General features: G+C 66.0%; 112 protein-coding genes, 2 tRNA genes and 1 other RNA gene. 65 read left to right on the forward strand and 50 right to left on the reverse strand.

Annotation, left to right across the window (positions count from 1 at the left end):
• Nucleotides 1–67: 67 nt before the first annotated feature.
• Both KUH32_RS00530 and KUH32_RS00535 read right to left on the reverse strand, forming a co-directional pair.
• Nucleotides 68–628 (reverse strand): XRE family transcriptional regulator, encoded by a 561-nt coding sequence (locus KUH32_RS00530; protein ID WP_217776125.1) that lies wholly within the window; start codon nt 626–628, stop codon nt 68–70.
• Nucleotides 629–774: 146 nt separating this feature from the next.
• Nucleotides 775–861, reverse strand: a tRNA-Leu gene (locus KUH32_RS00535).
• A gap of 120 nt (nt 862–981) precedes the next feature.
• On the opposite strand from KUH32_RS00535, the gene lipB reads away from it, so the two are divergent.
• Together lipB and KUH32_RS00545 are read left to right on the forward strand one after the other, a co-directional pair.
• Nucleotides 982–1656: a lipoyl(octanoyl) transferase LipB gene (gene lipB / locus KUH32_RS00540; protein WP_217776126.1), complete on the forward strand. Its 675-nt coding sequence runs from the start codon at nt 982–984 to the stop codon at nt 1654–1656.
• A 119-nt stretch (nt 1657–1775) separates the two neighbouring features.
• Nucleotides 1776–3674: a PhoX family protein gene (locus KUH32_RS00545; protein WP_217776127.1), complete on the forward strand. Its 1899-nt coding sequence runs from the start codon at nt 1776–1778 to the stop codon at nt 3672–3674.
• 84 nt (nt 3675–3758) lie between these two features.
• On the opposite strand, the gene KUH32_RS00550 is transcribed toward KUH32_RS00545, so the two are convergent.
• Nucleotides 3759–3971: a hypothetical protein gene (locus tag KUH32_RS00550; RefSeq protein ID WP_217776128.1), complete on the reverse strand. Its 213-nt coding sequence runs from the start codon at nt 3969–3971 to the stop codon at nt 3759–3761.
• 239 nt (nt 3972–4210) lie between these two features.
• Between KUH32_RS00550 and ctaD the strand changes: the two genes are divergently transcribed.
• The 3 genes from ctaD (at nt 4211) to KUH32_RS00565 (ending at nt 7419) form a co-directional block, all read left to right on the forward strand.
• A complete protein-coding gene (gene ctaD / locus KUH32_RS00555) occupies nt 4211–5884 on the forward strand; it encodes a cytochrome c oxidase subunit I (protein ID WP_217776129.1) in 1674 nt (557 codons plus the stop codon).
• Nucleotides 5885–6001: 117 nt separating this feature from the next.
• Entirely contained in the window at nt 6002–6496 is a 495-nt protein-coding gene (locus tag KUH32_RS00560; protein WP_217776130.1) for a DUF2244 domain-containing protein, read from the forward strand.
• 14 nt (nt 6497–6510) lie between these two features.
• Nucleotides 6511–7419 (forward strand): hypothetical protein, encoded by a 909-nt coding sequence (locus KUH32_RS00565; RefSeq protein WP_217776131.1) that lies wholly within the window; start codon nt 6511–6513, stop codon nt 7417–7419.
• Nucleotides 7420–7432: 13 nt separating this feature from the next.
• Here the strand turns inward: KUH32_RS00565 and KUH32_RS00570 are convergent, their stop codons facing one another.
• The gene (locus KUH32_RS00570) at nt 7433–7900 is read right to left on the reverse strand and encodes a GatB/YqeY domain-containing protein (protein ID WP_217776132.1); all 468 of its coding nucleotides are present in this window, start codon (nt 7898–7900) and stop codon (nt 7433–7435) included.
• 180 nt (nt 7901–8080) lie between these two features.
• On the opposite strand from KUH32_RS00570, the gene carA reads away from it, so the two are divergent.
• Together carA and KUH32_RS00580 are read left to right on the forward strand one after the other, a co-directional pair.
• Nucleotides 8081–9235: a glutamine-hydrolyzing carbamoyl-phosphate synthase small subunit gene (gene carA / locus KUH32_RS00575; RefSeq protein ID WP_217776133.1), complete on the forward strand. Its 1155-nt coding sequence runs from the start codon at nt 8081–8083 to the stop codon at nt 9233–9235.
• Nucleotides 9236–9314: 79 nt separating this feature from the next.
• Nucleotides 9315–11219, forward strand: a complete 1905-nt coding sequence (locus KUH32_RS00580; protein WP_254898950.1) for a glycosyltransferase family 2 protein — start codon at nt 9315–9317, stop codon at nt 11217–11219.
• On the opposite strand, the gene KUH32_RS00585 is transcribed toward KUH32_RS00580, so the two are convergent.
• On the reverse strand, nt 11216–11875 hold the full coding sequence (locus tag KUH32_RS00585) for a GntR family transcriptional regulator (protein ID WP_217778203.1): 660 nt from the start codon (nt 11873–11875) through the stop codon (nt 11216–11218). The genes KUH32_RS00580 and KUH32_RS00585 overlap by 4 nt on opposite strands.
• A 101-nt stretch (nt 11876–11976) precedes the next feature.
• Here KUH32_RS00585 and KUH32_RS00590 point away from each other — a divergent pair, with 101 nt between their 5' ends.
• From KUH32_RS00590 to KUH32_RS00600, 3 genes are all read left to right on the forward strand, one after another.
• Nucleotides 11977–12621, forward strand: coding sequence for a pyrimidine 5'-nucleotidase (locus KUH32_RS00590; RefSeq protein ID WP_217776134.1), 645 nt, complete (start codon nt 11977–11979; stop codon nt 12619–12621).
• A gap of 97 nt (nt 12622–12718) precedes the next feature.
• Nucleotides 12719–12916, forward strand: coding sequence for a hypothetical protein (locus KUH32_RS00595; protein ID WP_217776135.1), 198 nt, complete (start codon nt 12719–12721; stop codon nt 12914–12916).
• A 60-nt stretch (nt 12917–12976) separates the two neighbouring features.
• Entirely contained in the window at nt 12977–14170 is a 1194-nt protein-coding gene (locus tag KUH32_RS00600; RefSeq protein WP_217776136.1) for a UbiH/UbiF family hydroxylase, read from the forward strand.
• 4 nt (nt 14171–14174) lie between these two features.
• On the opposite strand, the gene KUH32_RS00605 is transcribed toward KUH32_RS00600, so the two are convergent.
• The gene (locus KUH32_RS00605) at nt 14175–15299 is read right to left on the reverse strand and encodes an aminotransferase class V-fold PLP-dependent enzyme (RefSeq protein WP_217776137.1); all 1125 of its coding nucleotides are present in this window, start codon (nt 15297–15299) and stop codon (nt 14175–14177) included.
• A 209-nt stretch (nt 15300–15508) separates the two neighbouring features.
• Between KUH32_RS00605 and KUH32_RS00610 the strand changes: the two genes are divergently transcribed.
• A complete protein-coding gene (locus tag KUH32_RS00610; protein WP_217776138.1) occupies nt 15509–16621 on the forward strand; it encodes a Hint domain-containing protein in 1113 nt (370 codons plus the stop codon).
• Here KUH32_RS00610 and KUH32_RS00615 read toward each other — a convergent pair.
• Nucleotides 16618–17076, reverse strand: a complete 459-nt coding sequence (locus tag KUH32_RS00615; RefSeq protein ID WP_217776139.1) for an Lrp/AsnC family transcriptional regulator — start codon at nt 17074–17076, stop codon at nt 16618–16620. The genes KUH32_RS00610 and KUH32_RS00615 overlap by 4 nt on opposite strands.
• The gene (locus tag KUH32_RS00620) at nt 17073–17528 is read right to left on the reverse strand and encodes an Lrp/AsnC family transcriptional regulator (protein WP_217776140.1); all 456 of its coding nucleotides are present in this window, start codon (nt 17526–17528) and stop codon (nt 17073–17075) included. Before KUH32_RS00620 ends, KUH32_RS00615 begins: the two co-directional genes overlap by 4 nt.
• Nucleotides 17529–17661: 133 nt before the next feature.
• Between KUH32_RS00620 and ilvC the strand changes: the two genes are divergently transcribed.
• Nucleotides 17662–18684, forward strand: a complete 1023-nt coding sequence (ilvC, locus tag KUH32_RS00625; protein ID WP_217776141.1) for a ketol-acid reductoisomerase — start codon at nt 17662–17664, stop codon at nt 18682–18684.
• Between the two features lie 292 nt (nt 18685–18976).
• On the forward strand, nt 18977–19891 hold the full coding sequence (locus tag KUH32_RS00630; protein WP_217776142.1) for a DMT family transporter: 915 nt from the start codon (nt 18977–18979) through the stop codon (nt 19889–19891).
• Between the two features lie 166 nt (nt 19892–20057).
• Here the strand turns inward: KUH32_RS00630 and KUH32_RS00635 are convergent, their stop codons facing one another.
• The gene (locus tag KUH32_RS00635; RefSeq protein ID WP_254898951.1) at nt 20058–21815 is read right to left on the reverse strand and encodes a trypsin-like peptidase domain-containing protein; all 1758 of its coding nucleotides are present in this window, start codon (nt 21813–21815) and stop codon (nt 20058–20060) included.
• A 156-nt stretch (nt 21816–21971) separates the two neighbouring features.
• Between KUH32_RS00635 and KUH32_RS00640 the strand changes: the two genes are divergently transcribed.
• The 12 genes from KUH32_RS00640 to KUH32_RS00695 all read left to right on the forward strand — a co-directional run bounded on the left by KUH32_RS00640 (nt 21972) and on the right by KUH32_RS00695 (nt 36244).
• Nucleotides 21972–22901 carry a glycine--tRNA ligase subunit alpha gene (locus KUH32_RS00640; RefSeq protein WP_217776143.1) on the forward strand — a complete coding sequence of 310 codons (930 nt, stop codon included), beginning with the start codon at nt 21972–21974 and terminating at the stop codon, nt 22899–22901.
• Entirely contained in the window at nt 22898–23425 is a 528-nt protein-coding gene (locus KUH32_RS00645; protein WP_217776144.1) for a DUF6446 family protein, read from the forward strand. Before KUH32_RS00640 ends, KUH32_RS00645 begins: the two co-directional genes overlap by 4 nt.
• Nucleotides 23425–25650 (forward strand): glycine--tRNA ligase subunit beta, encoded by a 2226-nt coding sequence (glyS, locus tag KUH32_RS00650; protein ID WP_217776145.1) that lies wholly within the window; start codon nt 23425–23427, stop codon nt 25648–25650. The genes KUH32_RS00645 and glyS overlap by 1 nt, the downstream gene beginning before the upstream one ends.
• An 89-nt stretch (nt 25651–25739) precedes the next feature.
• Nucleotides 25740–28298 carry a putative PEP-binding protein gene (locus tag KUH32_RS00655; protein WP_217776146.1) on the forward strand — a complete coding sequence of 853 codons (2559 nt, stop codon included), beginning with the start codon at nt 25740–25742 and terminating at the stop codon, nt 28296–28298.
• 146 nt (nt 28299–28444) lie between these two features.
• Entirely contained in the window at nt 28445–29116 is a 672-nt protein-coding gene (locus tag KUH32_RS00660) for a cell wall hydrolase (RefSeq protein WP_254898952.1), read from the forward strand.
• 105 nt (nt 29117–29221) lie between these two features.
• On the forward strand, nt 29222–30136 hold the full coding sequence (locus KUH32_RS00665; protein ID WP_217776147.1) for a dihydroneopterin aldolase: 915 nt from the start codon (nt 29222–29224) through the stop codon (nt 30134–30136).
• A 40-nt stretch (nt 30137–30176) separates the two neighbouring features.
• Nucleotides 30177–31196 carry a dihydropteroate synthase gene (gene folP / locus KUH32_RS00670; protein WP_217776148.1) on the forward strand — a complete coding sequence of 340 codons (1020 nt, stop codon included), beginning with the start codon at nt 30177–30179 and terminating at the stop codon, nt 31194–31196.
• Complete coding sequence (gene glmM, locus KUH32_RS00675; RefSeq protein WP_217776149.1) at nt 31186–32529, forward strand: phosphoglucosamine mutase; 1344 nt, start codon at nt 31186–31188, stop codon at nt 32527–32529. The genes folP and glmM overlap by 11 nt, the downstream gene beginning before the upstream one ends.
• Nucleotides 32530–32635: 106 nt before the next feature.
• Entirely contained in the window at nt 32636–33439 is an 804-nt protein-coding gene (locus KUH32_RS00680; RefSeq protein WP_217776150.1) for a TatD family hydrolase, read from the forward strand.
• Nucleotides 33436–34233 carry an MBL fold metallo-hydrolase gene (locus KUH32_RS00685; RefSeq protein ID WP_217776151.1) on the forward strand — a complete coding sequence of 266 codons (798 nt, stop codon included), beginning with the start codon at nt 33436–33438 and terminating at the stop codon, nt 34231–34233. Before KUH32_RS00680 ends, KUH32_RS00685 begins: the two co-directional genes overlap by 4 nt.
• Before the next feature lie 167 nt (nt 34234–34400).
• Entirely contained in the window at nt 34401–35330 is a 930-nt protein-coding gene (locus KUH32_RS00690; protein WP_217776152.1) for an AEC family transporter, read from the forward strand.
• On the forward strand, nt 35327–36244 hold the full coding sequence (locus KUH32_RS00695) for a DMT family transporter (RefSeq protein ID WP_217776153.1): 918 nt from the start codon (nt 35327–35329) through the stop codon (nt 36242–36244). The genes KUH32_RS00690 and KUH32_RS00695 overlap by 4 nt, the downstream gene beginning before the upstream one ends.
• Here KUH32_RS00695 and KUH32_RS00700 read toward each other — a convergent pair.
• Nucleotides 36195–36881: a thiamine diphosphokinase gene (locus KUH32_RS00700; protein ID WP_217776154.1), complete on the reverse strand. Its 687-nt coding sequence runs from the start codon at nt 36879–36881 to the stop codon at nt 36195–36197. The genes KUH32_RS00695 and KUH32_RS00700 overlap by 50 nt on opposite strands.
• 138 nt (nt 36882–37019) lie before the next feature.
• Here KUH32_RS00700 and KUH32_RS00705 point away from each other — a divergent pair, with 138 nt between their 5' ends.
• Nucleotides 37020–39320, forward strand: a complete 2301-nt coding sequence (locus KUH32_RS00705) for a hypothetical protein (protein WP_217776155.1) — start codon at nt 37020–37022, stop codon at nt 39318–39320.
• A gap of 59 nt (nt 39321–39379) precedes the next feature.
• Here KUH32_RS00705 and KUH32_RS00710 read toward each other — a convergent pair whose 3' ends face one another.
• Together KUH32_RS00710 and KUH32_RS00715 are read right to left on the reverse strand one after the other, a co-directional pair.
• Complete coding sequence (locus KUH32_RS00710; RefSeq protein ID WP_217776156.1) at nt 39380–39604, reverse strand: DUF2842 domain-containing protein; 225 nt, start codon at nt 39602–39604, stop codon at nt 39380–39382.
• A gap of 9 nt (nt 39605–39613) precedes the next feature.
• A complete protein-coding gene (locus KUH32_RS00715) occupies nt 39614–40909 on the reverse strand; it encodes an adenylosuccinate synthase (RefSeq protein ID WP_217776157.1) in 1296 nt (431 codons plus the stop codon).
• 139 nt (nt 40910–41048) lie between these two features.
• On the opposite strand from KUH32_RS00715, the gene KUH32_RS00720 reads away from it, so the two are divergent.
• The 4 genes from KUH32_RS00720 to KUH32_RS00735 all read left to right on the forward strand — a co-directional run bounded on the left by KUH32_RS00720 (nt 41049) and on the right by KUH32_RS00735 (nt 44123).
• On the forward strand, nt 41049–41444 hold the full coding sequence (locus KUH32_RS00720) for a DUF6524 family protein (RefSeq protein ID WP_217776158.1): 396 nt from the start codon (nt 41049–41051) through the stop codon (nt 41442–41444).
• A 65-nt stretch (nt 41445–41509) separates the two neighbouring features.
• Nucleotides 41510–41881 (forward strand): preprotein translocase subunit SecG, encoded by a 372-nt coding sequence (gene secG / locus KUH32_RS00725; protein ID WP_217776159.1) that lies wholly within the window; start codon nt 41510–41512, stop codon nt 41879–41881.
• A gap of 160 nt (nt 41882–42041) precedes the next feature.
• Nucleotides 42042–43685, forward strand: a complete 1644-nt coding sequence (gene pyrG / locus KUH32_RS00730; protein WP_217776160.1) for a CTP synthase — start codon at nt 42042–42044, stop codon at nt 43683–43685.
• 99 nt (nt 43686–43784) lie between these two features.
• Entirely contained in the window at nt 43785–44123 is a 339-nt protein-coding gene (locus KUH32_RS00735) for a hypothetical protein (RefSeq protein ID WP_217776161.1), read from the forward strand.
• A gap of 239 nt (nt 44124–44362) precedes the next feature.
• Here the strand turns inward: KUH32_RS00735 and KUH32_RS00740 are convergent, their stop codons facing one another.
• The 5 genes from KUH32_RS00740 to ftsY form a co-directional block, all read right to left on the reverse strand.
• The gene (locus KUH32_RS00740) at nt 44363–45421 is read right to left on the reverse strand and encodes a T6SS phospholipase effector Tle1-like catalytic domain-containing protein (protein ID WP_217776162.1); all 1059 of its coding nucleotides are present in this window, start codon (nt 45419–45421) and stop codon (nt 44363–44365) included.
• Nucleotides 45399–47696, reverse strand: a complete 2298-nt coding sequence (locus KUH32_RS00745; protein ID WP_217776163.1) for a xanthine dehydrogenase family protein molybdopterin-binding subunit — start codon at nt 47694–47696, stop codon at nt 45399–45401. The genes KUH32_RS00740 and KUH32_RS00745 overlap by 23 nt, the downstream gene beginning before the upstream one ends.
• An 80-nt stretch (nt 47697–47776) precedes the next feature.
• Nucleotides 47777–48379, reverse strand: coding sequence for an inner membrane-spanning protein YciB (locus KUH32_RS00750; protein WP_217776164.1), 603 nt, complete (start codon nt 48377–48379; stop codon nt 47777–47779).
• A 31-nt stretch (nt 48380–48410) separates the two neighbouring features.
• Nucleotides 48411–49313 carry an EamA family transporter gene (locus KUH32_RS00755; protein WP_217776165.1) on the reverse strand — a complete coding sequence of 301 codons (903 nt, stop codon included), beginning with the start codon at nt 49311–49313 and terminating at the stop codon, nt 48411–48413.
• 70 nt (nt 49314–49383) lie between these two features.
• The gene (gene ftsY, locus KUH32_RS00760) at nt 49384–50682 is read right to left on the reverse strand and encodes a signal recognition particle-docking protein FtsY (RefSeq protein ID WP_217776166.1); all 1299 of its coding nucleotides are present in this window, start codon (nt 50680–50682) and stop codon (nt 49384–49386) included.
• Between the two features lie 104 nt (nt 50683–50786).
• Here ftsY and KUH32_RS00765 point away from each other — a divergent pair, with 104 nt between their 5' ends.
• Complete coding sequence (locus tag KUH32_RS00765; RefSeq protein WP_217776167.1) at nt 50787–51671, forward strand: lytic transglycosylase domain-containing protein; 885 nt, start codon at nt 50787–50789, stop codon at nt 51669–51671.
• A 14-nt stretch (nt 51672–51685) separates the two neighbouring features.
• On the opposite strand, the gene KUH32_RS00770 is transcribed toward KUH32_RS00765, so the two are convergent.
• Both KUH32_RS00770 and KUH32_RS00775 read right to left on the reverse strand, forming a co-directional pair.
• Nucleotides 51686–52312 (reverse strand): lysoplasmalogenase family protein, encoded by a 627-nt coding sequence (locus KUH32_RS00770; protein WP_217776168.1) that lies wholly within the window; start codon nt 52310–52312, stop codon nt 51686–51688.
• On the reverse strand, nt 52313–53998 hold the full coding sequence (locus KUH32_RS00775; RefSeq protein ID WP_217776169.1) for an NAD(P)H-dependent oxidoreductase subunit E: 1686 nt from the start codon (nt 53996–53998) through the stop codon (nt 52313–52315).
• A 163-nt stretch (nt 53999–54161) separates the two neighbouring features.
• On the opposite strand from KUH32_RS00775, the gene KUH32_RS00780 reads away from it, so the two are divergent.
• Together KUH32_RS00780 and KUH32_RS00785 are read left to right on the forward strand one after the other, a co-directional pair.
• Nucleotides 54162–55181: an alkane 1-monooxygenase gene (locus KUH32_RS00780; RefSeq protein WP_217776170.1), complete on the forward strand. Its 1020-nt coding sequence runs from the start codon at nt 54162–54164 to the stop codon at nt 55179–55181.
• Nucleotides 55182–55237: 56 nt separating this feature from the next.
• A complete protein-coding gene (locus KUH32_RS00785) occupies nt 55238–55630 on the forward strand; it encodes a hypothetical protein (RefSeq protein ID WP_217776171.1) in 393 nt (130 codons plus the stop codon).
• Nucleotides 55631–55634: 4 nt separating this feature from the next.
• Here KUH32_RS00785 and xseA read toward each other — a convergent pair whose 3' ends face one another.
• Nucleotides 55635–57182 carry an exodeoxyribonuclease VII large subunit gene (gene xseA / locus KUH32_RS00790; protein ID WP_217776172.1) on the reverse strand — a complete coding sequence of 516 codons (1548 nt, stop codon included), beginning with the start codon at nt 57180–57182 and terminating at the stop codon, nt 55635–55637.
• A gap of 146 nt (nt 57183–57328) precedes the next feature.
• On the opposite strand from xseA, the gene purD reads away from it, so the two are divergent.
• Nucleotides 57329–58591, forward strand: coding sequence for a phosphoribosylamine--glycine ligase (gene purD, locus KUH32_RS00795; protein ID WP_217776173.1), 1263 nt, complete (start codon nt 57329–57331; stop codon nt 58589–58591).
• A 50-nt stretch (nt 58592–58641) separates the two neighbouring features.
• On the opposite strand, the gene KUH32_RS00800 is transcribed toward purD, so the two are convergent.
• Both KUH32_RS00800 and mgtE read right to left on the reverse strand, forming a co-directional pair.
• Nucleotides 58642–59211: a 5-formyltetrahydrofolate cyclo-ligase gene (locus tag KUH32_RS00800; protein WP_217776174.1), complete on the reverse strand. Its 570-nt coding sequence runs from the start codon at nt 59209–59211 to the stop codon at nt 58642–58644.
• Nucleotides 59208–60599: a magnesium transporter gene (gene mgtE / locus KUH32_RS00805; protein ID WP_217776175.1), complete on the reverse strand. Its 1392-nt coding sequence runs from the start codon at nt 60597–60599 to the stop codon at nt 59208–59210. The genes KUH32_RS00800 and mgtE overlap by 4 nt, the downstream gene beginning before the upstream one ends.
• A 131-nt stretch (nt 60600–60730) precedes the next feature.
• On the opposite strand from mgtE, the gene guaD reads away from it, so the two are divergent.
• The gene (gene guaD / locus KUH32_RS00810) at nt 60731–62017 is read left to right on the forward strand and encodes a guanine deaminase (RefSeq protein WP_217776176.1); all 1287 of its coding nucleotides are present in this window, start codon (nt 60731–60733) and stop codon (nt 62015–62017) included.
• A gap of 5 nt (nt 62018–62022) precedes the next feature.
• Here guaD and KUH32_RS00815 read toward each other — a convergent pair whose 3' ends face one another.
• From KUH32_RS00815 to KUH32_RS00825, 3 genes are read right to left on the reverse strand one after another with little or no spacing between them, the layout of a single operon-like run.
• The gene (locus KUH32_RS00815) at nt 62023–62451 is read right to left on the reverse strand and encodes a CAP domain-containing protein (protein WP_254898953.1); all 429 of its coding nucleotides are present in this window, start codon (nt 62449–62451) and stop codon (nt 62023–62025) included.
• A gap of 12 nt (nt 62452–62463) precedes the next feature.
• Nucleotides 62464–63276, reverse strand: coding sequence for a histidinol-phosphatase (hisN, locus tag KUH32_RS00820; protein ID WP_217776177.1), 813 nt, complete (start codon nt 63274–63276; stop codon nt 62464–62466).
• Between the two features lie 45 nt (nt 63277–63321).
• A complete protein-coding gene (locus tag KUH32_RS00825; protein WP_217776178.1) occupies nt 63322–63693 on the reverse strand; it encodes a helix-turn-helix domain-containing protein in 372 nt (123 codons plus the stop codon).
• Nucleotides 63694–63979: 286 nt separating this feature from the next.
• Between KUH32_RS00825 and KUH32_RS00830 the strand changes: the two genes are divergently transcribed.
• Nucleotides 63980–64945 carry an NADPH:quinone oxidoreductase family protein gene (locus KUH32_RS00830; RefSeq protein WP_217776179.1) on the forward strand — a complete coding sequence of 322 codons (966 nt, stop codon included), beginning with the start codon at nt 63980–63982 and terminating at the stop codon, nt 64943–64945.
• Between the two features lies 1 nt (nt 64946).
• Here KUH32_RS00830 and KUH32_RS00835 read toward each other — a convergent pair whose 3' ends face one another.
• On the reverse strand, nt 64947–65822 hold the full coding sequence (locus tag KUH32_RS00835) for a LysR family transcriptional regulator (protein WP_217776180.1): 876 nt from the start codon (nt 65820–65822) through the stop codon (nt 64947–64949).
• Nucleotides 65823–65947: 125 nt separating this feature from the next.
• On the opposite strand from KUH32_RS00835, the gene KUH32_RS00840 reads away from it, so the two are divergent.
• The 4 genes from KUH32_RS00840 (at nt 65948) to KUH32_RS00855 (ending at nt 68170) form a co-directional block, all read left to right on the forward strand.
• Complete coding sequence (locus tag KUH32_RS00840) at nt 65948–66154, forward strand: DUF1127 domain-containing protein (protein WP_217776181.1); 207 nt, start codon at nt 65948–65950, stop codon at nt 66152–66154.
• Nucleotides 66155–66267: 113 nt separating this feature from the next.
• A complete protein-coding gene (locus tag KUH32_RS00845; protein WP_217776182.1) occupies nt 66268–67053 on the forward strand; it encodes a Bax inhibitor-1/YccA family protein in 786 nt (261 codons plus the stop codon).
• Nucleotides 67054–67124: 71 nt separating this feature from the next.
• Nucleotides 67125–67586, forward strand: a complete 462-nt coding sequence (locus KUH32_RS00850) for a cupin domain-containing protein (protein WP_217776183.1) — start codon at nt 67125–67127, stop codon at nt 67584–67586.
• A gap of 143 nt (nt 67587–67729) precedes the next feature.
• Entirely contained in the window at nt 67730–68170 is a 441-nt protein-coding gene (locus tag KUH32_RS00855; RefSeq protein ID WP_217776184.1) for a hypothetical protein, read from the forward strand.
• A 73-nt stretch (nt 68171–68243) separates the two neighbouring features.
• Here the strand turns inward: KUH32_RS00855 and KUH32_RS00860 are convergent, their stop codons facing one another.
• The 3 genes from KUH32_RS00860 to rpmG form a co-directional block, all read right to left on the reverse strand.
• Entirely contained in the window at nt 68244–68549 is a 306-nt protein-coding gene (locus KUH32_RS00860; RefSeq protein WP_217776185.1) for a DUF4342 domain-containing protein, read from the reverse strand.
• 98 nt (nt 68550–68647) lie between these two features.
• Entirely contained in the window at nt 68648–69151 is a 504-nt protein-coding gene (locus KUH32_RS00865) for a GNAT family N-acetyltransferase (protein WP_217776186.1), read from the reverse strand.
• A gap of 92 nt (nt 69152–69243) precedes the next feature.
• The gene (gene rpmG / locus KUH32_RS00870) at nt 69244–69411 is read right to left on the reverse strand and encodes a 50S ribosomal protein L33 (RefSeq protein ID WP_005630270.1); all 168 of its coding nucleotides are present in this window, start codon (nt 69409–69411) and stop codon (nt 69244–69246) included.
• Nucleotides 69412–69576: 165 nt separating this feature from the next.
• Here rpmG and KUH32_RS00875 point away from each other — a divergent pair, with 165 nt between their 5' ends.
• Nucleotides 69577–69933, forward strand: coding sequence for a hypothetical protein (locus KUH32_RS00875; RefSeq protein ID WP_217776187.1), 357 nt, complete (start codon nt 69577–69579; stop codon nt 69931–69933).
• Between the two features lies 1 nt (nt 69934).
• On the opposite strand, the gene rnpB is transcribed toward KUH32_RS00875, so the two are convergent.
• From rnpB to KUH32_RS00940, 13 genes are all read right to left on the reverse strand, one after another.
• Nucleotides 69935–70315: RNase P RNA component class A (gene rnpB, locus KUH32_RS00880), an RNA gene on the reverse strand.
• Nucleotides 70316–70413: 98 nt separating this feature from the next.
• Complete coding sequence (locus KUH32_RS00885; RefSeq protein ID WP_254899034.1) at nt 70414–71091, reverse strand: alpha/beta fold hydrolase; 678 nt, start codon at nt 71089–71091, stop codon at nt 70414–70416.
• A gap of 33 nt (nt 71092–71124) precedes the next feature.
• Nucleotides 71125–72258: a cobalamin-independent methionine synthase II family protein gene (locus tag KUH32_RS00890; protein WP_217776189.1), complete on the reverse strand. Its 1134-nt coding sequence runs from the start codon at nt 72256–72258 to the stop codon at nt 71125–71127.
• Nucleotides 72259–72366: 108 nt separating this feature from the next.
• Nucleotides 72367–72972, reverse strand: a complete 606-nt coding sequence (locus tag KUH32_RS00895) for a class I SAM-dependent methyltransferase (RefSeq protein WP_217776190.1) — start codon at nt 72970–72972, stop codon at nt 72367–72369.
• A complete protein-coding gene (locus KUH32_RS00900) occupies nt 72960–73925 on the reverse strand; it encodes a cupin domain-containing protein (protein ID WP_217776191.1) in 966 nt (321 codons plus the stop codon). Before KUH32_RS00900 ends, KUH32_RS00895 begins: the two co-directional genes overlap by 13 nt.
• Nucleotides 73922–74455 (reverse strand): DUF6653 family protein, encoded by a 534-nt coding sequence (locus tag KUH32_RS00905; protein ID WP_217776192.1) that lies wholly within the window; start codon nt 74453–74455, stop codon nt 73922–73924. The genes KUH32_RS00900 and KUH32_RS00905 overlap by 4 nt, the downstream gene beginning before the upstream one ends.
• 4 nt (nt 74456–74459) lie before the next feature.
• Nucleotides 74460–75422, reverse strand: coding sequence for a nuclear transport factor 2 family protein (locus tag KUH32_RS00910; RefSeq protein WP_217776193.1), 963 nt, complete (start codon nt 75420–75422; stop codon nt 74460–74462).
• Complete coding sequence (locus KUH32_RS00915; RefSeq protein ID WP_217776194.1) at nt 75419–76183, reverse strand: SDR family NAD(P)-dependent oxidoreductase; 765 nt, start codon at nt 76181–76183, stop codon at nt 75419–75421. Before KUH32_RS00915 ends, KUH32_RS00910 begins: the two co-directional genes overlap by 4 nt.
• A gap of 70 nt (nt 76184–76253) precedes the next feature.
• A complete protein-coding gene (locus tag KUH32_RS00920; protein WP_217778209.1) occupies nt 76254–76865 on the reverse strand; it encodes a hypothetical protein in 612 nt (203 codons plus the stop codon).
• A gap of 14 nt (nt 76866–76879) precedes the next feature.
• Nucleotides 76880–77875, reverse strand: a complete 996-nt coding sequence (locus KUH32_RS00925) for an ester cyclase (protein WP_217776195.1) — start codon at nt 77873–77875, stop codon at nt 76880–76882.
• Nucleotides 77876–77952: 77 nt separating this feature from the next.
• Nucleotides 77953–79278 carry a histidinol dehydrogenase gene (gene hisD, locus KUH32_RS00930; protein WP_217776196.1) on the reverse strand — a complete coding sequence of 442 codons (1326 nt, stop codon included), beginning with the start codon at nt 79276–79278 and terminating at the stop codon, nt 77953–77955.
• A 75-nt stretch (nt 79279–79353) separates the two neighbouring features.
• Nucleotides 79354–80328 (reverse strand): alpha/beta hydrolase, encoded by a 975-nt coding sequence (locus KUH32_RS00935; protein WP_217776197.1) that lies wholly within the window; start codon nt 80326–80328, stop codon nt 79354–79356.
• 67 nt (nt 80329–80395) lie between these two features.
• The gene (locus KUH32_RS00940) at nt 80396–81136 is read right to left on the reverse strand and encodes an alpha/beta hydrolase (protein WP_217776198.1); all 741 of its coding nucleotides are present in this window, start codon (nt 81134–81136) and stop codon (nt 80396–80398) included.
• A 175-nt stretch (nt 81137–81311) separates the two neighbouring features.
• On the opposite strand from KUH32_RS00940, the gene KUH32_RS00945 reads away from it, so the two are divergent.
• A complete protein-coding gene (locus KUH32_RS00945) occupies nt 81312–82061 on the forward strand; it encodes an ArsR/SmtB family transcription factor (RefSeq protein WP_217776199.1) in 750 nt (249 codons plus the stop codon).
• Nucleotides 82058–82456: an MAPEG family protein gene (locus KUH32_RS00950; protein ID WP_217776200.1), complete on the forward strand. Its 399-nt coding sequence runs from the start codon at nt 82058–82060 to the stop codon at nt 82454–82456. The genes KUH32_RS00945 and KUH32_RS00950 overlap by 4 nt, the downstream gene beginning before the upstream one ends.
• On the opposite strand, the gene KUH32_RS00955 is transcribed toward KUH32_RS00950, so the two are convergent.
• Nucleotides 82453–83121 (reverse strand): DNA-3-methyladenine glycosylase I, encoded by a 669-nt coding sequence (locus tag KUH32_RS00955; RefSeq protein ID WP_217776201.1) that lies wholly within the window; start codon nt 83119–83121, stop codon nt 82453–82455. The two genes, KUH32_RS00950 and KUH32_RS00955, sit on opposite strands and share 4 nt — an antisense overlap.
• A gap of 54 nt (nt 83122–83175) precedes the next feature.
• Nucleotides 83176–84426 carry an MFS transporter gene (locus KUH32_RS00960; RefSeq protein ID WP_217776202.1) on the reverse strand — a complete coding sequence of 417 codons (1251 nt, stop codon included), beginning with the start codon at nt 84424–84426 and terminating at the stop codon, nt 83176–83178.
• A 169-nt stretch (nt 84427–84595) separates the two neighbouring features.
• Here KUH32_RS00960 and thrS point away from each other — a divergent pair, with 169 nt between their 5' ends.
• The 5 genes from thrS (at nt 84596) to KUH32_RS00985 (ending at nt 89397) form a co-directional block, all read left to right on the forward strand.
• The gene (thrS, locus tag KUH32_RS00965; RefSeq protein ID WP_217776203.1) at nt 84596–86575 is read left to right on the forward strand and encodes a threonine--tRNA ligase; all 1980 of its coding nucleotides are present in this window, start codon (nt 84596–84598) and stop codon (nt 86573–86575) included.
• Nucleotides 86576–86810: 235 nt separating this feature from the next.
• Nucleotides 86811–87116, forward strand: a complete 306-nt coding sequence (locus KUH32_RS00970) for a BufA1 family periplasmic bufferin-type metallophore (RefSeq protein ID WP_217776204.1) — start codon at nt 86811–86813, stop codon at nt 87114–87116.
• A 107-nt stretch (nt 87117–87223) separates the two neighbouring features.
• On the forward strand, nt 87224–88072 hold the full coding sequence (bufB, locus tag KUH32_RS00975) for an MNIO family bufferin maturase (RefSeq protein WP_217776205.1): 849 nt from the start codon (nt 87224–87226) through the stop codon (nt 88070–88072).
• On the forward strand, nt 88069–88824 hold the full coding sequence (locus KUH32_RS00980) for an HvfC/BufC family peptide modification chaperone (protein ID WP_348541065.1): 756 nt from the start codon (nt 88069–88071) through the stop codon (nt 88822–88824). Before bufB ends, KUH32_RS00980 begins: the two co-directional genes overlap by 4 nt.
• Nucleotides 88825–88827: 3 nt before the next feature.
• Nucleotides 88828–89397: a DoxX family protein gene (locus tag KUH32_RS00985; protein WP_217776207.1), complete on the forward strand. Its 570-nt coding sequence runs from the start codon at nt 88828–88830 to the stop codon at nt 89395–89397.
• Here KUH32_RS00985 and KUH32_RS00990 read toward each other — a convergent pair whose 3' ends face one another.
• A complete protein-coding gene (locus KUH32_RS00990; protein WP_217776208.1) occupies nt 89398–89766 on the reverse strand; it encodes a hypothetical protein in 369 nt (122 codons plus the stop codon).
• A 1-nt stretch (nt 89767) separates the two neighbouring features.
• Nucleotides 89768–90082 carry an arsenate reductase family protein gene (locus KUH32_RS00995; RefSeq protein WP_217776209.1) on the reverse strand — a complete coding sequence of 105 codons (315 nt, stop codon included), beginning with the start codon at nt 90080–90082 and terminating at the stop codon, nt 89768–89770.
• Nucleotides 90083–90280: 198 nt separating this feature from the next.
• Here KUH32_RS00995 and KUH32_RS01000 point away from each other — a divergent pair, with 198 nt between their 5' ends.
• Complete coding sequence (locus KUH32_RS01000; protein ID WP_217776210.1) at nt 90281–90487, forward strand: cold-shock protein; 207 nt, start codon at nt 90281–90283, stop codon at nt 90485–90487.
• Nucleotides 90488–90500: 13 nt separating this feature from the next.
• Here KUH32_RS01000 and KUH32_RS01005 read toward each other — a convergent pair whose 3' ends face one another.
• Complete coding sequence (locus KUH32_RS01005) at nt 90501–91406, reverse strand: LysR family transcriptional regulator (RefSeq protein ID WP_217776211.1); 906 nt, start codon at nt 91404–91406, stop codon at nt 90501–90503.
• Between the two features lie 87 nt (nt 91407–91493).
• Here KUH32_RS01005 and metF point away from each other — a divergent pair, with 87 nt between their 5' ends.
• Entirely contained in the window at nt 91494–92360 is an 867-nt protein-coding gene (metF, locus tag KUH32_RS01010; protein ID WP_217776212.1) for a methylenetetrahydrofolate reductase [NAD(P)H], read from the forward strand.
• A 140-nt stretch (nt 92361–92500) separates the two neighbouring features.
• On the opposite strand, the gene bhcR is transcribed toward metF, so the two are convergent.
• Nucleotides 92501–93322, reverse strand: coding sequence for an HTH-type transcriptional regulator BhcR (gene bhcR / locus KUH32_RS01015; protein ID WP_217776213.1), 822 nt, complete (start codon nt 93320–93322; stop codon nt 92501–92503).
• A 161-nt stretch (nt 93323–93483) separates the two neighbouring features.
• On the opposite strand from bhcR, the gene bhcA reads away from it, so the two are divergent.
• From bhcA to KUH32_RS01040, 5 genes are all read left to right on the forward strand, one after another.
• Nucleotides 93484–94674, forward strand: coding sequence for an L-aspartate--glyoxylate aminotransferase BhcA (bhcA, locus tag KUH32_RS01020; RefSeq protein ID WP_217776214.1), 1191 nt, complete (start codon nt 93484–93486; stop codon nt 94672–94674).
• Nucleotides 94671–95642 carry a beta-hydroxyaspartate dehydratase BhcB gene (gene bhcB / locus KUH32_RS01025; protein ID WP_217776215.1) on the forward strand — a complete coding sequence of 324 codons (972 nt, stop codon included), beginning with the start codon at nt 94671–94673 and terminating at the stop codon, nt 95640–95642. Before bhcA ends, bhcB begins: the two co-directional genes overlap by 4 nt.
• Before the next feature lie 105 nt (nt 95643–95747).
• Nucleotides 95748–96911: a 3-hydroxy-D-aspartate aldolase BhcC gene (gene bhcC, locus KUH32_RS01030; protein WP_217776216.1), complete on the forward strand. Its 1164-nt coding sequence runs from the start codon at nt 95748–95750 to the stop codon at nt 96909–96911.
• A gap of 169 nt (nt 96912–97080) precedes the next feature.
• Nucleotides 97081–98046, forward strand: coding sequence for an iminosuccinate reductase BhcD (gene bhcD, locus KUH32_RS01035; RefSeq protein ID WP_217778211.1), 966 nt, complete (start codon nt 97081–97083; stop codon nt 98044–98046).
• A gap of 15 nt (nt 98047–98061) precedes the next feature.
• The gene (locus KUH32_RS01040; RefSeq protein WP_217776217.1) at nt 98062–99036 is read left to right on the forward strand and encodes a type I glyceraldehyde-3-phosphate dehydrogenase; all 975 of its coding nucleotides are present in this window, start codon (nt 98062–98064) and stop codon (nt 99034–99036) included.
• Nucleotides 99037–99109: 73 nt separating this feature from the next.
• Here KUH32_RS01040 and KUH32_RS01045 read toward each other — a convergent pair whose 3' ends face one another.
• Entirely contained in the window at nt 99110–100168 is a 1059-nt protein-coding gene (locus tag KUH32_RS01045) for an ABC transporter ATP-binding protein (protein ID WP_217776218.1), read from the reverse strand.
• A gap of 16 nt (nt 100169–100184) precedes the next feature.
• Nucleotides 100185–100976 (reverse strand): IclR family transcriptional regulator, encoded by a 792-nt coding sequence (locus KUH32_RS01050; protein ID WP_217776219.1) that lies wholly within the window; start codon nt 100974–100976, stop codon nt 100185–100187.
• Nucleotides 100977–101124: 148 nt separating this feature from the next.
• On the opposite strand from KUH32_RS01050, the gene KUH32_RS01055 reads away from it, so the two are divergent.
• From KUH32_RS01055 to KUH32_RS01100, 10 genes are all read left to right on the forward strand, one after another.
• Complete coding sequence (locus KUH32_RS01055) at nt 101125–102387, forward strand: ABC transporter substrate-binding protein (RefSeq protein ID WP_217776220.1); 1263 nt, start codon at nt 101125–101127, stop codon at nt 102385–102387.
• 145 nt (nt 102388–102532) lie between these two features.
• Nucleotides 102533–103465, forward strand: coding sequence for a carbohydrate ABC transporter permease (locus tag KUH32_RS01060; RefSeq protein WP_217776221.1), 933 nt, complete (start codon nt 102533–102535; stop codon nt 103463–103465).
• 12 nt (nt 103466–103477) lie between these two features.
• On the forward strand, nt 103478–104326 hold the full coding sequence (locus KUH32_RS01065) for a carbohydrate ABC transporter permease (RefSeq protein ID WP_217776222.1): 849 nt from the start codon (nt 103478–103480) through the stop codon (nt 104324–104326).
• Nucleotides 104323–106410, forward strand: coding sequence for an alpha-galactosidase (locus KUH32_RS01070; protein ID WP_217776223.1), 2088 nt, complete (start codon nt 104323–104325; stop codon nt 106408–106410). Before KUH32_RS01065 ends, KUH32_RS01070 begins: the two co-directional genes overlap by 4 nt.
• Before the next feature lie 9 nt (nt 106411–106419).
• The gene (locus tag KUH32_RS01075; protein WP_217776224.1) at nt 106420–107190 is read left to right on the forward strand and encodes an SDR family NAD(P)-dependent oxidoreductase; all 771 of its coding nucleotides are present in this window, start codon (nt 106420–106422) and stop codon (nt 107188–107190) included.
• Nucleotides 107187–108098, forward strand: a complete 912-nt coding sequence (locus tag KUH32_RS01080) for a 2-dehydro-3-deoxygalactonokinase (protein WP_217776225.1) — start codon at nt 107187–107189, stop codon at nt 108096–108098. Before KUH32_RS01075 ends, KUH32_RS01080 begins: the two co-directional genes overlap by 4 nt.
• Nucleotides 108095–108700 carry a 2-dehydro-3-deoxy-6-phosphogalactonate aldolase gene (locus KUH32_RS01085; RefSeq protein WP_217776226.1) on the forward strand — a complete coding sequence of 202 codons (606 nt, stop codon included), beginning with the start codon at nt 108095–108097 and terminating at the stop codon, nt 108698–108700. Before KUH32_RS01080 ends, KUH32_RS01085 begins: the two co-directional genes overlap by 4 nt.
• Nucleotides 108701–108707: 7 nt before the next feature.
• The gene (locus KUH32_RS01090; protein ID WP_217776227.1) at nt 108708–110612 is read left to right on the forward strand and encodes a beta-galactosidase; all 1905 of its coding nucleotides are present in this window, start codon (nt 108708–108710) and stop codon (nt 110610–110612) included.
• 65 nt (nt 110613–110677) lie between these two features.
• A tRNA-Ser gene (locus tag KUH32_RS01095) sits at nt 110678–110767 on the forward strand.
• 142 nt (nt 110768–110909) lie between these two features.
• Nucleotides 110910–112178, forward strand: coding sequence for a DUF6538 domain-containing protein (locus KUH32_RS01100; protein ID WP_217776228.1), 1269 nt, complete (start codon nt 110910–110912; stop codon nt 112176–112178).
• The last annotated feature ends 580 nt before the right edge of the window (nt 112179–112758 follow it).

A 112758-nucleotide genomic window follows, 5' to 3' on the forward strand; every position in this document is an offset into this window, starting at 1 on the left:
TTATCCACGGGAAAGGCAAGGGCCGTCGCCGGGGCGGGTTGGCACCGACACGCCGAATCGCCGACGCTCAGCCGGTCACCGAGAACAGGAAGAACCGAACGCCGGTTTCGCCCTGCGCCTGCAGCGCCACCGGCCCGTTTTCGTGAAAGCGCAACACGTCGCCGCGGGCGATCTCGTGGGTTTCGTCACCCTGCGAGACGGTCAACTGTCCCTGCATCATGAGGATGTGGCGTTCGGCACCGGGCTGGGCGGATACCGGCAGGGTTGTCGCCGTGCCCGGACCCAGCCGGCATTCCTGAACGCAGCCCGACAAGCCCGGCCCGGCGGGCGACATGTCGCGCAGGGTGACCGGGTGATCGGAGTCGCGCCACTGGTTCTGCTCGTCGGCCCCGACCAGCGCCGGATAGCATTCCTCGACCCGGGCGAGCAGTTGTGACAGCCGCACGCCATGCGCCGCGCAGAGCCGCGCCAGCGCATCGGCGGTCGGACTGACCTCGGCGTGTTCCAGGCGGGACAGGGCGGCGCGGCTGACGCCGCTGCGTTCGGCCAGCTGGTCCAGCGTCCAGCCCTTTTCGGACCGCATCGCAGCCAACGCTTCGGCCAGGCGATGGGTGACGGTCCGCGGCATGGTCTTCTCGTGTTCGAAAGCTCGTGGCGGCCAGATTATCCGCGCAGCGCTCGGGGTCAATGACTGACGCTGTTTGGCGACAAACCGACGCGGACATTCGCCCGCGATGGGCGACCCGGCCTGCCGAAAAGACGTTGGGAAGGGAATGGTGCGGTCGAGAAGACTCGAACTTCCACGGGAGTTACCCCACAGCGACCTCAACGCTGCGCGTCTACCAATTCCGCCACGACCGCACTGTCTGTGACTTGGTGGGCGGTTCCTAGCGAAGCGCGCCCGCCTTGTGAAGAGGAAAAGCGCGGCGCGGCGCAATTGCGCGGCTTCCGTCGGCGGCGCGGGACGGCTATCTGTGGCGCATGGTGGAATGGATCGCGACCGACGGGCTTACCGACTACGAACAGGCGCTGGCCTTCATGGAGGCGCGCGCCGCGGCGATCGCCGACGGCACCGCGCAGGAATGCATCTGGCTGCTGGAGCATCCGCCGCTTTATACCGCCGGCACCTCGGCAAAGCCGGAGGACCTGCGCGATCCCGACCGGTTCCCGGTCTACGCCACGCGGCGCGGCGGGCAATACACCTATCACGGGCCGGGACAGCGGGTGGCCTATGTCATGCTGGATGTAAGCCGGCGCGGGCGCGACGTGCGCTGTTTCGTGCGTGACCTGGAATCCTGGGTGATCGCCGCGCTGGCCGAGTTCGGAATCACCGGCCATGTCCGGGACGGCCGGGTCGGCGTTTGGGTCGAACGGCCCGACAAGCCGCGCCTGGCGGACGGGCGGATGGCCGAGGACAAGATCGCCGCGATCGGCATCCGGCTGCGCAAATGGGTCAGTTTCCACGGCATTTCGATCAACGTGGAACCGGCGCTAGAACATTTCTCGGGCATCGTTCCCTGCGGCATCACCGATTACGGCGTGACATCGCTGGTCGATCTGGGCCTGCCGGTGACGATGGACGATGTCGACGTGGCCCTGAAACGGAATTTCGGCCGGGTTTTCGAGACGAAACAGGCGGTTGCAAGAAACAGCTAAGGGTTGCACGCAAGCCGTCACAAAAGCTTAATAATTGTGTTACAATCCCGCAACGGACCCGACCTAGACGGTCCTCGATCGCGTTATTCCGCGCGACCAATTACCCAGGGAGTCAAACAATGAAAGACGTCGACACTACCAAGCTGTCCGCCGACGAGTGGGACGAGTTGAACTTTCCGCGCCCCGAGGCAAACGATTTCGACGCGGTGGTCGAGCGGGCCATCTCGCGCCGCGGGTTCATGGGCGGCATTCTGGCCTTCGGTTCCGGCGCTGCCGTCATGGGCACCGGCCTGCTGAGCGGCAGCTCGGCCCAGGCGATGAACGCCGCCAACCGCTTTCCCTTTACCCCGATCGACATCGCGACGGATTTCGACGTGCATGTCCCCGAGGGCTATCGCTGGCAGGTGCTGGCCCGCTGGGGCGATCCGCTGTTCTCGGACGCCGATGGCTATGACGTGGCCGAGGGCGGCCCGGTGGCCGGGTCGGACCGGGTGTTCGGCGAGAACACCGACGGGATGGAAGTGTTTTCGTTCCGCGGCCACCAGCTGATCGCCGTCAACCATGAATACGCCAACCGCGACGTCAACCTGCCCGCCGCGCAGGACGGCACGCCGGCCAATGCCGACGACGTGCGCAAGCTGCAGAACCTGCAGGGCGTCACCGTCATGGAGGTGCGCGAGGGCGACGCCGGCTGGGAGGTGGTCAAGGACAGCCCGTTCAACCGCCGCATCCACCACAACACGCCGATGACGATCGTCGGGCCAGCCGCCGGCCACGACCTGCTCAAGACCGAAGCCGACCCGACCGGTACGGCGTCGCTGGGCACGATGAACAATTGCGGTTCGGGCATGACGCCCTGGGGCACCTACCTGACCTGCGAAGAAAACTTCAACGGCTATTTCGGCGCCACGGCCGAGCCCGAAGTCACCGCGCAGGTCAGCGACGGCTTCAGCCGCTATGGCATTGGTGCCGATGGCTGGGGCTATGATTACCACAAGTGGGACGCACGGTTCGACACGGCCAAGAACCCCAACGAGCCGCACCGCGCGGGCTGGGTGGTCGAGATCGACCCGACGAAGCCCGACAGCACGCCGGTCAAGCACACCGGCCTGGGCCGCTTCAAGCACGAGAATGCCGAGGTGGTCCTGGCCCCCGATGGCCGCGTGGTGGTTTACATGGGCGACGACGAGCGCGGCGAGTTCGTCTACAAGTTCGTCTCGAACGGCACCTACACGCCGGGCGGGTCGACCGAGGGCCTGCTGGACGACGGCACGCTGTTCGCGGCGAAGTTCAACGATGACGGCACCGGCGAATGGCTGGCGCTGACGCCCGAGACGACCGGCATGGCGAACCTGGCCGAAGTGCTGATCTTCGCGCGGAAAGCCGGCTCTGCCGTCGGCGCGACGACGATGGACCGCCCGGAATGGATCAGAGCGAATCCCCGGGCGGTCGAGGCCTATTGTTGCCTGACCAACAACCGCAACCGTGGCGTCAAACCCAATGCCGGCGGCGACGAGACGCCGGTCAACGGCCCCAACCCGCGCGAGACCAACAATTACGGCCAGATCGTGCGCTGGCGGCCGCATGACGACGACCACGCGGCCGATACCTTCGACTGGGATCTCTACGTGATGGCAGGCAACCCGAACGTCTATGACAACGTCTATGGCGGTTCGGAGAACATCACCCAGGGCAACCTGTTCAACTCGCCCGACGGCATGGGCTTCGATTCGACCGGCCTGGTCTGGATCCAGACCGACGGCGACGACAGCAACGAGGGCGAGTTCGAAGGGATGGGCAACAACCAGATGCTGGTCGGCGATCCGGTGACCGGCGAAATCGCACGGTTCATGACCGGCCCGAACGGATCGGAAGTGACCGGCCTGGCCTGGTCGAGCGACCGCCGCACGATGTTCGTGGGCATCCAGCATCCCGGCGGCAGCTGGCCGGACGGCACCGGCCTGCCGCGGTCGGCGATCATCACCGTGACCCGCGAGGACGGCGGCCTGGTCGGCTGAACCCGGCGCGAGACGAAAAAAAGGGGTGCGCCGCGGCGCACCCCTTTGTGTTTCGGAAGCCTTCCCCCGGATGCTTCCGTCGCCTCAGATTCGACGGTCCGTCGCGAAGACATGCGCGACGATCGTGTCGCGGGTCAGCCCGTACGCGGCCAATTCCGCGTCGTCCATGGCCCGCAAGGCCTCGATCCGCTGCGCGAGACGGCGCTGACGGATGTCGAAAGGCGTTTCGAGAAAACGCGCAAAAACGCTGCGCAAACCTTTGTCGTCACTTGAAAATTCATGATCGAAATAACTCATGGAAAAATCCCCCGGCAGAATGCCAATCAACAGGGAACATGATGCCCTGCCGCAGCGGAAACCGACAGTGGGGAATCCCTGACCCTGCGTCACCGCAAAAGATAGGTGCGACAAAAAGCTTTGATCTGGATCAAAGGGATCGGTTGCCCCCCCCGGCCTCACATTCTAGAACGTGCAGGAGAATTTGGCGGCGGGGGATTCCCGCACGCCCGGACAGTGTTACCAACAGGAGGCAGACGATGGCAGACGCCGCCATTCACGGCCACGAGCACGAAGACACCCGCGGCTTTTTCACCCGCTGGTTCATGTCCACGAACCACAAGGATATCGGGATCCTCTACCTGGTGACCTCGGCGCTCGTGGGTTTCATTTCGGTGGCCTTCACCGTCTACATGCGCATGGAGCTCATGGAGCCCGGCGTGCAGTACATGTGCATGGAAGGCGCGCGCCTGACCGCCGCCGCCGTGGCCGATTGTACGCCCAACGGGCATCTGTGGAACGTGCTGATCACCGGCCACGGCATCCTGATGATGTTCTTCGTCGTGATCCCGGCGCTGTTCGGTGGATTCGGCAACTATTTCATGCCGTTGCAGATCGGCGCGCCGGACATGGCGTTCCCGCGGATGAACAACCTGTCGTTCTGGCTGTACGTCACCGGCACGACCCTGGCGGTGTGCTCGGTCCTGTCGCCGGGCGGCAACGGGCAGTTGGGTTCGGGCGTGGGCTGGGTGCTCTACCCGCCGCTGTCGGTCAACGAAGGCGGCATGTCGATGGACCTGGCGATCTTCGCCGTGCACGTCTCGGGCGCTTCGTCGATCCTGGGCGCGATCAACATGATCACCACCTTCCTGAACATGCGCGCCCCCGGCATGACGCTGTTCAAGGTGCCGCTGTTCTCGTGGTCGATCTTTGTCACCGCGTGGCTGATCCTGCTGTCGCTGCCGGTTCTGGCAGGCGCCATCACCATGCTGCTGACCGACCGCAATTTCGGCACGACCTTCTTTGATCCGGCCGGCGGCGGAGACCCGGTGCTGTACCAGCACATCCTGTGGTTCTTCGGCCATCCGGAAGTCTACATCGTGATCCTGCCGGGCTTCGGCATCATCAGCCACGTCATCGCGACGTTCTCGCGCAAGCCCGTCTTCGGCTATCTGCCGATGGTCTGGGCGCTGATCGCGATCGGTGCCCTGGGCTTTGTCGTCTGGGCGCACCACATGTACACGGTGGGCATGTCGCTGACCCAGCAGAGCTACTTCATGCTGGCAACGATGGTCATCGCGGTGCCGACGGGGGTCAAGATCTTCAGCTGGATCGCCACGATGTGGGGCGGCTCGGTCGAGTTCAAGACGCCGATGCTCTGGGCCTTCGGGTTCCTGTTCCTGTTCACCGTGGGCGGTGTGACCGGCATCGTGCTGAGCCAGGCCGGCATCGACCGCGCCTATCACGACACCTATTACGTTGTGGCGCATTTCCACTACGTGATGAGCCTGGGCGCGGTGTTCGCGATCTTCGCGGGGATCTACTTCTACCTGCCGAAGATGTCGGGCCGGATGTACCCGGAATGGGCGGGCAAGCTGCACTTCTGGACGTTCTTCATCGGTGCCAACCTGACGTTCTTCCCGCAGCACTTCCTGGGCAACCAGGGCATGCCGCGCCGCTATATCGACTATCCCGAGGCTTTTGCCTACTGGAACGCCTGGTCGAGCTACGGCGCCTTCCTGTCCTTTGCGTCCTTCCTGTTCTTCTTCGGGGTGATGTTCTACACGCTGCGCTCGGGCGCCAGGGTGACCCAGAACAACCCGTGGAACGAATACGCGGACACGCTGGAATGGACCCTGCCCAGCCCGCCGCCGGAGCACACGTTCGAGATCCTGCCCAAGCAGGAAGACTGGGACAAGGGCCACGCGCATTGATGCGCGGCGGGGTGAACCCCGCCCTACACACAAACCCAAGGGCCCCGGCATCGTCCGGGGCCTTTTTCTTCGCCACGCCCCCTGTCCGGCTATTGCCGCGCCCTAGCTGAGCCGATCATGCCCTACCGCTGGACCGAAACCTCCGCTTCGCCGGACCTGACCCTGACGCTGTGGCCGCACAACGCGCTGCCGGCGCGGGGTTTCGCGGCGACCGTGCTGGGCTTTTTCTGCCTTGCGTCGATTCCGCTTTACGGGCTGCTGGGCACGGTGCTGCTGTGGGGGGTGCTGCCCTTCATGCTGATGGCGACGGCGGGGCTGTATTACGCATTGCGGCGCAACGAACACGACCGGCAGATCGTCGAAGTGCTGACGCTGTCGCCGGACCGGACGCATCTGGTGCGCACCAATCCCGGGGGCAACGTGCAGGACTGGGACAGCAACACCTACTGGGTCAGGGTCGCGATGCACGAGGCCGGCGGGCCCGTGCCGTTCTACGTCACGCTCAAGGGCAACGGGCGCGAGGTTGAGATCGGCGCGTTTCTGAGCGAAGACGAACGCAAGGCGCTGTTCGACGACCTGAGCGACCGGCTGGCACGCCTGACCCGCAACTGAGCCCGGAGGCCAGAATGGCCCAAGCCCCCGCCACACCCAAGCTGCGCCGCCTGCTGTTGCGGATGGTCGCGGCCGTGGCGGGGCCCGGGCGCGCCCGATCGCTGGCCCGGGCCCCGTCCGAGCAGGCGGCGCTGACCCTGCGGCAGGCCGCGGCCGGGCGTACCGTGCCGCGGGCCGAACGGGTGGTCTTTCTGATCCCGCTGGTCGGCCCGCAGCATGTCGGCGACTGGCAGGCCGTGGCGGCGCGACTGGACGCAACGCTGGCCAGCCTGTTGCAGCAGGACGATCCGAACTGGCGGGCGGTGATCTGTTGCCAGCAGCGCCCGCCCCTGCCCGACGATCCGCGCATCGCCCACCTGCCCTTCGACGATCCGACGCCGGGCAACGACAAGTGGCGCAAGCTGGCCGCGCTGTGCGACGACCTGTCCGCGCGGGGCGGCACGCCCGCCTATGTCATGAGCTTCGACGCCGACGACCTGCTGCGCCAGGGTGCCGTGGCCGAGATGCTGCACCGCCAGGCGCCGGGCGGTTACCTGGTGCGGGCGGGCTATGTCATGGATCACGCCAGCGGCGCCGTCGCCCTGGCCGATGCACCCGACCTGTCGCATCCTCTGCGCAAGCCGTTCTGGAAGCTGTGCGGATCCTGCGCGGCGGTGCTGCACGACCCCGCCCTGCCGCAAAGCGCGGATTTCCTGCGCGCGATGACCGCGCATGAGCACCGGATGTTTCCGTATCTGGCCGCGCTGGCCGGAAAACGGCTGGCACCGCTGTCGCGGCCTTCGGTCCTGTATGTGCTGAACCACGGCGAAAACTTTGGCGCGCGGCGCGGCCGGGTGGGGTTCAAGACGCGTTTCGTGCAGCGCTTCCGGATCACCGATCCGGCCGAACTGCAGGCCGTGGCGCGGGATTTTCCCGCGCCCTGACCGGCTTCAGGCTTCAGGCGCCGCTGGCCAGGCGGTCCTTGACCAGCTTGCCGACAGCGCCGAAATCCATCTGACCAGCGTATTTGGTCTTGAGCGCGCCCATGACGCGGCCCATGTCGCGGATCGAATCCGCGCCGACCTCGGTCACGGCGGCATCCACCGCCTTTTGCACCTCGTCGTCGCTCAGCGCCTTGGGCAGGAATTCCTCGATCACCTCGATTTCCGCCAATTCGCGCTCGGCCAGATCGAGCCGCCCGCCTTCCTCGTAGGTCCTTGCGCTTTCGCGACGCTGCTTGACCATTTTGCCAAGGATCGAAAGCACTTCGGCCTCGTCGACGCCGGTCTCGTTGCCGTCCGCGCGCACCGCGATGTCGCGATCCTTGATCGCGGCGTTGATCAGCCGCAGCGTCGACAGGCGTTCGGGCGCCTTGTCCTTCATGGCCTGCTTGACCGCCTCGTTGACACGAGTCCTGAGATCCATCGAATTCATCCCCTTGCTTTCGCAAGGCCGGAACTTAGCGAAAGCCGCGGCGGGGCGCAACCGTTGAGAAACATATCAAGCTATTGTTTTTATTGTGTTTTTGTTTTTTGACTGACCCTTGACCCAGGGCTCTGCGCGACATAGGGTCCGGCCAATTTGCCGCCAGCCGGAGTCGCCGCCATGCCCCTTTCATCCGCTGCCCGCCCCACCGCCTGCCTCGCGCTTGCCGATGGAACGGTGTTCTACGGGCAAGGCTTTGGCGCCACTGGCCAGACCGTGGCCGAGCTGTGTTTCAACACCGCGATGTCGGGCTACCAGGAAATCATGACCGACCCGTCCTATGCAGGGCAGATCGTGACCTTCACCTTTCCCCATATCGGCAATGTCGGGGTGAACCCCGAAGACGACGAAACCGGCGATCCGGTAGCGGCCGGCATGGTGGTCAAGTGGATGCCCACGCAGGCATCGAACTGGCGCGCCGCGCAGGAGCTGTCGGACTGGCTGGCCGCGCGCGGGCGCATCGCCATCGGCGGAATCGACACGCGGCGCCTGACCCGGGCGATCCGTCAGCAGGGTGCGCCGCATGTCGCGCTGGCGCACGATCCCGAAGGCCGGTTCGACCTGGCCGCACTGGTCAAGGCGGCGCAGGGCTTTCCGGGTCTCGAAGGGCTGGACCTGGCCCGCGACGTCACCTGCGCGCAAAGCTACCGCTGGGACGAGATGCGGTGGGCCTGGCCCGAGGGCTACGCACGCCAGACCGCCCCGAAGCACAAGGTCGTGGCCGTCGATTACGGCGCCAAGCGCAACATCCTGCGTTGCCTTGCCTCGGCCGGTTGCGACGTCACCGTTCTGCCCGCCACGGCAACCTATGACGACATCATGGCGCACGACCCAGACGGCGTGTTCCTGTCGAACGGCCCCGGCGATCCGGCGGCGACCGGGCGCTACGCGGTGCCGATGATCCGCGACCTGCTGGACAAGACCGCGCTGCCGGTCTTCGGCATCTGCCTGGGCCACCAGATGCTGGCGCTGGCGCTTGGCGGCAAGACGATCAAGATGAACCACGGCCATCACGGCGCCAACCATCCGGTCAAGGAAATCGAGACCGGCAAGGTCGAGATCACCTCGATGAACCATGGTTTCGCCGTCGACAGCCAGTCCCTGCCGGCCGATGTTCTGGAAACCCATGTCAGCCTTTTCGACGGGTCCAATTGCGGCATCCGGATGAAGGATCGCCCGGTCTTTTCGGTGCAGCACCACCCCGAGGCCAGCCCCGGACCGCAGGACAGTTTCTATCTGTTCGAACGATTCGCCGCGTCGATGGCCGCCGTCTGAACCGGCAGCCCGTTCCGAGTTAACCGGACCTTAACCAACCGCGCGCCACTCTCCGTCGGCAACAGGAGGGGACGGAGCCATGCAACCGCTTGGGCTTCAACGCGACGCGTCGGTCTTGGCGCAATCCGGTGCTGCTCGCGGCCAGCCGCTGGGCCGCTTGCTGATCGACGCCGGCATCGTGGCGCCGGATGCCATGGTACGCGCCATGGCCGAAGCCACGGCCCTGTGCACCGACCTGCCGCATGTCCTGGAATCCGAGGCGCTGGCCGCGCCGGACGAGATCCTGCGGGCGCAGGCGGCCCGCTGGGGCGCGCTGGCTCTGCGCCGCGCCGATGCGCCGCCCGATCCGGACCTCGCGGACCTGCTGGCGCCCGATTTCTGCCTGGCCCGCGGCGTATTGCCGTGGATGCGCATCGGCCCGACGCTCGTGCTCGCCACGTCGCGACCAGAACGCTATGCCGCCCTGCTGCAGGAAATCCCCGGCGATCTGGGCCCGGTGATGATGGCGATCACCACCGAACAGGACATTCACGACGCGGTGGCCGACCGCCACGGCGCGCTGCTGGCGGCTCGGGCGGAAAGCTGGGTTCCCGCATCCGAAAGCTGCCGCGACATCGGGCAAAGCAGCCTGCGCGGCCGGGTGATCGGCCTGGGTTTCACATCGCTGGCGATCGGCTGCCTGGCGGTCTGGCCCGCCGTGTTCTTCGGCCTTGCGATCGGCCTGGCCTGCCTGTCGCTGTTGGCGGCACAGGTCTTCAAACTGTCCGCCCTGCTGGCCAGTTTCCGGCGCGCGGCGCCACAGCCCGACCCCGTGCTTCCCGCGCCGCCACAGATGGTGTCGCTGCTGGTGCCGTTGTTCAGAGAACCCGAAATCGTCGGGAGCCTGGTCGACCGGCTGGAACGGCTGGTCTACCCGCGCGCCAGGCTGGAGGCCCTGCTGATCCTCGAGGCCGGCGATGACGCCACGCGCGCGGCGCTGAACGGCCGAGATTTGCCGGGCTGGATGCGGGTGGTCGAGGTCCCGCCGGGATCGGTGACGACCAAGCCCCGCGCGATGAATTACGCGCTGCGCTTCGCCCGTGGAGACATCGTCGGCATTTACGACGCCGAGGACGCCCCGGCGCCCGACCAGCTGTTGCGCGTTGCCGACCGGTTCGCCCGCGAGGGGCCCGAGGTCGCCTGCCTGCAGGGCATCCTGGATTTCTACAATCCGCGCGCCAACTGGCTGTCGCGCTGTTTCGCCATCGAATATGCCAGCTGGTTCCGCGTCCTGCTGCCCGGCATGGCCCGGCTTGGCTTCGCGATCCCGCTGGGCGGCACCACGGTGTTCTTTCGACGCGCGGCGCTGGAAGCCGTGCATGGCTGGGACGCGCACAATGTCACCGAAGACGCCGATCTGGGCATCCGCCTGGCCCGGCACGGATACCGGACCGAGCTGCTGGGCACCGTCACGCGGGAAGAGGCGAACAACAGGCTTTGGCCCTGGATCCGCCAGCGGTCGCGCTGGCTGAAAGGCTACGCGCTGACCTGGTGGGTGCACAGCCGCAGGCCCGCCGCGCTGTGGCGCGACGTCGGCGCGTGGAAGTTCCTCGGCGTGCAGTTTCTGTTCCTGACCACGCTGCTGCAATTCGCGCTGGCGCCGCTGCTGTGGTCGTTCTGGCTGATCCTGGCCGGCATTCCGCATCCGCTGCAATCGCATGACCCCGGCGGGCTGTTCGCCGCGCTGGTGGTGCTGTTCCTGTCGGCCGAGGCGGTGACCCTGGCGGTCGGGCTGGCCGCGGTCACCCGCAGCCCGCACCAGCGGCTGTTGCCCTGGGTGCCGACGCTGGTGGCCTATGCGCCGCTGGGCACCGCGGCGGTCTACAAGGCGCTGTGGGAAATCATGGCGCGGCCGTTCTACTGGGACAAGACACGGCACGGCATCTCGGCGCCCGACGCGCCGCATGCCGATCTGCCGGAGACGGCGGCGCCGGGCCGGGGCTAGCCCGCCGCGCCGCTGCGTTGCGCCCGGCTGTCGAGCTTGAGCCGGGTGACGAAGGCCACAGAGATATGGTCTCGCAGCGCCTGGTAGGCGGCGGCCTCGTCGCGCCGGGCGATGGCGTCGACGATGGCCTTGTGTTCGGCCAGCGCGATTTCGCCTCGGCCCTCGGCCGCCAGCGAGGTGGTGGCCATCAGCGCCATCGACCGGTGCACGAGATCCAGCTGCTGCACCAGGTAGCGGTTGTGCGACGCGAGGTGGATCATCTTGTGGAACCGCCGGTTCGCGCGCGACAGCGAAGCGGGATCGTTCAGCAGCGCGCGGTCTTCGTCGACCATGTCGCGCAGCACCTGGATTTCCTCGTCGGTGGCGTGCCGGGCCGCCAGCCGCGCCGCCAGACCTTCGAGTTCGGTGCGCACGACATACAGCTCGGCCATCTGGTTGTGATCCAGCGAGGCCACGATCAGCGACCGGCCGTCACGGGCCAGAAGCGACTGGGTTTCCAGCCGCTGCAGCGCCTCGCGGATCGGCGTCCGCGACACACCGAACCGTTCCGCCAGTTCGCTTTCCACCAGCCGGTCACCGGGACGGTAGGTGCCGCCGTCGATGGCGTCCAGGATCAGGGTATAGGCATCTTTCTGCGGCGTCTTGGCCTGGGCCATCGGGGCATCCTTTTCCGGCGTTGCGCCACGATAGACATGCGGCGCCGCGGCAATCAAGCCGCGCATGGACAGCGATGCATCCGCGCCCTAGCTTGCGCATCATGACCAAACCCGCTTTCGCCCATGTCCGGCACTGGGTTTTCGACCTGGACAACACGCTTTATTCCCCCGCGGTGCGGCTGTTCGACCAGATCGAGGAAAAGATGACCGGCTTCGTGATGCGCGCGCTCGGCACCGACCGGGCCGAGGCCGACCGGCTGCGCCGCGCCTATTGGGCGCAATACGGCACGACCCTGGCCGGTCTCATGCGCGAACACCGGATCGACCCGGATGCCTATCTGGAAGAAGTGCACGACATCTCGTTCGATGCGCTCGAACCGGACCCGCATCTGGCCGAATTGATCGACCGCTTGCCGGGCCGCAAGATCGTCTACACCAATGGCAGCGCGCCTTATGCCGCGCAGGTTCTGCGGGCGCGCGGACTGGACGCGGCCTTCGACGCGATCTACGGCGTCGAACATGCCGGCTACCGGCCGAAACCGGAACGCCTGGCCTTCGAGGCGGTCTTTGCCCGCGACGGGGTCGACGGCCCCCGCGCGGCGATGTTCGAGGACGAGCCGCGCAACCTCGCGGCGCCGCATGCGATGGGCCTGCGCACCGTCCATGTCGCGCCCGAACCCGAACCGGCCGACCACATCCACCACCATACCGAGGACCTGGGCGTTTTCCTTGCCCGGTTGACCTGAGGCCTGCGACAAAAGGCACATCGTGGATGCGACAATTCGGCCATGGCAAAGCCGCCGGTCGGTCATACCTCCTGTCGCGACAGCACAGGAGATATCGATGACCATGATCCACACCACCCCCCGCCCGATGCGCCGCCTCGGCCTGACCGGAGCCGTGCTTCTGGCCGTTGCCGCGTTGGTCGCGCTTGTGGCCAAGGCCACGGTGCTGTGGGGACTGCCGGCGCTGGCGATGTCCGCCATGGCGATGGTTCCGGTGGCCTTCGTGGTGCTGATCATGATCACCCAGGGCAAGTAAACCGCATGGCGCCGGGCCGCGAAGCGGGCTAGACCGGATGCGTCAACAGAGGTGCGGGGCATGGATTACGATATCGTCGTCTCGGGCGGGGGCATCGCCGGGCTGACTGCCGCGGCGGTCTTCGGAACGGCCGGGTTCCGCGTGCTATGCGTCGACCCTGCCGCGCCCATCACCGATCGCGAGGCGGCCGGTGCCGATCTGCGCAGCACGGCCTTTCTGCAACCCGCCCGCGAGCTTCTGGCCGAATGCGGGTTGTGGGACCGGCTGGATGCCCATGCCATGCCACTTCAGGTGATGCGCATCGTCGATGCCGGCGGCGACCGGCCCGAACCGCGGATCACCCGCGATTTCGATGCCGAGGATATCTCGGAACTGCCCTTTGGCTGGAACCTGCCGAACTGGCTGCTGCGGCGCGAGATGGCCGCGCATCTGGAAACACTGGAAACGGTCGAGTACCGCCCCGGCACCGGAACACGGTCGCTGTTCACCCGAGAGGCGCAGGCGCGGGTGGGTCTTGGCGATGGCAGCCGGGTCACCTGCCGGCTGGTGATCGCCGCCGACGGGCGGCATTCGCCGATGCGGCAGGCGGCGGGGATCGGGGTGCGCACCTGGCGCTTCGGTCAAAAGGCGCTGGCCTTTGCGGTCACCCACCCGATCCCGCACGGCAACGTGTCGACCGAGATCCACCGCACCGGCGGGCCGTTCACCCTGGTGCCCTTGCCCGACCACCAGGGCCGGCCGTCCTCGGCCGTGGTCTGGATGGAGGACGGGCCGAAGGCGCAGGCGCTTCACGACATGGACCAGCCGGACTTCGAGGCGGCGATGTCGGAACGGTCCTGCTTTCTGTTCGGGCCGCTGACGCTGGCCTCGCAACGCACTATCTGGCCGATCATCGCGCAGGAAGCGGACGCGCTGACGGGCCAGCGGATCGCGCTGGTGGCCGAGGCCGCGCATGTCGTGCCGCCGATCGGTGCGCAGGGGTTGAACATGAGCCTGCGCGACATCGCCTGCCTGCGCGACCTTGCCACGGCGCAACCGGACAAGCTGGGCGAGACACAGATGCTGGATGCCTACGCCCGCGCGCGGATGCCGGATATTCGCGCCCGTGTCGCCGGGGTCGCGGCGCTGAACCGCATCTCGCAGGTGTCGACGCCGATCCTGCGGGACTTGCGCGCGCAGGGGCTGAATGCGCTCTATTCGGCCAAGCCCGTGCGCACGACGATGATGCGGCTGGGGCTGGGCGCCAAGGGCTGACCCCTTACAGAACCTGGTCCACGACGCGCTTGAGCCGGTCCATCGTACCGTCGACATCGTAGAGCTTGTCGAGGCCGAACAATCCGATGCGGAAGGTCGAGAACTCCGGCGGCTCGTCGCATTGCAGCGGCACGCCGGCGGCGATCTGCATGCCCTTGGCGGCAAAAGCGCGGCCCGACTGGATTTCGGGATCGCGGGTATAGCTGACCACCACGCCCGGCGCGCCGAAGCCGTCCGCGGCCACCGACCGAACCCCCTTTTCCGCCAGCATCGCGCGCACCCTGGTGCCCAGGTCCCATTGCGCATCCTTCAGGCGGTCGAACCCGTAGTCGCGGGTTTCCAGCATCGTGTCGCGGAACGCGCGCAGCCCGTCCGTGGGCATGGTGGCGTGATAGGCGTGGCCACCGTTTTCGTAGGCTTCCATGATCTGCCGCCACTTCTTGAGATCGGCGGCGAAGCTGTCCGAGGTGGTCTCGGCCATCCGCGCCAGCGCCCGGTCCGACAACATCACCAGACCGGCGCAGGGTGTGGCCGACCAGCCCTTTTGCGGCGCCGAGATCAGCACGTCGACGCCGGTGGACTTCATGTCGACCCAGGCGCACCCGCTGGCGATGCAGTCCAGCACCATCAGCGCGCCGACCTCGTGCGCGGCGGCGGCCATCCGGGTGACGTAGTCGTCGGGCAGGATGATCCCGGCGGACGTTTCCACATGCGGGGCAAAGACCACGTCGGGCTTTTCCGCCTTGATGCGCGCCTCGACCTCGTCGATGGGCGCGGGGGCAAAGGGCGCATCGGCCGCGTTGCCGGTTCGGCGCGCCTTCATCACTACGGTCTCGGACGCCAGGCCGCCGGCCTCGAAGATCTGGCTCCAGCGGTAGGAAAACCAGCCGTTGCGCACCACCAGCACCTTGGCGCCGCGACCGAATTGTCGGGCCACCGCCTCCATACCGAAGGTGCCGCCGCCGGGAACCAGCGCCACGGCATCGGCGTGGTAGACCGCCCGCAGCATGTCCGAGATATCGCGCATCACCTGCTGGAACGCGGCCGACATGTGATTCAGCGACCGGTCGGTGAAGACGACCGAGAATTCCTCAAGCCCGGTGGGATCGATGTCGTCGCGCAAGGCCATGGCGTCCGCTCCTTGTTGTGCCCGACCTTGATACCGCGCGACACGCGCAGGGCAAGACTTGCTTTCGCGCCACGGTGCCGCGCCAGGGTTCCGATACGCGGCGCCCTGCCATATTTGCGCCACAATTTCGCCCCAAGACGGTCAAACAGGTTAAAAAAACGTCGAAAATCGACGGCAAACCGGCCGCAAGAGCCGGGGGCGAGGCAGTCATGGCGGATATCACCTTTGCGATGAATGCGTTCAGCATTCTGGGCGGCGCCCAGATGCGGGTGCGCCCCAATGGCGGCAACCAGAACGAAGGCGGCGTCGAGGTGCGCAGCGGGTCCTTCGTCTGGGAGACCGACGACATCGTCGTGTTCAACGTCTCAGGCGCCGGCGCCGATGGCGGGATCGATCAGAACTCCACGATCACCGGGATCACCGTCTACGACAACGCCACCGCCTATCTCAATGACCTGCCCAAGTTCACCTATACCGGCACCGGAACGATCCGTGGCAACAACGCGGGCGTCGGCGACAATTACCTGCGGCTGAACGTCAACGGGCTGACATCGTCGGATGCCGGCGCACCGGACCTGAACCAGCTGTTCCTGGTGGCGGGCCAGGATCTGAGCAGTATCGCCAATGGCGGCGGACCGACCTTCTTCGACCAGTTCAGCGACAACGACTACGACCAGAACGACACGATCGACGGCGGCACCGAACCGGCGGACGGCATCTTTCACGGCGGCGCGGGCGGGAACGACATCTATCTGGTGCTGTGTTTCGCCCGCGGCACCCTGATCGAAACGCCGCAGGGTCCGCGCTATATCGAAACGCTGGCCAAAGGCTATCTGGTCAACACGCTGGATGACGGACCGCAACCGATCCGCTGGATCGGCGCCACCACGATGGCCGGAACCGGCCCCAACGCGCCGGTGGTGATCCGCGCCGGAGCGCTTGGCAACCTGCGTGACCTGGTGGTGTCGCAGAACCACCGGATGCTGGTGCGCGGCGCCGAGGCGGAATTGCTGTTCGGCGAACCGGACGTGCTGGTCGCAGCCAAGCATCTGGTCAACGGCGACACGATCCGCATCGCACCCTGCGAGACGGTCGAGTATTTCCACCTGCTCTGCGAAGACCACCAGATCGTCTTTGCCGAATGCTGCCCGGCCGAAACGCTGTATCCCGGCGAACAGGCGCTGCGCTGCATCGACGACACCGCGCGCGACGAAATCACCCGGATCTTCCCCGAACTCACCCTGAGCGACACCACGATGCCGCTGTCGCGCTATGCCTTGCGCGGCTTCGAGGCGCGCGCGCTGCTCAACCGCGCGGCCTAGCCCAGCGGGCCCGGGCGGCGTTCCTCGGACAGCAGGACATTGGCATCGACATTGCCGACCCCCGGCAAGGTCATGATCCGCCGCCGCAGCACCCGTTCGAAATCCGAGATATCGCGGGCCACCACGCGCAGGCGGTAATCGTACATGCCCAGCAGGTGTTCGACGGTCTGCACCTCGGGGATGGCCGTCACCGCGCGTTCGAAATCCTGCAGGCTCAGCCGGCCCTTGGTGGCCAGCTTGACGCCAAGGAAAACCGTCACCCCGAAGCCAAGCGCGGCGGCGTCCACGTCCAGCCGTTCGGCGCGGAACACGCCGGCCTCGCGCATCCGCCGGATTCGCCGCCAGCAGGCGGGCTGGGACAGGCCCAGATCGCGGCCAAGCGCCCCGGCACTGGCAGTGGCGTCGCGCGCAAGGGCCCGGATCAGCGCGCGGTCGGTATCGTCCAGCGCGATCATATCGGCAGGCTTTCGTCGGCCTTGACCCGGGCGACATGCATCAGCGCCTCGATATCGGTCATGTGCGGCAGCGTCAGGATGTGGTCGCGGTAGAGCTGCTGGTAATGCGCCATGTCGCGGGCGATCACCGACAGGCGCACATCGACCTGGCCCAGGAAGGTCTGTATCTCCAGCACTTCGGGTACCCGGCGCGCCGCTTCGATGAAGGCATCGAAGGCGCGCGGCTGGGTCTTGTCCAGCGTGATGCGCAGGCTGACTTCGACGGCATAGCCAAGCGCCGGCCAGTGGATCACGCCGCGCACGCCGCGCAGGATGCCGTCGGCGCGCAACCGGTCGAGCCGCCGCGCCAGGGTCGACGCGGTGACGCCCGCGCGGTCGGCCAGGTCGGCGGCCGGCGCGCCGGGTTCGGCCTGCATCTGGCGCAGGATGCGCCGATCGGTATCGTCTAGCATGATTTCACCGAAAAACATCCAGATCACGAATAGTTCTTCTTCTCTTTCGCAAATACGCATGCAGAACGCAAACACGCATCCGACCAAACCCCCTAATGTGCCCGGCAATCCAAACGCCAAGAGGGAACCGAACATGCGCGTTTATTACGACCGCGATTGCGACATCAACCTGATCAAGGACAAGAAGGTGGCGATCCTGGGCTATGGCAGCCAGGGCCACGCCCACGCGCTGAACCTGCGTGACAGCGGCGCCAAGAACGTCGCCGTCGCCCTGCGCGAGGGCTCGCCCTCGGCCAAGAAGGCCGAAGGCGAAGGTCTGACCGTGATGGGCATCTCCGAGGCCGCCGCCTGGTGCGACGTCATGATGTTCACCATGCCCGACGAATTGCAGGCCGAGACCTGGCGCAAGCACGTCAAGGACCACATCAAGCCCGGCGCGGCCATCGCCTTCGCGCATGGCCTGAACGTGCATTTCGGCCTGATCGAGGCGCCCGACAATGTCGACGTCATCATGATGGCGCCCAAGGGTCCCGGCCACACGGTGCGCGGCGAATACGTCAAGGGCGGCGGCGTGCCCTGCCTGGTGGCGGTGCACAACGACGCGTCCGGCAAGGCGCTGGAAATCGGCCTGTCCTACTGCTCGGCCATCGGCGGCGGCCGTTCGGGCATCATCGAGACCAATTTCAAGGAAGAATGCGAGACCGACCTGTTCGGCGAGCAAGCGGTGCTGTGCGGCGGCCTGGTCGAACTGATCCGCATGGGTTTCGAGACGCTGGTCGAGGCGGGCTACGCCCCCGAGATGGCCTATTTCGAATGCCTGCACGAGGTGAAGCTGATCGTCGACCTGATCTACGAAGGCGGCATCGCCAACATGAACTACTCGATCTCGAACACCGCCGAATACGGCGAATATGTCAGTGGCCCGCGGGTGCTGCCCTATGACGAGACCAAGGCGCGGATGAAGGCGATCCTGACCGACATCCAGACCGGCAGGTTCGTGCGCGACTTCATGCAGGAAAACGCCGTCGGTCAGCCGTTCTTCAAGGGCACGCGCCGGATCAACGACGCCCACCAGATCGAGGAAGTCGGCGAAAAGCTGCGCGGCATGATGCCGTGGATCTCGGCCGGCAAGATGGTCGACAAGTCCAAGAACTGATCGCCGCTGGCGACAAGTACGGAGGCCGCGAATCGCGGCCTCCGGTCAGACCCGCTGCCGGGCAGCGCCGCCCGGACGACGATCGAGAGCGCTCGCGACCCTCAGAGATCGTCCTTCAGCTTGAACACGCACAGCGCCAGAAGCGCGAGCAGGATGATGATGGCCAGAAACGAATAGGTGGTCATTGCAAACTCCTTCTCCCTTGCACCGGGCCAGCATAGGCGTCAGACCGGCAGGCTCAATTCAACGTCGGCAGAATCGCATCATAGCGCAGCATCCGTGATGAAAAACCATGCAATCCGCACCTGACATCACGCCGCGCAGCTGGGCGATGGTGGCGACGCTGGGGCTGGTCTGGGGCGCGACGTTTCTTTTCATCGAACTGGCGCTGGAGGGAATCACGCCGTTCTGGCTGGCCGCCGGGCGCATCGTTTTCGCCACGGCCCTGACGCTCGTGGTCTGGCGGATGGCGGGTGGTCGGCTGTATCTGTCCGACGCGCGTGACCGGCGCGGGTTGCTGGTGGTGGGGGTGCTCAGCACCGCCCTGCCCTTCATGTTGCTGAGTTGGGGACAGCAATTCGTGACCTCGGCCTTCGCCGGCGTGTCGATGGCGTCGGTGGCGCTGATGGTGTTGCCGCTGGCGCATTTCCTGGTTCCCGGCGAACGGATGACGGTGCGGCGCACGCTGGGCTTCCTGATCGGGTTCGCCGGGGTCTGCGTGCTGATGGGCGGGCAGATGTTCAATTCGACCGGTGCCGCGCTGGAACCGTTCGGCCAGCTTGCCTGCCTGGGTGCGGCGGCCTGCTATGCCGTCAGCTCGATCACCATGCGCCGTCTGCCGCCGATCGACCCGATCGGGCTGGCCGCGGTGCCCCTGGTGATCGGCAGTGCGGTCGTGGTGCCGCTGGCTTTCGCGATGGAAGGCCCGCCGCCCCTGCCCGATGGCCGCACGCTGCTGATCCTCGCGGCGCTCGGCCTGCTGCCCACCGCGGCGGCGAACCTGCTGCGGGTTCTGGTGATCCGCAGCGCCGGGCCGGTCTTCATGAGCCTCACCAATTACCAGGTGCCGCTTTGGTCGGTGCTGCTTGGCGCGCTGGTGCTGGCAGAACCGGTGCGGTCGTCGCTGTTGCTGGCGCTGGCGCTGATCCTGTCGGGCGTCGCACTCAGCCAATGGGGTGCGTTGAAACGGCTGTTCGGAAAGACGTGACCTCCGAACGACCGCGGCTCCGCCCGTTCGCGCCTGAATCGTGAGGAGGGATCAGGGGATCGTCCAGTGGACGATCACCGCCGACGCAAGAGGAGCGTTTCCACGACGGCTGGGCTCCGCCCGTTCGCGCCTGAAACGCTCCGCAGGAGCGTTTCCACGACGGCGCTCACTCCCAGCAGCTGACGAGCACGGTGATCTCGGCGGCCTTCGTGGTCAGGTCTTCGGGCGGCAGCGACCGTCCGGCCTGAACCTCGGACGCGCGGATGCCGGCCTTGGCCAGCAGGGCCAGGATATCCGCACTGTCGGCGGCAAAGCTGACGCCTTCGGGCAATTGCCGGTTGGCCGCTGACCGGTCCGGCAGCAACATGCCCAGAACCGAGCCTTCGGTGTCCAGCACCGGCCCGCCGGCATCGCCCGGCAGACTGCTCAGCGCCAGACGCTTGAGCCCGGGTTCACCCTGCAGGCCGCGCAGGTCTTCCAGCGTTCCGAAGGTCAGGCTGGGCGCGCTGAGCACGCCGCCGAAGGAAAAGCCCGCCACGGCGACCTCGGATTGCAGCCGGGGCGAACCGGTGCGGAACGCCGCCACGGCCCGCGGCGCAAGACGCGTGACCGGGCGCAGCACCGCGACGCCCAGATCCGTATCCTGCGCGACGATCTGCGCATCATAGCTGTTGTTCAGGGTGATCTGCGAACACGCCCCCACCACATCAGTGCTGGCAAGGACCGCGCCACCGTCATCGACGAAGAAACCCGACCCGGTCAGCTTGGGCTTGCGCACCTTCAACCCCGAAACCAGGTCGATCTGTTGCCCGTCATCGCTGACCTCGGCGGGATCGAGCACGCCGTCGGTCACGGTCAGGCTGGCCTGCATCCGTTCCAGCACCCGGGTGCGGCGTTCCTCGTCGCCTGCGGGCCAGACCAGCGTGAAACCCTTGATCGCGCCGTTGCGCACCGAGGCTTCGGTGTGGCTGACGATGCGGGCATTGGCGCCGGTCAGCACGAAACTGTCGCGGCGCCGCTGGCGTTCACCATCGACGGGGACGATTTCCAGCGTCTGCATGATCTCGTAGAGGCCGCCCAGCGTCTGGTTGTCGCCGGGCTGGCTGATCAGCAGCACTCGGGCGCCGGGCACCGCGTCGCCCAGGGGCTTGAACAGGGCGAACGGCGCCTCGTAGCGGTCGAAACTCACCACGCCAAGCGGCAATTCCACCGTAATCCCGATGCGCGGGTCGGCATATTGCGCCATGCCCATACCGTCGAGCGGGGCATAGTACTGTTGCAGCAGCGCGGCACGCTGGCGCGTCGTCAGAACGCCGGTGACGTCGACACCGTTCTCGCGCTGCCATCCAGCCATCGCGTTGCGGGTTCCGCGACCGAACGCGCCGTCGATCGCCGCATTGTAGAAGCCCGCCCATCGCAGGGCGATCTGCAACTCTTCGCGTTCCGCAGCGTTCAGGTCGCGCTCTGACGCCAGCGCCTCGCGTTGGGTTTCCTCACGCTCGTCTTGCGCGACGGGCGCGGGCTGGGCGGCCGTGACGGTCGGCGTCTCGGGCACCGGATCGGGGCGCGCGGCGGTCACCGGCTGGCGCGGCTGGGCGCCGATCGGCCAGAACTGCTGACCGTATTGCGCCCCGGACTCGACATAGGAATCGCTGGGAATGCGGCGCGCCGCGCGCAGTCGGCGCAATTCTTCGTCGGCGTCATCGCGGCTGGCAAAGGGCCCGAGCGCCACGCCGTACCAGCCGCCACCCAGAGCGAAGCCGTTCACATCGCTGAAATCCGAGGTGTAGTCGCGCACGCTTTGTTGCGCGGCGGTCAGGCTGGTCCGTGCTTCGACCTGGATGTAGAAGAATTCCTGCTGGGCAAAAACCGATTGCGTGGTCATCCAGACCATAACGAAAACTGCGAAAAGTGTGCGCATCATACCTGTATCGTGCCGTCTCGGTTGGGCTGTTCTCGAATGCTCCGGGCAGTCATAGCAAAAACACCGCCGCATGCACGTCAAATAATGCGGCGCGCTTACATTGACCCCGTTGGCCGGCCCGCCTAATCAGTCGGCACGTGCCACGGGAAAGCCGATATGACCGATACCCAGACCAAGCCGAGGTCCTTCCAGGACATCATCCTGCGCCTGCAGAGTTATTGGGCTGCCAAGGGTTGTGCGATCCTTCAGCCCTACGACATGGAAGTCGGCGCCGGCACCTTCCATCCGGCCACCACCTTGCGCGCGCTCGGCTCGAACCCCTGGGCGGCGGCCTATGTGCAGCCCTCGCGTCGTCCGACAGACGGGCGCTATGGCGAAAACCCGAACCGGTTGCAGCACTATTACCAATACCAGGTCATCATCAAACCCAGCCCGCCGGATTTGCAGGACCTGTATCTGGGTTCGCTCAAAGCCATCGGCATCGACATGGGACTGCACGACATCCGTTTCGTCGAAGACGATTGGGAAAGCCCGACGCTGGGCGCCTGGGGCTTGGGTTGGGAGGTCTGGTGCGACGGCATGGAAGTCAGCCAGTTCACCTATTTCCAGCAGGTCGGCGGGCATGATTGCCAGCCGGTTTCGGGCGAACTGACCTATGGGCTGGAAAGACTGGCGATGTATGTGCTGGGCATCGACCACGTCATGGACATGCCCTTCAACGATCCCGACAGTCCGCAGCCGCTGCGTTACGGCGACGTGTTCCGCCAGACCGAAGAGGAATACAGCCGCTGGAATTTCGACGTGGCCGACACCGAGGTGCTGCTGCGCCATTTCGAAGAGGCCGAAGCCGAATGCGCCCGGATCCTCGGGCAGGACGACCGCGATCCCAAGACGGGTCGGCGCATCGTCATGGCGCACCCTGCCTATGACCAATGCATCAAGGCGTCGCACATCTTCAACCTGCTGGATGCCCGCGGGGTCATCTCGGTCACCGAACGACAGGCCTATATCGGCCGCGTCCGCGCACTGGCCAAGATGTGCGCCGATGCCTTCGTGCAGACCAAGGCCGGGGGTGCAGCGGCGTGACAGGCAAGGTTTTGGCGCTGGTGGTGCTGCTGTGCGCGGTGCTGGCCGGGATCGGCGTATACTACACGCAGGTCTATGCCTATTACATCGAGGTCGAACCGAGCGGCGTCGATGACGTGCAGCTGACGCCCAAGGGCAGCGACGTACCGGAAACCGTTCTGTACGGCGATTTCCGCGCCATCGAGAAAAAGAGTTCGCCCATCGGTTACCGCGCCTGTTTCACCACCGACACGCCCTTGGCGCAGTTCACGGACCGCTACGAGGAATATGTCGGCAGCAGCCCGCGCGTCGCACCCGGCTGGTTCGACTGTTTCGACGCCGAGGAGATCGGCACGATGATCGCCAACGGGCAGGCGCGCGTGTTCACCGGGCAACGCAACCTGTTTTACGGCATCGACCGGGTGGTCGCGATCACCGAGAACGGCCGCGGCTTCATCTGGCACGAGGTCAATGAGTGCGGCGCCAAGACCTATGACGGCAGCCCGAAGGGTGAGGATTGCCCGCCCCGAGACGGAGAGACGTGATGGCCGATCTGCTGATCGAACTGTTTTCCGAGGAAATCCCGGCCCGGATGCAGCCGCGCGCGGCCGAGGACCTGCGCAAGCTGATGACCGACGGGCTGGTCGAGGCGGGGCTGACCTATGCCGGGGCGGCGGCCTATTCGACACCGCGTCGGCTGGCGCTGACCGTGCAGGGGCTGAGCGCCAAGTCGCCGACGCTGCGCGAAGAACGCCGCGGCCCGAAGGTGGGCGCGCCGGACAAGGCGATCGAGGGGTTCCTGCGCGGCGCGGGCGTGACCCGTGACGCCCTGGAAGAGCGCGAAGACAAGAAGGGCACGTTCTACTACGCCACCGTGGTCACGCCCGGCCGGGACGCCGACGAGATCGTCGCGGAAGTTCTGGAAAGGACCGTTCGCGCCTTTCCCTGGCCGAAATCCATGCGTTGGGGAACGAGCAGCCTGCGATGGGTGCGGCCCTTGCACCGGATCGTCTGCCTGCTGAGCGACGAGGCCGGCGACCGCGTGGTTCCTCTCACCATCGACGGAATCGTCGCAGGACAGACCACCGAAGGCCACCGTTTCATGGGCAACGGTCCCTTCCAGGTGACCAGTTTCGAGGATTACGAGGCCCGGCTGAAACGCGCACGCGTGATCCTGTCCGCCGAAGAGCGCGCCGAGACGATCTGGCACGACGCCACCAACCGCGCCTTTGCCATGGGGCTCGAGGTGGTCGAGGATCGCGGCCTGCTGACCGAAGTCGCCGGGCTGGTGGAATGGCCGGTGGTTCTGATGGGCGAAATCGGGGCCGAGTTCCTGGGCCTGCCGCCAGAGGTGTTGCGGACCTCGATGAAGGAACATCAGAAGTTCTTTTCGGTGCGCAACCCGGGATCGGGCCGGATCGAACGGTTCATCACCGTGGCCAATATCGAAACCGCCGATGACGGGGCGACGATCCTTGCCGGCAACAACAAGGTTCTGGCGGCGCGCCTGTCGGATGCCAAGTTCTTCTGGGAAAACGACCTGCGCGTGGCCAAGGAACAGGGCCTGTCCGCCTGGACCGACCGGCTGGCCAACGTCACCTTTCACAACAAGCTGGGCAGCCAGCGCGACCGCATCGCGCGCATCGCCGCGCTGGCCCGCGACATCGCGCCCGCCGTGGGTGCCGACGCCGGGCTGGCCGAACAGGCGGCCCTTGTGGCCAAGGCCGACCTGAGTTCGGAAATGGTCTATGAATTCCCAGAATTGCAGGGGCTCATGGGGCGCTACTATGCCCAGGCCGCCGGTTTGCCCGCCGAAGTCGCCGCGGCTTGCGAAAACCACTATGCGCCGCTGGGCCCTTCGGACGACGTGCCCGATGCGCCGGTCTCGGTGACCGTGGCGCTGGCCGACAAGCTGGACACGCTGACCGGCTTTTGGGCGATCGACGAAAAGCCCACCGGTTCCAAGGACCCGTTTGCATTGCGGCGCGCCGCGCTCGGCGTGATCCGGCTGGTGTTGGAGAACGGGTTGCGGCTGCCGTTGGACCGGATCATCGACGCGCAATTGCTGCGGCACAAGATCGACACCAACGGTGACGCCGCCGAAGAAGCCCTGCGCGACAAGCTGCTGAGCGAAATCGCCCGCCACGGCGTGTTCGGGGCTGCCGTTCATGCGGTGATCGACACGGCCGAGGGCGACGCTCCCGACTGGATCGAGGCGGTCAGGCAGCACAAGCCCGACCTGTCCGACGACCTGCTGGGCTTTGTCCACGACCGGCTCAAGGTCTTTCTGCGCGACCAGGGCATCCGCCACGACGTGATCGACGCCTGCCTGGCGATGCCCGGCAAGGACGACCTGACGCTGCTGGTGGCGCGGGCGCGGGCGTTGAATACCGTTCTGGCCACCGAGGATGGCGAAAACCTGGTGCAGGGTTTCCGTCGGGCCAACAACATCCTGACCCAGGCCGAAGAAAAGGACGGGGTCGAATATTCCTTCGGTGCCGATCCGAAATTCGCCACGGCGGACGAGGAAAAGGCGCTGTTCGCCGCGCTCGACGCCGCCGACGCCGCCATCGCGCCCGCCATGCAGGCCGAAGACTTTCCCGCCGCCATGGCGGCGATGGCCGATTTGCGGGCGCCCATCGATGCCTTTTTCGAGGCGGTGCAGGTCAACGACGAAAACGACATCGTCCGGCGCAACCGATTGAATCTGCTGGCCCGGATCCGCCAGACATGTCTGCAGGCGGCCGACCTGACACGGATCGAGGGATGACGTCGCTGCAACGCTGACAACCGCGCTGTAAAGGCACCTTGTCAGATGCGTGCGAGGGCGTATTCTGCGTTGCGACGAAAGGCGCTGCAGTGCAGAAAGATGTGTTCGACCAGCCCGCGGTGACGCTGATCACCCCGACCGCCCCGGTGACCACACCGACGCATGGCGGCCGGGCGAAATGTCTGCAGCGGCTAGTGCGGTTGTCCCTGCCGGTGCCGCGCACCATCGCGTTGTCCTTCGACACGGTGCACGGCATCGCCGGCGGCAAGATGCCGGATATCGCGGCGATCTGCGCGCAATTCGCATCGGGTTCGTTGCTTTGCGTGCGGCCGTCTTCGGAAGATCCGGACTGGGGCGGCCCGGGTGCGATTCTGAATATCGGCATGAACGACGCGGCCTATGTCGAACTTTCCGACCGCATCGGGGCGGAAGCGGCCGCTGGGCTTTATACCCGTTTTGTCCAATCCTATGCCGTGCACGTCGCGCGGCTGGATCCCGATGTCTTCGACGATATCGATTTCATCGGCCAGGAATCCCTGTCCGAGGCCCTTCGCGCCTACGAGGACGAGGCCGAGGAACCCTTTCCGCAAGATCGCGAGACACAGCTGGCCGAGGTGCTGCGCTACATGGCCCGCGCCTGGGAAGGCACGACGGCACGGTTGCTGCGCCAGGCCAAGGGGGCGCCGGTCGATGCCGGTCTGGGCCTCGTCGTGCAGGAAATGGCGCTTGGACTGGGCCAGGGCGAATGCGGTTCGGGCGTGTTGCAGCTGGTCGATTCCGACACCGGTCTGCCCCAGATCACCGGGCGCTACCTGAGCCAGAGCCAGGGCCGCGAGGCGTTGGAAAGCGGCGCCGCGGCGTTGTTCCTGGAACGCGACCCACGCGGCCCATCGCTCGAGGAACTGGCCCCAAAGGCGTTCGAAACGCTCAAGACCCAGGCCGCGCTGATGCGCGAGCGGCTGCGCGAAGAGATGCAGATCGAGTTCACCATCGAGAATGACAAGGTCCATATTCTGGACGGCGTGCGCGTGGCGCGCAGTCCGCGCGCGGCCTTGCGTATCGCGGTCCGGCTGGCCGAGGACGGTGTCATCAGCCGCCGCGAGGCGGTGATGCGGATCGATCCCGGTGCGTTGCCCGAATTGCTGCACCGCCAGGTGGCCCCCGAGGCGGATCGCGACGTCATCGGGCGAGGCGTTGCGGCCTCGCCGGGGGCGGCCACCGGCCGGATCGTGTTTTCCTCGGCCGACGCCCAGGCCAGCGCGGCGCGACGCGAGCCCTGCATCCTGGTACGCCGCGAAACCAGCCCCGAGGACATCCGTGGCATGCATGCCGCCGTTGCGGTTCTCACGGAACGCGGCGGCATCACCAGCCACGCGGCGGTGATCGGGCGCGGCTTGGGTCTGCCCTGCGTCGTCGGCGCGGCGCGGATGAAGTTTCACCTGCGCGACCGGCAATTGATCTCGGAAAGCGGCCGGATCTTCCGCGACGGCGATACGATCACGATCGACGGCACCACCGGAACCGTTCTGGCAGGCGCGCCGGCGATGATCGAGGCCGCACTGGACGACGCTTTCCAGACCTTCATGTCCTGGGCCGATGCCGAACGCGACATCGCCATCCGCGCCAATGCCGACACCCCGGCCGACGCACAGACCGCGCGCAATTTCATGGCCGAAGGGATCGGGCTGTGCCGGACCGAGCACATGTTCTTCGAGGCCGACCGCCTGACGCCGATGCGCGAGATGATCTTTGCCGACACGCCCGAGGACCGGCAATCGGCGCTGGCACTGATCCTGCCCATGCAGCGCGCCGATTTCACCGAATTGTTCCGCATCATGGAGGGGCTGCCGGTCTGCATCCGGCTGTTCGACCCGCCGCTGCACGAGTTTCTGCCCACCGATCGCGCCGGGCTGCGAGACCTGGCCGAAGCGCTGGACCTGCCGGTGTCGGACGTCACCCGGCGCGTCGACAGCATGGGCGAATACAACCCCATGCTGGGCATGCGCGGCGTGCGGCTGGGCATCGCCGTGCCCGAAATCTACGACATGCAGGCCCGCGCCATCTTCGAGGCGACGCTGGATGCCTCGGCCGCGGGCGACCCGGTCGTGCCCGAAATCATGTTGCCGCTGGTATCGGCCAAGCGCGAGGTCGAACTGGTGCGCACCCGGATCGACGCCGTGGCCGCCGAGGTGCGCAACGAACGCGGCGCGGATTTCGACTACCGCCTGGGGGTCATGGTCGAAACGCCCCGCGCCTGCCTGCGCGCCGACGAAATCGCCCAACACGCGCATTTCCTGTCGTTCGGCACCAACGACCTGACACAGATGACCTATGGCCTGTCGCGCGACGATGCCGGGCGGTTCATGTCGGATTACGTCCAGCAGGGCGTTTTTCCCGAAGACCCGTTCCATCGGCTCGATGCGGATGGCGTCGGCGAACTGCTGGCGCTCGGGGTTGCGCGCGGCCGGCAGGGTCATGCAGCAATTACCCTGTCGATTTGCGGTGAACATGGCGGCGACCCCGAATCGATTGCCTTCTGCCGCGGGGTGGGTATGGACTATGTCAGTTGTTCGCCGTTCCGCGTACCGGTGGCCAGACTGGCTGCGGCACATCTTGCGATCCGGGAAAAAATACTTGTAGATCAATGACCTGACGCCGCCATGCGCTGATTTCCGCCATAGCGGCGGGTGGTCGCAGGGTCGAAAACTTTACCAAAATCGCGGTTTTCGGTATCCCGCCTGCTGTTGAGGCGCCCTGGAAAACGGGCCGCCGCCCACAATTCGCGGTTACACCGATGTTTGTCACAGCCCGAACGGCCCTGCGCCGCGCCACCTCCGGCATGCTGATACTTGCCTTTTCTGTTGGCCTTGCCACGACCCCCGCACAAGCGGAGCGCGCAACGGCAGCACAGCTGATCTCGCTGGAACAGAAAGCGTTGGGCTCGGCACGACAGGCGCATCTCAAGCGCCTGCTGACCCCGGTCGCACAACCGGCCCGCCCGGGTGCCGTGCGCTACAGCATGGATTGGCTGGCGCAGCAGCCGCGCGCACAAGGCGGTCAAGAATGGCGCTGCCTGTCCGAAGCCCTGTATTTCGAAGCCCGCGGCGAAACCGTCAAGGGCCAGTTCGCGGTGGCCGAGGTGATCCTGAACCGCGTCGAAAGCGACCGCTTTCCCAACTCGGTCTGCGGCGTCATCAACCAGGGCACCGGCAAGAAATATGCCTGCCAGTTCACCTATACCTGCGATGGCCGGCCGGAAAACATCGGCGAGCCGCGCGCTTGGGACCGCGTCGGCAAGATCGCCAGCGCCATGCTCAGCGGTCGGGCACCCCGTGATCTGACCCAGGGTGCCACGCATTATCACACCACTGCCGTCCGGCCGAACTGGTCGCAGGTCTATACCCGGACCGCGTCGATCGGGGATCACCTGTTCTATCGCCACACCTGGCGCACCAGCAGCCGCTGAAACGGCGGCACGGTCGCATTTCCGCCGCGACAGGCCGGTCCCGGGTTGGCGACGCCTGACGACGCCGCTAGGGTGCCGGCAAACGCGCCGACAGGAGGCCAGTCGATGGCCAGCGAGATCCGCCTAGCCTTTTCCCACCCCGACGAGCGGTCGATTGCGACCGCCAGCGGCGATCCGCGAGACCGGATTTCGCTGCGCGATCATATCGTCGAGGTCGAGATCGGCGCATTTCAGGCCGAACGCGGCACCACGCAGCGGGTGCGATTCAATGTCGTGGTCGAGGTGCGGCCCTTCAGCTCGCCTCTGGATGACGATGTCGACCGGATCCTGTCCTATGACCGGGTGACCGAAGCCATCGCGATCGAACTCGATGCCGAGCGTGTCAACCTCCTGGAAACGCTCGCCGAGCGGATCGCCGAGCGCATCCTGCTGGAACCGCAGGCGATGCGGGCCTTCGTGCGGATCGAAAAACTCGACCGCGGGCCGGGGGCGCTTGGCGTGGAAATCGTGCGCTCGCGCCGCGACCTGGGGCCGCGGATCGGCGAAGCCGCGCAGGAACGCCCGCATCCGCGGGTGGTCTACCTGTCCAACACGGCCATCGCCCGCGACGACATCGCCGCGCGGATCGACGCGATGGCCGCCGACGGCGCGCCGTTGATCCTGTGCGTTGCCGCCCCCGAAGATGCCGCGCCGACCGCCATCCATCCCCTGGCGCAGCGCCGCATCGACCTTCTGGCCATCGAGCAGAACGGCTGGGTGCTGGCCGCCCGCGCGCCGCAATGCAAGGTGGTGGCGACACGAACCGAACTGGATTGGGCGATGAGGAACGGCCAGATCTGTATCTGGGCGCCGTCCAAGATCGTTCTGGACGCCACCCACGGCCCGCAAGGCCGGCCGCGCGATACGCTGGCCTTGGCCAACTGGTTTGCCGGGCACATGGAGGCGCGAGAGCTTGTGGTCATGGACGGGCCGATACCCAGCGGCGGTTCCGTGCCGGTGCGCCCCTGGACAGCCAGCTAACGCGCTTGCGCCGGCGCAAGGCTTGCGGCACTGACGGCGCATGTCCGTGTATTTCCGACCTCTCGTGAGTTTCGATCCCGTGATGCCCCGGGGTGCCATTCGCCTGGCCGGCGGACCCGGCTGGTTCACGCACGCGGTCCGTCTGGTTCGGGGTGTCGCGCCGCAAACCGTCCGGACCAGCGACATCCCCACCGAGATCGCCGAGCGCCTGAGCGCCCCGCGTCCGGCCATCGCCGGCCTGTCGATGGAGCGCCCGCGGATCATGGGCATCCTCAACGTCACCCCCGACAGCTTTTCCGATGGCGGACTGGACAGCGGGCCCGAACAAGCGGCGCGGCGCGGCGCGGCGATGGTGGCCGCAGGCGCCGACCTGGTCGATATCGGCGGCGAAAGCACCCGGCCGGGCGCCGCCACGGTGCCGGAAGCCGACGAAATCGCCCGGGTTGCACCGGTCATCGCTGCGCTGGCGCCGCGCATCGCCGCGCCGATCTCGATCGACACCCGCAAGGCCGAGGTGGCACGGGCCGCCGTTGCGGCCGGCGCCACCCTGGTCAATGACGTCTCGGGTTTCACCTACGACCCGGCACTCGCCCCCTTCTGCCGCGAGACCGCCTTGCCGGTCTGCGTGATGCATGCGCAGGGCGACCCGCAAACGATGCAATCCGACCCGCGCTATGACGATGTGCTGCTGGATGTCTACGACTTCCTCGACGGCCGCATCGCCGCGCTGACCGCGATCGGCCTGCCGCGCGACCGCATCGTCATCGACCCGGGCATCGGCTTCGGCAAGACGCTGGCGCACAACCTGTCCCTGCTGAACGGGCTGGCGCTGTTTCACGGCCTGGGCTGCCCGATCCTGCTGGGTGCCTCACGAAAAGGTTTCATCGGTCGGCTGTCCGGTGCCGACCCGGCCAGTGCGCGGATGCCCGGATCGGTTGCGGTGGCGCTGGCGGCTGTGGCACAGGGGGTGCAGATCCTTCGGGTGCACGACGTGGCCGAGACACGGCAGGCCCTGACCCTGTGGCAGGCCGTCCAAAGCGGAGAAGCAGATGGAACGTAAACTCTTCGGCACCGACGGCGTGCGCGGCACCGCCAACACCTTTCCGATGACGGCCGAGATGGCGTTGATGATCGGCGCGGCCGTGGGCCGCTATTTCCGCAACGAACATGGCGGTGTGCATCGGGTGGTCATCGGCAAGGACACCCGCCTGTCGGGCTACATGTTCGAGAACGCGCTGACCGCGGGCCTGACCAGCACGGGGATGAACGTGCTGCTGCTGGGCCCCGTGCCGACGCCCGCAGTGGGTCTGCTGACGCCGTCGATGCGCGCCGACCTGGGCATCATGATCTCGGCCAGCCACAACCCGGCGCAGGACAACGGCATCAAGTTCTTCGGCCCCGACGGCTTCAAGCTGTCCGATGCGGTCGAGGCCGAGATCGAGGCGCTGGTCGAAGCCGGCGTCGCGTCCGCCAGCCCGGTCAATATCGGTCGGGCCAAACGCATCGACGATGGCCGCTTCCGCTATCAGGAACGGGTGAAAAGCAGCTTTCCTGCGGGCATGCGGCTGGACGGGATGAAGGTCGTGGTGGATTGCGCCAATGGTGCGGCCTACCGAACCGCGCCCGAAGTCCTGTGGGAACTGGGTGCCGACGTGGTGCCGGTGGGCGTGGCACCGAACGGGCTCAACATCAACCAGGATTGCGGATCGACCAAGCCGCGCACCGCGGCCGAAGCGGTGGTGGCCCATGGTGCCGATGTGGCTCTGTGCCTCGATGGAGACGCCGACCGGATCATCCTGATCGACGAAACCGGCCGGGTCGCCGATGGCGACCAGATCATGGCGCTGATGGCTGCCCGCTGGGCCGAGGAAGACCGCCTGCACGGTGGCACGCTGGTGGCCACGGTGATGTCCAATCTCGGCCTGGAACGCTTTCTGCAGGGTCGCGGGCTGCGGCTCGAGCGCACCGGGGTCGGCGACCGCTACGTGGTCGAGGCGATGCGCCGGGGCGGCTGGAACCTGGGCGGCGAGCAGTCCGGTCACATCGTGATGACCGACTACGCCACCACCGGCGACGGGCTGATGGCCGGGCTGCAATTCCTGGCGGAAATGGTGCGCACCGGCAAACGCGCCTCGGAACTGGCGCGCAATTTCGATCCGGTCCCGCAGCTATTGAAGAATGTCCGCTACGGCGACGGCAAGGCGCCGCTGGACAGCGCACCGGTGCAGACGGCCATCGCCGAAGTCGAACAGGCGCTGAACGGCAAGGGCCGCTTGCTGATCCGGAAATCCGGAACCGAACCGCTGATCCGGGTGATGGCGGAATGCGAGGACGAGACGCTTCTGGCGCAATCGGTCGACCGCATCGTCGCCGAGGTCGAAGCCGCGGTCTGATCTTCTTCTCTTTTGCAAATACGCGGTCCCGACCCCGCAACCGGCACCCGCGCCGGGCGGCTTGACCCTGCCCGCCCCTTCCCCGATACCGGGCGCAGAGGACGCCATGACGACAGCCCGGATCACCGACAGCCATTGCCACCTGGATTTTCCCGATTTCGACGCCGAGCGCGCCGAAATCGTGGACCGCGCCGTGGCGGCGGGCGTGCACCGGATGGTGACGATCTGCACGCGGCTGCGCCTGGAACCGCAGGTCCGCGCCATCGCCGAGGCGCATGCCCCGGTCTTCTACGCCGCCGGCACCCACCCGATGAGCGCCGCCGACGAACCGATGGCGACCGTCGAAGACCTGGTCGCGCTGGCCGCGCACCCGAAATTCGTGGGCATCGGCGAAAGCGGTCTCGATTACCACTATACCGCCGACAGCGCCGAGCGGCAGCGCCAGAGCCTGCGCGTGCATATCGAGGCCGCCCAGGAAACCGGCCTGCCCCTGATTATCCACGCTCGGGCAGCCGATGAAGACATGGCCACGATCCTGACCGAAGGCCACCGGCACCGGCCCTATGCCTGCGTCATGCATTGTTTTTCCTCGGGCGCGGGGCTGGCCCGCGCCGCGCTCGACCTGGGCTTCTACCTGTCGATGTCCGGCATCGCGGCCTTTCCGAAAAGCCGGGAATTGCGCGACATCTTCGCGGCTGCGCCGCTTGATCGCATCCTGGTGGAAACCGACAGCCCCTATCTGGCGCCGCCGCCCTATCGCGGCAAACGCAACGAACCGGCCTATTCGGTCCACACGGCGCAAGTGGGTGCCGACCTCTTCGGCCTCGACCTCGCCGAATTCGCGGCCGCGACCGAAGCGAATTTCGACCGCCTGTTCGCCAAGGCCGCAGCCTGGAAGCCCGCTGCATGAGCGAACGCCGCTTCACCATCCTCGGCTGCGGGTCCTCGGGCGGCGTGCCGCGGCTGGGCGGGGAATGGGGCGCTTGCGACCCGGCCAATCCCAAGAACCTCCGCCGCCGCTGTTCGATGCTGGTGGAACAGGACGGCCCCGGCGGCACCACCCGGGTTCTGGTCGACACCTCGCCCGATCTGCGCGCACAATTGCTCGAAACCGGCACGGGCGAACTGGACGCGGTGATCTGGACCCATGCCCATGCCGACCACACGCATGGGCTGGACGATCTGCGCATGATCGTCTTCAACATGCGCAGGCGCCTGCAGGTCTGGGCCGATGGCGATACGCAGAACGATCTGTTCGCGCGATTCGGTTATGCCTTCGTGCAACCCGCCGACAGCCCTTACCCACCGATCCTCGAGATGAACACGATCGCCGGCCCGGTCACGATCGACGGTGCCGGCGGGGCGATCCGTTTCGATCCGTTCAAGGTAGGTCATGGAAGCATCGATGCGCTCGGCTTCCGCATCGGCGACCTGGCTTATCTGCCGGATGTCGCCACCATTCCCGAGGACGTCTGGCCAAAGCTGCAGGGGCTTGATTGCTGGGTACTGGACGCGCTGCGCCGTACCCCGCATCCGACCCATGCCCATCTCGCCCTGGCGCTGGAATGGATCGCCCGCGCCGCACCGCGCCGCGCGGTGCTGACCAACATGCATGTCGATCTCGATTACGCCGAGGTGCTGTCCGAGACGCCCGACAACGTGGAACCCGCCTATGACGGCATGGTCATCCGCTATGCGCTGTAACCGGACAAAGCGCGCCGATCCGCTTCATCTGGCCGAAAATATCCCCGCCGGAGGCTCCCACGCCGACCGCCGGCGCCCGGTCGGGACAAGCGACCTGACCCGGAACCGGCGCGCCCCCGCGACGCGCGCAGCGCGGCGCAATACCTCTCGACAGCCGATCGCCTGACATGCAGGCGCTGCTCGACGTCATCCTTCCGGTCTTTCTGGTCATCGGTGCCGGGTATCTGGCGGTCTGGCGCGGTGTGCTGGGCGACGGCACGGTCGACGGGCTGATGGCCTATACCCAGAACATCGCCATTCCGGCCCTTCTGTTTCGCGCGATCTGGACGCTGGACCTGGGCGAAGGGTTCGACCCGGCTGTCCTGCTCAGTTTCTATACCGGATCGGCCAGCGGGTTCACGGCGGGCCTGCTTGCCGGCCGCTACCTGTTCGGCCGCGACTGGGAAGACGCGGTGGCCATCGGTTTCTGCTGCCTCTTCGCCAATTCGGTGATGATCGGCCTTGCGGTCACCGAACGGGCCTATGGTACCCAAGCCCTGACGACCAACTTCGCCATCGTCGCCCTGCACGCGCCATTCTGCTACGGCATCGGCATCACCGCGATGGAGATCGCCCGCGCCCGCGGCGCCCCGGCCCGCGCCCTGCCCGGCAAGGTGCTGCGGGCGATGTTTCGCAATGCGCTGGTCATCGGAATCGGGCTGGGCGCGCTCTTCAACATCGCCGGCATCGGCCTGCCGGGCCCGGCGACCGATGCGCTGAACATGGTAATCCAGACCGCCCTGCCGGCGGCCTTGTTCGGCATGGGCGGGGTGCTCTACCGCTATCGCCCCGAAGGCGACTTCCGCATCATCGCCTTCATCTGTGCCGTCTCGCTGGTGTTGCACCCGACCATCACATGGACGTTGGGCTCGGCTTTGGACCTGTCGACCGAAGCCTTCCGCTCGGCAGTTCTGACCGCAGCCATGGCGCCGGGCATCAACTCTTATGTCTTCGCCAACATGTATGGACGCGCTCGGCGGGTCGCGGCGTCTTCGGTGCTGTTCGCGACGGCGCTTTCGGTGATGACCGTGTGGCTCTGGCTGGCCGCCTTGCCATGACCGAACGATACGACAACCCGCCGCTGGGCATCGCCCTGATGCTGGGGTTCTGCATCGTCGCGCCGCTGGCCGACGCCTTGGCCAAGCTGCTGGGCCCGCATGTGTCGATCGGCCAGCTGGTGTTCCTGCGCTTCGCGGTGCAGGCGGTCGTGCTGGTGCCGCTGACCCTGGCCACGGGCCGGCCCTGGCGGATGCGGGGCCGCGTTCTGGCCCTGACCGCGATCCGCACCGGGTTGCATGTCGCCGGCATCGCGCTGATGTTCACGGGACTGCTTTTCTTGCCGCTGGCCGATGCCGTGGCCATCGCCTTCGTCATGCCTTTCATCATGCTCTTGCTGGGCCATGTCGTGCTTGGTGAAGAGGTGGGCTGGCGCCGGCTGTCGGCCTGCGCCGTGGGGTTCGCCGGCACGCTGCTGGTGCTGCAGCCGGCCTTTGCCGAAGTGGGCTGGCCGGCGCTGCTTCCGCTCGGTGTGGCGCTGGTCTTTGCATTGTTCATGCTGGTGACCCGCCAGATCGCCGGGATCACCGATCCGGTTGGGATGCAGGCCGTGTCGGCGCTGATGGCCCTTCCGGTCTGCGGCGCGGCGATCGTGTTGGCGCCGGACAACCTGGATCGCGCACTCGGCTGGGCGGCCCCGACCGGGCCGACCTGGATCCTGTTGATCGCCATGGGCCTGCTGGGGACCGCGGGCCACCTGTTGATGACCTGGTCGCTGCGCTATGCGCCCGCCTCGACCCTGGCACCGATGCAATATCTGGAAATCCCGGTCGCCACGATCTTCGGCTATCTGATCTTCGCCGATCTGCCGGGGCCGCTGGCCAGCCTCGGGATCGGCATCATCCTGGCTGCGGGTCTCTGGATCGTCAGGCGCGAGCGGGCCATGTTGCGGGCGCGGTCAAAAGAGCCGTTCTAAATACCGGTTCGGCCGCGATGGGCAGGATCACGATCATCCCCGGCTTTTCGAATTCCAGGGACACCGGACCCGTCACCGCGTTCGACGTTCCGATCACCCCATCGGGATGAAAGGTCAGCCCGTCGATCGGCCAGCGCAAACCCGCGCTGCGCCCGGCAACCTGGGCCAGCGGAAAAAGTGACAGGCGGCTGTTCTGCGGAAGGTCCAACCGGAGGCGCGGCGGTGCAAGGGCCACGACGTCCTGGGCTCCGACCAGCAGGCAGCGCCGATCGGGGCGGCGCACCAGCACCGACATCGCCGCCAACTGGTGATCCAGCCGCCGCCCCAGAAAACCATGCGCCACCACCAACGGCGCGACGATGTTGCGCAGGCATTTGTCGAAATCGGTGCTGTCCTGCTCGGCGATGCGGTGGATGGCCGGGCCCGGTATCGCCGCGCGCGCTTCGGCGGACAGCGAATCCAGGTCGCCGATCACCGCGTCCGGTACGTGGCCGCATTGCAGGATCGCATCGGCTCCGCCGTCCGCGGCGATGACCGGCGAGAACGCGGAAAGTGCCGAAATCAGGGCGTTCGGGTGGGTTTCCCCGCCTCCGACCAGAAGAACGGGGCTTTCGCTGTGAACAATGGGATCTTTCATGCGTGATTAATGCCGATTTGAGAAACAGACCACAATCAGGCCACGAAATGATACGCTCTCCGGCACAGATTCGGTCAGCTTTGGTCCCGTTACCCGTGGTAAACGCTCTGTTGCTGAGTTGATGAAAGTGAGCAACCCATGGCGAGTTCGAGCAAGATTCTCACGGTTTCCTATGGCACCTTTTCGTGTACCGCGGAAGGGTTCGAAGACCCTCTTGCGGTCGTCAAGGACACCACGCATTTCTTCCGAGGCATCGTCGGGCAGGATCGCTTTTTCGGCGCCGAGCCGCCGCAACTCGATGCCGAGATGGCGGGCGAGTTGTTCCGCCAGCAGATCTCGGCAGAGGCCGCCGATACCGGCCTGTTGCTGCGCCCGAGCGGCACCGCCGCCTCGGCCGGGGCGATGAGCGCCGCACTGGCCGCAGGACCCGCAGTCGCCCGCAAACCCGTTCCCGACCCGGTGCCCGAAGCCGAAGCCGCCGCGCCCGCGGTCGCCGAGCCCGCCGACGATCCGGTCGAACAGGCCGAAACCAGCGCCACGGTGGACGAAACCGTCGACGCGATCCCGGACGAGGACGACATCGACGACGCCGTTGCCGCGACGGTCGATACCGTCGAAACCGAGACCGATGTCGACGAGGTCGAAGAGGCTGCAACCGTTGCGCAGGATGATGAAGACGGCACGCTCGATGTCGCGGATACCGGACACGAAGCGGATGCCGACGACCTTGTCGCCGCGTTGACCGAAGCCGATCTGGCCGAACCGGCCGATCTGGACGATGTCGCACCGGTGGTCGCCGATGCTCCGGCTCCGTCTGCCGCCACCGCGCCGCAATCCGCCGACCCGTCGTCCGTCGCCGCCAAGCTGGCCCGCATTCGCGCGGTGGTTTCCGGCGACGCCACGCCGCAGCAGACCGAAGCCGACTATTCCGAGGACCAGCACGCCAACGGCTCGGCGGTTTTCGACAGTGCGGCGCTGGATGACATGCTGGGTGCATTCGAAGACGACGAGGACGATCCGCAAGACTTTCCACCGCTGGACGATAGCGCCGAAGCCGAAGACCTGCCCGACACCGCGCGCGAAGCGGCCGAAGATGTCGCGGAAGACGCAGTGGAATCGTCCGAAGACAACCTTTTCGCCGACACGATCGCGGGTCTGATGGAAGACAGCGTCGATGCGGATGACGATGACGATGACGCCTGGAACGCTTTGGCGGACGAGTTGGAGGACGGCGATGCCGACCGTGTCGCGGCCGATCTTGCTGCGACCGACGACGACGATGTCGACACTGACGAGGACGACGCCGCGACCGCCGACATGCCCACCGAAGAGCCGGCGGCACCGTTGCGTGCGCGTGTCGTCAAGGTCAAGCGCGCGGTGTTCGAAGCGGCCGTGTCCAAGGGTGACATCGAACCCGTGGATGATGACGGTCACTATGCGGAAACCGGCCTGAGCGACGAGGACGAGGACGAACTGACCCGCGAACTGGAAGCGGTGAAGGCAGAACTGACCGCCGAACTCGACGACGAGTGGGACGAGGACGAAGACGAAGACGAGCCTGTTGCCGAAGCCGCACCGTCGCAGCCGCTTCGCCTGGACAATCCCGTCGCTCCGGCCACCAAGGCCACGGACCACGATCTGGATGACGACGACGAATTCGACGATCTCGACGCCGTTGTCGAGCAGATCGCCGAAGACACGTTCGGCGGCGAAGACAATGTCCGACGCGCCGTCAAGATGGCCAGCCCCGCACGCGCCATGTTGACCGAAGGCGCTGTCAAGGACGACGACGAGTCGCGTATCCTGAACCAGACCAATACCCAGCTCGAAGAACCCGAGGGCAATCGCCGCCGCAGCGCCATCGCGCATCTGCGGGCCGCGGTCGCCGCCACCAAGGCGGACCGTCTGCTGGGTCGCAAACCCGATGCCGAGGTCCAGGAACCCTATCGCGAGGATCTGGCAAACGTGGTGCGGCCCCGCCGCCCGCAATCGACCGAGGCCCGCACCGAACGCCCGGCCGAACCGTCGGTCCGTCCGGCACCGTTGAAACTGGTGGCCGAACAACGTGTCGAGGATGTGCCCGGCGCGAAATCGGCGCAACCGGTGCGCCCACGCCGCGTGACCGTCGAGGATTTCGACGAGGATGAGATCGGCGACAGCGGGTTCGCCGCCTATGCCGAACAGGTCGGTGCGACCGATCTGCCGGAGTTGCTGGAAGCAGCGGCTGCCTACATGTCGTTCGTCGAGGGCCGCGATCAGTTCTCGCGTCCGCAGTTGATGACGACGGTGCGCCAGGCAGAGGCCAGTGAATCGAGCCGCGAGGACCGGCTGCGCAGCTTTGGCCAGCTTCTGCGCGAGGGCAAGATCGAGAAGACCCGCGGCGGCCGGTTCACCGCCTCCGAGCGGATCAGCTTCAAGCCGACGCGCGCCGCCGGTTGAGCGATGTGATAACAATCGATGTTACGAGATAACAGCGGCGGGCCAAGGCCCGCCGTTCTTCATTGATCCTTGGCATCCGGATCGGCCTGGCCGACGCCGCGAAAGACGAACTTGAACGGCAAGGCCCAGACGATCCCCAACACGACATAGATCAGGAACTCGACCGCGATCGGCGGACGGTCGAACCAGTTCACCACCGTCACAGCAGCGACGATATAGGCGGGCAGCCCCACCAGAAGGATGACCAGCGACCAGCGCCGCCGTGCTTTGTAACTCAGTGCCATTCCCAGCAGTTAGTCCGCGAAGGGGTCGGTGACAAGGATCGTGTCCTCGCGTTCCGGCGAGGTCGACAGCAGCGCCACCGGGCAGGCGATCAGCTCTTCGATCCGGCGCACGTATTTCACCGCGTTGCCCGGAAGATCGGCCCAGCTGCGCGCGCCCTCGGTGCTTTCCGACCAGCCGTCCATTTCCTCGTAGATCGGCACGCAGCGCGCCTGCGCCTCGGCGGCGATGGGCAGATGGTCGAGCCTTTCGCCGTCCAACTCGTAGCCCACGCAGATCCTGAGCGTCTCGAACCCGTCCAGAACGTCGAGTTTGGTCAGCGAGATCCCGTTCACGCCGGATGTCGCGCAGGTCTGGCGCACCAGAACCGCGTCGAACCAGCCGCAGCGCCGCTTGCGCCCGGTGGTGGTGCCGAATTCGTGCCCGCGTTCGCCCAGCCGCTGGCCGTCGGCGTCGTGCAGTTCGGTCGGGAACGGGCCTTCGCCGACGCGGGTGGTGTAGGCCTTGACGATGCCGAGGACGAAATCGATGGCCCCGGGGCCGATCCCGGTGCCGGTCGCGGCCTGTCCGGCAATGACGTTGGACGAGGTGACAAAGGGATAGGTGCCGAAATCGATGTCCAGTAGCGCACCCTGCGCGCCCTCGAACAGGATGCGATGCCCGGCGCGGCGTTTTTCGTTGAGCACCTTCCAGACCGGCCCGGCGAAGGGCAGGATCTGCGGCGCGATGTCGGTCAGCGCGGTCAGCAGCGCGGCGCGGTCGACCGGTTCCATCCCCAATCCTCGGCGCAACGGGTCGTGATGCTGCAGCGCGCGGTCCACACGCGCCTCAAGCGTCGCGGGATCTGCCAGATCGGCCACCCGCACGGCGCGCCGGCCGACCTTGTCCTCGTAGGCCGGGCCGATACCCCGACCGGTGGTCCCGATCTTTGTGCCGGCGCTCGCGGCTTCTTCCCGCGCTCGATCCAGCTCGCCATGGATGGGCAGGATCAGCGGTGTGTTTTCGGCGATCATCAGCGTTTCGGGGCTGATCTCGACCCCCTGAGCGCGGATCGTCTCGATCTCGCGGACCAGGTGCCAGGGGTCCAGCACCACGCCGTTGCCGATCACCGAAAGCTTGCCGGGGCGCACCACGCCCGACGGCAGGGCGTGCAGCTTGAAGACCGTGCCGTCGATCACCAGCGTGTGACCGGCATTATGCCCGCCCTGGAAGCGCGCGATCACGTCGGCGCGGCTGGACAGCCAGTCGACGATCTTGCCCTTGCCCTCATCACCCCACTGGGCGCCCACGACAACCACGTTGGCCACGGCTTTTCTCCTGTTCCCGGCTGAAACCCGCGCGTGTATAGCCGTCCGTTTCGTTGCGCGAAACCGCGAAAATGCCGCGCCGGACTGGACAGGGCGCGCGGGCTTGGCCAGTAAGAGACCACGGATGCGGGAGAGTGCGATGGGTTTCGTTCTACGCTGGTTGTTCGCGTTGGCCTTGTTGTCGGCGACCTGGAACCCGACACAAATGAATTTCGTCGCATGGGCGATGCGGAACTGGCAGAACCAGTTGCCGCTGACCGTTCTGATCGGCCTCGTGCTGTTCGTGGGCTACGTCATCTACCTGCGGGCGACGCTCCGTTCGATCGGAGCGTTCGGCATGGCGCTGGTACTGGCGCTGGTCGGCGCCATTCTGTGGGTTCTGTGGGATTTTGGCTGGCTCGACTTTTCCGACCGCGCCCTGATGTCCTGGCTGGGGCTTTTCGCGCTATCGCTGGTGCTGGGGATAGGTCTGAGCTGGTCCATCGTGCGCCGCAAGCTGAGCGGCCAGGTCGACATGGACGACGTCGAAGAGTGAGCGGCTTGCGCCCCTCGCCGCCTTCGCCTACATAGCGCCCAGCATCCAAGCAGGACCTCCGCGCCATGGAAAACGTCATTCTCATCGTCCACCTTCTGCTCGCGCTCGCGCTGATCGGCATCGTTCTGATGCAGCGGTCCGAAGGCGGCGGACTGGGTATCGGTGGCGGTGGCGGCGCAATGAGCCAGCGTTCGGCGGCCACCGCGCTTGGCAAGGTGACCTGGGTGCTGGCCATCGCCTTCATCTGCACCTCGCTGACCTTGACGATCATCGCGGCGCAGAACGCGTCGGGCGCGTCGATCCTGGACCGGATCGGCGGCGCGGCCGAAGCGCCGGCCGACAGCGGCGCCGATACCGGCGAGATCGACACCGACGCGCTGTTGCCGCCGCCGTCGACCACCGATCCCGACGCGCCGCTGGTGCCGCGCGCCGACTAAGAACCACTAAGGATTGAGGAAACCAAGCTTTCCGCAACAGCATCTTGCGGTCCGCTGGACTCACGCGCGCGAATCCTATAGAAGTCAAATCCCGTGATGCTGCGGCCCGAAAAGGCGGCGGGTGACCAGAAATACAGGCAAAATCACGGGGTTGGCCCACATGGCGCGCTTCATCTTCATCACCGGCGGTGTCGTTTCATCCTTGGGTAAAGGGCTGGCCTCGGCCGCGCTTGGGGCGTTGTTGCAGGCGCGCGGCTTCTCGGTGCGGCTGCGCAAGCTCGACCCCTACCTGAATGTCGACCCCGGCACGATGTCGCCGTTCGAGCATGGCGAGGTTTTCGTCACGGATGACGGCGCCGAGACCGACCTGGACCTGGGGCATTACGAACGCTTTACCGGCGTGCCGGCGCGCAAGACCGACTCGATCAGTTCCGGTCGGATCTACATGAACGTGCTGGAAAAGGAACGCCGCGGAGATTACCTCGGCAAGACGATCCAGGTCATTCCGCACGTCACCGACGAGATCAAGGATTTCATCGCCATCGGCGAGGACGAGGTCGACTTCATGCTGTGCGAGATCGGCGGCACGGTGGGCGACATCGAAGGCCTGCCGTTCTTCGAGGCGATCCGCCAGTTTTCGCAGGACAAACCGCGAGGCCAGTGCATCTTCATGCACCTGACGCTGCTGCCCTTCATCAAGGCCAGCGGCGAGCTGAAGACCAAGCCGACCCAGCATTCGGTCAAGGAACTGCGCAGCATCGGCATCGCGCCCGACATCCTGGTCTGCCGATCCGAAGGACCGATTCCGCAGAAAGAGCGCGAAAAGCTCGCGCTTTTCTGCAACGTGCGCCCCGACAGCGTGATCGCCGCACAAGACCTGAAATCGATCTACGAAGCACCGCTGGCCTATCACCGCGAGGGGCTGGACCAGGCGGTTCTCGACGCGTTCCAGATCACCCCGGCGCCCAAGCCCAATCTCGAGGTCTGGCAGGACGTGGCCGACCGCATCGCCAATCCCGAAGGCGACGTCAATGTCGCCATCGTGGGCAAATACACGCAGCTGGAAGACGCCTACAAATCCATCGCCGAAGCTCTGACCCATGGCGGGCTGGCCAACCGGGTGCGGGTCAATATCGACTGGGTCGATGCCGAATTGTTCGAACGCGAAGATCCGGCCCCCCACCTGGAACGCTTCGACGCGATCCTGGTGCCCGGCGGGTTCGGCGAACGCGGCACCGAGGGCAAGATCAAGGCAGCGCAGTTCGCCCGCGAACACAACGTGCCGTATCTGGGCATCTGCCTGGGGATGCAGATGGCGGTGATCGAAGCGGCGCGCAACGTTGCCGGCGTGAAGAAGGCCGGATCGGAGGAATTCGATCACGAGGCCGGGGAAAAGCGTTTCGAACCCGTGGTTTACCACCTCAAGGAATGGGTGCAGGGCAACGCCAAGGTGAACCGCTCGGTGGGTGACGACAAGGGCGGCACGATGCGGCTGGGGGCCTATGACGCGGTGCTGGCGGAAGGGTCGCGGGTCGCCAAGGTGTATGGCACGACCACGATCGACGAACGCCACCGCCACCGCTACGAGGTGGACATCAAGTATCGCGACAAGCTGGAAAAGGCCGGGCTGCGGTTCTCGGGCATGTCGCCGGATGGCCGCCTGCCGGAAATCGTCGAATGGCCCGATCACCCGTGGTTCATCGGCGTGCAGTTCCACCCCGAACTGAAATCCAAACCCTTCGATCCGCACCCGCTGTTCCGCGATTTCGTGCGCGCGGCGAAGGACGTGTCGCGGCTGGTTTAGGCTGGTTGCGGATACTGCCCGCAATTTACCGTTTGTTAGGCCAGCGACCCTTATCTCACGAGGAATTCCACTAGGAAATCCTTGAAAGGACAGGGTCTCATGCGTCTGATATCAGTATCCGTTGTTTTCGGTTTAACGCTTGCCGGATGCGCCGCGCCCCCGGCTTCGGAAATGGAGCGGCGGACCCGGATGGCGGCCGCAGCCGAAGTATCGGCTACGCAATGCGCGGGCTTCGTCGGCGGCTATGAATCAGCCAAGCAACTCAAGGCGGACGCCAACACGAACATCATCGCGGCGAGGCAGTTGGGCGCGACCGATGCCGATCTCGCCAAAGCGCGGAAAGACGTCCAGACAACTTTCAACACGGCTGCCTTGTTCACCAGCATTCCCGAGGCCTGCAATTCCCTCATCGGCAGCCTTGCCTGGACATCCAACTGACGCCGCACGGGCAAGGGCGGCCCGGGCCCTACCGTTGCTTCGGTGACAGGCATCCAGCGCTTGGGGATGCACGGTCTCTTTGACAGAAAAACGCCCGGAACCGAGGCTCCGGGCGCAGTTACGGAACGAGGGACAGTGAAGGTCTCGCGGGTGTTCCGTTCCCGCGGCCTATCCATTATCTAGGCATTAATGTCACAGTTTTAAGGCCGGTCACCGGATCGTGAGAAAAAATCCTTGACCTAGCCCGATTGCCGCTGCGGCTGTGCCAGGGCAGCGGTATCGGCCTTGACCGTTTCATGCAGCCGTTCCGACGGGTCCTGTCCGACAACCCTATGGGATCGCAGCAGAAACAGCTTTCCCAAACCGTGCCAGGTGCCGACGGACGGCGCATCGGTATCGCAGGGAAAGCGCCGACGCCAGTCCGTCGGAAAGGGCAGTGCGCAGTCTTCCATCCGTTCGATCATCCAGCAAAGCGGGATATTGGACAGCGGTCGCGCATCGTTGAAGCCCCCGAGTTGGCCGCCGATATCGCCATGTGTGCCGCGGAACCAGACCTGTTCGACATGGCCGTGCCAGCCGGGCGGGCAGCGCCAAAGCACCGGCGCATAAGCCTGCCGCGTCTCGTCCAGCGCCAGGGCGTGAAACCCGTGGCGGATCGTGGAACCCAGCGAGTCGTTGTGAAAGGCGTGCTTGTACTCGGTCAGCCTCCACAGCAGTGGCAGGCGCAGTCCCAGCGCCTTGACGGTGTCCCAGACGCCGACCATTTCGATCGGCGCTTCGGGATGGCAGAACTCGCGGGCGAAGACCTGCGCCGAAGGCCCGTCGGGATCGTAGCGATACAAGCGGTAGATCTGGCGGATGTTGCGTTCGGTCGCGCAGGCGGCGGTCAGCAACCCGATCCGGTCGATCATGCCGGCCATCGACCGGACCGCAAAGGCGCCGCGGGAATAGCCCATCAGAAAGATCCGGTCGCCGGGGCGGTAGCGCGAGGCGAGGTAGCCATAGGCACGGCAGATCTGGCGGTTGATGCCGCGGCCCATCATCACGTCGGGCGTGGTGCGCCAGTTCGGCCATTGGACGCCGGCCTCGTAGAAAAGCGACGCATGTCCATGTTCGTGCAACAGCTTGTAGACCAGCCCGGCATTGGTTTCCTCGCCGGGGCGCAGCGACGACATCGTGCCGTCCAGGATGATGACGTGATCGATGGGCCCGCGGCGGGCGGTCAGCTTGCTGTGTCCGGTGGCGAACCGCCGCCGGACCCAACCCAGTACCCTGTCACTCAGCCGCGAACCGCTCATCCCTCAACAATTCCCACATCCGGTGCGGCGTGAACGGCATGTCCACCTGCCGCACCCCGCGATCCCAGACCGCATCCTGTACCGCGTTGGCCACGGCGGCCAGCGCACCCACCGTACCGGCCTCGCCACAGCCCTTCATCCCCATCGGGTTGGCGGTGGACGGCACCGGTTCGGTTTCGAACCCGATCATCGGCACATCATCGGCGCGGGGCATAGCGTAGTCCATGAACGATGCGGTGAGCAATTGCCCGTCCTCGTCATAGACCACCCGTTCGGTGACCGCCTGTCCGATGCCCTGCACGACGCCGCCATGCACCTGGCCCTCGGCAAGCATAGGGTTGATGAGGTTACCAAAGTCATCAACGACGCTGTAGCGATCGACCCGGGTCACACCGGTTTCGGGATCGATTTCGACCTCGGCGACATGCGCGCCGTTTGGAAAGGACCGCGCCTCGAGCGTTGCCCGGGCCGTCCAGGTCAGCAGGTCGTCGCGCCCGGCCTCTCGGGCCATCTGTGCCACCTCGAGCATGGTGGGCGACAGGTTCGAGCCTTCGGCGCGGAACCGTTCGTCGTCAAAGCGCACCTGCTCGGGGGTCACGCCCATCTCCGGTGCAAGGAACGCCGCAAAGCCTTGGATCATCTCGGCCACGGCGACCAGCGTGACATTGGCCTGAACGGTGACCGACCGCGACCCGCCGGTGCCGCCGCCCTGGGCGATGCGGTCGCTGTCGCCCTGAACGACTTGGATGTGATCGGCCGGAATGCCGGTCTGATCCGACAGGAAACGGGCGAACACCGTCTCGTGCCCCTGCCCGTTCGACTGGGTGCCGACATAGATCAGCGCGCCGCCATCTTCGGTGAATTCGACCTTCACGTCTTCGCCCGGCGCGCCCAGGATGGATTCGATGTAGTAGCACAGCCCCTGCCCGCGCAGCTTGCCTGCTGCCTCGCTGGCAGCCTTGCGTGCAGCATAGCCCGCGAGGTCCGCCACCTTTGCCGCGCGGTCCAGAACGCGGGGGAAATCGCCGACATCGTAGGTTTCTCCGGGGATGGTCTTGTAGGGAAACTGGCCGGGCTTGATGAAGTTGATGCGCCGCAGTTCCCAGGGATCGATACCCAGTTCGCGCGCGGCGCGGTCGATGACGCGTTCCAGCACGTAGATCGCCTCGGGCCGGCCGGCGCCGCGATAGGCATCGACCGGCGTGGTGTTGGTATAGACGCCCTCGCAACGCATGTAAGCGGCGGGGATGTCGTAGACGCCGGTCAGCACGCGCGCGAACAGGTTGGTCTGGATCGGCTGGGCGAATTGCGAATTATAGGCGCCCATGTTCGCCACCGTATGCAACCGATAGGCGGTGATGCGGTTGTTTTCGTCAAAGCCCAGTTCGGCCACCGTCACCAGGTCGCGCCCGGCATTGTCCGACAGCATCGCTTCGGACCGGTCCGACATCCAGCGCACCGGTCGGCCAAGCGACTTGGCCGCGAAAGCGACGGGCAGGTATTCGGGATAGGGCATGCCCTTCATGCCGAACCCGCCGCCGACATCCGGCGTGGTGACGCGCACCGCGTCCTTTGGCAGGTCGAAGGCATCGGCCAGGATGTCCTTGAGCCCCCAGACCCCCTGCCCGGAATAGCCCATGTGCAGGCGCCCGTCCTGCCATTCGGCGAAACAGCCGCGCGCTTCCATCGAGTTGACGATGATCCGGTTGTCGCCGACCTCGAGGCGAACGACACGGTGCGCCTCGGCCAGCGCGCGGGTGGTCTCGTCCTCCAGCCCCAGCCCGAAATCGAAGGCGCGGTTTTCCGGCGCCTCGGGATGGATGGCCTCTCCGCCGATCACCGGGTCGACATGCACCGGCAGGTCGTCGAAATCGACCAGGATCATCTCGGCCGCGTCGCGGGCCTGTTGCAGGCTTTCGGCCACGATCATCGCGATGGCTTCGCCGACGAACCGCACCCGGCCCTTGGCCAGCACCGGGCGTTCCGGCTCGGCGCCCTTGCTGCCGTCGCGGTTCTTGACCACCGTGGCCGCCAGCGTGTGCCCCACGCCGGCCTCGACCATGTCGGCGGCGGTCACGACAAGGTGCACGCCATCGGCCTCGCGCGCCTCGGATACATCCAGTTCGGACAGGTCGGCATGGGCAACGGTCGAGCGCAGGAAATAGGCGTAGAGCGCGCCTTCTGGCGCGACATCGTCGATGAACCGTCCCGCACCGGTCAGAAAGCGCACATCCTCGACCCGCTTGACTGGCTGGCTCTTGCCGAATTTTTCCATATCCCTGCCCCTTTTTGCGTCCCGCGCGTCAGACTAGCCCCCAGGCAGAGGCTGTCCAGACGGTCTGCGACGCTTGAATGTCAGTCTTCGTCGGACTCGAGCCCGTAGCGCTTGAAAAGTCCGGCCTGCGCGATGAAAAACAAAAAGACCGCCGCCGTGAACCCGAAGGTCTTGAACCAGACCCAGGCCTCGGTGCTCATGGTCCGCCAGACGAATTCGTTCAGCGCGGCAAGTCCGAAGAACAGGCCGGTCACGCGACGCGTCAGGATCATCCATCCCTGTTCCTCGAGTGGCATCAACCCTTCCATCACCACGCGCAGATAGGATTGCCCGCGCAGCAACCCGAACAGCAAGGCCGTGCCGAACAGAAGATAGATCAGCGTCGGCTTGATCTTGAAAAAGCGTTCGTCGTTCAGCCAAACGCTGAGGCCGCCGAAGATGACGATCAGCACCGCAGTGACCACCTGCATGCGGCTGAGATGCCCGGTCAGCCACCACAACGCGCCCATCGCCAGCAGGAATAGCGGGATGAACCCGGCGGTCACCAGGATGAACCCGTCGTATTCCGTGCCCCCGATGACGAACACCCGGTCCTTCAGCCACAGATAGGCGGCAAAGAATGCCAGGATCGGCCCGTATTCGAGCGCCGATTTGACGAAGGGATTGACCTGCGGCTTGTCCATGAGCGTCTCCTTGATCCCTCAGATAGGGCGTTCAGCCGCCAAGCTCAACGATCACTGCGCCGAGCGCGATCAGTGTCATCAGCATGATGCGCCGCGGCCCGACGGTTTCGCGCAGAACCAGCCAGCCGATGAAGGCGGCAAAGACAGTGGATGTTTCGCGCAGGATCGCCGCCTCGCCCACCTTGTCCAGCCGGGTGGCCATCATCACGGCACCAAAGCTGCCGAAAGCCACAAGAGCGCCGACAAAGCCGCGAAACAACAACCCCGGCCCAGCCCCGTGCAGCCGGTGGCGCAGCGGTGTCGCCAGGAACAACAGCGGAAAGTCCAAGGAGGACAGGAAGAACAGCCAGAAAAGGAAGGTGAACGGGTTCGGTGTGGCGCGAATGCCGAAGGCGTCCCAGGTCGTGTAAAGCGCCACCGTCAAACCGGTGAGCAACGCAAGGGCAAGCGCCGGGCGCAGAGTATCGCGGGCGACGTCCAGATAGAGCATGTTGTAGACCGCCAGCCCGAAGATGCCGGCCAGCAGCACCGCCAATCCCAGCCATTGCGTTGTCGTGAACGCCTCGCCGAACAGCATCCAGGCGCCGATGACCGTGAACAGCGGTCCTGTGCCGCGCACCACGGGATAGACCACCGTATAGGCGCCACGGGTATAGGCCATGGCCTGCGCGGTCTTGTAGGCTAGGTGGATCGCGATGGCGCCCGCCAGGATCGGCCAGTGTTGCGGTTCCGGCCAAGGCACGACGAACAGGGCCACCGGCGCGGCCAGCAGCGCCATCCAGGAATCGATGGCGACGCGGCTGGTCCAGGGATCGTGGCGACCCTTTTGCAAGGCGCCGAAGACGGCGTGCAGGACAGCCGAGCCCAGAGCCAGCAACATCGCCAGCTTGTGGCCCGCCTCGGTGCCCTCGACCGACAGCAGCCACTCCGTCACGCGCTGCGCCGTGAGGGCGCTGCCCCCACACCCCCGGGATATTTTTGGCCAGATGAAGGATCAGGTCGTGTCACGCGGCGTCGAGGCCGGTCAGTGCCGCGGCAAACTCCTCGGGGTCGAAAGGGGCCAGGTCGTCGATCTGTTCGCCCACACCGATGGCGTGGATCGGCAGGCCGAAGCGGTCGGCCAGCGCCACCAGAACGCCACCTTTGGCGGTGCCGTCAAGCTTGGTCATCACGAGGCCCGAGACATCGGCGAGCTTCTGGAAGGTCTCGACCTGGTTCAACGCGTTCTGCCCGGTGGTCGCGTCCAGCACCAGCAGCGTGTTGTGCGGTGCGTTCGGGTCCTTCTTGCGGATGACGCGAACGATCTTGGCCAGTTCCTCCATCAGGTCGGCGCGGTTCTGCAACCGGCCCGCCGTATCGATCATCAGCAGATCGGCGCCCTCGGCCTGGGCCTTGGTCATCGCCTCGAAGGCCAGGCTGGCGGGGTCCGACCCCTGCGCCGCTGTCATCACCGGCACGCCGGCGCGGTCGCCCCAGACCTGAAGCTGTTCGACCGCCGCGGCGCGGAACGTGTCCCCCGCGGCAATCACCACCTTCTTGCCCGCGGCACGGAACTGGCTGGCCAGCTTGCCGATCGTCGTGGTCTTGCCCGAGCCGTTCACCCCGACCACCAGCACGACCTGCGGCTTGGTCGGGTACAGCGGCAGCGGCTTGGCCACGGGTTCCATGATCCTGGCGATCTCGCTGGCCAGCAATTCCTTGATCTCGCGCGCGCTGAGTTTGCGGCCCATCCGACCTTCGGCGATGTTCGCGGTCACGCGCAGGGCGGTATCCACGCCCATGTCCGAGGTGATCAGCAGCTCTTCGAGGCTTTCCAGCATGGCGTCGTCCAGCACGCGGCGGATTTCCGGTGCGGCGCCTCGGCGGCCCAGCAGACGGCCCAGCAGGCCCGGCCTGGACATCTCGGGCATGGGCGGGTCCGGCATCGGATCGGACAGCGGCGGGATGTCGAGCGGCGGCGCGGATGGCGTCTCGGAAGGGGGCGGCGCGACCGGGTCTTCTTGTGGCGGCAGTTCGACCGGCGGTTCGGGCTCGGGTGCCGGTTCCGGTTCGCGTTCGGGTTCCGGGACGGGCTGCGGTTCGGGATCGACGGGTTGTGGCGCTTCCGGTTCCGGTTCGGGTTCGGGCGCGGGCTCCGGCTCGGGTGTTTCGACCGGTGGCGCGACCGGTTCGGGCTCGGTCGGCGCGGGGACTTCCGGGGTCGGCTCCTCGACTCCGCCTTCCTGGACGATGGCATCCAGCCCTTCGTCGATCTTGGACGAGGACTTGAACAGCCGGTTCTTGAGCTTGCCGAAAAAAGACATGGCACCGCCTTCGTTTTTCTTCACCTAATATGCCGGCGCGGCAAAGAAAAGCCGCGCGACAGATGTGAATTGACCTGAAGGCGGGGGCCGGGCATCCCTGTGCCATGCTGCGGCTGCTTGCGATTGCGCTTGTTCTTCTGCCCGCGCCGGCCTTGCAGGCCGAGCCCGGCACGATGTGCAGCCGTGGCGTGTTCGCCCCCGTGGAGTGCATCCGGCCCAGCCATTTCGTGCACGACACCTGCCAGGCGATCGCCAATTTTGCCAAGGCACATCTGCTGGATGCGGGGTTCTTTGCGCGGCTGATCTGGCAGGAAAGCCGCTTTGATCCGAATGCCCGCAGCCCGGCCAATGCCCAGGGCATCGCGCAATTCATCCCCTCGACCGCCGCCTTGCGCGGGCTGCGCGACCCCTACAATCCGGCCGAGGCGCTGGAATTCTCTGCCGAATATCTCGGCGAACTGGCGCGCCGCTATGGCAATGCCGGACTGGCCGCCGTGGCTTATAACGGCGGCGAAGCGCGCGCCGACGGGCTGGTCGGCGAAACCGGCGGGCTGGCGCGCGAGACGGTGGATTACGTCCAGATCATCACCGGCCTGACGGCCGAGACCTGGCGCGACGAACCACCCGAAAACCACGATTTCAGGCTGCAGAAGGCCAAGGCATTTCTGCCCGCCTGCCACGACCTGGCCCGCAAGCGGCGCCTGACCGCCTTTCCGCGTCCCGAACCCGCGGTCAGACCCTGGGGTGTGCAGGTGGCCTTCGGGACCACCAAAGGGCGGGCATCCGATCAATTCAAGGCACGCACGCGATCCTGTGCCGCGCTGGTCGAGGGCGAAAAGCCAGACCTGATCTGGCAGAAAAGCCGCGCCAGCCCCCGCGGCGGCTATTTCATGGTGCGCATCGGTCGCGACGACCGCGACGAAGCCTGGCGCTATTGCGCGCGGCTCAAGGCGCAGGGTTGTTTGTGCGCGGTGTATCGGAACAGATAGGTCGCCGCCCGAACTCAGACCAAGACGCCGTAGAGAAGAAGGGATTGGGCCGCGAAATAGGTGACCCAGATCGCACGGGGAAGGACGTTCGCGAACAATCGGTCATCCATCAGTTCGACCGCGATCATCGCGTCGGAAAGGACAAACAGCAAGGCACCGATGCGCAAGGCCCAATCCCCGGTTTGCCAGGCGGCCAAGGCCATCGCCAAAAGCAGGACGGTATATAGACCCGCCGCCATGCGCAGCGGAACCGGATGCCCTTTCAAGGCCGCGGTCATGGCACCACCCAGCACGACCAGACCCAGGAAGGGCTGCTCGCGATTGATCTCGACCGCGATCAGAACCTCGACGATATCCGGCTTGAACTGGGCGATATAGCAGATCTGGGCAAACGCGAAAGCCGAAATGCCCAACAGAAATGCCAACCGGGACGACCGCGACAGGGCCCAATCTCCGGCCGCCGAGAACAGCAAGGCCAGAACCACCAACAAAGGTGCTTGCGCCAGAACGGCGGTTGCGGCCAGCGCCAGAACCGACGCCGTTTTGGTCACCGACCGCGCATCCGAAACAGCCGCCATCACGAAACGAAGCTGGTAGGTCATGGCAAGACCAAGCGCCAAGATGGCGGCGAACCAAGTCAATCATACCTCGTCGGCGAAATGCCTGATCGTCAGGCGGATCGGGTTCGGCGCGGCCTGGCCCAAACCGCAGATCGACGCATCGGCCATCGCCTGGCACAACTCTTCCAGAAGCGGTTGATCCCAACGTTCGGCCTGCATCAGCTTGACCGCCTTCTCGCAACCGACCCGGCAGGGCGTGCACTGGCCGCAGCTTTCATCCTCGAAGAACCGCAGCATGTTCAGCGCCGCATCGCGGGCGCGGTCCCGGTCGGACAGCACGACCACGGCGGCCGACCCGATGAAGGACCCGTGCGGCTGCAACGTGTCGAAGTCCAGCGGCACGTCGTTCATCGATGCGGGCAGCAGCCCCGAGGACGGCCCACCCGGCTGATAGGCCTTGAACACGTGACCCTCAGCCATCCCGCCGGCGGCCTCAATGATGTCGGTGATGGTGGAGCCTGCGGGCAGCAGGTAGACACCCGGCTTCGCGACCCGGCCCGAGACCGAGTAGGAGCGCAGCCCCTTGCGCCCGTTCTTTTCGATTCCACTCAGGATTTCAGGGCCTTCGCGGCAGATCTTCGCAACCCAGTGCAGGGTTTCGATGTTGTGGACAAGTGTCGGGCGCCCGAACAGACCCACCTGCGCCACATAGGGCGGGCGGTGGCGCGGCAGGCCGCGCTTGCCCTCGATCGATTCGATCATCGCGCTTTCTTCGCCGCAGATATAGGCCCCGGCGCCGCGGCGCAGCTCGACATAGCCTTTGTCCACAAGAGATGCGTCTTCCAACGCCTTGATTTCACAGCGCAGGATCTCCAGCACTGCCGGGTATTCGTCGCGCATGTAGATATAACAGCGCTCAGCCTCGACGGCCCAGGCAGCGATCAGCATTCCTTCCAGGAAAAGATGGGGTTGGCGTTCGAGATAAAAGCGATCTTTGAACGTGCCCGGCTCGCCTTCGTCGCCGTTCACAGCCAGGTAGCGCGGGCCGGGATTGGCACGCACGAAGCCCCATTTCTTGCCCGAGGGAAAGCCGGCGCCGCCCAGCCCCCGCAGCCCGGAGGCCAGAACCGCATCCTGCACCGCCTCCCAATCGCCCTTGGCGCGCAGCGCTTGCAATACCTTGTAGCCGCCGCCGTCACGATAGGCCGCGATCCCCTCGTAGTCGGGGATATGCGCATGGGTGTCGCCGGCAGCGATGGCGGCCCGGACCTTGTCGGGCGTGGCAAAGTCGATGTGGTTGTGTCCCAGCTCCAGCACCGGCGCGGTGTCGCAGCGGCCCATGCAGGGTGCGCGGACGACGCGCACCTGTTCGGGGTCCAGCCCGTCCTCCAGAGCCGCCTTCAACGCCTGTGCGCCGGCCAATTCGCAAGACAGCGAATCGCAGACCCGGATGGTCAGCGCAGGCGGCGGTGTCTCGCCTTCTTTCACCACGTCGAAATGCGCATAGAAGGTCGCGACCTCGTAGATCTCGGCCATCGCCAGGCGCATTTCCTCGCCAAGCGCGCGCAGATGCGCGGCCGACAGGTGGCCATGCGCATCCTGGATCAGGTGCAGGAACTCGATCAGCAAGTCGCGGCGTCGTGGCCTGTCGCCCAGCAGGGCCCGGATCTCGGCCAGGGCCGCATCGTCCAGTTGCCGCCCCTTGGGGGTGCGCCGTCCCTTGCCGGGAGCCGATTTCCAGACGCCCTTGTTCTCGTCGAGTGCCATTCCGCGCCTCCTGTCAACGCCGACAATCTAGACCACGGTTCTGCCCGCGATAGCCCGAAAAACGACACAGCACACTGCGCCTGCGGCCCCGAATTGCCCAGACGCAGCCGCAATGGTGACGGAATGCGAAGCGACGACTACGATCGGAGACATGAGGGCGGGTATGATCCGATTCACCGCGGCAACGCTGGGACTGGTGGCGCTGCTGGCGCTGGCACTGGTGCTGGGCCAGCCGTTTGCCGCGCTGGCGCTGCTGAGCATCACCGTGTTCGCCTATTTCCTCGACAAATTCGCCGTCTTGGCCGGGCCGGACCGACCGGGCCAGGAATTTCCCGCCGGTCACGGCTTGTCGACCACGTTGGGCCTGCTGCATTTCCCGCTGCTGTACGGCGGGGTCTGGGTGCTGGCGGCCGGACCGTTGCCTGTTCTGGACAAGGTTCTGATCTTCTTCGCGCTGTCGCTGTTTCTGGGCCAGGTCGGCAATTCCAACGCGCATGAACTGATCCACCGCGCCGACCGCTGGCCGCGCCGGTTGGGCACGGCGGTCTACTGCTCGCTGCTGTTCGGCCATCACGCCTCGGCCCATACGCGGGTGCACCATGTCCATGCCGCCACCGACCGAGACCCGAATTCCGCCCGCGCGGGCGAAACCTTCTACGCCTTTGCCCTGCGTGCCTGGGCGGGATCGTTCCGCGAAGGTCTGAGGGCGGAAACCGCGCTGCGAAAACACAAGGGCGGTCTGCATCCCTACCTCGTTTACGCCGCCGGCGCATTGACATCGCTGGGTGTCGCGGCGTTGATTGCGGGGGGTTCCGGGATCGTGGCGCTGCTTGGCCTGTGCCTTTACGCGCAGATGCAGCTGCTGTTGTCGGACTATGTCCAGCATTACGGGTTGCGACGGCGCGAGATCGCCCCGGGCAAACACGAACCGGTCGGCCCACAGCACAGCTGGAACGCGCCGCATGGCTTCAGCTCGGCCCTGATGCTGAACGCGCCGCGCCATTCCGATCACCACGCGCGCCCGGCGCGCAGCTATCCGGGGCTGGAACTGGACCGCGCGACGATGCCGATCCTGCCGCATTCGCTTCCGGTGATGGCCGTGCTGGCACTGGTCCCGCCGGTCTGGCGGCGCGTGATGGACCGCCGCGCGGCGAAATGGACCGGCGCAGCCCTGCCGGCCTGAACGCGCTCACGCGAATGGGACTTTTGCACGCCGCACCGCTCTGGCAGGATGCCGCCATGCTTCGAACCGCCGTCCTGCTTGCGCTCTGCGCTACCGCCCTGCCCGCCGCCCAGCCGATGAGCGCGGCAGAATTCGAATCCTATGTCACGGGCAAGACCCTGTATTTCGGGATGCAGGGCCAGCCCTACGGGGTCGAGGAATATCTCGACGACCGGCAGGTGCGCTGGTCGTTCCTGGATGGCAAGTGCAAGGACGGGTTCTGGTACGAGGAAGACAGCCAGATCTGTTTCGTCTACGAGGACAACCCGGCACCGCAATGCTGGACCTTCTTCCGCGAAGGCAGCGGGCTAAGGGCGGTGTTCCAGAACGATCCGACCGACACGACGCTGTACGAGGCCCAACAGGATGACGAGCCGATGCTTTGCTTCGGCCCGGATGTGGGTGTGTGACCGCTCAGAACAGCGTCCCCTGGTCGGGCGCATCGTCGGCTTTGGCCTTGCGCGCCGCAGCCCCTCCGATCTTGAGACGGCCATCGGCGAACTCGATTTCCAGACCCGACGCCGCCTGCGCCTGCACCCTGGTTGTCAGCACGCCCTGGTCGCCGCGCACGACTGCATAGCCGCGCGCCAGCGTGCCCTTGTAGCTCAGAGTTTCCAGCAGCCGGGCGGCGCCGTCCAACGTCTGTCGATGCGTGTCGAACGGGCGCAGGGGCGCGTCTGCCAGGCGTTTCGCCAGCGCGTCCAACCGTTCGCGGCGCTGCGCGAGTTCGACGCGGATCGGCCGTGGCGACAGCCTGTCGGCGCGGCGTCCGAGGGATTCGGCGCGCTGTGCCAACAGCCTCAAAAGGGCCGGTGACAACCGCGCCGCTCGGTCGGACAAGCGCCTGGATTCATTCGTGATCGCGCGCATGAGCGCAGCGGGGCGCAGCGTTCCGGTGATTTCGGACAGGCCCAACCGCGCGCGGTCGACGCGGCGCGACAGCGCACCGGGCAACCGGTCGCCCAACACGTCCAGTCGTTGTCGCGGTATGGCCATCAGGCTTTCGGCGCGCGGCAGCGCCCTGCCCAGGTCGCGCAACCGCTGCGCGGCGCGATCGGTGCGCGCCGTCATCGCGCGGGTCATCCTTGTCTGGGCTTCGCCGGTCCAGGCCAGCAGTTCCATCCGCACCGGTACCGCCAGTTCCGCCGCCGCAGTGGGCGTCGGCGCGCGCATATCCGACACGAAGTCGATCAGCGTGGTGTCGGTCTCGTGCCCCACGGCCGAGATCAGCGGGATATCCGATGCCGCCGCCGCCCGCGCGACGATCTCTTCGTTGAAACCCCAGAGATCCTCGACCGACCCGCCGCCACGCGCGACGATCAGAAGATCGGGCCGCGGCAGCGCGCCCCCCGGCGTCAACCGGTTGAACCCCTCGATGGCCCGGGCGACCTCGGGCGCGCAGGCCGCGCCCTGTACCGCCACCGGCCAGACCAGAACCTTGCGTGGAAACCGGTCGCGCAACCGGTGCAGGATGTCGCGGATCACCGCACCCGAGGGCGAGGTCACGACGCCGATCACCTCGGGCAGATAGGGCAACTTTTTCTTGCGGGCCGGGTCGAACAGCCCCTCGGCCTGCAACTGCGCCTTGCGCTTTTCCAGCATCGCCATCAACGCACCGGCGCCGGCCGGCCGGATTTCGTCGATCACGATCTGGTATTTCGACTGGCCCGGGAACGTGGTGAGCTTGCCCGTGGCGATCACCTCCATCCCCTCTTCGGGCTGGGTCTGCTGACGGGCCGCGACGCCCTTCCACATCACGCCCGAGATCACCGCGCGGTCATCCTTGAGGTCAAGATAGATGTGGCCGGATCGCGGACGGCTGACCCGCCCGACCTCGCCCCGGACCCGGACAAAGGAAAACTCGCCCTCGATCACCCGTTTCACCGCACCCGAGATTTCCGAGACGGTGAATTCCGGCGCGTTGCCGCCCTCGCCCTCGGGGGCGTCTTCGATCAGATCCATGCCCTTGCCTCGCTTGCCCTTGTGCCGTCATCATCTTAAAGCAGCCGCAGAGACGAAAACACCACCCTTTGCTTCATCTTGCCAAGCAAACTCCGGGGGTTCGGGGGCTGGCCCCCGATCCACCGCCAACCACGGAGCAGGACGCCATGAACATTCTCATCCTCGGCGGCGGCGGGCGCGAACATGCCCTGGCCTGGGCGACCCTGCAGAACCCGAAATGCGACAAGCTGATCGTGGCCCCGGGCAATGCCGGAATCGCGCAGATCGCCGAATGCGCGACGCTGCCCATCGAGGACGGCGGCACGGTGGCCGAATTCGCGCTGGAAAACGCCATCGACCTCGTGATCGTCGGACCCGAGGCGCCGCTGGCCGCAGGCGTCGCAGACCGGCTGCGCGAGGCCGGCGTGCTGGTCTTCGGCCCGTCGGCGGCGGCCGCGCGGCTGGAGGCGTCGAAAAGCTTCACCAAGGAAATCTGCGCCGCGGTGAACGCGCCCACGGCGGGCTACGGTCACTTTACCGATGCCGAGGCGGCCAAGTCCTATGTCCGGGCGCAAGGCGCGCCCATCGTGGTCAAGGCCGATGGTCTGGCCGCGGGCAAGGGGGTGATCATCGCCCGGACGATCGCCGAGGCCGAGGCCGCCATCGACGACATGTTCGGCGGCGCGTTCGGCGGCGCAGGCGCCGAGGTCGTGATCGAGGAATTCATGACCGGCGAAGAGGCGTCGTTCTTCGTTCTGGTGGACGGCGAAACCTGTCTGCCCTGCGGCACCGCCCAGGACCACAAGCGCGTGGGCGAAGGCGATACCGGGCCGAACACGGGCGGCATGGGCGCCTATTCCCCGGCCCCGGTTCTGTCCGAGGCCATCGCGCAAAAGGCGCTGGACGAGATCGTGCGCCCCACCATGGCCGAGATGGCGCGGCGGGGCATGCCCTATCACGGCGTGCTCTATGCCGGGTTGATGATCGAGAACGGGCAGCCGCGCCTGGTGGAATACAATGTCCGCTTCGGCGATCCCGAATGCCAGGTGCTGATGCTGCGTCTGGGCGGACAGGCGCTGGATCTGATCCATGCCTGCGCCGATGGACGCCTGGCCGAGGCCCAGGTGAACTGGGCCGACGACCATGCGATGACGGTGGTCATGGCGGCGCAGGGCTATCCCGGCGATTACGGGAAAGGCAGCGCGATCAGGGGATTGGACGGCCTGCCCGAAGACAGTTTCCAGATGATGTTCCACGCCGGCACCGCCGAACGCGACGGCGCGGTGGTGGCCGCGGGCGGGCGGGTGCTGAACGCCACGGCGCGCGGGCAGAGCCTGGCCGAGGCGCGCGCGCGTGCGTATGCCCTGGTCGACGCGGTCGACTGGCCGCAAGGCTTCTGCCGCCGCGATATCGGCTGGCGGGCGCTTTAGCCGGGGGCGCTGCCCCCGTCGCCGCAAGCGGCGACTCCCCCGGGATATTTTCAGCCAGATGAAGGGCGGATCGTGATCACTTCGGTCTCGGTCACGACCAGGTCGAGCGGCTGGTCCGTCGGTTCGAGCGGCAGGTCTTCGGATTCCTGTGCCGCAAAGGCAAAGCCGATGGCCAGTGTCGGGCGTCTGGCCCGCAGCCGTTCCAGCGTGCGGTCGTAGAAGCCGCCGCCATAGCCCAACCGCCCGCCGGCCCGGGTGAAGGCGACCAGCGGGACGATCAACAACTCGGGCTCGAAGAAGTCCAGCGCGGCCGGGATACGGGCGCCGAAGGGACCGTCCGTCAGGGCGCAGCCCGGCTCCCACCGGGCGAATTTCAGTGGCAGGCCCGCGGCTTCGATCACCGGCACGCCCACGGGGCCGTGGGCCGCGGCCTCTTCCATCGCGGGCAGCGGGTCGATTTCGGTCCGGATCGGCATATAGCCCGAAAGGGCCACGCCGCGATGGCCCGCCAGCACCTCGCTCAGCTTGCCCGCTGCGCCCGGACCCTGCCGATCGTAGGCCACCTTGCGCCGGGCAAAGGCGGCCCTGCGCGCGGCGGCCTTGTGTTCATCGAGGCTCACAACAGCACCACGACGGCAAGGCCCAGGAAGGCGAAGAACCCCACGACGTCGGTCACCGTGGTCACGAAGGCGCCCGAGGCCAGCGCCGGGTCGACACCGAGCTTTTCCAGCGCCACCGGGATCGCGATGCCGGCCAGGCCCGCGACCACCAGGTTGACGACCATGGCCGCCGCGATCACGCCGCCCAGAGCGGGCGAGCCGAACCAGATCAATCCGACCAGGCCCATGATGACCGCGAAAGCCAGGCCGTTGACCAGGCCCACCAGCACCTCGCGCCGGATCACCCGCCACAGGTTCGAACCGGTCAGGTCCTTCGTTGCCAGCGCCCGTACCGCGACCGTCAGCGCCTGCGTGCCCGCGTTGCCGCCCATCGACGCCACGATCGGCATCAGCACGGCCAAAGCCACGATCTGGGCGATGGCCTCTTCGAATTGCGCGATCACCAGCGAGGCCAGGACCGCCGTCACCAGGTTGACCGCCAGCCAGGGAAAGCGTTGTTTCGTCGTTTCGAACGTGTTGTCGCTCAGCCGGCTTTCCTCGCCCACGCCGGCCAGGCGGAGGATGTCTTCCTCGTGCTCGTCATCCAGCACCGCCATCGCATCATCGATGGTGATCACCCCGATCAGCCGGTCGTTTTCATCGACGACCGGGGCCGAGATCAGGTGGTACTGGTTGAAGGCATAGGCAACGTCGCCTTCGTACTGATCGACGGGGATCACGTGGAACGTGTCTTCGACGATGGATTTCAACAGCACTTCGCGGCGCGACGACATCAGCTTGCCGAGCGTCACGTTGCCGACCGGGTGCAGTTTCGGGTCGACCAGAACGATGTGATAGAATTGTTCGGGCAAGTCTTCGGAATTGCGCAGGAAATCGATCGCTTCGCCGACATTCCAATGCTCGGGCGCCATCACCACTTCGCGCTGCATCAGGCGGCCGGCGGAGTATTCGGGATAGGTCAGCGATTGTCGGACCGCCGCGCGGTCGCTGTCGCCGAGCGCACCGAGAATGGCCTCTTTCTGAGGCTCGTCCAGGTCTTCGACCAGGTCGACCACGTCGTCGCTGTCGAGGTCGCGCACCGCCTCGGCCAGGACCTCGGGATTCAACAGTCCGATCACTTCTTCGCGGATCGACTCGTCGAGTTCGGATAGGATGTCGCCGTCGAATTCGCGGTCATAGAGCCGGATCAGGCGCATCCTGTCGAACGCGTTGATCTGTTCCAGCAGGTCGGCGATATCGGCGGGATGCAGCGGCTCCATGAGCTCGACCAGCTTGGCACGATCCTCGATATCGACGGCGTAGAGAATCGCGGCGACAGCGCGGCGGTCCAGGGTGTAGGCGCCGCTGTCCTCGGTCTCGGCGTCGACGATATCGATCTCTTCGCTCATGCCCGCCCCCTGTCTGATCGCGCCCTGCCTGAACGCGCCCTGTCTATCGAATGGATAAGCCGAGCGACAGGGCGTTCAAGCGATTTACCTGGACTTGCCGCAGGCCTAGTCTGCCGCCAAAGGAGCCGCCCATGACCCCCGTCCTGCATCTTGGCCAGACGCTGGCCTTTCCGGCCTCGCCCTTCGAAGACGGTGTTTCGGCGGCTGACCACCACCGCCACGGAGCGGTGCTGGTCGCAGACGGGAAAATCGCGGCAGTGGGTCCGGCCGACGCGCTGCGCGCGGCGAACCCGACCTTGCCTGTCGAAGACCACGGCGATGCCCTGCTGATGGCGGGGTTCATCGACGCCCATGCGCACTATCCCCAGACCGCGATCATCGCCAGCTGGGGCAAGCGGCTGATCGACTGGCTGAACTGCTATACCTTCCCCGAGGAACTGCGGTTTGACGATCCGCAATATGCCGCCACCGTGGCCGAGCGATACCTGGACCTGCTGGTCGCGCAGGGGACGACGTCGGTCTGTTCCTATTGCACCAGTCACCCGGTTTCGGCCGACGCGATCTTTGCCGCGGCTCAGGCGCGGGGCATGCGGCTTTGGGCGGGCAAGACCTGCATGGACCGCAACGCCCCGGACGGTCTGTGCGACACGCCCCGACGGGCCCATGACGAAAGCGCGTCACTGCTGGCGCGTTGGCACGGGCAGGACCGGCTGGGCTATGTCATCACCCCGCGGTTTTCGCCGACCTCGTCACCTGCCCAGCTTGATGCGCTCGGCGCGCTTTGGGCGGAATACCCGGATTGCCTGATGCAGACCCACCTGAGCGAACAGCTCGACGAGATCGCCTGGGTGCGGTCGCTGTTCCCGGACGCACGGGATTATCTCGACACCTACGAGGCGCACGGGCTGCTTGGCGAAAACGGGCTGTATGGCCATGCCATCCATCTGGAACCGCGCGAACGCGACCGCCTGCGCGAGGTCGGCGCGGCATTGATCCATTGCCCGACCTCGAACACCTTCATCGGGTCGGGCCTGTTCGACATGGCCGGGCTGACCGCGATGGGGCTGCGCATCGGGCTGGCCACCGATACCGGCGGCGGGTCGTCCTTTTCGATGTTGCGCAGCATGGCCGCGGCCTACGAGATCGCGCAACTGCGCGGCCATGCGTTGCACCCGTCGGAATTGCTGTGGCTGGCGACCGTAGGATCGGCCCGCGCGCTCAAGGCCGATGACCGGATCGGCAATCTGGAACCCGGGCACGAGGCGGATTTCATCGCGCTCGACCTGACTTCGACGCCGGCCATCGCGCAGCGTGCGGCGCGGGCCGAGGATCTTTGGGGCGCGGTCTTTCCCACGATCATGATGGGCGACGACCGCGCGATTGCAGGTGTATGGCTGTCGGGCCGACGCGTGAAGTGACCCGGTCAGGACCCGCACCCGCCGCGGCCCAGCACCAGCACCCAGATGTCTCCCGGCGCGCGGACCAGCCCGTATTCCTCGATGTCGCGCAGCAGCAGGTTCTTTCGATGCGGCGCGGAATCGACCCAGGACCGCATGACGTTCTTGGGCGACTCCTGGCCCTTGGCGATGTTCTCGGCCACTTGGCAGAACCCGTATCCCGCCGCGCGGACCCGCGACGCGACGGTGCTGCCGTCCGATCCGGTATGCGAGAAGAAGCCGTTTCGCGCCATGTCCATCGCATGCTGCATCGCCGCCTCTTCCAACGCGGGTGACGGTTTCAGCGGTGCCAGACCGGCCTCGCCGCGCAGTCCGTTCAGCAATTGCCGCACCTCCTGTGCGGGGGCCGTCGTGGCGAAAACAAGTGCGGACAGCAAGACGCAGATACGGATCATGGCTGTGCGCTCCTAGACCGGTGTCCCGCGCAACAGGTCCAGCGCCCGGGCATGCAGGGTCGCGTTCGCCGCAGCCAGCACCCGGCCACCGGCATGCACGGGCGCTCCGGTCCAATCCGTGACGATTCCGCCGGCGGCTTCGATCACGGCGATCGGTGCCTGGACGTCGTAGGCAGCCAGCCCGGCTTCGATGACTAGGTCGATCTGCCCCGCGGCCAGCAACGCGTAGGCATAGCAATCCATACCGTAGCGCGTCAGGCGCACGCGATCGCGCACTGCCTCGAAGCCACGCCGCTCGGCTGGGCTGCCGACCTCCGGAAAGGTGGTAAACAGGATCGCGTCTTCAAGATGGTGGGTGTCGCGGGTTTCCAGGCTCGCGGTCGCGTTCCGCGGGCCGCTCCAGTGCGCCCGACCGAAGCCGCCGATGAACCGTTCCCCGGTAAAGGGTTGGTCGATGATGCCCAGCATCGGACCGGATTCGTTGGCCAGCGCGATCAGCACGCCCCAGGTCGGTGTTCCCGACAGGAACGCCCGGGTGCCATCGATCGGATCGAGCACCCAGGTCAGGCCGCTTTCGCCAGCCTGTTCGCCGAACTCCTCGCCCAGGATACCGTCCTGCGGTCGAAGCCGGGCGAGAGTCGCGCGCATCGCCTCTTCGGCGGCACGGTCGGCGACGGTGACCGGGTCGAACCCTTCGCGCGCCTTGTTGTCGGCGCTGAGCCCGCGAGATCGGAAATGCGGCAGAATCGCCTCGCCCGCCGCATCGGCAAGCGACAAGGCGGTCGCCAACAGCGTTTGCCGAAGTTCATCCGTCAGTTCGGTCATCGGACAAGGCCCGGCTTGGACCGGGCGTCTTTCGTCGCTCCCGGATCAGGCGACGTCGGACAGCACGCGTGCCAGTTCGAACAGGCGGCGGCGCTGATTTTCGGGGATCGCGTAGTAGGATCGCACGAGGTCCAGCGCTTCCTTGTCGCCCAACAGGTCGGCCGGAACGCCGTCTGCCTTGGCCGGTGTTTCGCTTTCGTTTTCAATGCCTTCAAAGAAGAAACTGACCGGAACGCTGAGCGCGTCCGCGATATCCCACAGCCGCGACGCGCTGACACGGTTGGCACCGGTTTCGTATTTCTGGATCTGTTGAAACTTGATCCCGACCTGTTCGGCCAGCTGTTGCTGGGTCATGCCGACCAGCCACCGGCGATGCCGGATTCGCTTGCCTACGTGGACATCAACGGGATGGGTCATTTCGTGATCCTTGTCTTGATACATCCGTCGCCTGCGACACGGACAGACGACAACCGGAACTGAAAGCGAGACGGGTGCCAGGCTTGGTCTGAATGACTACAGCACGCGGACGAAAAATATCAAGGAAAATGATACCCAATCGCTGTATTTGGTAAACACTCCGCACCCTCCAGTTGCATTGTCTTTACCCTCGGTTCCCGCAAGGCAACAAAAGGGCCTGACCGCCAAACATTTGACACCCGGTGGATTCGCGCCGAAGTAGCCGCCAACCAAGCCGGAGGATTCAATGCGTGCCTTTCAACTGACATCCCACGATACGCCCCCCGCCCTGGCGGACCTTGCGGTGCCCGATCCCGGTGCCGGGCAACTGCGGCTCGACATAGCAGCCTGCGGACTGAACTTCGCCGATCTGCTGATGATGTCCGGCCAGTACCAGGACACGCCGGCCCTGCCTTTCACCATGGGCATGGAGGTGGCCGGAACGGTCAACGCGGTGGGCGACGGCGTGACCGGCTTCGCGCCCGGAGACCGGGTCGCGGTGTTCGGTGGTCAGGGCGGATTGGCGGAACAGGGCGTGTTCGACGCCGCGCGCGCGGTGAAACTGCCGCCAGCCATGGATTTCGTCCAGGCAGCCGCCTTTCAGATCGCCTATGGCACCAGCCATGTCGCCTTGGATCACCGTGCCCGTCTGAAACCCGGTGAGACGCTGCTGGTGCTGGGCGCCGCCGGCGGCGTCGGTCTGACGGCGGTCGAGATCGGCAAGGTGATGGGCGCGCGGGTGGTGGCCTGTGCCCGAGGCGCCGACAAGCTGGCGGTGGCCCGGGCAGCCGGGGCCGACCACCTGATCGATGCCGCCAGCCAGGATATCCGCGCCGAGATGAAGGCGCTCGGCGGCGCCGACGTGGTCTATGATCCGGTCGGAGGCGAACAATTCGATGCCGCGTTCCGGTCATGTAAACCCGAGGGCCGGATCCTGACCATCGGCTTTGCCAGCGGTTCCGTCCCGCAGATCAAGGCCAACCACCTGCTGGTCAAGAATCTCAGCGTTCTGGGCCTGTATTGGGGCGGCTACCTGGCCTTCCGACCGGAGGTGCTGACCGGGTCGCTGGCGACCCTGCTCGACTGGTTCGACGCCGGCAAGATCACCCCGCATGTCAGCGACGTGCTGCCGCTCGAACGGGCGGCGGACGGCATGGCGCTGCTGCGCAGCCGCAAATCCACCGGCAAGGTGGTGATCCGGATCCGCGACTGACCTATTGCGCGGCGATCTCGCCGCGACCCGACATCAACGCGAATTCGGCGCGCAACATGTCCATCAGCGGATCGACCAGCTGGGGCCGGGACGGCGCGGCATAGGCGATGATCTTCTGGCTGCCCAGCTCGGGCAGTCCGGCGGCGTTGGGAACCGGCGCATATTGCTGGGGTTCGTGTCCTTCCAGCACGGCCGTCACCGCCATGTCGGCGCTGACCGCCACTTCGATGGCCCGGTCGCTGTCGGCGGCCACCACCTGTTCCCAATCGATACCGGACCTGTCGAGCGCGGCGACCGCGCCGGGCCGGAACGAACAATGGCTGCAGAACGCGACGCGCAAGGGCTGGGTGCGCCAGACCTGGCCATCCCGCGCGCCGTACCAGCGCAACGGCACGTCCAACAGTTCCTCGCCGCCCCTCGAGGGCTCGGGCTCGGTGGTCAGGATGACATCCACCGCGCCCTTGGCGAACTGTGCCTTGAGATCGAAGGTAAAGGAACTGAGCAGCTGCAGTTTGACCCTTGGAAAGTCTCGCTGCATCCGCTTCATCACCCGTGGGATGACCGGGTAGACGATGTCATGCGGAACGCCCAGCACCAGTTCGCCGACCCAGTCCTGCCGGGTCAGCCTTGCATAGATCTCGTCGTTCAGTTCGACCATCCGGCGGGCATAGCCCAGCAACTGATCGCCGGCCGGTGTCAACACGACGCCGCGGCCCGAACGTTCCAGCAGCGTCAGGCCCAGCAGCTCTTCCAGTCTCTTGATCTGCATCGAGACTGCCGATTGCGTGAGGTTCAGGAAGCCGGCCGCGCGGGTCACACCGCCGGAATCCGCGACGGCGACGAACGATCGAAGCGTGGTGATGTCAAGATTGCGCATACATCACGTTCCTTGATGTAATTCCTCAAAAACATTCGTTTCCAACATATCGCATGTGGCGCCATATTCATCAACAGAAAACACGCTGACCACCGCTTACATCACAAACACTGAAGGGTTTCATCATGATCCGTGCATTGTCTCTGTTCGCCCCCGTCCGCCCGGCTTCGCTGGCCACCCGCATCCGCAACTGGCGTTCGGTGAGCCGCCAGCGCCACGCCCTGTCGCGTCTCGACACTGCTGCCCTCCGCGATATCGGCCTCAGTCGCGAACAGGCGGAAAACGAGGCAAACCGCCCGTTTTGGGACGCTTCGGCGAATTGGCGAGTATAACGGTCGACTTTTCGTCAATCCGCACCGCCTTCGCCTTGAAATATCTCCGTGACCTGCCAATATCTGAGCTACAACCGGGCAAACCCCGGACGAGGTTCAATTCGGAGGCTTTCATGGCTGAATACAACACGATCCGGACGGCTGGCGTCGCTGGCGCCCACGCTGCCCAGATTGACGAGGGCCTGCGCGCCCACATGAACAAGGTCTACGGCACGATGTCCGTGGGCATGTTCATCACCTTCGCCGCAGCATGGGCGATTTCCGGCCTTGCCGTAACATCCGACCCCGCCGGCGCCACCGCGATGATCCGCGAGGGCCAGTTCCTGACGGCATTCGGGCAGGCGATCTACATGTCGCCACTCAAGTGGGTGATCATGTTCGCGCCGCTGGCCTTCATCTTCTTCGGCTTCGGCGCCGCCGTGAACCGGTTGTCGGCCGCCGGCGTACAGACCGTGTTCTACGTCTTCGCCGCGCTGATGGGCCTGTCGCTCAGCTCGATCTTCCTGGTCTTCACGGGCGTTTCGATCGTGCAGGTGTTCCTGATCACGGCAATCGCTTTTGCCGGCCTGTCGCTGTGGGGATACACCACAAAAAAGGACATCTCGGGCTGGGGTTCGTTCCTGATCATGGGCGTGATCGGCCTGATCGTCGCGTCGATTGTGAACATCTTCCTGGGCTCACCGGCGATCCAGTTCGCCATCTCGGCTCTGGGTGTGCTGATCTTCTCGGCCCTGACGGCATACGACACGCAGAACATCAAGAACACCTATCTGCAGCACGCGATGCAGGGCGATAGCGAGTGGCTGGGCAAGGCCGCCATCATGGGCGCGCTGAACCTGTATCTCGACTTCATCAACCTGTTCATGTTCCTGCTGCAGTTCCTCGGCAATCGCGAGTGATCCTGCCGCAAGACTGACAACCGGGGCCGGTCGACCAGACCGGCCCTTTTTTCGTTTCCCGGAGGCAAACGATGCCCGTACATGACGAAACCACCGTGCGGCGCGACGCCGGAACCGGCGCCTGCGGCCCCTACGAGGCGCTGCTGTTTTCCGACAGCGGCGGACTGACGCAGTTCGGGGCATTCGTCGAGATCCTGCCGCCCGGATCGGCCTCGTCCATCGCCCATTGGCACAGCGAAGAAGACGAGATGGTCTTTGTCCTGGCCGGCACCGTGACGCTGCTCGAAGGCGACACGGAAACCGCCCTGACCCCGGGCAAGGCGGCAACGTTCAAGGCCGGCGTCCCGGTCGGCCACCGGCTTGAGAACCGGTCCGACGCGCCCGCGCGGTATCTGGTGATCGGCACCCGCGCCGCGCAGGACCGGGTGACCTATCCCGGCCATGACCGTGTCCTGCACGTCACACGCGCCACAGGCGAACGGATCTGGACGGACCCGGCCGGGCAACCCGCCACGCCGCTTTACGACGATTGAACCGTCGCGGCCGGACCCGGCGTTGTCGTGCGATCCCGCCGGTTTGAGCGGATTTCTGCACGCCGCGTGCAATAAGGATTCCCCGCTTCCGCGCAATGTGGCACAACCGCTGCGACCGCCACACACGGGAGCTATTTGAAACGATGACGCTTCGCAGCAGCAGCCTTGCCCTCGCCGCCGCTTTCGGCTCCACCGCGACAGCCAGCCATGCCAATCCCAGCGATGTCTGGGCATTGCTGAAACAGATCGAGATCGACGAAATCGTCACCGACACCAACTACGAGGTGCGCAAGACCTATCCGACCGGCATCGCCGAGGAACAGATGGTCGAGATCACAGGCTACGCCGCGCCGATGATGCCCGGCACGACCTTCCGCGAGCTGGTGCTGGTGTCGGACATGGGCCTGTGCCCGTTCTGCGGCAGTGTCGACCACGGCGCGGCGCTGCAGGTCACCCTGGCCGATCCGATCGACACCGTTGACGAGACCAGGCGCATCACCCTGCGCGGCACGCTCAAGCGGGTGAACGACCCCGAAACCTGGCAGGCCGTGATCCTGGAAAACGCACAGATCGTCACACAGTAACGCTGTCGGCCGCCACGGGCCGATGGCAGGAAACAGGGCCGGTCGCGAAACCGGCCTTTTTTCGTGCCCCGGATCAGGCGCTGTGGGTCGTCTCGTCGGCCGTTTCGCGCACCACCTCGACCTTGACCTTGGTCACCAGCGCCGCCAGGGCGCCGATCACGGCCAACACAGGCGCCGCCAGCACCACGGCCCCGCCGGTTAACGCCCCCACCGTCAGGGACACGTCGACCGCCACGTCGCCATCGGGCTCGATCACCCGCAAACGCCGGACGTTGCCTTCCCTGGCCATCTCCTTGACGAAACCCACCAGTTTCTCGCCACCCACCTCGATGACTTCGACGATGGATTGCGGCTCTTCCGTCTTGTCACGATCAGTCATGTCTGACACTCCTATGCAGACACGGGCCTATGCAGACACGGGCGGACCCTACCCGGTCGGCGCAGAGGCCGCCTGATCGCCGTCAATCGTTCGCGTCTTTACAGCTGGGCCACCATGAACACGGCGGGAAAGTCTATCCCGCCGCGCAAGCCGATGGTCACCGGGCCGCGGGTGTCGAAGCCCATCGCGGCATAGAACGGTTCGGCCGTCAGCGTGCTTTGGCAATGCAGCTGAGCCATCCCGCTGGCCTTTGCCTCGATCTTGATGTGATCCAGCACCATCCGCGCGGCACCCCGGCGCAGCATCGCCGGATCGGTGGCAACATGGCGCACATGCCCCACGCCGCGGCGCCCCGGCGCCCCGCCCGGTGCGGCCAGCGACCATCCGCCCGCCGCGGCGATGCGGCCGCCTGCCTCGACGACATGGAACAGGCCCGACGCGATCAGCGCCGGCTGCGCGCGGCCGATCACCGGCACGGCGGTCACCAGAACCGATGGCGCGTAGTCATCCTTGAGAAGGGCCATGTAGCTGCGCTGGAACAGGTCGTCCAACGCGGGGATATCGCGGGCCTCGGCCCGGCGCAGGGTCAGTGTTTCGGTCATCGATCCCCTCCTTGACGGTAAGGTAGACCGCGACGGGAAAGAAAAAGGCCGCGCTTGCGGCGCGGCCCCGTGAACCTGTCAGGCAGGTGATCCTACTTGATCTTGCCTTCCTTGTATTCCACGTGCTTGCGCGCCACGGGATCGTATTTGCGCACCGTCATCTTCTCGGTCATGGTGCGGGCGTTCTTCTTGGTCACGTAGAAATGACCCGTCCCGGCGGTCGAGTTCAGGCGGATCTTGATGGTCGTCGGCTTCGCCATGGGTCGTCTCCTGCGGCGGACCCCGAAGGCCCGCGAAATATCATGAGACACGCCTTTTACCGATGCCGCCGGACGAGTCAACCGACGAAATCAAGGGAAACGCGCGGCGGGCCTGATATTGCCGGACCCGTCGGGGCATCCCCGCTCAAGCGAAAGGATTCGCATATGGCCGCACGACCGATCCTCGCCCTTGCCGCCGCGCTGCTGAGCGCACCGGTGCAAGCCGAGCCGTTCACCCGCATCGCCGACGAGGACGCGTTCCGCGCCCAGGCGACGGACCGCCAGCTCTGGCTGGGCGAAAACCACGTCACCATCCATGCCGACGGCACCATGACCGGCCATGTGATGGGCAAGCAGATCGTCGCGCAATGGACCTGGCAGGACGGTTATTGGTGCCGCCAGATCGACGGCGACTACAACAGCGGCGATTGCCAGCTCTGGGAAACCGATGGCACGCAGTTCCGCGTCACGCGCGACCGCGGCGAAGGCCGGGCGTTCATATACACGCTTGTGCAGGAATGACGCGCGCGGAGCGGCTGTAAGCCGGATTCTGTCTGCACCGGGTCGCCCCGGCGGAGATGACCATTCCTCTGCGGCACGCGTCGCCGCGCGCCTGATGCTGCCAACCCGGACCTGCTGGGGCAGAAGCGGCCCCGGGCCTTGCGGCCCGCGCGGTCCCTATTTGGCATTGCTCCCGGTGGGGCTTGCCGTGCCGGTCCGGTTGCCCGTCCCGCGGTGGGCTCTTACCCCACCGTTTCACCCTTGCCGGCCCTTGGGCCGGCGGTCTGTTTTCTGTGGCGCTTTCCGTCAGGTTGCCCTGCCCGGGCGTTACCCGGCACCGTCGCTTCTGGGAGTCCGGACTTTCCTCGACCCCTTTCAGGGCCGCGGCCATCCGCCGCTCCGCGCCTGACCGACATAGAAACGCCCGCTGCCGGGGTCAAGCATGGCCTTGCATCTTCTTCTCTTTCGAAAATACGCAGGCCCCACTGCAGCCGGCCGCGATCAGCGCAGGACAAGGGGCTGCTTGAGCCAGACGCGCAGCGCGTCGGTGGTGGCGTCGGGCGCTTCCAGCGTCGGCAGATGCCCGGCGCCCTCGATCACCACCAGTTCGGCATGCGGGATCAGCTCGGCCATGAACACGTGGCGCTTGACCGGGCACAGCGCATCGTGCTCGCCGCACAGCACCAGCGTCGGCACCCGGATCTTGCGCAAGGTGCCCTGCTGGTCGCGGCGGCGCTGCAGCGCGCGGCTTTGCCGGGCGAAGACATCCGGCCCCAACCCACGCGCCATGTCCATCACCAGCGCCAGGATCTCCGACCGGTAGGGGCCGGGCGCCAGGTAGTTGGGCTTCAGTTCCTGCGCCATCACCTCGTCCAGCCGGCCCGCCTTGGCGCGCACGATCTGCGGATCGCGGGCGGCGGCCTGCTGCGGCGTCTCGGCCAGCGGGTTGGTGTCCATCAGTGCCAGCCGCGTCACCCGGTCGGGCGCACGGCGGACAATCTCCATCGCCACGATCCCGCCCATGCTCAGCCCCGCCAGCGCAAAGCGCTTGGGGAGCGCATCCAGCAATCCCGACGCGATTTCCTCGATCCGGTCGCCACCGGTTATCGGGGCGGCCATGACCGGGTATTGGCGCGACAGATCGGCGATTTGCGGACCGAACAGCCGGGCGTCGCACATCAGGCCCGGCAGGAAAACGACGGGTTCGCGCACTCAGATCCTCCCCGAGGCGATCTGCGCGCCCTCGGCCAGCGCACCCAGCTTGGCATAGGCGATGGCGGGGTCCACGGCGCCGAACCCGGCAAAGGTGCCGAACCCGCAATCCGACCCGGCGATGACCCGGTCGGCGCCGACGATGTCGGTAAAGCGTTCGATCCGCTGCGCCACGACCTCGGGGTGTTCGACGAAATTCGTCGTGCTGTCGATGACGCCGGGCACCAGCACCTTGTCGTCGGGGATCTCGGTCTTGCGGTCGCGGAAGACCGTCCATTCATGGGCATGGCGGGGGTTCGAGGTTTCGAACAGCACCTGGCCCGCGCGGGTCTTCATCAGGGTCGAGAACACCTTGTCCATGCCGATGTCACAGACATGCGGGCCTTCGTAATTGCCCCAGCAGATATGCACCCGGACACGGGCAGGGTCGATGCCGTCCAGCGCGTGGTTCAGCGCCTCGACATGGGCACCGGCGACCTTGACGAAGTCGTCGTCGGACATGTCGGTGAACAGCATGTGGCGCGACAACGCGAGGTCGGGGCAGTCCAGTTGCAGCATCAACCCGGCATCGACGATGGTGCGGTATTCATCCCGCATCGCGTCGGCCAGCGCGGCCAGATAGGCGTCGCGCGTCTTGTAGAACCGGTTCGGCAGGAACAGCGAGATCACGCCGGGCGAGGCGGCGTTCATGAAGCCCTGCGTCGCGCCATGGGCGGCCATGCCCGCCTTGAGATTGGCGATGTCCTTTTCCAGCTCGCCCTGGCCTTTCGACCGCACTTCGCCCACGCATTGCGGTCGCGCATAAGTCGGCGTGCCACCATCGTCCTTGAGCCGTTCGAGGAAGGTCGGAAACATCTTGAGATCGGCCGGCGCGTTGCGCGGGCTGTCGCCATCGAAACCCGTGTAGCGATCCTTGACATAGGTGGCGTAGCTGATCTTGGACGTCTCGCCGTCGCTGACGATGTCGATCCCTGCTTCGACCTGCTTGCGGACGGTTTCCGCGCAAGCCGCTTCCATCGCCGCGTCAAAGGCGGCGGCGTCGTATGCCTGCCCCTTTTCGCGGGCAAAGATGAAATCCACCACCTCCTGCGTCCTTGGCAAGCTGCCCACATGGGTTGTCTTGATCGCGGTCATGATTGGTGCCTCCCTCGTCTTTGCGCGCACCCTAGCAGAGCGGTCCGGATAGAAAAGCCGCTCCATGCCTCCGGGGCGGGGCGGCGGCGGCGCGTCGTTCTGCCCGCCTCACCCGGTCTTCCGGGCCAAAAGCAGCGAATGCCCGTTGCATTGCGGATCGTCTGCGACATGGGTCACCAAGCCACAGCCGCAGGCCTCGAGGATCGCGGCATATTCCGCGGCATCGAGCGAGGCGTGGAACACCGTCTCGTCACCGACCCGTCCCGTCGTTTCGCCCGCCGAAGGACCGACCGTCAGCAACAACCGCCCGCCCGAACCCAGATGCTGCACAAGACGCGGCAGGGTTCGGCGTTGCTGGTCCTGCGTCAGGTGAAAGAAACTGCCCCAGCCGATGATCGCGTCGAACCGCTCGGGCAGGTCCAACGCATTCATGTCCGCTCGGATCACCCGCGACTGCGGAAACCGTTCGGCGAACAGCCGCAGCATCGGCGCGGAAAAATCGACGCCGGTCACGGCATATCCGCTCTCGACCAGGAACCGTCCGATCGGTTCGCCCGCGCCGCAGCCCAGGTCCAGCACTGTCCCGCCGCGCGGCACATCGACCAATGCGCGCTCCAGCCAGCCGCGTTCGAACAGGGTGCGCGACCGGCGGGCATCGTAATGCACCGCCTGCCGGTCATAGATCGCCTGCGTCCGGTCGCTCAGCCCTTCCACGTCGGCCCGGCAGGGTCGTCGGTGGCCACGATGTGATACAGCGCGGCGTCGCCGGTCATCGACGGCATCGCGCCGTGAGACAGGTTTTCCGGAACCGACATCGTGTCGCCCGGTGCCAGCACCGTCTCGCCGCCCTCCCAGAACACCCGCCAATGCCCGGTCACCGGCATCAGGACCGACGGGCGGTCGTGGCTGTGCAGGCTGTCAGACGCCGACCCCCGTGTGACCAGGTCGACCTCGAAACCGGGGCGGTCGCGCAGCATTCCCGTTTCGCCGATCACCTTGACCGGCTTTCGGTCGGCCAGCGCCACCATGTCCCAATAGCGCGCAACGCAGGTCGGCACGACCTCGGCGGTGGTCGGCTCGGGATAGGCCTTCAGTTCGTCCTCGGTCAGCAACGGCATCGGCTTAACGCCCGCGGGCAGAGACTGGCCCTTCTTGGTGTCGTAGAGCTTGCCCTTTTCGGACAATACCAGGCCATGCGCGGCGGCGTCCTCGATCACTTGCGGCGCCCAGATCACCCCGCCCCCGGCATCGTCGCCGCCGAGGATCGCCATGATCATCCCGTAATCGTCGCCGATATTCTCGAAACCGCGAAAGATGCCGGTGGGGATGTTGAAGATGTCGCCGCGTTCCAGCACCACCTCGCCGGCCTTGCCCCACCGGCCCCAGAAGAACCGCCAGCGGCCGGACAGGACAAAGAACACCTCGGCCGTGCGATGGCTGTGCAGCGAGTTGCGGCATTTCGGCGGCTGCCCGGCGGCACCGATGTTGAAGCCATGCGGGATCGCGATATGCACGTGCTGGTCGGCGCTTTCACTGACGCCGCCGCCGATGATGGTAAAGTTTTCCTTCTGGTCGCTGCCCGGCGTGTGGGCATCGATAAAGGCGGTGCGGCAGGGCTTCAATTCGCCGTAGCGCACGATGCGGGACTGCATCTGGGCAGGTGTCATTGCGCGGTCTCCTCGGGGGGCAGTTGCGGCTTGGGTTCGGGGTGGCCGGGAACCGACCCGGTCTGGTCCTGGTAGAGCCAGACCATGCGGTCGCAGAACCACAGTTTCGGAAGGAGCGCCAATGCGCCGCCCGCCACGGTCCAACCCGGGTCAAGCACCCAGAGGCCCCAGACCAGCGGCGGCAAGCCCAGCAGCGACAGCGCCGTCAGCCAGTGTGCGGCGGCGATATGGTGATCGGGCAGCGTGACGCTGTGCCGAGCCAGGAACCAGCGTTCGCCCAGCACGACACGCGTCATCCAGTGGCCGTGATCGGCGGGGGGCGGAAAGATGCGGGTGTTGACCCAGATCCATGCGGTGACGACCGCGATGGGCAGCAGGCTCCACCAGCCGATCCAGGCGCGGGCGTAGATCGCAAGGATCAGCACCGGTGCGGTGGCCATCCGGGTCAGCCCGCTCAGCGGGTTGGCGTGTCTCGCCCAGACCTCGGGTGACATCGCCATGGCCTTTTCGACGGCGCGAAACGGGTCCACCGGCTCAGCCCTCGTGCCGCAGGATCTGCATCCAGATCGCGGTTTCGTCCAGCAGCGTCCATTCCCGGCGCAGCCCCCAGGGGCCGAATTCTGCGTGGCTGATGCCCATGACATGAACCTTGGCACCGGTCGGTTTGCCGAAGGCGCCCCAGCCGTCATGCGTGCCGTCCAGCGACCAGCGGATCGCGGCGCGCGGCGGCATGTTGGCATCGGCCAACCCGATCTGATGGTGGATGGTGAAGACGGCCGAGGGAAAGGACGATCGCAGCCCCAGCCAGAACGCATCCGCCGCATCCCATCCATGGCCGGTGACCGCGCCGGGATATTCCAGGTGGCAGGCGCGGTCGTATTGGCCAGTGATGACCGACAGCTCTCCTGCCATGATGCGGGTCAGGATATCGGCAAGAGCCTGTCCCCATTCATTGTCGTTGCCGCGCCCGGTATAGGGCCCGGTCACGTCCACCTCGGGCCTGAAGGGCTGGGTTTCCGGATCCAGCCCCGACACACGCTCGCGCGCCCAGTCCCTGGGGTCGAAACCCAGTTGCCGAACCAGTCCGCCATTGTCGCGGATCAGCCATTCGTCGCTGATCTGGTTGGCCTTGGCATAGCAATCGGCGATGGCGCGGATCTTGACCTTGCGGCCCGTCGCGGCGCCGAACGCACCCGAACCGCGATGCGTGGCGGTGGACAGGATCCGGTGCGAACTGAGCATCCCCACTTGCGGATTGCCCGACCAGATCACGTCTTCGCCCAGCAGGATCCGGTCCGGAAATTCGGCCAGCGTCGCCATCGTGGCCGCCGTCATGCCCGGTTCGCCGAAGGAAATGCCACCGGGCATCCGCACGATGACCTGCGGGTGGTAGTAGTCCTTCATCCGGGCGCCAAGACCGCGATCCTCCCAGATCTCGCGGGTGATCGTCAGGATGTAGTCGGGAAAATCCCGGAATTTCTCGTCAAAGCCCTTCATCCCGCCGTCCATCCTCCGTCAACCAGGATCGCGCTGCCGGTGACCAGCGCCGATGCGTCCGAGGCCAGGAACACCACCGCGCCCATGATGTCCTCGACCTCGCCCACCCGGCCCAGCTTGATCTTGCCCTCGATCCAGGCGCGCTTGGTCGGGTCGTCGAAGGTGGGTCGGGTCAACTCGGTCAGGATGAAGGTCGGGCAGATCGTGTTGACCCGGATGCCCAAAGGCCCCCATTCGATCGCCATCGCCTTGGTCATGCCTTCGACCGCGTGCTTGGTCGCGCAATAGACGGCGCGATCCGGCCCACCAATATGTCCCATCTGGCTCGAGATCTGTACAATCGAACCGGGCTTGCCCGCCGCCTGCATGCCGCGTGCGGCTTCGGTCGCGAGAAAGTAGGCGCCGCGCACATTGGCGGCCATCACCGCGTCGAAATCCGCCGGGTCGGTGTCCAGCGCCGGGCTGTGACGGGCAAGGCCGGCCGAGTTCACCAGCACGTCCAGCGGGCCGGTTTCGGCCAGGGCCGACGCGACGGCCTGCGGGTCGGTCACGTCCAGAACGCGGGCTTCGGCACGAAGACCCGCGGCGACCATCTCGGCGACAGCGGCCTCCAGCGCGTCGCGTCCGCGGGCCGCGACGACCACCTGCGCGCCGGCCTCGGCCAGCGCCACCGCGCAGCCCAGCCCGATGCCGCGCGATCCGCCCGCGACCAGGGCCCGCTTGCCATCCAGTCGGAACGATGGGGTCTTGGGCAGGGTCATGGCGATTCCGGCGCTTGCAAACGTGTGCAAAGGCTAGGCCCAACCCGCGGCCACTGTCCAGAGCATCGTGTCAGGCCGGGTTCGAAATCCCGCGGAACGGCGGAAAATCGGCATAGCGCGCGCGACGCCGCTCCGGGTGTTCGTCCGGTTCCGCCCCGGACCGCAACAGTGTTCCCCGGGGTGCGATATAGCTGTCGATCCGGCGTTGCGGCACGGGTCGCCAAACCAGGTTGAACGCGCAGAGCCTGGGGAAGAACCAGATCTCGGAATAGTCGAGATGGTCATGTATCCACCAGGCCAGATCGCGCCAGTCCCGCCCCTGCGCATAGCGGTCGGCGAACCACGGGATGACCACCGACGCGCCCGCGACCGGCACATCCGGCAGGTCCCAGATGTGACATTCCAGAGGATAGTCATTGCGGGCACAGTTCAACCCGTGCGCATTGCCGAACGCGTTCAGCTCGGCCGACCGATATCCCGAGCGCACGAAGACCCGTCCGAACGTTTCCTCCAGCGGGTCGAGCAACGTCTCGCAGAACGCCCGGCCGCGTTCGACGGCAAGGTCGGGAAGATCGGGGATGTTGGGCACCCGGTGGATGTTGCCGATCTCGGAATACAGGAACTCGCGCATCCAGAAATGCCGCGACAACCGCACCCGCCCCAGCGTTTCCAGAGACCACATCGAGCGTGGGCGTCTCACGGCCGGATCGCCGCCAGTTCCCGCATCCGCGCCATGACGTCGACGCCGATCTGGTCGTACATGTGCAGCAAGTCCACCAGCACCCAGTTCTCGCGGATCAGGCCATCCTCCAGCCGCCAGAAATCAAGGCTGCGCATGGTGATCTTCTTGTTCACCGGCGGGATGCCCAGCCAGCCGTCATGGCTGATGGTCTGGGCCATGTCGGGCCAGCCGGTCACGCCGACATAATCGCCCTCGGCCATGAAATGATAGGTGATCTCGTCCAGGTATTGTCCGCGATCCGGCATGCCGTTGAGAAAGGGGATCTGGTGATGCCGGCGGAACCCGTCGATACCGCGCGCGGTGCCGATGCCCGCGGGCCCGTACCACATGAATTTCGGATGCCAGTAGCGCGGCATCTCCATCACTTCCGGCCCGCCTTGCGACGGGTGACGCTTCATCGCCGACAACATGTCGATCACGTGCTGGCGCGATGCCGCCGAGCGCGCCGGGTCATGCGGACCCAAGCCATCCCGCGATTGCGGCCCCGGCACATGCAGGAACCGGCCCAACTGCGGAACCATCGGCCAGACGCCGGCCTGCATCATCATCTCGGGCAGGTCCCACAGCGCCTGCATCTCGACGCAGGCGCCGTCCTCGACCCGGTAGAACTCGTGGAACCGCAGATGCGCCACCTGCCCGGTGGCCGGCATGCCCAACCAGTCGGCGACCCAGGTGCCGCAATAATACCCGCCCGATCCCACCCAGATCGCGCCGTCATCGTCGGCCCCCGCGATCCGGATATGCTCGACCCGCTCCAGATCCGGCAGCGCGGCCAGTAATGGCGCATGGACCGCGTCCCAAAAGGCCCCCGCGCCGTCCAGATCGCCGAACGGATGGCACATCCGGAACCGCGCACCACCTGCCACGCGCTCCAGCGCCGCCCGCGCGTCCTCGAAATCCCGCAATGCCGCGAAGACCGGGGCCATCACATGCTGCGTCGCGTTCGACATGGCTCCACCCCTGCGCTTCTCTGGTTCACAAATATCCCGGGGGTGTGGGGGCTGGCCCCCACTCCGGCGCTGGTCGCCTACTCCGCCGCGTCCCGGTACGGCGCGCCTTCGCCGTAAGGCACATTGACCCCCCCATACCGCCTCACCCGGACATTGCATTGCTCGGCATGGCCCACGAACCCCTCCAGCATGCACAGCCGCGAGCCGTATTCGCCGATCAGCGTGGCCGCCTCGTCGGTCAGGATCTTCTGGTAGGAATGGGTTTTCAGGAACTTGCCCACCCACAGCCCGCCGGTATAGCGCCCGGCCTTTTTCGTGGGCAGCGTGTGGTTGGTGCCGATCACCTTGTCGCCGTTGCTGACATTGGTGCGCGGCCCCAGGAACAGCGCGCCGTAGCAGGTCATGTTTTCAAGATACCAGTCGTCGCGGTCGGTCATCACCTGCACATGTTCCGACGCGATGTCGTTGGCCACTGCCAGCATCTCGTCATGGCCGTCGCACAGGATCACCTCGCCGTAGTCGCGCCAGGACACGCCGGCGGTGTCGGCGGTCGGCAGGATGGTCAGCAACCGGTCGATCTCGGCCAGCGTTTCCTCGGCCAGCCTGCGGGAATTGGTGACCAGCACCGCGGGCGAATTGTAGCCGTGTTCGGCCTGTCCCAGCAGATCGGTGGCGCAGATTTCGGCATCCACCGTGTCGTCGGCGATCACCATCGTCTCGGTCGGTCCGGCGAAAAGATCGATGCCGACACGCCCGAACAACTGCCGCTTGGCTTCGGCGACAAAGGCGTTGCCGGGGCCCACCAGCATGTGCACAGGGTCGATCGTTTCGGTCCCGATGGCCATGGCGCCCACGGCCTGGATGCCGCCCAGCACATAGATCTCGTGCGCCCCGCCCAGGTGCATCGCGGCGATCACCGCGGGGTTGGGCTTGCCCTGCCAGGGCGGCGTGGCGGCGATGATCCGCGGCACCCCGGCCACGCTGGCGGTGGCCACGGACATGTGCGCGCTGGCCACCATCGGGAACTTGCCGCCGGGCACGTAGCAGCCCACCGACTGCACCGGGATGTTCTTGTGCCCCAGGATCACGCCGGGCAACGTTTCGACCTCGATATCCAGCATCGAGTCGCGCTGCGCCCGGGCGAAGTTGCGCACCTGCTCCTGGGCGAACCTGATGTCGTCCAGTTCGCGCGGGCTGAGCTCGGCGATCAGCGCGTCGATCTCGTCCTGGGTCAGCCGGAAACCGGCCGGGCTGTAGCCATCGAATTTTTCGGACAATTCCCGAACCGCCGCATCGCCGCGCGCCGCGATATCGGCCAGCGTGGCCTCGACGATGCCGCGCACCTTGGCGTCATCCTCGGCGCGCTCCGCCTCGGGTTTGCCCCGCTTCAACCATTCCGCCATGCCAGACCTCCCCAACCGGAATCACCGGCGAGGATAGCTTGGGGCGGGGTTTTTGCAAACGTGTGCAAGCAGCCTTCACTGCAGCGCCGCGATCCAGTCGGCGATGGTGCCGCTCAGCGCTTGGGTCATCGACGGCGACATGATGTCTCCGGCGATCACGTGGGCATGGCTGTCGTCGTCGGGGCCGACCTTGACGACATGCAGTTGCGACGGCCCGCCCCAGGCGGCGGCCACCTCGCGGGTGACCGCGTGATCGACCACGCGGTCGGCATCGTCGAACACCCACAGGGCGGGAACCGCGATCCTGCCGTGATCCAGCGCGCGGGCGGCCTTGACCGTGGCGCCCATCGGCAGCAGGGCGGTCGTGGGATAGGCGCTGGTCCAGAACATGCCTTGCGCGGCATTGCGCGGCTCGAATACCCGTTCGGCGCCTGCCAGCTTCGGCAACCACCAGCGCGCCGCGGGCCAGGTCAGCAGCGCCGCCGCGGGATCGTTGACGCGGAAATTCGGCGACACGAAAACGGCGCCGGCCACGCCCTGCCCCATCGACTCGTGCAGCGCCAGCGCCGTCAGCGTGCCGCCGGTCGAGGTGCTGATGACGACGACACGCTCGCCCACCGCGCGGGCCACCGCCAACGCCTCGGCCATTTCGGACATCCAGCCTTCGACCGTCGCTTCGGCCAGCGCGGCGCCGGGGCGGCCGTGGCCCTGCAACCGGGTGAAGACCAGGTTCGCGCCCAATGCCTGCGCCACCCGGTCGGGCAACGGCCGGATTTCCTCGGAGCTGGCGGAAAAGCCGTGCACATACAGGATCGACAGCGAAGTCCTTTGCTCGGGGGACCCGGCCCAGACCACGCGTTTCTGCGTGCCTTCGGTCAGGTCGTCGAACCCGGCCTCGGCCTGCGCCAGGTAGTTGCCGACCCCGCCGGCCAGCCGGGTTTCATCGAATGCGACGCTGGTGACGACGGATTCGCGCGGGCCGAACAGCCACAGCGCACCCCCTGCCACGATCAGCAGGCCTACCGCCCAGCCCAGGACCTTCAGGATCATCGCGCGTCTCCCCTGCCGATGCGGCATCCTTGCCGCAGCGCCGGTCCAAGACAAGCGCGCCGCTGCGTCAGCCGGCGATCCCGGCGATGGCCGCTTCGATCAGCGTCAGGCAGGCAGGGTCGGAAAACCGGTGATCGGCGCCCTTGACCAGCGTCAGGCGCACATCCGGCCCGTCGATATGGTCGAGCAGCCGCAACGCCGTTTCGCGCGTGACGGCCTCGTCCTCGGTGCCCTGCAGCAGCCGTACCGGGAAGGGCATGGGCAGCGGCGCACGCAGCACCAGGTTCTCGCGCCCGTCCTCGATCAGCTTGCGGGTGACCACGTAGGGATCTTCATAGGCCGACGGCACCAGCACCCCGCCTTCTTCCATCACCGCGCGGCGCTGGTCGGCGTCGAACCCGGCCCAGAACCCGTCTTCCGTGAAATCCGGCGCCGCCGCGATGCCGACGAAGCCCGCGATCTCGGCCAGGCGCTGCGACAGCAGGCAGGCGATCCAGCCCCCCATGCTGGAGCCGACCAGCAGAACCGGACCGCTTGCCACATGCCGGATCACGGCCTCGGCATCCGCCGTCCAGTCGCCGATGCAGCCGTCCTCGAACACGCCCCCCGACGCGCCGTGACCGGCATAGTCCAGCCGCAGGAAATCCCGGCCCGTGGCTCGAGCCCAGGCTTCCAGGTGCACCGCCTTGGTGCCCTCCATGTCCGACCGGTAGCCGGACAGGAACACCACCAGCGGCCCCGCTCCGGGCGTGTGAACATAGGCCAGCCGGTCGCCGCGCGGCCCGTCGAGAGTGGAAATTCCTGTCATGTCCGCCCCTTTCGCGTCGCCGGCAGAATACGCACAAGCCCCTGAATTCCAAGCACCAACCCGCCCCTTCTTCTCTTTCGAAAATACGCATAGCCACGGCGCCACCCGGCGGGCAGAGGTGGATTTATAAGTGATCATCTTGTCACGTGACTAATTAGTAACGTATAAGAAAGCCATGGATTCGATCTTCAAGGCCCTGAACGACCCGGCCCGCCGCGCGCTGCTCGACAGTCTGCGGAAGAAGGATGGGCAAACGCTGACCGAGCTGGAAGACCAGCTCGACATGACCCGTTTCGGCGTCATGAAGCATCTCAGGGTTCTCGAAGACGCCCATCTTGTCGTCCCGAAAAAGGTGGGACGGTTCAAGCACCACTACCTGAACGCGCTTCCCCTGCAGGAGGTGATCGACCGCTGGATCGACCCCTTTCTGAAACCCCAGGCGCAGGCGCTGACGGCCCTCAAGACTGCATTGGAGAAACCCGTGACCAAACCCGATTTCATGATGTCGACGTTCATCAACTGCACCCATGACGCGCTGTGGGATGCCCTGACCAGGGGCGAATTGATCTCGCAATACCATTTCGCCTGTTCCAGGGTGACCGGCGACTACGCCAAGCCCGGCGACGTGGTTGATTTCCATTTTGACCATGGCGGTCTCATGCTGTCCAACAAGGTCATCGCGATCGAACCGAAAACCCGGATCGAGATGGCGTTCGAGCCGCATTGGGGCGGGGACGAAACCGCGTCGCGCTGCGTTTACCTGCTGGAACCCACCGCGTCGGGCATGAAGCTGACGGTCGAACACTACGACTTCAGCGCGGCGCAAACCGGTATCGGCGAAGGCTGGGCGCGGTATCTCTCGGGGCTCAAGACCTATCTCGAAACCGGCACGGCGCACCGCTTCTTCCCGGAGATGGCGCAATGACCACCGAGCTTTTCTTCCTGACCCTGACCGCCATTCTCGCCGCGTCGCTGTGGATTCCCTACATCGTCGGGGTCAACAGCACCGGCGCGCCGATGCCGGCCGACAATCGGCCCGCCAACCAGGCCGACATGGCGCCCTGGGTGCATCGCGCCTTTCGCGCGCATCTGAACCTGCTGGAACAGTTCCTGCCCTTTGCGGTGATCGTGATCGTCGCGCATCTGGCGGGCGTGTCGAACGCGGTGACGATCTGGGCGTCGGGGCTGTTCTTCGTCCTCCGGCTGGCCCACGCGGTCTGGATGATCGGCGGGTTTCCCGTGTTGCCGGTGCGGCCGATCATCTTCACTGCCGGCTGGGTCTGCGTGCTGGCCATCGCGGTCGCGGTGCTGGTCGCCTAGCCGATGCTCTGGGCCAGAACCCGGCTGATCACGGTCAGGCTCTGGTCCGATTCCGCGCGCCATCGGTTGAAGGCCGCCTGCACGGCGGCCATCGCCTTTTTCGAGGTCGGTGCGGCGTCGATGACGCCCTCGGCCACCAGCCGCGCAACGACGTCACGGGACAGGATAAAGCTTTCCTTGCCCATCTGGCGCAACATGTAGGCACCGGTCGACCCGCCCAGCCGCGACCCGCTGGCCTTCATCCAGTCCAGCAGCCCGGTGAAATCCTCGGCCGGCCAGTCGCCCACCTTGCGGCCGAAACCGCCGGCCTCGGACGCCACCTGCTGGATGAACACCGCGTTTTCCTGGATGGCGCGCACCTTGGGCGGGCTGCGGATGATGCGCCTGTCCTCGATCAGGTCGTAGAACCAGTCGTCCGACATCATCGCCACGCGGCCCGGGTCGAACCCGTGGAACGCCGCCTCGATATCGGGCCATTTCTTCTCGACCACCGTCCAGCTGATGCCGGCCTGAAAGATGCCGCGCGCCATGGCGGCCAGCCAGCGGTCGTCGGGGATCGCGGCCAGGCCATCGGCGCTTTTCGGGGCTGCGATGCCGTCCAGCACGGCGGATCGGCCACCCTTGCGGTCCGCGGCGATCGTCAGGATTTCGTCGAATGTGCGCATGGCGGCCCCCGTTTCGGCAAGACTGCCAGATCGCCGCGTCCGGGGGTAGCCCGATCAACTGCCCTGGGCTTCGTCCAATCCCAGGGCCAGCAGACCGCCAAGCGCGCTGAGCAACGCAAAGCCGCTGAGGGCCGCGACCGGCCCCAGCGTGGCCAGAGCGCCGCCGAACGCGCCCGAGACCAGCAGCAGCGTACCGATGGCGGTGTTGGCCAGCGCGGCATAGGACGACCGCGCATCGTCGGGCGCCATGTCGACCAGGTAGGTCGACCGGCCCTGCCGCACGCCGTGATAGGCGATCATCAGCGCGAACAGCAGCGCCGGCGTCACCCAGACCTGTGCCGTCCATCCCAGCGTGTCGGCCAGCACCGCGGCGGTCATGGCAGCGCCCCCGCCGAAGCCCGCCCAGCACAGCACCCGGCGCGACGACACATCGGCCAGCCGGCCCCACACATACGAACTGGCAAAGGATGCCGCGGCCGAGGCAAGCACCAGCGCGCCCAGGCCCTGCAGGGCGCTTTGTCCACCGCCAAGCAGGACGAAATAGGGCGGCGCCAGCGCCGTGACGGTCAGCGCGCCACGGGTCAGGATGAAATGGCGGAACTGCGCATCGTCGCGCAGCGGCGCCAGATCCAGCGCCGATGCGGCCTCTGCCTCCGATTTGTCCTCTTCAAGCCGCGAAAACAGCATCGCCGCGACAAGCCACAGGCAGGCAGCCAATCCGATGGCGGCGACGACCACGCCGACGGCCTGAACGTATCCCGACAGCAGCAGCGCCGCGAAGGCCAGCACCGCCAGCGCGCTCGCGGTCCCAGCCGCGCCCGTCACGGTGCCGCGCCGCGTTTCGGCGACGGTCTTGCCCAGCACGTCCTTGTAGCTGACCGACGCCGCCGCCCGGCTGAGCGCCAGCATTCCGACCGCCGCGCACAGGGCCAGACCCGCGGCCGGCCCCTCCAGCGTCAGCGCGATCACGCAGATCGCCGCGGCGGCGATGCCCTGCCCGACCGATCCGAGGACCCAGGCCCATTTGCGGTGGCGCAGCCCGCGCACCCAGCCCGCCAACAGCAGTTGCGGCAACAGCGCGCCCGCCTCGCGGATGGGCACCAGCAGGCCGGTGATCGCGGCCGGCGCTCCCAGGGCGCCGGACAGCCAGCTCAGCACCAGCTTGGGGTCGATCAGACCGTCGGCCACCTTGGTCATGCTCAGCGATGCGACATGCCGCAGGCCGTTGCGGGCCTCGCGCGCATCGGCCTCGGCGCCGGTTTCGGTCAGGGCCTCGTACACGTCCTGCGCGCCGAGACCGGGCATTTCCTTGTCCGTCATGCGCAGGACGGTAGCACGCCCGCCGCGCGCGGCCAGCGCGCAGGCACCCGGCCCGCGATCTTGACAGCCCGCGCCCGCGGCGGCACAAGGCGCAGACATATCACCCGCAACCGGGCGTTCCGTGGGCGCCAAACCGACGAGGAGTTCAAGGCCGATGGCCCCGATTTCCCTGACATTCCCAGATGGCAACGCGCGCGACTACGATGCCGGCGTGACGCCGGCCGAAGTCGCCGAAAGCATCTCGAAATCGCTGTCGAAAAAGGCCATCTCGGCCAGTGTGAACGGCGCGCATTGGGATCTGGCCTGGCCGATCGAACAGGATGCCAGCATCGCCATCCACACGCTGCAGGACGAAGACCAGGCACTGGAGCTGATCCGGCACGATCTTGCCCATGTCATGGCCCGTGCCGTGCAGGAAATCTGGCCCGATACGAAAGTGACCATCGGCCCGGTGACGGACCACGGCTGGTTCTACGATTTCGACCGGGCCGAGCCGTTCACGCCCGACGACCTGGGCGCCATCGAGGCCAGGATGAAGGACATCATCAATGCCCGCGACCCCGTCCGCACCGAGGTCTGGGACCGCGACCGTGCGCGCAAGTTCTACGAGGACAATGGCGAGCCCTACAAGGTCGAGCTGGTCGACCGCATCCCGGGCGATCAGCCGATCCGGATGTACTGGCATGGCGACTGGCAGGATCTGTGCCGCGGCCCGCATCTGCAGCACACCGGGCAGCTGCCCGCCGACGCCTTCAAGCTGATGGGTGTCTCCGGCGCGCACTGGTTCGGCCAGACCGACCGGCCGATGCTGCAGCGCATCTCGGGTGTCGGGTTCCGCAATCGCGACGAGCTGAAGAAATACCTGACCTTCCTGGAAGAGGCCGCCAAGCGCGATCACCGCCGCCTGGGCCGCGAGATGGACCTGTTCCACATGCAGGAAGAGGCGCCGGGCCAGGTCTTCTGGCATCCCAACGGCTGGACGATCTACACCGCGTTGCAGGATTACATGCGCCGCAAGCAACGCGCCGGTGGCTACAAGGAGATCAACACGCCGCAGGTCGTCGACCGCAAGCTGTGGGAAGCCTCGGGTCACTGGGACAAGTACCAGCACCACATGTTCATCGTCGAAGTGGACGAAAGCCGCGACGGCGAAAATGACGGTGCCGGCAGCAAAAGCCGCGAGCACACGCGGATCAACGCGCTGAAGCCGATGAACTGCCCCTGCCACGTGCAGGTCTTCAACCAGGGTCTGAAATCCTATCGCGACCTGCCGTTGCGGCTGGCCGAGTTCGGATCCTGCGCGCGGTTCGAACCCTCGGGCGCGCTGCACGGCATCATGCGGGTGCGCGGTTTCACCCAGGACGATGCGCATATCTTCTGCGCCGAAGACCAGATCCAGTCCGAATGCGCCCGGTTCATCGATTTCCTGGCCAATATCTACAGTGAACTGGGTTTCCCTGAATTCGAGATCCGTTTCGCCACTCGCCCTGAAAAGCGCGTCGGGACCGACGAAAGCTGGGACTACGTCGAAAACGCGCTCGAGAGCGCGATCAAGGCGGTGGGCCGCGACTATACGCTGGAACCCGGCGACGGGGCGTTCTACGGCCCCAAGCTGGATTTCTACCTGACCGACGCCATCGGCCGCGTGTGGCAATGCGGCACGTTTCAGGTTGACCCGAACCTGCCCGAACGTCTTGGCGCATCCTACGTGGCGGCGAACGGCGAAAAGACGCGGCCCTTCATGCTGCACCGCGCCTGCCTGGGATCGTTCGAACGGTTCATCGGCATCCTGATCGAGAACTGGGAAGGCAAGCTGCCGTTCTGGCTGGCGCCGCGTCAGGTGGTGGTCGCGTCGATCACCTCGGATGCCGATGAATACGTGCACGAGGTCGTCGCGGCGCTGAAGGCCGCCGGTGTCCGCGCCGAGGGCGATACGCGCAACGAAAAGATCAACTACAAGGTCCGCGAGCATTCTGTCGGCAAGGTGCCGGTGATCCTGGCGGTGGGCCATCGCGAGGTCGAGGACAAGACCGTGACGGTGCGCAGGCTGGGCGAAAAGCAGACCTCGGTCACATCGCTGACGGAGATCGTGAGCACGCTGGCGCGCGACGCCACGCCGCCCGATCTTCTGTAACATTCCAGCACCGGAAGGTTGCAAACGGGCCCTGCATTGTTGCGGGGCCCTTTCTTTCGCGCCTGTATTCGTTGCGGATTTTCGCTGTTGCGCCTCACAGCGCGGTGACGCCGCCTGACGGAATCGTGACGCACGGGGGCGTGAGTGGCTTTGCGAGGCTGGCCGCGACACTCTGTCCTCACCGCTCGAACGTCTCGGGACGGAACAGTTTCGACAACTCAAAGGGATGATGAAGATGTCCAAGACCATGAAAACCGTTGCCATCGTCGGTGCCGTCGCTGCCTCGCTGGCGGCCCACACCACCACCGCCACCGCGCAAGCCAAGGAAAAGTGCTTTGGCGTGTCGCTGGCCGGCAAGAACGATTGTGCGGCTGGCCCCGGCACCACCTGCGCCGGCACTTCGACGGTCGACTACCAGGGCAACGCCTGGACGCTGGTCGATGCCGGCACCTGCGCCGAGATCGAACTGCCCGCCATGGCCGATGGCACGGCACGCATGGGTTCGCTGGAAGAGCTGGACCGCGACCTGCCCCAGGGCTGATACCGGAACTGCCGGAGGCTCGATTTCCGGCAAATCGGCTCCGGGCGTGACAGACGCGCCCGGAGCCGCCTAGTCTGTCGGCCAGTGAACCAGCCCGGACCGCCACCATGTACGAGCATCTCAATGCCCTGCCCCCGCTGCCCGGTGTCGGCTACAAGCCGCAGCATTTCGGCGACATCCTGCAGGATGCGGCGCCGGTGGGCTGGCTGGAAATCCATGCCGAGAACTACATGGGCGATGGCGGCCGGCCTCTGGCGCAGCTGCGCGCGCTGTCCGAACGGTTTCCCGTCTCGGTGCACGGCGTCGGCCTGTCGATCGGCGGCGAAGGCCGTCTCGATCCCGACCACCTGGCGCGGTTGAAACACCTGGTCGGCTGGCTGAACCCCGCCAGCTTTTCCGAACACCTGGCCTGGTCGACCCATGACAGCCAGTTCCTGAACGACCTGCTGCCGCTGCCCTATACCGATGCCACCCTGGCCCGCGTCGCCGATCATGTCGACGAGGTGCAGGAGGTGCTGGGCCGCCGGATGCTGCTGGAGAACCCGTCATCCTACCTGGCCTTCGCGGAAAGCACCTGGCCGGAGACCGAATTCCTGCGCGAGATCGCGCGCCGTACCGGTTGCGGTCTGCTGCTGGACGTCAACAACGTCTTCGTCTCGGCCACCAACCTCGGCTATTCGCCGCAAGGCTATATCGCCGATTATCCGCTGGACCTCGTGGGCGAGATCCACCTGGCCGGCCATGACGAGGACCACGACGATCACGGTCAGCCGTTGTTGATCGACAGTCACGGCCGCGAGGTGGCCGACCCGGTCTGGGCGCTGCTGGACCTGACGCTGGACCGGTGCGGCGCGAAACCGCTGCTGATCGAATGGGACAATGATGTGCCCGAATGGGACGTATTGGTCGCCGAGGCGCGCCGCGCGGCGGACGCACTGGCCCGGGTGACGGCGTGACTTCGCAAGCCGATTTCCGCGCCGCGCTGCTGGATGCGGCGCAGCCGGTTCCTGCGGGCCTGACCGATGGCGCCGGGCAACCGGCCGGGCGGCGCTACGCCGTCTATCGCAACAATGTCGCCGTCAGCCTGCGCGAGGCGCTGGCCGAAGGTTTTCCGGCCGTGCAGCGTCTGATCGGCGAAGAGAATTTCGCCCGCGTCGCCGGGCTTTTCCTGCGCCGAGAGCCGCCGGTTTCGCCGCTGATGATGCATTACGGCGCGGGCTTTCCCGATTTCCTCGCCAGGTTCGAACCGCTGAAAAAGATCGGCTATCTGGCCGACGTCGCCCGGCTCGAACTGGCCCTGCGCCGGTCCTATCACGCCGCCGATGCCACACCCGCCGATGCGGCGATGCTGCAAGCGCTTGACGAAGACCGGCTGTTGCGGACCCGGATGACCATCGCCCCGGCGGTTCAGGTGATCGGTTCGGCCTGGCCGCTGCTGGCGGTCTACCGCTACACGATGACGCCGGGCCGGCCCAAGCCGCAGCCGCGGGCCGAGGACGTCATCGTCCTGCGCCCCGAATTCGACCCCGAACCGCACCTGCTGCCCCCGGGCGGCAGGGGGTTCGTCACCGCCCTGACGCGCGGCGGCACCTTCGGCGCGGCGCTGGATGCCGCGGGCGATGAATTCGAGCTGGGGCCGGTCCTGAGCCTGCTGCTGCAGAACGGCGCGATCGCCGCCATCCTCCCTCCCGACGACCGAAAGACCTGAACCATGAACGCCCTCCGCTCTCTCCATGACATGATCTTCGGTGCGCTCGAACGTTACGGCGCGGGCCTTTTGCCGCTGCTGGCGCGTTTCGTGTTTGCCGCGACCCTGCTGGTCTATTTCTGGAATTCCGGCCTGACCAAGCTGGGCGAAGGGGTGCTGGGCATACTGCGTCCGTCCTTTGGCGCCTATGCGCAGATCTTTCCAAGGCAGATGGAGGCGGCGAGCTATGACATCAGCCAGTTCGGCGTGTTCCACTGGGCGGTCGTGACCGCAGGCACCTGGGCCGAATTCATCCTGCCCTTGCTGATCGTCGTCGGGTTGCTGACGCGGCTGGCCGCGCTCGGCATGATCGGTTTCGTCGTGGTGCAAAGCCTGACCGACCTCTACGGACATCGCGCGATCGAGCACCCCGAAACGGTCGGCGCCTGGTTCGACCGGGTGCCGGACAGCGTGATCCTGGACCAGCGCGCCTTCTGGATGTTGCTGCTGGTCACGCTGGTGCTGAAAGGCGCCGGTGCGCTGTCCATCGACCGGCTGCTGGCCAAACGCCTTGGATCACCGGCGATCGCGTGATCAGAAATGCGCCTTGGGCTCGTCGGGCTTGCCCGCGGCCAGGGCCAAAACGCCGCCCAGCCCGGCAAAGGCGATCGGGAACATCGTGAACGGATTGAAGCCGAAGGCGGCATACATGCCGATGGCCGAGACCAGCAGCAAGATACCGCCCCAAAGCGCCCGCACCTTGGCCATTGCCCCGCCCGCGATGGCCAGCAACGGCGACAGGATCGACGCTGCGCGCACCAGGCCGGGATTGTCGAACATGCCGAAGATCTCTTCGACCTCGGCGTGGTTGCGGGCCAGTTCGGTATAGCCGTAGCCGAAGAAACCCACGATCATCCCGATCACGCCGGCGATGATACCCAAAGTCAGGGCCGCATTGCGCATGTCACACCCCCAATGCCTGTTGCGTGGCCTTGTCCCAGCCCAGATGCATGTCGCCCCCATCCACGACCAGCGGCCGCTTCATCAAGGTGGGATGCGCCGCGATCAGATCGCGCGGAGAGCCCTCGCGTTCGGCGTCGGACAAACCGCGCCAGGTGGTCGACCGAGTGTTCAGCAACGCCGGGCCGAAGCGATCCAGCGCCGCATCCAGCACGTCGGCGGGCAAGCCATCGGCGCGCACATCGACCAGTTCGGCCCGCGGCAGCGCCTTGAGCGCCTTGCGGCAGGTGTCGCAATTCTTCAACCCGTACAGGATCATGCCCGCTTCCTCATCAGTTTTGGTCAGATAACCGCCGGTTCACCAAATTGCGAGACCCGCGCCCTTGCTTTTTGCTTGACCCGTGCAATCTTGATCTAGGTGACCTAGGGGCAGGTGCGTTCTGCGCACCGGCTGTCTCAGAACATTCAACTCCCCGTTCGCGGGACGAGACGCCAGTAAAGAAGGAGCACGGGAAAGATGCCGAACGGCACCGTGAAATGGTTCAACACAACCAAGGGCTATGGGTTCATCGCCCCCGAAGACGGCGGCAAGGACGTGTTCGTCCATATCTCCGCTGTCGAACGCGCCGGTCTGACCGGGCTTGCCGATGACCAGAAAGTCAGTTTCGAGCTGGAAGAAGGCCGGGACGGACGGATGCTGGCGACGGAGCTCAAGGCGCTCTGACCACCCGATCCGCTTATTGCGACTGCAGCTTGCGGGCTTCCTTGCCCGCAAGATCGATGAGGTCGGTCATGAACGGTTTTTGCAGGTCTTCGCTGCGCGTGGCAGCGTAGAGCGTCCGCGTCACGCCTTGCCGCGTCAACGGCCGCGTGACGTAATCGGAGCTGTACTTGACCTCTCGCACGACCCAGTCGGGCAGAACCGACACGCCCCGGTTCGATGCCACCAGCAGCAGGATCACGGCGGTCAGTTCGACCTGCCGGATGGCCGCCGGTTCGACCTTGGCGGGCATCAGCAATTGGCTGAAAACATCCAGCTTGCTGCGATCGACCGGGTAGGTGATCAGGGTCTCGCCGCGGAAATCCTCGGCCTCGACGAACGACTTGGCCGCGAGGGGATGATTGGCGGCGGCGACGAAGACCGGGTTGTAGTCGAACAGCGGTGAAAAGGTGACGCCCGGGATGTCCTCGGGGTCGGACGAGATGACCACGTCGACGTCTTCCTTGGCCAGCGCCGGCAACGCGTCGAAGGCCAGCCCTGCGCGGATGTCGACATCGACATCGGGCCAGTTCCTGCGAAAGGTTTCCAGAACCGGGAACAGCCATTCGAAACAGGCATGGCATTCGATGGCGATGTGCAGCCGACCGGATTTCCCGGCGCGCAGACCGGCGAATTCGTCCTGCAGCGCCTCGATCTGCGGCAGAACCTGCTCGGCCAGACGCAACAACCGCAACCCCGCTGCCGACAGCCGCATCGGTTTTGACCGCCGCACGAACAGCTCGACCCCGGCCTGGTCCTCCAACCCCTTGATCTGATGGGACAGCGCGGATTGCGTGATGTTCAGCTTGTCCGCGGCCCGGGCCAGCCCGCCGGATTCGTGGATGGCCTTGATGGTGCGCAGGTGCCGGAACTCGATATGCATGTGTGATTCATGTTGTTGATGAGATTTATGAGTTTGTTTCACATCCGCGGCCATGCCACAAGAGCGCAAGACACACGAGGACAGACCATGACCCGCCCTGCCATTTCCTTTGAATTCTTCCCGCCGCGCAATATCGAGGCCACGTTCCGGCTGTGGGACACGGTGCAGGTCCTGGCGCCGCTGCAACCCCGTTTCGTGTCGGTCACCTATGGCGCCGGCGGGACGACCCGCGATCTGACCCGTGACGTCGTGCGCACCCTGCACCGACATTCGGGTCTGCGCACCGCGGCACATCTGACCTGCGTCGAGGCCAGCCGCGCGGAGACCCTGGGCATCGCCCGCGACTTTGCCGCCGACGGCGTGACCGACATCGTGGCGCTGCGCGGCGACCCGCCGAAAGGCGCCGACCGGTTCGAGGCGCGCGCCGACGGGTTCGGCAGTTCGGTGGAACTGATCGAGGCGCTGAGCGAGACCGGCGATGTCACCATTCGCGTCGGCGCCTATCCCGACAAGCATCCCGAGGCGGCCGACATCGCGGCCGATGTCGAATGGCTCAAGCGCAAGCTGGACGCGGGTGCCGCCGAGGCGATCACCCAGTTCTTCTTCGAGGCCGAGACGTTCTTCCGGTTCCGCGATGCCTGCGAGAAGGCCGGGATCGACAAGCCGATCGTGCCGGGCATCCTGCCGATCGAGAACTGGGCGGGCGCCAAGCGGTTTGCCGAGCGCTGCGGCACGCCGGTTCCGGCCTGGCTGTCGGACGCCTTCGACAAGGCGGTACGCGACGGGCGCGAGGAATTGCTGGCGACCGCGGTCTGCACCGAATTGTGCTCGGACCTGCTGGAAGGCGGCGTCGACAGCCTGCATTTCTACACGCTGAACCGGCCGGAACTGACCCGCGACGTCTGTTTCGCCCTGGGCATCACGCCCGAGGTCTCGTTGCAGAACGTGGCCTGATCCGAAGAAGCCCGCCTGACGGCGGGCTCTCTTTTCCTCTGGGGGCAAGCCCCCAGCCCCCCGCTCGGGATGTGTTGCCCGGGCGATGGGCCCGGTCACGCAGGGCAGGCCTGCGTATTTTCAAAAGAGAAGAACGGGGATCACCGCGGCTGGCCGCCCAGGTTCTGCGTGAGTTCCCGCGCGGCGGCGGCGACGCGGGCGCCGATTTCCGGCAGTGCCTGATCCGGCAGGCGTGCGGCGGGGCCGGAGACCGACAGGCCCGCCACCGCCTCGCCGTTGTGATCGAAGATCGCGGCGGCGATGCAGCGCATGCCGAGGTTCTTTTCCTCGTCGTCGATGGCATAGCCGCGGTCGCGGATGCGCGACAGATCGGCGCTCAGCGTCGCGTCGTTGACCAGCGTGTGCTTGGTGAACCGTTCCAGCCCGTGACGGGCGACGATGGCGGCGCAATCCGCGGACGGGACATGGGCCAGCAGCGCCTTTCCGATGCCCGAGGCATGCATGGGCGACAGCGTTCCGGGCGGAAAGAAGGCGCGGATCGCGTTGTGGCATTCGACCTGGCTGACGAACAGGACCTGGCCGTCGCGGGCGATGCCAAGATTGGCGGTTTCGCCGGTGTCGCGCATCAGCTGGCGCAGGATCGGGCGGGCACGTTCCACCAGAGACGTGCGGCGCAGGAAGCGCGCGCCGATCAGGAAGGCGCGCGGACCGATATGCCAGGTCTGCCCCGCCGGGTCGAAATCGACGATGCCGCGGGCTTCGAGCGTGAAGAGCACGCGGTAGAGCGTGGCGGCCGACTGGCCGGTGTCTTCGGCCAGGTCCGACAGGGTGGTACCGCCCAGTTCGCTGAGCCGTTCCAGCACCTCCATCGCGCGATCCAGCGCCTTGATGGTGTTCTGTTCGGACTTGTCGGACCAGGCGCGCGGACGGCCGCGGGGCCGGGATTCGGCAGGGCTGGGCATGGCATTTCTTTCATTATGAAATGATATTTCACCATATGAAAAATTCAAACGCCTGAAATCAAGGGAAATTTTTGGTTCTCGGATTTCTGAAATCGTTTTTCAAAAAAATTGCGGCGGGACGGACGGCCCGGTAGACCGATGGAAACGAGGAGGAACCCGCCATGAGCTTGCAGAATCCGGTCTTCATCCCCGGGCCGACCAACATCCCCGAGGCGATCCGCAAGGCTTGCGACGTGCCGACGATCGACCACCGATCGCCGCTGTTCGCGACTATCCTGCATCCGGCGCTGGACGGGGTGCGCAAGGTGCTCAAGCAGACCCGGGGCGAGACCTTCATCTTTCCGGCCTCGGGCACCGGCGGTTGGGAAACCGCGCTGAGCAACACGCTGAACCCCGGTGACCGCGTTCTGGCCGCGCGTAACGGCATGTTCAGCCACAAGTGGATCGACATGTGCCAGCGTTTCGGGCTGCAGGTCACGCAGGTCGATGTGCCCTGGGGCGAGGGCCTGCCGGTGGCGCAGTTCGAGGAAATCCTGCGCGAGGACGAGAGAGGCAGCATCAAGGCGGTGCTGGCCACCCATAACGAGACCGCGACCGGCGTCGTGTCGGACATCGCCGGGCTGCGCCGCGCGATGGATGCGGCGGGTCACGGCGCGCTGCTGCTGGTCGACGGGGTCAGCTCGATCGGGTCGATGGATTTCCGGTTCGACGCCTGGGGCGTGGATGTCGCGGTCACCGGATCGCAAAAGGGCTTCATGCTGCCCGCGGGCCTGGCCATCGTCGGCTTCAGCGAAAAGGCGGTGGCCGCGTCGAAGACGGCCACCCTGCCCCGGACGTTCTGGAGTATCGACGACATGCGCAAGGGTTATGCGGCCGACGCCTATCCCTACACGCCGTCGGTCGGGCTGATGAACGGGCTGAAGCTGGCGACCGAGATGCTGCTGGCCGAGGGGCTGGACACTGTCTTTGCCCGTCATGCCCGCATTGCCGAAGGCGTGCGCGCCGCGGTCGCCGCCTGGGGAATGAAGCCCTGCGCGGTGTCACCCGATCTCTATTCGAACACCGTCACGGCGATCCGCACGCCCGAGGGCTTCAACGCCTCGCGCATCGTCGAGCATGCGGCCACGCGATACGGCATGGCCTTCGGCACCGGCCTGGGCGACGTCGCGGGCAAGGTGTTCCGCATCGGGCACCTGGGGTCGTTGACCGATGCGATGGCGCTGTCGGGGATCGCCACGGCCGAGATGGTCATGGCCGACCTGGGACTGGACATCACCTTGGGTTCGGGCGTCGCGGCGGCACAGGCCGTTTATCGCCACGGCGCCGCAGCAGAAAGGATGGCAGCGCAGTGAAGGACACGATCACGCATCTTCCGACCTACGAGGACATGCTGGCCGCGCATGAGCGGATCAAGCCCCATATCCATCGCACCCCGGTGCTGACCTCGTCCTACCTGAACGAATTGACCGGCGCGCAGTTGTTCTTCAAATGCGAGAACTTCCAGAAGGCCGGCGCGTTCAAGGTGCGCGGTGCGACCAACGCGGTGTTCGGGCTGTCGGACGAGATGGCCGCGAAGGGTGTCGCGACGCATTCGTCGGGCAACCACGCGCTGTCACTCAGCTATGCTGCCGGCCGACGCGGTATTCCGTGCCACGTGGTCATGCCGCGCACCGCGCCGCAGGCCAAGAAGGACGCCGTGCGCGGCTATGGCGGCATCATCACCGAGTGCGAGCCGTCGACCACCTCGCGCGAGGCGGTTTTCGCCGAAGTGCAGGCCGCGACGGGTGCGGAATTCGTGCATCCCTACAACGATCCGCGGGTGATCGCCGGTCAGGGCACCTGCAGCAAGGAACTGATGGAGCAGACCGACGGGCTGGATGCGGTCATCGCGCCGATCGGCGGCGGCGGCATGGTATCGGGCTGCTGCCTGACGCTGTCGACGCTGGCGCCCGAGGTCGCGATCTATGCCGCCGAGCCGGAACAGGCCGACGATGCCGCGCGGTCCTTCAAGGCCGGGCATATCATCGCCGACGACGCGCCGGTGACCATCGCCGACGGGTTGAAGGTGCCGCTGAAGGAGAACACCTGGCATTTCGTGTCCAACCACGTGACCGACATCCTCACCACCTCGGAGGACGAGATCGTCGACGCGATGAAGCTGATCTGGAAACGGATGAAGATCGTGATGGAGCCGAGCTGCGCCCCGCCGCTGGCGGCGATCCTGAAGAACCCCGAGACGTTCCGCGGCAAGCGCGTGGGCGTCATCATCACCGGCGGCAATGTCGATCTGGATGCCTTGCCGTGGATGAAAGGCGCGTGAGACCACCCAGCCTGCAACAACTGCCGTGGACGGCGGGGTAAACCCCGCCCTACAGCCTGACCGAACCCTCCCTTCCTTTTGACTCCGACCCCTAGGAGACTTGCCATGAAAGACATGACCAATCTCGACGAACTCGAAGTCGGTTTCGACATCCCGGCCCTGCCCGGCATGGACGAGGCCGATATCCAGACCCCCTGCCTGGTGCTCGATCTCGACGCGCTGGAGCGCAACATCAAGAAGATGGGCGACTATGCCCGCGCGCATGGCATGCGCCACCGGGTGCACGGCAAGATGCACAAGTCGGTCGACGTGGCGCGGTTGCAGGTCGAACTGGGCGGCGCCTGCGGCGTCTGCTGCCAGAAAGTCAGCGAGGCCGAGGTCTTTGCCCGCGGCGGGATCAAGGATGTGCTGGTTTCGAACCAGGTGCGCGACCCGACCAAGATCGACCGGCTGGCGCGGATGCCGAAACTGGGCGCGCGGACGATCTGCTGCGTCGACGACATCGCCAACGTGGCCGATCTTTCGGCGGCGGCGACCCGTCACGGCACGCAGATCGAATGCCTGGTGGAGATCGACTGCGGCGCCGGGCGCTGCGGCGTGACGACGACACCCGCCGTGGTGGAAATCGCCCGCGCCATCGACGCCGCCGAGGGCCTGAAATTCGCCGGCATCCAGGCCTACCAGGGCGCCATGCAGCACATGGACAGCTATGACGACCGGAAAGCCAAGATCGACATTGCAGTGGCGCAGGTGAAAGACGCGGTCGATGCGCTCGAGGCCGAGGGTCTGGATTGCGACATCGTCGGCGGTGGCGGCACGGGCAGCTACTATTTCGAGAGCAATTCGGGCGTCTACAACGAGCTGCAGTGCGGATCCTACGCCTTCATGGATGCCGATTACGGCCGCATCCTGGACAAGGACGGCAACCGGATCGACCGCGGCGAATGGGAGAACGCGCTGTTCATCCTGACCAGCGTCATGAGCCACGCCAAGGCGGACAAGGCGATCGTCGATGCCGGCCTCAAGGCGCAATCGGTGGATAGCGGCCTGCCGGTGATCTTTGGCCGCGACGACGTGCAATACGTCAAGTGCTCGGACGAGCATGGTGTCGTGATGGACCCCGAAGGCGTTCTGCAGGTCAACGACAAGCTGAAGCTGGTGCCCGGCCACTGCGACCCGACCTGCAACGTGCACGACTGGTATGTCGGCGTACGCAACGGCAAGGTCGAAAGCGTCTGGCCGGTCTCGGCCCGCGGCAAAGCCTATTGAACTGGATGGCAGGGTGCATCCCGCCCTGCCGCCTTTCGCCTTCCACCCCGATGTCGCGGCGGCGGCACGGCCGGGGCAGGCGTATTTTTCAAAGAGAAGAAGCAGGGGGTGCGGCCCCCGGAAAGGAGAGGTCATGGCCGATGGCACGACCGATATCCAGATGCATAGCGTGACGGTCGTTCCCGAGGGCGACATTGCCGGGCTGATGAGCGCCGAGGCGGCATTCGAGGCGGTCGAGGCGACCTTTGCCGCCATGTCGCGGCGCAGCGCCTACAACTTTCCGGTGATCCGCGAGGCGATCGGCCATGCCGATGCGTTGTACGGTTTCAAGTCGGGTTTCGACCGTGACGCGCTGGCCCTTGGGCTGAAGTCCGGCGGCTACTGGCCGGGCAATGCCGCGCGCGGCCTGACCAATCATCAATCCACCGTCATCCTGTTCGATGCCGATACCGGCCGGGTCAAGGCGCTGGTGGGCGGCAACCTGCTGACCGCGTTGCGCACGGCGGCGGCCTCGGCGGTGTCGATCAAGCACCTCGCGCGGCCTGACGCGAAGGTGCTGGGCATGGTCGGCGCGGGCCATCAATCGGCCTTCCAAATGCGTGCGGCCTGCGCGCAGCGCGATTTCGACAAGGTGGTGGGCTGGAACCTGCATCCCGAGATGCTGTCGCGGCTGTCGGACACCGCGGGCGAACTGGGCCTGCCGTTCGAGGCGGTATCGCTGGACGAATTGGGGGCGCAGGCCGATGTCATCATCACGATCACGTCGAGTTTCGATCCGATCCTGAAGGCCGGGCAGATCCGTCCCGGCACACACCTGGCCTGCATGGGCACCGACACCAGGGGCAAGCAGGAGGTCGAAGCGGCCCTGCTGACGCGGGCGACCGTCTTTACCGACGAGATCGCACAATCGGTCAGCATCGGCGAGGCGCAGCACGCGGTGGCGGCGGGCCTGTTGGCCGAGAGCGATGTCGCCGAGATCGGCGCAGTCATCAACGGCACCCATCCGGGCCGGCGTTCGGCCGAGGAGATCACGCTGTTCGACGGCACCGGCGTGGGTCTGCAGGATCTTGCGGTTGCTGCGAAGGTGGTGGAGCTTGCCGAGGCACGGGGGGTTGCGCAAAAGATCCCCTTCTGAGCGAAAGGGAGCGTCATGCGCATCGCCATCAACGGCTTTGGCCGGATCGGACGGACCGTGCTGCGGCAGGTGCTGACCGATCCGGCGCACGCGGATATCGAAGTGGCGGCGATCAACGACATCGCGCCGCCGGAAATCTGCGCCTACCTGCTCAAATACGACAGCGTCTACGGGCCGTTCCCGGGCAGCATCGCTCTGGACGGCGATGGGTTGTCGGTCGCGGGACGGCGCATCGCGATGACGACGCAGCCCGACCTGGGCCAGTTGCGGCTGGCCGGCGTCGATGTGCTGATGGAATGCACCGGCAAGATCGACACGCGGGCACAGGCCGAGCGGTTCCGGGAAACCGGCGCCGCACGGATGCTGATTTCGGGCCCATCGGACGGCGCCGAGGTGACCTGCGTGCTGGGCGCCAACGAAGCCGCGATGGGCGCCGCGCGAATCGTGTCGAACGCGTCCTGCACCACCAACGCGCTGGCGCCGCTGCTCAAGGCGCTTGACGCGGCCTGCGGGATCGAACGCGGCCACATGACCACGGTGCATGTCTATACCGGCAGTCAGCCCATGGTGGACGCGCCGCGGGGCGACACGCTGGTGCGGTCGCGCGCGGGGGCGGTGTCGATGGTGCCGACGACGACCAGCGCCACGCGGTTGATCGACGCGGTTCTGCCGGCGCTTGCGGGACGGATCACCGGGGCGGCGGTCCGGGTGCCCGCGATTTCGGTTTCGGCCATCGACCTGACCGTGACGCTGGCGCGTCCGCCGGCGGACATGACCGCCATGTTGCGCCGCATTGCCGAAGGATCGCCGGTGATCGCCGCGATCGATGATGCCTGCGTGTCCACCGATCTGCGGGGGCGGCCCGAAAGCCTGATCCTTGCCCTGCCCGAGACACTGGTCAGCGGCCCGCAGGTGCGCATCTTCGGCTGGTACGACAACGAATGGGGCTTCGCCGCGCGCATGATCGACATGGCGCGGCGGATGGCCTGATCCGTCGACCTCGCGGACGCATCCACGGGACGCGCGCTGCCGGCCGGCGGCAAGCCCCTGCCGCGGTCAGGCGTCAGCGCAGGCGCCGCTCGGTTCCGGCGTCGAAGAAAAGCGCGTTGGCGGGATCGAATTCGACCTTGACGGGCGTGCCTTCGGGGATCGCCTCGTCGCTGCGGGATTCCACGATGATCTTTTCTCCGCCGGGGACGGTCAGATAGTCATAGGACACGCCGCCCAGCCGTTCGCGAATGTCGAGGATCACCGGCCCCTGGGACTGGCGCAGCGTCAGATGTTGCGGACGCAGGCCCACGAACAGCTTTGCACCATCCGGCGGAAGCGTGACGTTGGCGTCTATCGCGGTGTCGAGCGAGGGCATGCGCACCCTGCCGCCCTCGACGGTCCCGTCGATGAAATTCATCGCGGGCGAGCCGATGAAACCGGCCACGAACTTGTTGCCCGGATCGTTGTAGAGATCCATCGGGCTGCCCACCTGTTCGACCCGGCCGGCGCGCAGGACGACGATCTTGTCGGCCAGCGTCATCGCCTCGACCTGATCGTGGGTGACATAGATCATCGTCGCGCCGATTTCCTTGTGCAGGCGGGCGATTTCGACCCGCATGTCGACGCGCAGTTCGGCATCGAGGTTGGACAGCGGTTCGTCGAACAGGAACACCTCGGGGCCGCGCACGATTGCGCGGCCGATCGCGACGCGCTGGCGCTGGCCGCCTGACAGCGCCTTGGGTTTGCGATCGAGATAATCGCCCAGTTGAAGGATGCGCGCGGCCTCGTCGACCTTGCGCTTGATCTCGGCCCTGGGATGACCGGTCATCTTGAGCCCGAAGCCCATGTTTTCCTCGACCGTCATGTGCGGGTAGAGCGCGTAGGTCTGGAACACCATGGCGACGCCGCGCTCGGACGGGTCCAGCCGGGTGACGTCGCGCGCACCGATCTCGATCTTGCCCGAGGTGGTTTCCTCGAGCCCCGCGATCATTCGCAGCAGCGTGGACTTGCCACAGCCGGACGGGCCGACGAAGACGCAGAATTCGCCATCCTCGATATCCAGGTCGATATCGTGGATGACCTGAACGTCTCCGTATTTCTTGACGGCATTGGTGAGCGTTACCCCGGTCATCCGGCTTTCTCCTGTGTCATGCCGGGAACTGCCAGTCTTTTGCAGCTTCGGCGATGCGGTTTGCGGTTTCGGTCAGCGCTGGACGCAGGCGTGCCAGTCCGTCCAGCGTATTGCGTTGCGTCGAAGTGGTGATCGACAATGCGCCGATGACACGGCCCGCGGATGTCAGGATCGGTGCCGCGACGCAGATGATACCGGGCTCGTGTTCCTCGCGGTCAAAGCCGATCCCGTCGTGGCGAATCCGGGCCAGTTCGGCCTCGAGCGCTTCGGGCGAGGTCAGCGTGTTGGGCGTATGCGCGAAAAAGGATTGCTGGCGCACGGCGGTGCCGCGTTCGGCCTCGGGCAGGAAAGCCATCATGGTCTTGCCGACGCCGGTGCAATACCCGGGACCGACCTTGCCGGCCGCCGAATACATCTGGATCGGTTTCTGCGCGTTGCGCTTGTCGACATAGATCACCTGGCCCTGGTCGAGCTGCGCCAGGTGGATCGTTTCGCCCACCCGTTCGGACAGCGCATCCAGAAACGGCCGCGCGATCGGTGCCAGTGAAGACTGCGCCCAGGCGGCGTGGGCCAGCCGCACCAACCGCAGCCCCGGCGCATAGGTCTGCGCGGCTTCGTCATAGGACAGCATGCCCTGGTTGGTCAGCGTCTGCAGCAGCCGGTACAGCGTGGCCTTGGGAAAGGGCGAGCGATCCAGCAACTCGGCAAAGCGCACCGGACGGCCGAATCCGGCCACCGCGTCCAAGACATCCAACGCTTTGCCGACGGTGCCGTCACCGGCGCCCGCGGGCACGGTCTGGCGGTTCATGCCAAGCCCTCTGTTCTCCTCCCGTCCCTGCACGCCTCGCGGCGACAGAGTGTTGACATCGATACCCCGAATCTCACATAGTTTCAATAGTTGGAAAAGAGTTTCATTATTTGGAACCAACCAGCAGGATGACACGGGAGGAAACCAAATGACATCCACGTTCAAGGCGTCCATTGCGGCGCTGGCCACGACCACGATGCTGGCCGGGGCAGCCGGTGCAGGCAGCCATTCGAACCTCGAAGGCACGCTGCGCATCATCTCGGACATGTCGAACCCGGCGCCGCGCGCAATCATGGAAAGCCTGGCCGCCGATTTCGACGCCATGCACCCGAACCTGAGCGTCGAACTGGAAATCGTCGACCGCGAGGCCTGGAAAAGCCAGATCCGCAACGCGCTGTCGGCGAACCCGCCGGACGTCATCAACTGGTACGCCGCCAACCGAATGGGTCCATACGTGGACTCGGGCCTGTTCATGGACATCTCGGACTGGTGGGCCGCAGGCGACTTCGCCGGGCTCGAATCCGTTCAGGGTGCAATGACCATTGATGGCAAGCAGTGGGGCGTTCCCTATACCTACTACCAGTGGGGCATCTACTACCGCGAAGACATCTTCAACGAACTTGGCCTGACCGAGCCGGCCACCTTCGAAGAGGAAATCGCCAACTGCCAGAAGATCCTCGATGCGGGCAAGAAGTGCTATTCCATCGGCTCCAAGTTCCTGTGGACCGCCGGCGGCTGGTTCGACTACCTGAACATGCGCACCAACGGGTTCGACTTCCACATGCAGCTGGCACAGGGCGAAGTGGCCTGGACCGACGACCGCGTGCGCGAAACCTTCGCCAATTGGCGCAAGCTGATCGACATGGGCGCCTATATCGACGACCATCAGACCTATAGCTGGCAGGAAGCGTTGCCCTTCGTCGTGAACGGCGAGGCGACAGCCTATCTGATCGGCAACTTCGCCGTTCCGCATCTGCGCGAAGCGGGCCTGACCGACGACCAGATCGATTTCTACCAGTTCCCCAAGATCGCCGACGTGGCGATGGGCGAAGACGCCCCCACCGACACGTTCCACGTGGCATCGGGCGCGACCAATATCGACGCGGCGCGCGAATTCCTGAAATTCGTGACCTCGCCCGACGTGCAGACCCGCATCAACGGGCCCGACGGTCTGGGCCAGTTGCCGGTGAACGCCAACGCCTCGGTCGCGGATGACGAATTCATCCAGCAGGGCTTCGAGATGCTCAGCCAGAACGCCACCGGCGGAATCGCGCAGTTCTTCGACCGCGACTTCCCGGCCGAGATGGCGTCGATCGGCATGGAAGGCCTGCAGGAATTCATGGTCTTCCCCGACAACCTTGAAGATATCCTCGGGCGGCTCGAACAGGCCCGCCAGCGGATCTACAAGTAAGACCGAAAACCAGGGGCGCGCAGGCTGGGTCTGCGCGCCCCGATCGTCTTTCGCACCATCCGCGCGCGCCGGCACGCCATCCACAAGCCGCCCATCGGTTTCTGCATGATGTGCCCGGACCCATCCGCCCGGAGGAGGAGCCTACATGACAGCCGTCACTGACCCGACCGTGCCGCGCAGCTGGATGCAACGCAACCGCATGACCGTCACGCCACTGCTGTTCCTGGCGCCGGGCATCCTGTTCTTCGCGGTCTACGTGATCATCCCGATCTTCCAGAGCTTCTACATCTCGACCTATGAATGGAACGGGCTGGGCGAACTGTCCGAGCAGGGCGAATTCGTGGGCTTGCGCAACTACCAGGAACTGATGACCGACCGCGCCTTCGAGGTGTCGTTGTGGAACAACGTCAAGTGGCTGGCGCTGTACCTGCTGGCGATCCCGGCGGGGCTGTTCATCGCGCTGTTTCTGAACCAGACGATCGCCGGCATCCGCATCTACAAGTCGCTGTTCTTCTTTCCCTTCGTGCTGAGCCAGGTCGTCGTCGGCCTGGTCTTCAGCTGGTTCTACCTGCCGCGCGAGGGGCTTTTGAACGCTGTGCTGGGCTTTTTCGGCCTTGGGTCCGTGAACGTGCTGGGCGATCCGACCCTGGCCACCTACGGCATCATCGCCGCCGGGCTTTGGCCGCAGACGGCCTATTGCATGATCCTCTACCTGACCGGCCTGAACGCCGTCGATCCCGAGCAGATCGAAGCCGGGCGGCTGGACGGTGCCAAGGGCTGGCGAATGCTGTGGCACGTGATCCTGCCGCAGCTCAAGCCCGCCACCTTCATCGCCTTCGTGGTGACGATCATCGGCGCGCTGCGCAGCTTCGACCTGATTTCGGTCATGACCAATGGCGGGCCGTTCGGGTCGACCCGGGTTCTGAGCTTCTACATGTTCGAAAAGGCGCTGTCCGAATACGGATTCCGCATGGGCTATGGCTCGGCCATCGCGGTGGTGCTGTTTCTCATCATGCTCGTCTTCATCGGCTACTTCCTGTGGCAGATGTACCAGGACGAGAAATCGGCGCGCCGCTAGGGAGATAAAGAGATGTTCCCGACACCCATCGAAAAACGCCCGCGCGCCGCGCAGATCACCTATCAGGCGCTGGTACCGCTGGCGCTGGTGATGTGGCTGCTGCCGCTGATCGCTGTCGCGTTGTTCTCGATCCGGCCGCTGTCGGATTTCACCAACGGAAACTACTGGGGCGTGCCGTCGTCCTTCGAGTTCTTCACGAACTACGGCAAGGTGTTCCTGGAATCGGACATGCCGCGCTACATGCTGAATTCGGTGCTGATCACGGTGCCGACGGTGATCGGGGCGGTGGCGTTGTCCTGCATGACCGGCTTTGCCCTGGGCATCTACCGATTCCGCGGCAACCTGCTGATCTTCTTCATGTTCATCGCAGGCAACTTTGTGCCCTTCCAGATCCTGATGGTGCCGGTGCGCGACCTGACCGTGGATATGGGGCTGTACGACACCAAGCTGGGCCTGGTTTTGTTCCACATCGCGTTCCAGACCGGCTTCTGCACGCTGTTCATGCGCAACTTCATCCGCGCCCTGCCCTTCGAACTGATCGAAGCCGCAAGGGTCGAAGGCGTGGCGGAGTGGCGGATCTTCTGGTTCATCGTGCTGCCGCTGATGAAGCCCGCGATCGCGGCGCTGGCGGTGCTGATCTTCACCTTCATCTGGAACGATTACTTCTGGGCCATCGTGCTGACCCAGGGCCCCGACGCACAGCCGGTGACCGCGGGGATCACGTCGTTCAACTCGCAATTCGTGGCCCAGTATCACCTGATGAGCGCCGGTTCGATCGTCGCGGCGCTGCCGCCGGTGGCGATGTTCTTCCTGATGCAGCGGCATTTCATCGCCGGTCTGACGCTGGGGGCGGTCAAGTGACACGCACCTGGCGGCTGGATAACGGACGCCAGAGCCTTGTTCTGGCGGCGGAGGGCGAGCGCCTTCCCCAGGTCGTCTATTGGGGCGCGCGCCTGCCCGAGACGGACGAGCCCGCAGTGCTGCACGCCGCGTCGCGACTGGACGTGACCGGCGGCATGCTGGACGAAAACCCCGACCTGACGTTGTGCCCCGAAGCGACGCGCAGCTTTCCGGGCCAACCCGGTCTGATCCTGCGCGATGCCGGCGGCACCCCGTTGCTGCCCAAGTTCTGCTATGACAGCCATGACGACAGCGACGGGCTGCGTCTGCGCTATACCGACACGACGAACGGTCTGGCGCTGGTCTTTTCCTTCGCGCTGGACCCCGAAACCCACATCATCACCGCGCAGACCCGGCTGGAGACAGAGAGCCCGGTGCATCTGCACTGGCTGGCCGCTCCGGTGGTGCCCGCACCGCAATTGTCGGACGAGATGATCGATTTCGCCGGGCGCTGGTGCGGCGAGTTCCAGATGCACCGTACCGCCTGGTCGCCCGGCATGCGTTACCGCGAAAACCGCACGGGCCGTACCGGGCACGAGCATTTCCCCGGCCTGCTGATCCCCTGCAGGGGCGCGACCAACACCCAAGGCGAGGTCTACGGCTTTCATTACGGCTGGTCCGGCGGACACCGCATGATCGCCGAGGAACTGCCCGACGGCCGCCGCCAGATCCAGTGGGGCCATGCGGCGCGGATGGAGACCGAGGCGCAGACCGCGTTCGAAACCGCACCGCTGTACATGGTCTATTCCAATGACGGGCTGAACGGCTGCGCGGTGGCCTTTCAGCGCCATGCCCGCGACCGGATCGTCACCTGGCCCAGACCCGGCACCCCGCGCCCGGTGCATTACAATTGCTGGGAAGCGGTCTATTTCGATCACAACGTCGCGGTGCTCAAGGACATCGCCAGCCGCGCCGCCGATCTGGGCGCCGAACGGTTCGTTCTGGACGACGGCTGGTTCGGGATGCGCGACGACGACACCCGGTCGCTGTCGGACTGGCAGGTCGATCCGCGCAAGTATCCCGACGGGTTGCATCCGCTGATCGACCACGTGCACGGGTTGGGGATGTCCTTCGGCATCTGGTTCGAACCCGAGATGATCAACCCCGACAGCGACCTGCACCGCGCCCATCCCGATTGGGCGCTAGGCTCCGAGGACCAGACCCTTGGCCGTCAGCAGAAGGCGCTGAACATGGCTTTGCCGGCGGTCCGCGCGTTTCTGTATGACCGGATGTCGGCGATCCTGCGCGACCACCCGATCGACTACATCAAGTGGGACCACAACCGTGTGTTGCCGATGCCCGACGCGGCGCAGACGCGGGGGTCTTATGCGCTGATCGACCGGCTGCGCGCCGAGTTCCCGCATGTCGAGATCGAAAGCTGCGCCAGCGGCGGCGGGCGGATCGATTTCGGCATCCTGAAACGCACCCAGCGGGTCTGGCTTTCGGACAGCAATGACGCCATCGAACGGCTGCGCATCCAGCACAACGCGGCGCTGTTCCTGCCTTCGGTGGTGACCGGCAGTCATGTCGGTCCGCGCGAATGCCACACCTCGGGCCGCGTCATCGACATATCGATGCGCGCCTGGGTGGCAGCACAGCGCCACATGGGGTTCGAGATGGACCCGCGCGAGTTGGACGACCGCGAAGCCGCCGTGCTGCGCGAAGTCACGACCTGGTGGAAGACCAACCGCGACTGGATGGAGGGTGCCGATATCCTGCGGCTGGACGCGGCAGATCCGGCGGTGCTGGCCGAACAGCAATTGTGCCGAACCGGCGACCGGTTCGTCGTCTTCGCCGGCAAGCAGGACACCAGCGGCCAGATCGCGCCGCGCCCGCTGCGCCTGACCCGGCTGAGTCCCGATGCGATGTACCGCGTCCGATTGCTGAACCGCGGTAGCGCCCATGCCCTGTCGCGCGGCACCCCGGCGTTGAAATCCGACGACATCACGGTATCGGGCGCCTGGCTGATGAACCGCGGCCTGACACTGCCTTGGAGTTTTCCCGCGACGATCTGGGTGCTGGAAGGCATCCGTCTGGACACCTAGGAGATGCAGATGACCGACACCCCCGTTTTCCCCGATCTCAAAGGCGCTTCGGTCTTCATTACCGGCGGCGGCTCGGGCATCGGGGCGTCGCTGACCGAAGGCTTTCTGCGGCAAGGGGCCAAGGTGGCCTTTGTCGGGCGATCCGATGCAAGCGCCTTTGCCGCGCGCATGAAGGATGAAACCGGCAGCGCGCCGCTCTTCATCCGGTGCGACATCACCGATACTGCCGCGCTGCAAGCCGCCGTCGCGCAGGCGGCCGAAGCACACGGGCCGGTCACCGTGCTGGTCAACAACGCCGCCAACGACCAGCGCCATGCGACGCTGGACGTCGACGAAGCGTTCTGGGATCGGTCCATGGCGATCAATCTGCGCGCCTATTTCTTTGCCTGCCAGGCAGTGATCCCGCAGATGCAGGCGGCCGGCGGCGGGGCCATCGTGAACTTTTCCTCGATCAGCTACATGATGGGCAACGCGGGCTATCCAGCATACGTGTCGGCCAATGCCGGGATCACCGGCATGACCCGCGGATTGGCACGCGAATTCGGCCCCGACCGGATCCGCGTCAACGCGCTGGCGCCCGGATGGGTGCTGACCGACAAGCAGATGGAGAAATGGGCCACTCCCGAAGCGCTGGCTGCGCATCTGGACCGGCAATGCCTGAAGGAGCACCTGGTCCCGCAGGATGTGGTGGACGCGACGTTGTTCCTGGCGTCGCAAGCCAGCCGGATGATGACCGGACAATGCATGGCGGTCGATGGCGGCGTGGTGGTGTCGGGATGAACGACGCACCGGCCTGGATCGCCGTCGACTGGGGTACGTCGTCTTTGCGCGTCTGGCTGATGGACGCGCAGGGCGGGGTGATCCGGCGGCACGACTCGGATCAGGGCATGAGCCGGCTGGGCCGCGCCGATTACGAGCCTGCGTTGCTGGACCTTGTCGGCGATGCTCTGCCCGACGGAACCTCTGTGCCGGTGTTGGTCTGCGGCATGGCCGGATCGCGCCAGGGTTGGGCCGAAGCCGCGTACGCCGCCACACCGTGCAAGCCGCCGGCCCTGTCGCAGGCAACCCGCGTCACCACGGCCGATCCCCGGCTCGACGTGCGCATCCTGCCGGGCATCAAGCAGGACAGGCCCGCCGACGTTATGCGTGGCGAGGAATCCCAGATCGCCGGCGTCTTTGCCCGGCATCCGGATTTCGACGGCGTGGTGTGCCTGCCCGGAACGCATTGCAAATGGGTGCAGGTCAGCGCCGGCGAGGTGGTCAGCTTTCGCACCTTCATGACCGGAGAAATCTTTGCCCTGTTGTCCCGGCATTCCGTGTTGCGCCATTCCGTCGATGACGGCTGGGACGACGACGCGTTTGCCGAATCCGTGGCACATGCACTGTCCCGCCCCGCCGGACTGGCCGCGGACCTGTTCACGTTGCGGGCCGAAGGCCTTTTGCACGGGCTTTCGCCCGCCAATGCCCATGCGCGTCTGTCCGGTCTGCTGATCGGGCTGGAACTGGCAGGCGCACGACCCTACTGGCTGGGACAGCAGGTGATGGTGGTGGGCGCCACTGGCATTGCCCGCGCCTATTCCAACGCGCTGGCCGCGCAGGGTCTGTCGCCGCTGCAAACCGACGCCGAAGACATCACCCTGGCGGGCCTGACCGCCGCGTTCACCGCGCACCGGGAAACCACATCATGACCCGAGAGATCATCGCCATCCTGCGTGGCATCAAGCCGGTCGAGGCCGTGCCGGTGCTGGACGCGCTTGTGCAGGCCGGCATCACGACGATCGAAGTCCCGCTGAATTCGCCCGACCCCTATGACAGCATCGCGGCGATGCGTGCGCATGCAGGCGACTGCGCGCGGATCGGTGCGGGCACGGTACTGGAGGTGGCGCAGGTCGACCGGCTGGCCCGGATCGGTGCGCAGATCGTCGTTTCGCCAGACTGCAACGCCGACGTGATCCACGCCACCAAGGCCGCCGGGATGGCATCCTATCCCGGTGTCTTCACCCCGACCGAGGCCTTCGCCGCGTTGCGCGCCGGGGCCGACGGGCTGAAGATCTTTCCGGCTTCGCAACTGGGGGCCGAGGGCCTGAAGGCGATGCGTGCCGTTCTGCCACCCGAAACGGCGGTCTATGCGGTGGGCGGCGTCGGTCCCGACGATTTCGCCGCCTGGAAGGCTGCCGGAGCCACCGGTTTCGGCATCGGCTCGGCGCTGTACAAGCCGGGCATGGAACCCCAAGACGTCGCGTCACGCGCCGCCGCGATGGTCACCGCCTTCGACGCAGCCTATGGCTGAGGCAGAGATGAAACGCACGCTGGGCTGCTGCTATTATCCCGAGCACTGGGACGAGGCCGTTTGGGCCGACGATGCCCGTCGCATGGCCGAGACCGGCCTGACCTGGGTCCGGATCGGCGAATTCGCCTGGTCGCGGCTGGAACCCGCCCCGGGCGATCTGCGCTTCGACTGGCTCGACCGGGCCATCGACACGCTGGGCAGGGCGGGGCTGAAAGTGGTCCTGGGCACCCCCACCGCGACGCCGCCGCGCTGGATGATCGACCGCCACCCCGACATGCTGGCGGTGGATCGCGACGGGCGCCCTCGCAGGTTCGGTTCGCGCCGGCATTACAGTTTTTCCCATAACGGCTATCTGGACGAATGCCGTCGGATCGTGACGCTGCTGGCCGACCGCTATGGCCGCAATCCCCATGTCGCCGCCTGGCAGACAGACAATGAATACGGATGCCACGACACGATCCTGAGCTATTCCGAGATCGACCGCGCGGCGTTTCAGGACTGGTGCGCGCAGCGGTATCAATCCATCGACGCGCTGAACCGCGCCTGGGGCAACGTGTTCTGGTCCATGGAGTATTCCGGCTTTGACCAGATCGACCTGCCCAACCTGACGGTGACCGAAGCCAATCCCGGCCATTGGCTGGCCTTCCGCCGCTTCGCCTCGGACCAGGTGGGGCGCTTCAACCGCGTGCAGGTCGACGTCATCCGGGCGCGCTCGGACGCGCCGATCGCGCATAACTACATGGGCCGGATCACCGATTTCGACCATTTCAAGGTCGGCGACGATCTGGATATCGCCAGTTGGGACAGCTATCCGCTGGGCTTTCTCGAAGATCGCGTCGGGGCGGATGCCGCCCATCAGCGTGCCTTTGCGCGGCAAGGCGATCCGGATTTTCAGGCTTTTCACCATGACCTTTACCGCGCCGTCGGCAAAGGCCGCTGGTGGGTGATGGAGCAGCAGCCCGGCCCGGTGAACTGGGCGCCGGTCAACCCCGCGCCCCTGCCCGGCATGGTGCGCCTGTGGTCATGGGAGGCATTTGCCCACGGCGCCGAGGCGGTGTGCTATTTCCGATGGCGCCAGGCGCCGTTCGCGCAGGAACAGATGCATTCCGGCCTGTTGCGCCCGGATAGCGAAGCCGCGCCCGCCCTGGCCGAAGCGGCCCAGGTCGCGCAGGAAATCGCGACCGCGCCGCGTGTCGCACCGGTGCAAGCGCCTGTCGCTCTGATTTTCGACTACGACGCCGACTGGGCCTGGACGATCCAGCCGCATGGCGCGGGTCTGAGCTATTTCGGACTGGTCTTCGACTGGTACCGCGCGCTGCGCCGCGCCGGACTGTCTGTGGACATCTTGCGCCCTGAAACCCGGGATTTCACCGGCTATCGGCTGGTTCTCGTGCCCGGTATGATGCACATGCCGGACGATCTGAAAACCGCGCTGGCGAACGCGGATGCCGAAATCCTGATCGGACCGCGCAGTGCGGCACGCGATGTCGAAATGGCGATCCCCGTGCCCCTGCCCCCGGCCTTTCCAGGCCTCGCGGTGACGGTTTCCCGGGTGGAAAGCCTGCGCGCCGATTGCCCGCTGCCGATCCAGGGCGGCGGCGCGGTCATCGGATATCGCGAAGACCTGGAAGGCAGCGCTGGCGCGGTTCTGACGCTGCAAGACGGCAGCGCCATTGCCCGCCGCTCGGGCCGTGTCACATATCTGGGCGCGTGGTGCGACGATCCGGGCCATGACAGGCTGGTTGCCGATCTGTGCGCACGCGCCGGGATCGAGACCCTTGCCCTGCCCGAAGGGGTCCGGGTCCGCGACACCGCGAACGAGCGGTTCTGGTTCAACCACACCGCGCAAACGGTCGACACGCCCTTCGGTCCGCTTCCTCCCGCCGGCATCCTGCGCAGGCCCAGGGCATGACGGTGCCACCGATCGTCGGGTTTTTGCCCTTGTTTTCCCCCAACCCAATCCCTAGACAGGCAGGCGGAGACGTGGCCGAGTGGTCGAAGGCGCTCCCCTGCTAAGGGAGTAGACGGGAAACCGTCTCGAGGGTTCGAATCCCTTCGTCTCCGCCATTTTCCTCCAGTCTACGTTCGCTTAACCACCTGATAGTAGGGCAGAATTCGGCATTTTCGCGCTTGCAGCGTTGTTTGATCCGCTTGATTTGCTGCACATTTTGCTACACAATTTGCTGCACAAACGGGGGATTTCTCCGCCATGAGCATCGCGAAACGAGGCCGCCTTTACCACCTCCGCCGCCGCGTGCCGCGCCGGTATCGGGGTATCGAGCCGCGCGAAACCGTCTGGATCAGCCTGCACACCGACTCGGAGACCATCGCTCAGAGCAAGGCGGATCGGGCGTGGAGCCAGATGATCGAGGCTTGGGAGGCGCGGCTGGCCGGGAACAGCGCGGATGCGGAGGCCCGCTACGAGGCCGCGCGCGATCTGGCCCGGGCGAGAGGCTTTCGGTATCTGGATGCGGGGGCGGTAGCCAAACTGCCTGTCGAGGATGTCGTTGAACGCGTCGAGGCCATCCCTGCGCCTGCGGACCAACCCGATGCTGTGGAAGCCGCCGCTTTGCTCGGCACCGTTCCCGAGCCCCGCATCACGGTCACCAAGGCGCTTGAACTCTATTGGTCGCTCGCCAAGGAAAAGACCCTCGGCAAGAGCGAGGACCAGCTGCGCCGCTGGGAGGCCCCGCGCAAGAAGGCGGTGATGAACTTCGTCGCGATCATCGGCGACAAGGAGATCGCCAACATCACTCGCGACGACATGCTCGACTTCCGTCAACACTGGCTCGACCGGATCGAGGCGGGTGACGTCACGGCGAACTCGGCCAACAAGGATCTGATCCACCTGGGCGACGTATTGAAGACCGTGAACATGATGAAGCGGCTTGGACTGGTGCTGCCGCTGGGCGAGTTGTCCTTCAAGGAGGGCGAGAAGCAAACGCGACCGCCATTCAGCGAGGACTGGATCAGGACGCGACTGCTCGCCCCCGGTGCTCTGGACGGGTTGAACGGCCAGGCGCGCGCCCTGCTCTTGGGGATGATCAACACGGGCTACCGACCGTCCGAAGGCGCGGCGCTGACGGCGGAAACAATCCGGCTCGATTGCGACGTGCCGCACATTTCTATCGAACCCGAGGGAAGGCAATTGAAGTCGCACTATGCGCGCCGCGTGATCCCTCTGACCGGGGTCTCGCTGGAAGCCCTCAAGCAGTACCCCGAAGGCTTTCCCCGCTACCGGAACCGCGCGACCCTCAGCGCGGTCGTGAACAAGTTCCTCCGCGCCAACGGCCTGCTCGAGACCCCGCGCCACTCGATGTACTCCCTGCGACATGCCTTCGAGGACCGCATGCTTGCCGCCGGGATCGACGATCGCATCCGCCGCGACCTCTTCGGTCACCGGCTCGACCGCGAACGATACGGCAAAGGCGCGTCGCTGGAACACGTCGCAGAACTCGTCGCGCGCGTCGCCTTCTGAGCCAGCAGCGCCCGCGCCCGGCGCTGCGCCTCGGACAGCCGTTTCTCCTTCTTCACGGCCGCGGCCATCTCCGCCTCCAGCCGCTCGAAGACCGGCGCGAATGCCGGGTCATTGGCAACCAGCGCAGCCACCTTCACCAGTGCCGCTTCGATCCGCGCGGCATCGACCGGTTGGGTCGGTTCGGTGCGTGCTGCTGATGGGCGAGACGGTGTCATGCATACGAGCATGAGGCCAAGCATTTGGCTTGTGCAGGGCGCGCGAACGCGCCGCGTAAAGCGGCCTGTAACAGCGTACAAATCGGATGGGGAGCCCTCCAAACGCCCGGCTCAAATCGAAGCACCGAAGTGAGCATCTTGGCGGTTGCGCCCGGCCCCCGACTCATGCGTCTGGGAGCGTCGCTCGAGCCTGCATTCTTGGGGCTTTGAAAGCGTGCCGAGAGCTGATTTCAGAGGGCTGCGGAAGACAACTGGAAGAAGGGCAAGATAAAAGCGGCTGCCACGAATGCCGCAAGTCACTGACGTGACTAGCGTTTTCGCGTGCATGCAAATCGGTCGTGTGCAGGTTTCCTGCAATTTCGCAG

This window comes from Thalassococcus arenae (assembly GCF_019104745.1).
Lineage (GTDB): Bacteria > Pseudomonadota > Alphaproteobacteria > Rhodobacterales > Rhodobacteraceae > Thalassococcus_B > Thalassococcus_B arenae.

Coding starts and splice junctions, on each gene's coding strand:
- KUH32_RS00890 (WP_217776189.1), bottom strand. CDS start 72,258: ATGACCGCGATCAAGACAACCCATGTGGGCAGCTTGCCAAGGACGCAG.
- KUH32_RS01060 (WP_217776221.1), top strand. CDS start 102,533: ATGACAGCCGTCACTGACCCGACCGTGCCGCGCAGCTGGATGCAACGC.
- KUH32_RS00945 (WP_217776199.1), top strand. CDS start 81,312: ATGGATTCGATCTTCAAGGCCCTGAACGACCCGGCCCGCCGCGCGCTG.
- rpmG (WP_005630270.1), bottom strand. CDS start 69,411: ATGGCGAAGCCGACGACCATCAAGATCCGCCTGAACTCGACCGCCGGG.
- KUH32_RS00640 (WP_217776143.1), top strand. CDS start 21,972: ATGACCGATACCCAGACCAAGCCGAGGTCCTTCCAGGACATCATCCTG.
- secG (WP_217776159.1), top strand. CDS start 41,510: ATGGAAAACGTCATTCTCATCGTCCACCTTCTGCTCGCGCTCGCGCTG.
- KUH32_RS00705 (WP_217776155.1), top strand. CDS start 37,020: ATGGCGAGTTCGAGCAAGATTCTCACGGTTTCCTATGGCACCTTTTCG.
- KUH32_RS01090 (WP_217776227.1), top strand. CDS start 108,708: ATGAAACGCACGCTGGGCTGCTGCTATTATCCCGAGCACTGGGACGAG.
- KUH32_RS00835 (WP_217776180.1), bottom strand. CDS start 65,822: ATGCGCAATCTTGACATCACCACGCTTCGATCGTTCGTCGCCGTCGCG.
- KUH32_RS00940 (WP_217776198.1), bottom strand. CDS start 81,136: ATGACAGGAATTTCCACTCTCGACGGGCCGCGCGGCGACCGGCTGGCC.
- hisN (WP_217776177.1), bottom strand. CDS start 63,276: ATGACCGAACTGACGGATGAACTTCGGCAAACGCTGTTGGCGACCGCC.
- KUH32_RS00720 (WP_217776158.1), top strand. CDS start 41,049: ATGGGTTTCGTTCTACGCTGGTTGTTCGCGTTGGCCTTGTTGTCGGCG.
- KUH32_RS00925 (WP_217776195.1), bottom strand. CDS start 77,875: ATGTCGAACGCGACGCAGCATGTGATGGCCCCGGTCTTCGCGGCATTG.
- KUH32_RS00570 (WP_217776132.1), bottom strand. CDS start 7,900: ATGGATCTCAGGACTCGTGTCAACGAGGCGGTCAAGCAGGCCATGAAG.
- glmM (WP_217776149.1), top strand. CDS start 31,186: ATGGAACGTAAACTCTTCGGCACCGACGGCGTGCGCGGCACCGCCAAC.
- KUH32_RS00920 (WP_217778209.1), bottom strand. CDS start 76,865: ATGTGGTCTCTGGAAACGCTGGGGCGGGTGCGGTTGTCGCGGCATTTC.
- purD (WP_217776173.1), top strand. CDS start 57,329: ATGAACATTCTCATCCTCGGCGGCGGCGGGCGCGAACATGCCCTGGCC.
- KUH32_RS01050 (WP_217776219.1), bottom strand. CDS start 100,976: ATGAACCGCCAGACCGTGCCCGCGGGCGCCGGTGACGGCACCGTCGGC.
- KUH32_RS00580 (WP_254898950.1), top strand. CDS start 9,315: ATGCAACCGCTTGGGCTTCAACGCGACGCGTCGGTCTTGGCGCAATCC.
- KUH32_RS00695 (WP_217776153.1), top strand. CDS start 35,327: ATGACCGAACGATACGACAACCCGCCGCTGGGCATCGCCCTGATGCTG.
- KUH32_RS00775 (WP_217776169.1), bottom strand. CDS start 53,998: ATGGCACTCGACGAGAACAAGGGCGTCTGGAAATCGGCTCCCGGCAAG.
- KUH32_RS00875 (WP_217776187.1), top strand. CDS start 69,577: ATGGCCGCACGACCGATCCTCGCCCTTGCCGCCGCGCTGCTGAGCGCA.
- KUH32_RS00865 (WP_217776186.1), bottom strand. CDS start 69,151: ATGACCGAAACACTGACCCTGCGCCGGGCCGAGGCCCGCGATATCCCC.
- KUH32_RS00845 (WP_217776182.1), top strand. CDS start 66,268: ATGGCTGAATACAACACGATCCGGACGGCTGGCGTCGCTGGCGCCCAC.
- KUH32_RS00585 (WP_217778203.1), bottom strand. CDS start 11,875: ATGGCCCAGGCCAAGACGCCGCAGAAAGATGCCTATACCCTGATCCTG.
- carA (WP_217776133.1), top strand. CDS start 8,081: ATGCCCCTTTCATCCGCTGCCCGCCCCACCGCCTGCCTCGCGCTTGCC.
- KUH32_RS00855 (WP_217776184.1), top strand. CDS start 67,730: ATGACGCTTCGCAGCAGCAGCCTTGCCCTCGCCGCCGCTTTCGGCTCC.
- KUH32_RS00910 (WP_217776193.1), bottom strand. CDS start 75,422: ATGAAGGGCTTTGACGAGAAATTCCGGGATTTTCCCGACTACATCCTG.
- KUH32_RS00885 (WP_254899034.1), bottom strand. CDS start 71,091: ATGTGCGACGCCCGGCTGTTCGGTCCGCAAATCGCCGATCTGTCGCGC.
- KUH32_RS01040 (WP_217776217.1), top strand. CDS start 98,062: ATGCGCATCGCCATCAACGGCTTTGGCCGGATCGGACGGACCGTGCTG.
- KUH32_RS00825 (WP_217776178.1), bottom strand. CDS start 63,693: ATGACCCATCCCGTTGATGTCCACGTAGGCAAGCGAATCCGGCATCGC.
- KUH32_RS00900 (WP_217776191.1), bottom strand. CDS start 73,925: ATGACACCTGCCCAGATGCAGTCCCGCATCGTGCGCTACGGCGAATTG.
- ftsY (WP_217776166.1), bottom strand. CDS start 50,682: ATGTCTTTTTTCGGCAAGCTCAAGAACCGGCTGTTCAAGTCCTCGTCC.
- KUH32_RS00680 (WP_217776150.1), top strand. CDS start 32,636: ATGACGACAGCCCGGATCACCGACAGCCATTGCCACCTGGATTTTCCC.
- KUH32_RS01045 (WP_217776218.1), bottom strand. CDS start 100,168: ATGACCGGGGTAACGCTCACCAATGCCGTCAAGAAATACGGAGACGTT.
- KUH32_RS00600 (WP_217776136.1), top strand. CDS start 12,977: ATGGATTACGATATCGTCGTCTCGGGCGGGGGCATCGCCGGGCTGACT.
- folP (WP_217776148.1), top strand. CDS start 30,177: ATGTCCGTGTATTTCCGACCTCTCGTGAGTTTCGATCCCGTGATGCCC.
- KUH32_RS01055 (WP_217776220.1), top strand. CDS start 101,125: ATGACATCCACGTTCAAGGCGTCCATTGCGGCGCTGGCCACGACCACG.
- KUH32_RS00970 (WP_217776204.1), top strand. CDS start 86,811: ATGTCCAAGACCATGAAAACCGTTGCCATCGTCGGTGCCGTCGCTGCC.
- KUH32_RS00990 (WP_217776208.1), bottom strand. CDS start 89,766: ATGCGCAATGCGGCCCTGACTTTGGGTATCATCGCCGGCGTGATCGGG.
- bhcC (WP_217776216.1), top strand. CDS start 95,748: ATGAAAGACATGACCAATCTCGACGAACTCGAAGTCGGTTTCGACATC.
- lipB (WP_217776126.1), top strand. CDS start 982: ATGGTGGAATGGATCGCGACCGACGGGCTTACCGACTACGAACAGGCG.
- pyrG (WP_217776160.1), top strand. CDS start 42,042: ATGGCGCGCTTCATCTTCATCACCGGCGGTGTCGTTTCATCCTTGGGT.
- KUH32_RS00605 (WP_217776137.1), bottom strand. CDS start 15,299: ATGGCCTTGCGCGACGACATCGATCCCACCGGGCTTGAGGAATTCTCG.
- KUH32_RS00690 (WP_217776152.1), top strand. CDS start 34,401: ATGCAGGCGCTGCTCGACGTCATCCTTCCGGTCTTTCTGGTCATCGGT.
- KUH32_RS01005 (WP_217776211.1), bottom strand. CDS start 91,406: ATGCATATCGAGTTCCGGCACCTGCGCACCATCAAGGCCATCCACGAA.
- guaD (WP_217776176.1), top strand. CDS start 60,731: ATGACCCCCGTCCTGCATCTTGGCCAGACGCTGGCCTTTCCGGCCTCG.
- KUH32_RS01100 (WP_217776228.1), top strand. CDS start 110,910: ATGAGCATCGCGAAACGAGGCCGCCTTTACCACCTCCGCCGCCGCGTG.
- KUH32_RS00685 (WP_217776151.1), top strand. CDS start 33,436: ATGAGCGAACGCCGCTTCACCATCCTCGGCTGCGGGTCCTCGGGCGGC.
- KUH32_RS00985 (WP_217776207.1), top strand. CDS start 88,828: ATGAACGCCCTCCGCTCTCTCCATGACATGATCTTCGGTGCGCTCGAA.
- KUH32_RS01085 (WP_217776226.1), top strand. CDS start 108,095: ATGACCCGAGAGATCATCGCCATCCTGCGTGGCATCAAGCCGGTCGAG.
- ctaD (WP_217776129.1), top strand. CDS start 4,211: ATGGCAGACGCCGCCATTCACGGCCACGAGCACGAAGACACCCGCGGC.
- mgtE (WP_217776175.1), bottom strand. CDS start 60,599: ATGAGCGAAGAGATCGATATCGTCGACGCCGAGACCGAGGACAGCGGC.
- KUH32_RS00630 (WP_217776142.1), top strand. CDS start 18,977: ATGCAATCCGCACCTGACATCACGCCGCGCAGCTGGGCGATGGTGGCG.
- KUH32_RS00915 (WP_217776194.1), bottom strand. CDS start 76,183: ATGACCCTGCCCAAGACCCCATCGTTCCGACTGGATGGCAAGCGGGCC.
- KUH32_RS00530 (WP_217776125.1), bottom strand. CDS start 628: ATGCCGCGGACCGTCACCCATCGCCTGGCCGAAGCGTTGGCTGCGATG.
- KUH32_RS00610 (WP_217776138.1), top strand. CDS start 15,509: ATGGCGGATATCACCTTTGCGATGAATGCGTTCAGCATTCTGGGCGGC.
- ilvC (WP_217776141.1), top strand. CDS start 17,662: ATGCGCGTTTATTACGACCGCGATTGCGACATCAACCTGATCAAGGAC.
- bufB (WP_217776205.1), top strand. CDS start 87,224: ATGTACGAGCATCTCAATGCCCTGCCCCCGCTGCCCGGTGTCGGCTAC.
- KUH32_RS00745 (WP_217776163.1), bottom strand. CDS start 47,696: ATGGAAAAATTCGGCAAGAGCCAGCCAGTCAAGCGGGTCGAGGATGTG.
- KUH32_RS00710 (WP_217776156.1), bottom strand. CDS start 39,604: ATGGCACTGAGTTACAAAGCACGGCGGCGCTGGTCGCTGGTCATCCTT.
- KUH32_RS00665 (WP_217776147.1), top strand. CDS start 29,222: ATGGCCAGCGAGATCCGCCTAGCCTTTTCCCACCCCGACGAGCGGTCG.
- KUH32_RS00840 (WP_217776181.1), top strand. CDS start 65,948: ATGATCCGTGCATTGTCTCTGTTCGCCCCCGTCCGCCCGGCTTCGCTG.
- KUH32_RS00735 (WP_217776161.1), top strand. CDS start 43,785: ATGCGTCTGATATCAGTATCCGTTGTTTTCGGTTTAACGCTTGCCGGA.
- KUH32_RS00830 (WP_217776179.1), top strand. CDS start 63,980: ATGCGTGCCTTTCAACTGACATCCCACGATACGCCCCCCGCCCTGGCG.
- KUH32_RS01000 (WP_217776210.1), top strand. CDS start 90,281: ATGCCGAACGGCACCGTGAAATGGTTCAACACAACCAAGGGCTATGGG.
- KUH32_RS00620 (WP_217776140.1), bottom strand. CDS start 17,528: ATGCTAGACGATACCGATCGGCGCATCCTGCGCCAGATGCAGGCCGAA.
- KUH32_RS00550 (WP_217776128.1), bottom strand. CDS start 3,971: ATGAGTTATTTCGATCATGAATTTTCAAGTGACGACAAAGGTTTGCGC.
- KUH32_RS00560 (WP_217776130.1), top strand. CDS start 6,002: ATGCCCTACCGCTGGACCGAAACCTCCGCTTCGCCGGACCTGACCCTG.
- KUH32_RS01080 (WP_217776225.1), top strand. CDS start 107,187: ATGAACGACGCACCGGCCTGGATCGCCGTCGACTGGGGTACGTCGTCT.
- KUH32_RS00750 (WP_217776164.1), bottom strand. CDS start 48,379: ATGGACAAGCCGCAGGTCAATCCCTTCGTCAAATCGGCGCTCGAATAC.
- KUH32_RS00955 (WP_217776201.1), bottom strand. CDS start 83,121: ATGCGCACATTCGACGAAATCCTGACGATCGCCGCGGACCGCAAGGGT.
- KUH32_RS01075 (WP_217776224.1), top strand. CDS start 106,420: ATGACCGACACCCCCGTTTTCCCCGATCTCAAAGGCGCTTCGGTCTTC.
- KUH32_RS00595 (WP_217776135.1), top strand. CDS start 12,719: ATGACCATGATCCACACCACCCCCCGCCCGATGCGCCGCCTCGGCCTG.
- metF (WP_217776212.1), top strand. CDS start 91,494: ATGACCCGCCCTGCCATTTCCTTTGAATTCTTCCCGCCGCGCAATATC.
- KUH32_RS00765 (WP_217776167.1), top strand. CDS start 50,787: ATGCTGCGGCTGCTTGCGATTGCGCTTGTTCTTCTGCCCGCGCCGGCC.
- KUH32_RS00545 (WP_217776127.1), top strand. CDS start 1,776: ATGAAAGACGTCGACACTACCAAGCTGTCCGCCGACGAGTGGGACGAG.
- KUH32_RS01065 (WP_217776222.1), top strand. CDS start 103,478: ATGTTCCCGACACCCATCGAAAAACGCCCGCGCGCCGCGCAGATCACC.
- hisD (WP_217776196.1), bottom strand. CDS start 79,278: ATGGCGGAATGGTTGAAGCGGGGCAAACCCGAGGCGGAGCGCGCCGAG.
- glyS (WP_217776145.1), top strand. CDS start 23,425: ATGGCCGATCTGCTGATCGAACTGTTTTCCGAGGAAATCCCGGCCCGG.
- bhcA (WP_217776214.1), top strand. CDS start 93,484: ATGAGCTTGCAGAATCCGGTCTTCATCCCCGGGCCGACCAACATCCCC.
- xseA (WP_217776172.1), bottom strand. CDS start 57,182: ATGGATCTGATCGAAGACGCCCCCGAGGGCGAGGGCGGCAACGCGCCG.
- KUH32_RS00590 (WP_217776134.1), top strand. CDS start 11,977: ATGACCAAACCCGCTTTCGCCCATGTCCGGCACTGGGTTTTCGACCTG.
- KUH32_RS00815 (WP_254898953.1), bottom strand. CDS start 62,451: ATGATCCGTATCTGCGTCTTGCTGTCCGCACTTGTTTTCGCCACGACG.
- KUH32_RS00785 (WP_217776171.1), top strand. CDS start 55,238: ATGCTTCGAACCGCCGTCCTGCTTGCGCTCTGCGCTACCGCCCTGCCC.
- KUH32_RS00860 (WP_217776185.1), bottom strand. CDS start 68,549: ATGACTGATCGTGACAAGACGGAAGAGCCGCAATCCATCGTCGAAGTC.
- KUH32_RS00700 (WP_217776154.1), bottom strand. CDS start 36,881: ATGAAAGATCCCATTGTTCACAGCGAAAGCCCCGTTCTTCTGGTCGGA.
- KUH32_RS00935 (WP_217776197.1), bottom strand. CDS start 80,328: ATGATCCTGAAGGTCCTGGGCTGGGCGGTAGGCCTGCTGATCGTGGCA.
- KUH32_RS00660 (WP_254898952.1), top strand. CDS start 28,445: ATGTTTGTCACAGCCCGAACGGCCCTGCGCCGCGCCACCTCCGGCATG.
- KUH32_RS00950 (WP_217776200.1), top strand. CDS start 82,058: ATGACCACCGAGCTTTTCTTCCTGACCCTGACCGCCATTCTCGCCGCG.
- KUH32_RS00565 (WP_217776131.1), top strand. CDS start 6,511: ATGGCCCAAGCCCCCGCCACACCCAAGCTGCGCCGCCTGCTGTTGCGG.
- KUH32_RS00740 (WP_217776162.1), bottom strand. CDS start 45,421: ATGAGCGGTTCGCGGCTGAGTGACAGGGTACTGGGTTGGGTCCGGCGG.
- thrS (WP_217776203.1), top strand. CDS start 84,596: ATGGCCCCGATTTCCCTGACATTCCCAGATGGCAACGCGCGCGACTAC.
- KUH32_RS00960 (WP_217776202.1), bottom strand. CDS start 84,426: ATGCCCGGTCTCGGCGCGCAGGACGTGTACGAGGCCCTGACCGAAACC.
- KUH32_RS00780 (WP_217776170.1), top strand. CDS start 54,162: ATGATCCGATTCACCGCGGCAACGCTGGGACTGGTGGCGCTGCTGGCG.
- KUH32_RS00635 (WP_254898951.1), bottom strand. CDS start 21,815: ATGATGCGCACACTTTTCGCAGTTTTCGTTATGGTCTGGATGACCACG.
- bhcR (WP_217776213.1), bottom strand. CDS start 93,322: ATGCCCAGCCCTGCCGAATCCCGGCCCCGCGGCCGTCCGCGCGCCTGG.
- KUH32_RS00615 (WP_217776139.1), bottom strand. CDS start 17,076: ATGATCGCGCTGGACGATACCGACCGCGCGCTGATCCGGGCCCTTGCG.
- KUH32_RS00995 (WP_217776209.1), bottom strand. CDS start 90,082: ATGATCCTGTACGGGTTGAAGAATTGCGACACCTGCCGCAAGGCGCTC.
- KUH32_RS00850 (WP_217776183.1), top strand. CDS start 67,125: ATGCCCGTACATGACGAAACCACCGTGCGGCGCGACGCCGGAACCGGC.